73 protein-coding genes, 2 tRNA genes and 3 pseudogenes (1 of these 78 running past the window's edge) are annotated in these 86,132 nt (G+C 71.6%); 26 read left to right on the top strand and 52 right to left on the bottom strand.

Annotation, left to right across the window (positions count from 1 at the left end):
• The 3 genes from ABEA93_RS20020 to ABEA93_RS20010 form a co-directional block, all read right to left on the bottom strand.
• On the bottom strand, positions 1 to 3,543 hold a 3,543-nt coding region (locus ABEA93_RS20020; RefSeq protein WP_345676991.1), incomplete at its 3' end, for an Rne/Rng family ribonuclease.
• 189 nt (positions 3,544 to 3,732) lie between these two features.
• On the bottom strand, positions 3,733 to 4,545 hold the full coding sequence (locus ABEA93_RS20015) for a TIGR03936 family radical SAM-associated protein (protein ID WP_345676990.1): 813 nt from the start codon (positions 4,543 to 4,545) through the stop codon (positions 3,733 to 3,735).
• A 402-nt stretch (positions 4,546 to 4,947) separates the two neighbouring features.
• Positions 4,948 to 6,837 carry a hypothetical protein gene (locus tag ABEA93_RS20010; RefSeq protein WP_345676989.1) on the bottom strand — a complete coding sequence of 630 codons (1,890 nt, stop codon included), beginning with the start codon at positions 6,835 to 6,837 and terminating at the stop codon, positions 4,948 to 4,950.
• 123 nt (positions 6,838 to 6,960) lie between these two features.
• Here ABEA93_RS20010 and ABEA93_RS20005 point away from each other — a divergent pair, with 123 nt between their 5' ends.
• A complete protein-coding gene (locus ABEA93_RS20005; protein ID WP_345676988.1) occupies positions 6,961 to 7,530 on the top strand; it encodes a hypothetical protein in 570 nt (189 codons plus the stop codon).
• On the opposite strand, the gene ABEA93_RS20000 is transcribed toward ABEA93_RS20005, so the two are convergent.
• The 3 genes from ABEA93_RS20000 to ABEA93_RS19990 all read right to left on the bottom strand — a co-directional run bounded on the left by ABEA93_RS20000 (position 7,527) and on the right by ABEA93_RS19990 (position 8,745).
• Entirely contained in the window at positions 7,527 to 7,949 is a 423-nt protein-coding gene (locus ABEA93_RS20000) for a DUF4234 domain-containing protein (RefSeq protein WP_345676987.1), read from the bottom strand. The genes ABEA93_RS20005 and ABEA93_RS20000 overlap by 4 nt on opposite strands.
• 98 nt (positions 7,950 to 8,047) lie before the next feature.
• Complete coding sequence (locus ABEA93_RS19995) at positions 8,048 to 8,506, bottom strand: MarR family transcriptional regulator (RefSeq protein ID WP_345676986.1); 459 nt, start codon at positions 8,504 to 8,506, stop codon at positions 8,048 to 8,050.
• 17 nt (positions 8,507 to 8,523) lie between these two features.
• Positions 8,524 to 8,745 carry a hypothetical protein gene (locus ABEA93_RS19990; RefSeq protein WP_345676985.1) on the bottom strand — a complete coding sequence of 74 codons (222 nt, stop codon included), beginning with the start codon at positions 8,743 to 8,745 and terminating at the stop codon, positions 8,524 to 8,526.
• Positions 8,746 to 9,024: 279 nt separating this feature from the next.
• Between ABEA93_RS19990 and ABEA93_RS19985 the strand changes: the two genes are divergently transcribed.
• From ABEA93_RS19985 to ABEA93_RS19970, 4 genes are all read left to right on the top strand, one after another.
• Positions 9,025 to 9,849, top strand: a complete 825-nt coding sequence (locus ABEA93_RS19985; protein ID WP_345676984.1) for a helix-turn-helix domain-containing protein — start codon at positions 9,025 to 9,027, stop codon at positions 9,847 to 9,849.
• Positions 9,846 to 10,151 (top strand): DUF397 domain-containing protein, encoded by a 306-nt coding sequence (locus ABEA93_RS19980; protein ID WP_345676983.1) that lies wholly within the window; start codon positions 9,846 to 9,848, stop codon positions 10,149 to 10,151. Before ABEA93_RS19985 ends, ABEA93_RS19980 begins: the two co-directional genes overlap by 4 nt.
• A gap of 292 nt (positions 10,152 to 10,443) precedes the next feature.
• Entirely contained in the window at positions 10,444 to 10,845 is a 402-nt protein-coding gene (locus ABEA93_RS19975) for a hypothetical protein (protein WP_345676982.1), read from the top strand.
• A gap of 219 nt (positions 10,846 to 11,064) precedes the next feature.
• Positions 11,065 to 11,523, top strand: a complete 459-nt coding sequence (locus ABEA93_RS19970) for a hypothetical protein (protein ID WP_345676981.1) — start codon at positions 11,065 to 11,067, stop codon at positions 11,521 to 11,523.
• A 249-nt stretch (positions 11,524 to 11,772) separates the two neighbouring features.
• On the opposite strand, the gene ABEA93_RS19965 is transcribed toward ABEA93_RS19970, so the two are convergent.
• Positions 11,773 to 12,555, bottom strand: a complete 783-nt coding sequence (locus ABEA93_RS19965) for a hypothetical protein (protein ID WP_345676980.1) — start codon at positions 12,553 to 12,555, stop codon at positions 11,773 to 11,775.
• Between the two features lie 96 nt (positions 12,556 to 12,651).
• Between ABEA93_RS19965 and ABEA93_RS19960 the strand changes: the two genes are divergently transcribed.
• A complete protein-coding gene (locus tag ABEA93_RS19960) occupies positions 12,652 to 12,987 on the top strand; it encodes a hypothetical protein (RefSeq protein ID WP_345676979.1) in 336 nt (111 codons plus the stop codon).
• A 40-nt stretch (positions 12,988 to 13,027) separates the two neighbouring features.
• Here the strand turns inward: ABEA93_RS19960 and ABEA93_RS19955 are convergent, their stop codons facing one another.
• The 5 genes from ABEA93_RS19955 to ABEA93_RS19935 form a co-directional block, all read right to left on the bottom strand.
• Positions 13,028 to 13,834: a hypothetical protein gene (locus ABEA93_RS19955; protein WP_345676978.1), complete on the bottom strand. Its 807-nt coding sequence runs from the start codon at positions 13,832 to 13,834 to the stop codon at positions 13,028 to 13,030.
• A gap of 4 nt (positions 13,835 to 13,838) precedes the next feature.
• On the bottom strand, positions 13,839 to 14,744 hold the full coding sequence (locus ABEA93_RS19950) for a radical SAM/SPASM domain-containing protein (protein WP_345676977.1): 906 nt from the start codon (positions 14,742 to 14,744) through the stop codon (positions 13,839 to 13,841).
• Between the two features lie 234 nt (positions 14,745 to 14,978).
• Positions 14,979 to 15,119: a hypothetical protein gene (locus tag ABEA93_RS19945; protein ID WP_345676976.1), complete on the bottom strand. Its 141-nt coding sequence runs from the start codon at positions 15,117 to 15,119 to the stop codon at positions 14,979 to 14,981.
• Positions 15,119 to 15,496, bottom strand: a complete 378-nt coding sequence (locus ABEA93_RS19940; RefSeq protein WP_345676975.1) for a hypothetical protein — start codon at positions 15,494 to 15,496, stop codon at positions 15,119 to 15,121. The genes ABEA93_RS19945 and ABEA93_RS19940 overlap by 1 nt, the downstream gene beginning before the upstream one ends.
• Entirely contained in the window at positions 15,493 to 15,735 is a 243-nt protein-coding gene (locus ABEA93_RS19935; protein ID WP_345676974.1) for a hypothetical protein, read from the bottom strand. Before ABEA93_RS19935 ends, ABEA93_RS19940 begins: the two co-directional genes overlap by 4 nt.
• A gap of 522 nt (positions 15,736 to 16,257) precedes the next feature.
• Here ABEA93_RS19935 and ABEA93_RS19930 point away from each other — a divergent pair.
• Both ABEA93_RS19930 and ABEA93_RS19925 read left to right on the top strand, forming a co-directional pair.
• Positions 16,258 to 17,088, top strand: a complete 831-nt coding sequence (locus ABEA93_RS19930) for a helix-turn-helix domain-containing protein (protein WP_345676973.1) — start codon at positions 16,258 to 16,260, stop codon at positions 17,086 to 17,088.
• Positions 17,085 to 17,279, top strand: coding sequence for a DUF397 domain-containing protein (locus ABEA93_RS19925; RefSeq protein WP_345676972.1), 195 nt, complete (start codon positions 17,085 to 17,087; stop codon positions 17,277 to 17,279). Before ABEA93_RS19930 ends, ABEA93_RS19925 begins: the two co-directional genes overlap by 4 nt.
• Positions 17,280 to 17,561: 282 nt before the next feature.
• On the opposite strand, the gene ABEA93_RS19920 is transcribed toward ABEA93_RS19925, so the two are convergent.
• On the bottom strand, positions 17,562 to 19,505 hold the full coding sequence (locus ABEA93_RS19920; RefSeq protein ID WP_345676971.1) for a TIGR03960 family B12-binding radical SAM protein: 1,944 nt from the start codon (positions 19,503 to 19,505) through the stop codon (positions 17,562 to 17,564).
• A 162-nt stretch (positions 19,506 to 19,667) separates the two neighbouring features.
• On the opposite strand from ABEA93_RS19920, the gene ABEA93_RS19915 reads away from it, so the two are divergent.
• Both ABEA93_RS19915 and ABEA93_RS19910 read left to right on the top strand, forming a co-directional pair.
• Entirely contained in the window at positions 19,668 to 20,645 is a 978-nt protein-coding gene (locus ABEA93_RS19915) for an SPFH domain-containing protein (RefSeq protein WP_425585009.1), read from the top strand.
• A 12-nt stretch (positions 20,646 to 20,657) separates the two neighbouring features.
• Complete coding sequence (locus tag ABEA93_RS19910; RefSeq protein ID WP_345676970.1) at positions 20,658 to 20,900, top strand: type II toxin-antitoxin system antitoxin; 243 nt, start codon at positions 20,658 to 20,660, stop codon at positions 20,898 to 20,900.
• 40 nt (positions 20,901 to 20,940) lie between these two features.
• On the opposite strand, the gene ABEA93_RS19905 is transcribed toward ABEA93_RS19910, so the two are convergent.
• The 22 genes and pseudogenes from ABEA93_RS19905 to ABEA93_RS19800 form a co-directional block, all read right to left on the bottom strand.
• Positions 20,941 to 23,022 carry a hypothetical protein gene (locus ABEA93_RS19905; protein ID WP_345676969.1) on the bottom strand — a complete coding sequence of 694 codons (2,082 nt, stop codon included), beginning with the start codon at positions 23,020 to 23,022 and terminating at the stop codon, positions 20,941 to 20,943.
• A gap of 106 nt (positions 23,023 to 23,128) precedes the next feature.
• Positions 23,129 to 25,219 (bottom strand): hypothetical protein, encoded by a 2,091-nt coding sequence (locus ABEA93_RS19900; RefSeq protein WP_345676968.1) that lies wholly within the window; start codon positions 25,217 to 25,219, stop codon positions 23,129 to 23,131.
• A complete protein-coding gene (locus ABEA93_RS19895) occupies positions 25,219 to 26,442 on the bottom strand; it encodes a lysylphosphatidylglycerol synthase transmembrane domain-containing protein (RefSeq protein WP_345676967.1) in 1,224 nt (407 codons plus the stop codon). The genes ABEA93_RS19900 and ABEA93_RS19895 overlap by 1 nt, the downstream gene beginning before the upstream one ends.
• Entirely contained in the window at positions 26,439 to 27,689 is a 1,251-nt protein-coding gene (locus ABEA93_RS19890; protein WP_345676966.1) for an acyl-CoA reductase, read from the bottom strand. Before ABEA93_RS19890 ends, ABEA93_RS19895 begins: the two co-directional genes overlap by 4 nt.
• On the bottom strand, positions 27,686 to 28,801 hold the full coding sequence (locus ABEA93_RS19885; protein ID WP_345676965.1) for a LuxE/PaaK family acyltransferase: 1,116 nt from the start codon (positions 28,799 to 28,801) through the stop codon (positions 27,686 to 27,688). Before ABEA93_RS19885 ends, ABEA93_RS19890 begins: the two co-directional genes overlap by 4 nt.
• On the bottom strand, positions 28,798 to 30,246 hold the full coding sequence (locus tag ABEA93_RS19880) for an AMP-binding protein (RefSeq protein WP_345676964.1): 1,449 nt from the start codon (positions 30,244 to 30,246) through the stop codon (positions 28,798 to 28,800). Before ABEA93_RS19880 ends, ABEA93_RS19885 begins: the two co-directional genes overlap by 4 nt.
• Positions 30,243 to 31,025: an SDR family NAD(P)-dependent oxidoreductase gene (locus tag ABEA93_RS19875; RefSeq protein ID WP_345676963.1), complete on the bottom strand. Its 783-nt coding sequence runs from the start codon at positions 31,023 to 31,025 to the stop codon at positions 30,243 to 30,245. Before ABEA93_RS19875 ends, ABEA93_RS19880 begins: the two co-directional genes overlap by 4 nt.
• On the bottom strand, positions 31,018 to 31,296 hold the full coding sequence (locus tag ABEA93_RS19870) for an acyl carrier protein (protein WP_345676962.1): 279 nt from the start codon (positions 31,294 to 31,296) through the stop codon (positions 31,018 to 31,020). The genes ABEA93_RS19875 and ABEA93_RS19870 overlap by 8 nt, the downstream gene beginning before the upstream one ends.
• A gap of 177 nt (positions 31,297 to 31,473) precedes the next feature.
• Positions 31,474 to 32,172, bottom strand: coding sequence for a UDP-N-acetylglucosamine acyltransferase (locus tag ABEA93_RS19865; protein WP_345676961.1), 699 nt, complete (start codon positions 32,170 to 32,172; stop codon positions 31,474 to 31,476).
• Positions 32,088 to 32,744 carry an acyltransferase gene (locus tag ABEA93_RS19860; RefSeq protein ID WP_345676960.1) on the bottom strand — a complete coding sequence of 219 codons (657 nt, stop codon included), beginning with the start codon at positions 32,742 to 32,744 and terminating at the stop codon, positions 32,088 to 32,090. Before ABEA93_RS19860 ends, ABEA93_RS19865 begins: the two co-directional genes overlap by 85 nt.
• Positions 32,731 to 34,017 (bottom strand): glycosyltransferase family 4 protein, encoded by a 1,287-nt coding sequence (locus tag ABEA93_RS19855; protein ID WP_345676959.1) that lies wholly within the window; start codon positions 34,015 to 34,017, stop codon positions 32,731 to 32,733. Before ABEA93_RS19855 ends, ABEA93_RS19860 begins: the two co-directional genes overlap by 14 nt.
• A 44-nt stretch (positions 34,018 to 34,061) precedes the next feature.
• Positions 34,062 to 34,991: an NAD-dependent epimerase/dehydratase family protein gene (locus ABEA93_RS19850; RefSeq protein ID WP_345676958.1), complete on the bottom strand. Its 930-nt coding sequence runs from the start codon at positions 34,989 to 34,991 to the stop codon at positions 34,062 to 34,064.
• A 74-nt stretch (positions 34,992 to 35,065) separates the two neighbouring features.
• Positions 35,066 to 36,205 (bottom strand): DegT/DnrJ/EryC1/StrS family aminotransferase, encoded by a 1,140-nt coding sequence (locus ABEA93_RS19845; RefSeq protein WP_425585008.1) that lies wholly within the window; start codon positions 36,203 to 36,205, stop codon positions 35,066 to 35,068.
• A 247-nt stretch (positions 36,206 to 36,452) separates the two neighbouring features.
• Positions 36,453 to 37,721, bottom strand: a complete 1,269-nt coding sequence (gene rodA / locus ABEA93_RS19840; protein WP_345676957.1) for a rod shape-determining protein RodA — start codon at positions 37,719 to 37,721, stop codon at positions 36,453 to 36,455.
• Positions 37,718 to 39,967 (bottom strand): penicillin-binding protein 2, encoded by a 2,250-nt coding sequence (mrdA, locus tag ABEA93_RS19835; RefSeq protein WP_345676956.1) that lies wholly within the window; start codon positions 39,965 to 39,967, stop codon positions 37,718 to 37,720. The genes rodA and mrdA overlap by 4 nt, the downstream gene beginning before the upstream one ends.
• A gap of 123 nt (positions 39,968 to 40,090) precedes the next feature.
• Positions 40,091 to 40,603: pseudogene (gene mreD, locus ABEA93_RS19830) on the bottom strand (rod shape-determining protein MreD); the annotation flags it as partial.
• Between the two features lie 3 nt (positions 40,604 to 40,606).
• Positions 40,607 to 41,623 carry a rod shape-determining protein MreC gene (mreC, locus tag ABEA93_RS19825; protein WP_345676955.1) on the bottom strand — a complete coding sequence of 339 codons (1,017 nt, stop codon included), beginning with the start codon at positions 41,621 to 41,623 and terminating at the stop codon, positions 40,607 to 40,609.
• Between the two features lie 111 nt (positions 41,624 to 41,734).
• Positions 41,735 to 42,754 (bottom strand): rod shape-determining protein, encoded by a 1,020-nt coding sequence (locus ABEA93_RS19820; protein WP_345677000.1) that lies wholly within the window; start codon positions 42,752 to 42,754, stop codon positions 41,735 to 41,737.
• Positions 42,755 to 43,072: 318 nt separating this feature from the next.
• Positions 43,073 to 43,483 carry a nucleoside-diphosphate kinase gene (gene ndk, locus ABEA93_RS19815; protein ID WP_345676954.1) on the bottom strand — a complete coding sequence of 137 codons (411 nt, stop codon included), beginning with the start codon at positions 43,481 to 43,483 and terminating at the stop codon, positions 43,073 to 43,075.
• 142 nt (positions 43,484 to 43,625) lie between these two features.
• A complete protein-coding gene (locus tag ABEA93_RS19810; protein WP_345676953.1) occupies positions 43,626 to 43,949 on the bottom strand; it encodes a DUF4233 domain-containing protein in 324 nt (107 codons plus the stop codon).
• Positions 43,950 to 44,048: 99 nt separating this feature from the next.
• Positions 44,049 to 45,425 (bottom strand): bifunctional tetrahydrofolate synthase/dihydrofolate synthase, encoded by a 1,377-nt coding sequence (folC, locus tag ABEA93_RS19805; protein ID WP_345676952.1) that lies wholly within the window; start codon positions 45,423 to 45,425, stop codon positions 44,049 to 44,051.
• Positions 45,426 to 45,492: 67 nt separating this feature from the next.
• On the bottom strand, positions 45,493 to 48,126 hold the full coding sequence (locus ABEA93_RS19800; protein ID WP_345676951.1) for a valine--tRNA ligase: 2,634 nt from the start codon (positions 48,124 to 48,126) through the stop codon (positions 45,493 to 45,495).
• A 243-nt stretch (positions 48,127 to 48,369) separates the two neighbouring features.
• Between ABEA93_RS19800 and ABEA93_RS19795 the strand changes: the two genes are divergently transcribed.
• From ABEA93_RS19795 to ABEA93_RS19780, 4 genes are all read left to right on the top strand, one after another.
• Positions 48,370 to 49,095: a hypothetical protein gene (locus tag ABEA93_RS19795; protein WP_345676949.1), complete on the top strand. Its 726-nt coding sequence runs from the start codon at positions 48,370 to 48,372 to the stop codon at positions 49,093 to 49,095.
• A 161-nt stretch (positions 49,096 to 49,256) separates the two neighbouring features.
• A complete protein-coding gene (locus ABEA93_RS19790; RefSeq protein WP_345676948.1) occupies positions 49,257 to 49,805 on the top strand; it encodes a hypothetical protein in 549 nt (182 codons plus the stop codon).
• A 155-nt stretch (positions 49,806 to 49,960) separates the two neighbouring features.
• Positions 49,961 to 50,788, top strand: a complete 828-nt coding sequence (locus tag ABEA93_RS19785) for a hypothetical protein (protein WP_345676947.1) — start codon at positions 49,961 to 49,963, stop codon at positions 50,786 to 50,788.
• A gap of 252 nt (positions 50,789 to 51,040) precedes the next feature.
• Positions 51,041 to 51,817, top strand: a complete 777-nt coding sequence (locus ABEA93_RS19780; protein ID WP_345676946.1) for a hypothetical protein — start codon at positions 51,041 to 51,043, stop codon at positions 51,815 to 51,817.
• A gap of 100 nt (positions 51,818 to 51,917) precedes the next feature.
• Here ABEA93_RS19780 and clpX read toward each other — a convergent pair whose 3' ends face one another.
• The 5 genes from clpX to ABEA93_RS19755 all read right to left on the bottom strand — a co-directional run bounded on the left by clpX (position 51,918) and on the right by ABEA93_RS19755 (position 56,705).
• Positions 51,918 to 53,189, bottom strand: coding sequence for an ATP-dependent Clp protease ATP-binding subunit ClpX (gene clpX, locus ABEA93_RS19775; RefSeq protein WP_345676945.1), 1,272 nt, complete (start codon positions 53,187 to 53,189; stop codon positions 51,918 to 51,920).
• Between the two features lie 221 nt (positions 53,190 to 53,410).
• Positions 53,411 to 54,082: an ATP-dependent Clp protease proteolytic subunit gene (locus ABEA93_RS19770; RefSeq protein WP_345676944.1), complete on the bottom strand. Its 672-nt coding sequence runs from the start codon at positions 54,080 to 54,082 to the stop codon at positions 53,411 to 53,413.
• Between the two features lie 58 nt (positions 54,083 to 54,140).
• A complete protein-coding gene (locus tag ABEA93_RS19765; RefSeq protein ID WP_425585007.1) occupies positions 54,141 to 54,779 on the bottom strand; it encodes an ATP-dependent Clp protease proteolytic subunit in 639 nt (212 codons plus the stop codon).
• 372 nt (positions 54,780 to 55,151) lie between these two features.
• On the bottom strand, positions 55,152 to 56,513 hold the full coding sequence (gene tig, locus ABEA93_RS19760; RefSeq protein WP_345676943.1) for a trigger factor: 1,362 nt from the start codon (positions 56,511 to 56,513) through the stop codon (positions 55,152 to 55,154).
• 116 nt (positions 56,514 to 56,629) lie between these two features.
• A tRNA-Pro gene (locus tag ABEA93_RS19755) sits at positions 56,630 to 56,705 on the bottom strand.
• A 158-nt stretch (positions 56,706 to 56,863) separates the two neighbouring features.
• Between ABEA93_RS19755 and ABEA93_RS19750 the strand changes: the two genes are divergently transcribed.
• A tRNA-Gly gene (locus tag ABEA93_RS19750) sits at positions 56,864 to 56,934 on the top strand.
• Here ABEA93_RS19750 and ABEA93_RS19745 read toward each other — a convergent pair.
• A complete protein-coding gene (locus ABEA93_RS19745) occupies positions 56,926 to 58,185 on the bottom strand; it encodes an MFS transporter (RefSeq protein ID WP_345676942.1) in 1,260 nt (419 codons plus the stop codon). The two genes, ABEA93_RS19750 and ABEA93_RS19745, sit on opposite strands and share 9 nt — an antisense overlap.
• Positions 58,186 to 58,474: 289 nt before the next feature.
• Between ABEA93_RS19745 and ABEA93_RS19740 the strand changes: the two genes are divergently transcribed.
• Positions 58,475 to 59,401 carry an NAD-dependent epimerase/dehydratase family protein gene (locus ABEA93_RS19740; RefSeq protein ID WP_345676941.1) on the top strand — a complete coding sequence of 309 codons (927 nt, stop codon included), beginning with the start codon at positions 58,475 to 58,477 and terminating at the stop codon, positions 59,399 to 59,401.
• On the top strand, positions 59,398 to 59,886 hold the full coding sequence (locus ABEA93_RS19735; RefSeq protein ID WP_345676940.1) for a glutathione peroxidase: 489 nt from the start codon (positions 59,398 to 59,400) through the stop codon (positions 59,884 to 59,886). Before ABEA93_RS19740 ends, ABEA93_RS19735 begins: the two co-directional genes overlap by 4 nt.
• Before the next feature lie 164 nt (positions 59,887 to 60,050).
• Here ABEA93_RS19735 and ABEA93_RS19730 read toward each other — a convergent pair whose 3' ends face one another.
• Entirely contained in the window at positions 60,051 to 61,178 is a 1,128-nt protein-coding gene (locus ABEA93_RS19730) for a PP2C family protein-serine/threonine phosphatase (RefSeq protein WP_345676939.1), read from the bottom strand.
• 190 nt (positions 61,179 to 61,368) lie between these two features.
• Between ABEA93_RS19730 and ABEA93_RS19725 the strand changes: the two genes are divergently transcribed.
• A complete protein-coding gene (locus ABEA93_RS19725) occupies positions 61,369 to 62,580 on the top strand; it encodes a GNAT family N-acetyltransferase (protein ID WP_345676938.1) in 1,212 nt (403 codons plus the stop codon).
• A 7-nt stretch (positions 62,581 to 62,587) separates the two neighbouring features.
• On the opposite strand, the gene ABEA93_RS19720 is transcribed toward ABEA93_RS19725, so the two are convergent.
• The 5 genes from ABEA93_RS19720 to ABEA93_RS19700 all read right to left on the bottom strand — a co-directional run bounded on the left by ABEA93_RS19720 (position 62,588) and on the right by ABEA93_RS19700 (position 67,194).
• Positions 62,588 to 63,421, bottom strand: coding sequence for an Fpg/Nei family DNA glycosylase (locus ABEA93_RS19720; RefSeq protein WP_345676937.1), 834 nt, complete (start codon positions 63,419 to 63,421; stop codon positions 62,588 to 62,590).
• A gap of 337 nt (positions 63,422 to 63,758) precedes the next feature.
• Entirely contained in the window at positions 63,759 to 64,232 is a 474-nt protein-coding gene (locus tag ABEA93_RS19715; protein ID WP_345676936.1) for a ribose-5-phosphate isomerase, read from the bottom strand.
• 65 nt (positions 64,233 to 64,297) lie between these two features.
• On the bottom strand, positions 64,298 to 64,891 hold the full coding sequence (locus ABEA93_RS19710; RefSeq protein WP_345676935.1) for a hypothetical protein: 594 nt from the start codon (positions 64,889 to 64,891) through the stop codon (positions 64,298 to 64,300).
• Between the two features lie 167 nt (positions 64,892 to 65,058).
• Positions 65,059 to 65,655 carry a biotin transporter BioY gene (locus tag ABEA93_RS19705; protein ID WP_345676934.1) on the bottom strand — a complete coding sequence of 199 codons (597 nt, stop codon included), beginning with the start codon at positions 65,653 to 65,655 and terminating at the stop codon, positions 65,059 to 65,061.
• A gap of 138 nt (positions 65,656 to 65,793) precedes the next feature.
• Positions 65,794 to 67,194 carry an aldehyde dehydrogenase family protein gene (locus tag ABEA93_RS19700; RefSeq protein ID WP_345676933.1) on the bottom strand — a complete coding sequence of 467 codons (1,401 nt, stop codon included), beginning with the start codon at positions 67,192 to 67,194 and terminating at the stop codon, positions 65,794 to 65,796.
• Between the two features lie 145 nt (positions 67,195 to 67,339).
• Between ABEA93_RS19700 and ABEA93_RS19695 the strand changes: the two genes are divergently transcribed.
• Positions 67,340 to 67,966 (top strand): superoxide dismutase, encoded by a 627-nt coding sequence (locus tag ABEA93_RS19695; protein ID WP_345676932.1) that lies wholly within the window; start codon positions 67,340 to 67,342, stop codon positions 67,964 to 67,966.
• A 172-nt stretch (positions 67,967 to 68,138) separates the two neighbouring features.
• Here the strand turns inward: ABEA93_RS19695 and ABEA93_RS19690 are convergent, their stop codons facing one another.
• On the bottom strand, positions 68,139 to 68,783 hold the full coding sequence (locus ABEA93_RS19690) for a hypothetical protein (RefSeq protein WP_345676931.1): 645 nt from the start codon (positions 68,781 to 68,783) through the stop codon (positions 68,139 to 68,141).
• Between the two features lie 299 nt (positions 68,784 to 69,082).
• The gene (locus ABEA93_RS19685) at positions 69,083 to 69,700 is read right to left on the bottom strand and encodes a mycothiol-dependent nitroreductase Rv2466c family protein (protein ID WP_345676930.1); all 618 of its coding nucleotides are present in this window, start codon (positions 69,698 to 69,700) and stop codon (positions 69,083 to 69,085) included.
• A 522-nt stretch (positions 69,701 to 70,222) separates the two neighbouring features.
• Between ABEA93_RS19685 and pepN (ABEA93_RS19680) the strand changes: the two genes are divergently transcribed.
• The 3 genes from pepN (ABEA93_RS19680) to ABEA93_RS19670 all read left to right on the top strand — a co-directional run bounded on the left by pepN (ABEA93_RS19680) (position 70,223) and on the right by ABEA93_RS19670 (position 75,821).
• Positions 70,223 to 72,817: an aminopeptidase N gene (gene pepN / locus ABEA93_RS19680; protein ID WP_345676929.1), complete on the top strand. Its 2,595-nt coding sequence runs from the start codon at positions 70,223 to 70,225 to the stop codon at positions 72,815 to 72,817.
• An 88-nt stretch (positions 72,818 to 72,905) separates the two neighbouring features.
• Complete coding sequence (gene pepN / locus ABEA93_RS19675) at positions 72,906 to 75,464, top strand: aminopeptidase N (RefSeq protein WP_345676928.1); 2,559 nt, start codon at positions 72,906 to 72,908, stop codon at positions 75,462 to 75,464.
• Between the two features lie 174 nt (positions 75,465 to 75,638).
• Positions 75,639 to 75,821 (top strand): hypothetical protein, encoded by a 183-nt coding sequence (locus tag ABEA93_RS19670; protein WP_425585012.1) that lies wholly within the window; start codon positions 75,639 to 75,641, stop codon positions 75,819 to 75,821.
• 49 nt (positions 75,822 to 75,870) lie between these two features.
• Here the strand turns inward: ABEA93_RS19670 and malQ are convergent, their stop codons facing one another.
• Together malQ and ABEA93_RS19660 are read right to left on the bottom strand one after the other, a co-directional pair.
• On the bottom strand, positions 75,871 to 78,183 hold the full coding sequence (gene malQ, locus ABEA93_RS19665; protein WP_345676926.1) for a 4-alpha-glucanotransferase: 2,313 nt from the start codon (positions 78,181 to 78,183) through the stop codon (positions 75,871 to 75,873).
• 333 nt (positions 78,184 to 78,516) lie between these two features.
• Positions 78,517 to 79,020: pseudogene (locus ABEA93_RS19660) on the bottom strand (HNH endonuclease); the annotation flags it as partial.
• A 156-nt stretch (positions 79,021 to 79,176) separates the two neighbouring features.
• Between ABEA93_RS19660 and ABEA93_RS19655 the strand changes: the two are divergent.
• The 4 genes and pseudogenes from ABEA93_RS19655 to ABEA93_RS19640 form a co-directional block, all read left to right on the top strand.
• Positions 79,177 to 81,312, top strand: coding sequence for a prolyl oligopeptidase family serine peptidase (locus ABEA93_RS19655; RefSeq protein WP_345676925.1), 2,136 nt, complete (start codon positions 79,177 to 79,179; stop codon positions 81,310 to 81,312).
• A 71-nt stretch (positions 81,313 to 81,383) separates the two neighbouring features.
• Positions 81,384 to 82,409, top strand: a complete 1,026-nt coding sequence (locus ABEA93_RS19650) for a mechanosensitive ion channel family protein (RefSeq protein WP_425585005.1) — start codon at positions 81,384 to 81,386, stop codon at positions 82,407 to 82,409.
• A gap of 126 nt (positions 82,410 to 82,535) precedes the next feature.
• Complete coding sequence (locus ABEA93_RS19645; RefSeq protein ID WP_345676924.1) at positions 82,536 to 82,934, top strand: globin; 399 nt, start codon at positions 82,536 to 82,538, stop codon at positions 82,932 to 82,934.
• A 78-nt stretch (positions 82,935 to 83,012) separates the two neighbouring features.
• A pseudogene (locus ABEA93_RS19640) lies at positions 83,013 to 84,083 on the top strand (alpha-amylase family glycosyl hydrolase); the annotation flags it as partial.
• A gap of 435 nt (positions 84,084 to 84,518) precedes the next feature.
• Here the strand turns inward: ABEA93_RS19640 and ABEA93_RS19635 are convergent.
• A protein-coding gene (locus ABEA93_RS19635) for an MMPL family transporter (RefSeq protein WP_345676923.1) crosses the window boundary here: on the bottom strand, positions 84,519 to 86,132 show its 3' portion. The gene runs 507 nt beyond the window's last position; the window shows 1,614 of its 2,121 coding nt (coding positions 508-2,121); its start codon lies beyond the right edge, outside the window; the stop codon is at positions 84,519 to 84,521.

Genomic DNA, 86,132 nt, shown 5'->3' with positions numbered 1-86,132 from the left:
GTCGCCGCCCTTCGCGGCCGCGGCCGGCGAGCCCGCGGGTCGCGTCGCGCGGCGCGGGCCGCGGCGGCACGGCGGCTTGGGCGCGTCGGCGGCTTTCGTGCCCTCGGCCGGGGCCTCCGCCGCCGCGGCGGCCGTCTTCTTGGTCGCCTTCGGCGCAGGAGCCTCGGTGGCTTCCGCGGACTCCGCCGCTTCCGCCGCCTCGGCGGCCTTGGCCGCCGCGGACTTCCGCGTCGTGGTCTTCTTCGCCGCGGCCTTCTTCGGCGCCGCCGTCTTCTTGGCGGCGGTCTTCTTCGCGGCCGTCTTGCGCGGCGCCCGCTTGGTGGCCTTCTTCGGCTCCTCGGGCTCCTCGGCCTCCGCGGCTTCGGCCTCCGCCTCGGCGGCAGGCTCCGACTCCGCGACATGCTCCGTCACAGGCTCCGTCACGGGCTCCGTCACGGGCTCCGCAACGGCCTCCGCGGCCGCTTCCGGCTCCTCGGCAGCCTCAGCGACCGGCTCCGCGGCAGCCGCCTCCTCGACGGCTTCCGCCACCGCCTCCGCGACCTCGACGGCCTCGACGGTCTCCTCGACCGCCTCGACCTCCGCCTCGACGGCGGCCGCGATCTCCTCGGCGGCGATCTCCGTGGTCTCGGCGGCGTCGACGACGTCGGCAGCCTCCGCGGCCTCCTCGTGCACGTGGCCGTCCTGGCCCTGCGCACCGCCGCCGTTGCCGCCCTTGCCGCGCCGGCGGCGGCCCGAGCCGCCGCCCGACTTGGTCTCCGGCGTGTCCATCCGCACGATCACACCGCGGCCGTTGCACTTGTCGCAGGTCTCGGAGAACGCCTCCAGCAGCCCCTGCCCGACCCGCTTGCGGGTCATCTGCACGAGGCCGAGCGACGTCACCTCGGCGACCTGGTGCTTCGTCCGGTCCCGGCCCAGGCACTCGAGCAGGCGCCGCAGCACCAGCTCGCGGTTGCTCTCCAGGACCATGTCGATGAAGTCGATGACGATGATCCCGCCGAGGTCGCGCAGCCGCAGCTGGCGGACGATCTCCTCGGCCGCTTCCAGGTTGTTCCGCGTGACGGTCTCTTCGAGGTTGCCGCCCTGACCGGTGAACTTCCCGGTGTTGACGTCGACCACGACCATCGCCTCGGTGCGGTCGATGACCAGCGAACCGCCGCTCGGCAGCCACACCTTGCGGTCCAGCGCCTTCATCAGCTGCTCGTCGATGCGGTACGTGGCGAACACGTCCACGTCGCTCGACCACTTCGACAGTCGCGGCGCCAGGTCCGGGGCGACGTGCGAGACGTAGCTGTGCACCGTCTCCCACGCCTCGTCGCCGGAGACGACGAGCTTGGTGAAGTCCTCGTTGAAGATGTCGCGGATGACCCGGACGGTCATGTCCGGCTCGCCGTACAGCAGCGCCGGGGCGTTCGCCGTGGCGGCCTTCTTCTTGATGTCCTCCCACTGCGCCTGCAGCCGGGTCACGTCGCGGGCGAGTTCTTCCTCGCTCGCGCCTTCCGCCGCGGTGCGCACGATCACGCCCGCGTCCTCCGGCACGATCTTCTTGAGGATCGTCTTGAGGCGCGCCCGCTCGGTGTCCGGCAGCTTGCGGCTGATGCCGGTCATGGTGCCTTCCGGCACGTACACGAGGTAGCGGCCGGGCAGCGACACCTGGCTGGTCAGCCGGGCGCCCTTGTGCCCGATCGGGTCCTTGGTGACCTGGACCAGCACCGACTGGCCGCCCTTGAGGACCGCCTCGATACGGCGCGGCGAACCGGCCTCGAAGTTGACCTCGCCCGCGTACAGGACGGCGTTGCGGCCCTTGCCGATGTCGACGAACGCGGCCTCCATCGACGGCAGCACGTTCTGCACCTTGCCCAGGTACACGTTGCCGACGTACGAGGTGGCCTGCTCCTTGTTGACATAGTGCTCGACGAGCACGCCGTCTTCGAGGACGCCGATCTGGGTGCGTTCGCCCGACTGGCGCACGACCATCACGCGCTCGACGGCCTCGCGGCGGGCGAGGAACTCCGCCTCGGTGATGATCGGCACACGGCGGCGGCCCTGCTCGCGGCCTTCGCGGCGGCGCTGCTTCTTCGCCTCCAGGCGCGTGGAGCCCTTGACGCTCTGCACGCCGTCGCCGACGTCCTCGCCTTCGGTGCGGTCGCGCCGCGCGCGCGGCTCGCGGACCTTGACGACGGTGCGCTCGGGCTCGTCGGCACCGGGGGTCTCGGCGTCCGAGCCGTCGCGGCGGCGGCGCCGACGGCGACGGCGGGACGTGGCGCTCGCGCCGTCCTCGTCGTCTTCGGCGTGCTCGCCCTCGGCGTGCCCGTCCTCGTCGCCTTCGGACTCGTCGCCCTCGGCTTCGTCCTCGCCCTCGCCGCGCTCGCCCTCGCCGCGACCGCGGCGGCGACGGCCGCCCCGGCGGCGACGGCGGGTGGGACGGTCGCCGCGCTCGTCGGCTTCGCCGTCGTGCTCGGCGGCGTCCGCCTCGGTCTCGTCGTGCTCCGCCTCCGGCTCGGCCTCGTCGTCGTCGCGCGCGTGTCCGGCGCCCGGTGCGGCGACCTGCACGCCGGCCATGCTCGCGGCGGCTTCGGCGGCGGCGTTGCGGCGGGTCCGGCGGCGTCGGCCGCGCGGCTGCTCCTCCTCGTCGGTTTCTTCGTGCGCCTCGGCCTCGGGTGCGGCGGCCGGTGCGGCGAACACCGGCGCGTGCGCCTGCGGGGCCTGGAACAGCGGCTGGAACACCGCGGGCGCGGTCCGGCGCGGCCGCTCGGCCGGGGCCTCGGCCTCCGGCTCGGCGGGGGTTTCGGCGGCCTCGGCCGGTGCCTCCTCGGCGGCCGCGGGGGCGGCCTCGGGCTCGGCTTCGGCCTCCGGCGCGATGGTGGTCTGCTCGCTCACGGCGCGCTTGCGGGTCCGGCGGGCGCGGCGCGGCGCGGCCTCGGCTTCGGGTGCGGCCTGGGCTTCGGGGGCGGCCGTCTCGGCCGGTGCCTCTTCGGCGGCGGGCTCCGCGGCGACGGGCTCGGCAGCCGGGGCGGCTTCCGGCTCGGGTGCGGACTCGGGCGAGGTCACCGGCGAGGTGGCCCGGCGGCGGGCGCGCTTGCGCGGCGCGGGGGCCTCGGCTTCGGCCGGGGCCGTGTCGGGGGCCGGGGTCTCGGCGGGGGCCTCGGCCGGTGTCTCGGCCGCGGGCGCCTCGGCGGCCGGCTCGGCGGCGGCGCGCTTGCGGGTGCGGCGGGCGCGGCGCGGCTCGGGCTCCGGCTCCGGCTCCGGCTCCGGGGCGGTTTCCTCGGCGGCGGTGGTCGCGTCGGCCTGCTCGGCGTCTTCTTCCGCGGCCGCGTCGGCGGCAGCGGGGGTCTCGCCCTCGGCTACGGCGGCGTCGGCCTGCGCCGCGGCCGCCTCTTCGGCGGTCGGCTTCGGCGGTCCGGCCGGCCGGGACGCGGCCCGGCGCCGGCGGCGCGGGGCTGTGGTCTCGGCGGTCTCGGCGGTCTCGGTGGTCGTATCCTGCGTGGTCTCATTACGGTCGCGTGCGTCCTCGGACGCCGCACCGTTCGGCTCGTGCTCGAGCATGCGGGTCTGTCTCCCGTCACGCTTCCGGGCGCTCCACGGAGGGCGCCGCGCGGAAGCTCGTCTGTTGCTCGCCGGCCCCGCACCAAGCGGGGCCGACGAAAGTCTGTCGGAATGCGCCCGGGGCACCCGGTCGATCCGGGTGGGGGCGTCGACGGCGGTCCGTAACGTCGGATCCGGCCCACAGCCCGCCTACAGTTCCTCGTTCCCCGTCGAGGTCACCGCATGCTCGGGCGCGAGCGGATCGGTCACCGCTCCGGTCGCGGTGTCGAGCGGCCCCTGCGCCAGGCGGGTTACCGCGGCGGGTACGGGCGGCGCGAGGTCGGCGACCAGGCGAAGACCGGACAGAACGTCGTCGGGTCGGACGGCTGGTGTGGTGTGCCGTACAACCAGTCGCAGTATCGCACAGGGTCGATCGGCGAGCCCATCGACACCCGGGTGACCTGCGTCAATCTCGTGGTGGGCGGTTTCGGCGGCGGCCGGGTCCGCGATGGTGAAGGCCACCACCGCGGCGCGCGCGTCGAACGTGCGGAGCCCGTTCTTCGTCATGCGGTCGACCTCGACGCTCGGCGCGGCGAGGAACGTGTCGACGGCCTTCGCGGCGTCGGCGGGCTCGATCTCGGGGAGGCGGATCTCCCACACGGAGGCTTGGAGGCGCTCCGCGAGGTTGCCGGGGGCGGCCTCCACGACGTCGAGGACGTCGAGGCCGGGCGGCAGGGACTCGTCGAGGAGGGTGCGGAGCTGCGCGGGGTCGCAGCGGCGCGCGACGGACATCTCCAGGTACTCGGCTTCGCTCGCGACACCGGTCGGGGCGGCGCCGGCGTACGAGACCTTGGGGTGCGGGGTGAAGCCCGCGGAGTACGCCATGGGTACGTCGGCCCGGCGCAGCGCGCGCTCGAACGCGCGCTGGAAGTCCCGGTGGCTGGTAAACCGCAGGCGGCCGCGCTTCGTGTAGCGCAACCGCAGTTTCTGGACGGCCGGAGCGGGCGGCGGTCCTTCGGGCATTCGGCGTGCCAGGGCTGCTCAGTCCTCTGTGGATGCCGACTGGGGAAGTCGACGGGTCGGTATTCGGTATTCCGGCTCCCAGAGTAAAGGGAGAGGACGGGCGGCCGTCATCGCATGCCGGGTGGGAGGGGATGACGGCGGTTGTGGCGGGCGTGGCGGAAGGGTCCGTGCCGCAATTGCCGGTCTGATCTTCGACGGGGGTGGGCCCCCTGTCGGGTCCGGTCTACCAGCGTGGGGCGTGTGAGGGCGCAGGCTGTCCACAGGCTGCGGATTCGTGGGCGCGGGCTGTCCCCAGGGGCGGGTCGGGAGGGTGTAGTCAGGGCCGTCCGCAGTGCCGGGGCGGGACCTGCGGACGCGAGCGGCTCGCGGGCATGCCCGCGAGCGCGCACGCGACGTCCGCCGTCAGCGGCCCCGGCGGAACGGCCGCCGGACCTCGTCCAGCGTGCGCCGCACGCTCGCGCGGGCTTCGGTCAGGCTTCGGCGGACGCTCGCCCGCGCTTCGGCGAGGCTTTCGCGGACCTTGCGGCGCGTCTCGGCCAGCGAGGCGCGGACCCGCCGCATCGGGGCGCCGATCTGCGTGAACGCGCGGCGGAGGCCGGCCACGGCTTCCCGTGCGGAGGCCTTCAGCGTGGCGCCCGCGCGGCGGAACGGGCCGACGAGAGCCCGGCCGAAGGCGGGGATGGCACGCCCGGCGGCCTTCGCGGCGCGGCCGAGCGGGGCCAGGACCGCGCGGTAGACGGCGACGACCGGCCACGCGAACGCCCGCCCGAGCAGCCGCACGGCCCGCAGGAACCGGTCGCCCGCCCACCGCACGCCGTCGCGCGCCGCGCGTCCGACCGCCCACAGCCCCCGGCCGAGCAGCACCATCGGCCGCACGAACAGCCCGCCCGCGGACCGCAGCCCCCTGCGCGCCGTCCGCCCGCCCCAGCGCAGACCGCGGCCCGCCCGCGCGAACGGCCAGACGACGATCCGCACCAGGAAGCGCAGGAACCGGCCACCCAGACCGGCCGCCCAGCGCAGCGCGCCGCCGCCTTGGCGGCCGACGGCCCGGAGGGCCCCGGCGAGCAGGGTGAACGGCTTGGCGAGCAGCCCGCCCAGACCGCGCAGCGCGGTGCCCGCCTGGCGCAGCGGCCACGCCAGCACCCGCCCCAGGAACCGCAGCGCGGCACCCGACTGCCGGAACGGCCACGCAAGCGCACGCCCCAGGAACCGCAGGGCCGCGCCGGCCTGGCGCAGCGGCCACACGAGCGCGCGGCCGATCAGGCGGAGGACGCCGCCGATGCCGCGGAAGAACGCGTCGAGTCCGGAGCCGAGGAGCTTCGCCAAGCCCCGGAGCACCCGGAGCGGCCATTTGAGGACACCACCGAGAGCGCGCAGTGCGCGTCCGGCGTAGCCGAGCAAGGCGGCGACCGCACTACGGAGCAGGGCGAACGGTTTGACCAGCAGCTTGCCGAGCCCGCACAGTCCCGCGGCGATCCCCCGGACCAGCCCGCGCAGCCCGCGCGACGCCTGCCGGAAGGGCCACGCGAGGACGGCGGCGACGGCCCGGATGAGACGGACGAGTCCGCGCCCGGCCCCGCGCAGCCCGCGCTTGAGCAGGCGGAACGGCCACACCAGCACACGTCCGAGACCTTCGACGGCGGCAGCCAGCAACCGCCCGACGGCGCCGATCAGCCAGCCGATCTGCCGGAGCGGCCACAGGGCCAGGCGCCCGAGCTTCCCGATGCCCCGGCCGAGCGCCCGCAGCGCGGCCCCGGCCCGGTCGGCGATCCAGCGGACGGCTCGGGCCGCGTACCGGAACGGCCACGCGAGCAGCCGCCCCAGCGCCTCGACGACGGCCCCGACCTGCCGCAGCGTCCACCGCACGGCCCGCCCGGCGTGCCGGAACGGCCACACCAGCGCCCGGCCGAGCGCCCGCAGTCCGCGCCCGAGCATGCGGAACGGCCAGGCGAGCACGCGTCCGACGGCCCCCAGAGCCCCGCGGATCGCCGATGCGACCGCCTTGACCAGCCCCTTGACCACCTGCACGGGGATGACGACGACGAATGCCACGATCCGCAGCGGCCAGACCAGCCAGCCCGGCGCGTTGGGCGGATCCGGCTGGGCCTGTGCTTCGGCCTCGGGCGCGTCTTGAGGCTCGTCGCGCTTGGCGAGGTCGACCGGCTCCCCGCCGTCGGACTTCGCGTACTCGACGCGGTCCCAGCCCGCGTCCGTCCGCCGCTCGGGCCCAGTCGGAGGCAGCGGAATCCCGTCGTCGGGCACGCCGCCGCGCGCAGATCGATCTTTCGCCATCCCGCCCTCCCCCAAACGAACCGGCTTACCCGCCAGGGACGCACTCCATCACAGGCCTGGTTCCGAGGGCGGCGTGGGGGCGTACGCGCCGATCGCCGGAAATGCGCCGACTAGGCTCCGGTCATGCCGAGCCTGGGGCCGACACCGGAGTGGGTGCGCGAAGACGTGTGCACGTTCTGCCCGTCCCTGCTGTTCGGCCTCGGCGACTTCGACGTCGCGGAACGGCCCGGCCCGCGATGGCCGTGGAACCCCGACCTGGCACTGCGGGTGGACCTGGCGTCCGGCAAGGCGGTGTGCGTGCACCCCCACAAGGTCCGCCTGGGCGCGGGGCGTTACGCGAGCGAGGGGCTGGTGCCGGACGCAGCCGGGTGGGCCGAGCCCGAGCCGGTGGGCGAGCCCGACCCCCGCCCCGGACCGCCACCCGGCGCAATTCCGCAGCGATTGGCTCGACGCCCGGCCTTCCGTGCCCGCCGACCGCGGCGCGAAGCACCTGCCCCCGAGGCCTCGCCGCACCTCACCGCTTCGGTGCCGGGCGATCCGACACGGCTCGGCGCGTGGCTTTCCGAACTGCTGTCGGGCGCCACCCCGGACGCCCGGGCGGACCTCCTCGGCGAGGCGGAAGCAGCCGCCCGCACCCGCCACCCGGACGAGATCGTGCTCGCCGCGATGCGGGAAGCCCTCGCGGGCGGCTAAGAGGCCGGATACGCCACCGGCCGCGGCGGCACCGGCACCTTCGTACCTTCCGGCGGGTCGTCGTAGGACGCCCAGACCGAGTTCAGCTCGTGCTGGTAGTACAGCGAGCTGAGGCCCGCCACGAAGAACAGGATCAGCCCGATCCACGCGTTGCACGACACCCGCATGCCCGCCGCCTGCTGGTCCTCCGCGATGCGCTTGCCCAGGCGGTACGTCGAGATGAACGGCGGCACGATCAGGATCCAGCCGACGAGGAAGCTCATCATCGACCAGAACGGATTGACCTCGACGCGGTGGTTGAAGTCCTTCGTCTCGCGGTTGACCTTGTAGATCCAGACGAAGAAGTAGATCCCCAAGGTGATGAACGGCCAGACCAGCCAGACCAGGAAGATGTTGCGATGCTTGCCGATGGTGCCCATGGGACGCTCGCTGTCTCGGTGCCGGTGCCCGCGGTCGGTACGGGACTCCGAGAGTTCCCCCGGAACGGCCCCATGACGCGGGGCCGCGCCCGTTCGGGCTACTGGGGGAGGTCGCTGTCGCCTCCGAGGTTCGCGATCATGCGGCGGAGCACGTTCAGGGCGGTGACGAAGTCGTCGGTCGCCACCCCCTCGTGCATGCGCTCGTGGACCTTGCGGTTGCGGGCTGCCGCGCGCCGCCGTCCGGCTTCGCCCGCGTCGGTGAGGGCAAGCCGGCCTTGGGGCTCGACAATCCAGCCGCGGGCGTGGAGGTCGGCGTAGACGGCCTCGAAGTCGGTGTCCTGGCGGTCGAAGCGGGAGAGCTTGGCAGTGAGGGCATCGCGGTTCCACTGCTCGGGGGCTCCCGCGACGTGGTTGAGGATCCACCAGTGCGGCTGCGTCAGCTCTTCTTCGGCCAGGGCCGCGCGGATGCTGCCGACGGTGATCTCGTTGGCAATCCCGCTCCAGTAGCCGATGGGCTGGGAAGCAAGCTGGTCACGTGAGTACTCGGTGATCGTCATGACCGGACGGTAGAAGTTCAAGCCGAGTTCAAGTCAACCCGCTCGCCGGCGACCGGTACGACCCTCAGCTCGGCGGCCACTGCCACGAACAGCCGCTCGGCATCGAGCGTTTCGCATTGCACGAGCCGCAGCCCCGAGGCCCGCTCGACGATCTTGAGCACCACCCCCGCCGGATGCGGGAAGCCGGGCACGGCCTCAACCCGCGCCCCCACAACGAGGTTTGACGCCGCGGCGCTCACTTGCCGCCCCCGGCCACGCACCGCGGGCACGTGCACGCCGGCCAAGAGAAGACGGAGGGCGGCGGGAACCCGTCGTGGGGACGGACGACCTGGAGCCGCTTCTTCTCCCGTCCCCGATCCCCACCCGCCCCGGCCGTGTAGGTCCGAATCGACATCCGACTCTCACCACGCGCCATTTCCAGCCTCCCGGTAACCGATTCGCTACGCAGAGGAACATGCCGCGGCGTAGCTTGGGAACGGCGCGAAATTCAGCAGTTGAATCTGGGGGATAGACGAACGATGCCCGCTCCCAAGACGCTTGATCCGGAAGCCTCGATGTGGGACCTCTTCGGCGCCTACCTGCGGTTCTTCCGCCTGCGGGCGGGACTGACGCAGGATCGGCTGGGCAGCGATCTGCATGCAACAGGGTCGTTCGTTGGACAGATCGAGACTGCTGAGCGGCACCCGGGCGAGGAGTTCGTGGCGCAGTTCGACGAGCGGCTGGGCGCCGAGGGTCTGCTGATCGCCACGGCATTTCACGCCACCCGGCTCACGGATGACCAGCCGGGGTGGTTCGACACGTTCGCGAAGGCAGAAGCGGCGGCGGTGCGGATCCGCACGTTTCAACCGCAGGTGATTCCCGGGCTGCTCCAGTGCGAGGAGTACATGCGCGTGCTGCTGCGGCGGGCCAGGGTGCCCGCAAACACGATCGACATGTGGGTCGACCGGAGACTCAAGCGGAAGCCGGTGCTCACGAAGACGGAGGCACCCGAGTACTGGGCGGTTGTGGATGAAGCGGCGTTGCTGAGACTCGCGCAGGACAAGGTGGTCGCAAAGGCCCAACTCGCGCACCTGCTGGAGTTGGTCGAGCTGAACAACGTGGTGTTGGAGATGGTCCCGATCGAGGCCGGTCTGCACGCATGCATGGATGGCGCATTCGTGCTGCTCAGCGTGCCGGGTAAGGGCGAATGCACTTACGCCGAAGGCACGTTCGAGGGGCGAATGTCGACCGACTCACACGGCGTCTCCGAAGTGCAGCGCCGTTACGATCTGCTGCGGGCCGACACGCTGTCGCCCGCACGCACCGCACGGCATCTGAGAGACCTCTTGGAGGGCACAGCATGACCGCACTTACCCAGCCCACGTGGCGCAAGTCCTCGTACAGCGGTCAGCAGGGCGGCAACTGTATCGAGACGGCTGTGCTGTGGCGAAAGTCGAGCTACAGCGGCAACCAAGGCGGTGCCTGCGTCGAGACGGCCGCGCTCTGGCGGAAGTCGAGCTACAGCGGTCAGCAAGGTGGCGATTGCGTCGAGACCGCTGCCCTCGACCGCTCCGTCGGAGTCCGCGACAGCAAAGACATCCGCCGCGGCCATCTCTCCCTCTCCCCCGCCTCCTGGGCCGCCCTCACCGCCTCGATCAAAGGCTGACGGCCCGCCCACATCACCGCAGCCCCGTCGGAGTTCCGGCGGGGCTCGCGCATTTCCCCCTCCCCTTGCTTGTAGCCGCACGAAGATCACTCCACAATGCGGGCGGCACGGTTGGACCTTGCCCGGGGGGGATCAGCACATGGCTACGCGAACATCGTCCGGAATCGCCGCACTGCTCCTGGCGATCACACTGAGCGGCACGCTCGCCGCATGCTCGCGCGCCACTCCGGAGCCCGTACCGCGGGCTCAATCCGAGGTGACGCCAGTTGCGTTGCCCTCCACGGCCGCGCCCGTGACCACGCCACCGGTGGAAGCACCCACCGCCGCGGAGTCCCCCACGCCGACGCAGGAACCGTCTCCGGCGTCCACACCGGAGCCCACACCGGAATCCACCGAAGCCCCTCCCACGGAACCTCCCGCCGACATCCCGCCCCCGAACAACGACCCGGTGACGCTCAAATACTGGCCCGGCCTGAAGGACATTCCCTCCTGCCGGCAGAACATCGGGGCCCCACAGTGCGCGGTGGACGCATTGCACTTGGGGGTCCCCCATCCGGCGAGCGACGCCGCGAAGGTTCCCGCACCGCGCCCCGCCCCCTCGATGCCCGCGGGGTGCACCGCACGCCCGGCAACTGCCGCCGACTTCCCCGGCAGTTCCATGCACCCCGACAGCCTCATCGTCACCTGCGGCTGACCGCAGCACCTCGCGGCCTGCGAGTCACGCGGCGGTCATCGGATGCGCCGGATCAGGCCGGAGGCGCGAAGCCGCCGGAAGCCGAGAAGGGCCCGAACCCGCAGGTCACGGCATTCCGCACCAGGGCTTGCCGCGGAATATCCGATGGATCCTCGCAGATGGCCAACGGCGCGCGCAGGCGACGTAGGCTCGGAAGGGTCCATACCGAGGTGAAGAACCATGTTCCCCACGAATCGCACCCGACTGGCGGCCTTGGGCGCGGCAGCAGGCGCGGTCGTCGCTCTCGGCCTCGGGCCGATTGCGGGGATCGCGCAGGCGGCACCGCACGCCCTGAAGGTTCCGCTCACCACCGCGAACGTCAACTGTGACGGCTCCCCCGCCGGAGGGCAGGGCACCGGACCCGGCGGCGGCTTCGTCATCTACAACGAGCCCGCCAACGGCAAGCTGATCGCCAACGTGGTCCTCCAACACGCCCGACCCGGTACCACGTACAACGTCCGGGTGATCCAGAGTGCGGCCACCTGCGGTCAGGTCGACGGCTCGATCACGACCGACAGTTCCGGAGCCGGCAGCGTGAACATCCAGGAGCCGGTCAGCGGCACCACGGCGTTCGTCGCGATCAACAACACCGGAAACCCGGCCAACGATTACCTCACTACCCAGGTGATACCCACCTGATCCGCGCCGGGCGATCATCCCCGCGAACACCAAACGGCCCCACCGGAGTTCCGGTAGGGCCGTGGTGTTGCTGCAGGGGAACTACTTCACCGAAAGCGGGAGCAGTTTCTGGCCCGTCGGGCCGATCTGGATCTCGGTCTGCATCTGCGGGCAGATGGACACGGCCCTAGATGCAGGGAGAGCGGCCAGGTCCGCGGGTCTCATTGAACGGCAAACCGTCGACGCAACCCAGTCCCGCGCTCGGGCAGATCAGAGCGCCAGAACGCCGAACACAACCATTGCGACCAGAGTGAGCGCCAGAACGACCCAGTTGGCACGCTCCGCTGGCGTGAACGCCGCCCACCCGCGTAGACGGGGCGGCGCACTCACGTGGTAGAGGCGGGTGGCCCAGCGCTCATCGAAGTCACGGCGTCGCGCGGCGGCCCAGCGTCCGCCTAGCCACCCCCAGGCGACACCGCAGACCTGGATGGAGATCCCGAGCCCCAGCAACCAGGCGGAGGGCGACCTGATTGAGATCAGGAGCGGAATCATGGCGACAGCAACGATCAACGTGGGGATTCGCAGCGCGACGCGCCATGCCCACCTGCCTGCTACAAACCTCGGGGGGCTTCCTCCCCCGCAACCGACCAGTACCTGATTCAGGTGCTCGAACCGGCCGCGCGCCCATGTGCCGTCCTCCGCGCTCACCGACACTCGGCAGGTGTTCGGCCCAAGGTTCAGCCAGAGATGCCGACCGCCCGTATGGTCCAGGGCGGTGAGCCTAATAGACGACGGCCGCGCATCCGCAGCACCGTACGGAGGCTCACGGACCGCTTGCTCTAGGTCCGCAATGGAGCGGCGCTGGAAGCTTCGATCATGAAACTCCGTGCTCACTCGGATATGAGTCGGATCGAAGCCCTCGACAGCGATGGCTTCGAGTTGGGCCAGGCTCACCTCTGTGATCTTGCAGCCATGCAGGCTGGTGCTCAGATCGGCCGTGTCCCGGGCTCCAGGAGGAAGTGAACTCCCTTGCCCCGGTGCGGACGTGGTCATGCCGAAAAGGATGACACACGCGTACGTGCGCAACAGGCTGTCGCCCAAGGCCAGCCATTCGGGCAAATAACGCAAAAAATCGCAAGAAGCCCGCCGATGGCTGGCGGGCCTCCTGCGCTCACCGTCGAGTCCGCGGACGAACTGCCCCTCGATCGGATGCTCGCCTTCCAGGCGATGTACCAGGAGGAGTACGCCGACAACGCGGTCTCCTGCACGGCCAATGTGCCCGAGGGCCTGGACGTCGAGCACACAATGGAGGTCATCCTTCACTGGCTGCCGGCCTTGAAGGGGACGACGATCATGGTCGACGGCACCCGGGCTCAGGCGCCGTACGAGCGCATAACCGCCGAGGAGTTCGCGGCGTACGAGCTGACCCGGGTCGAGGACTCGACCGACGAGGAGTGCGCCTCGGGCGCCTGCCCGATCCGATGACAGCACCGGCCCCGCGTCCAGAACAGGGCGCGGGGCCGGCTTAGTTGTCTTCAGCGGGGGGCGCGATGCCTCGGTATTCGGCCCATCGCTGGCACGCCGCCAGCATCGCCTTCTTCCACCCGGCCGTCGGATCCTTCGCGCAGTACGCGGCCCACATGTTGACGTTCGCGATGCAAAAGGCATCGATGGCGGTCGAGTCCGCACGGTGCCACTGCTCGCACTGGGCGACAGCCTGTTCCGCCCCCTCTGGTGTGTGGTGGGCAGCGACGAGTTGCATAACCAACAGGGCCGGGTCGATGAACCCCGCGCCGACCGTGGGCCACGCCCAGTCCGCGAGGCGGACGGTGGTCTCGGTCACCAGGAAGTTATCTGCGTTGAGATCGGTGTAGAGGAGCGTGCCCCCGCGGAACAGGGCTGAGTCGTCGGTGAATCGATCCCAGCGATCCTCGGTCCACCCTGCCGTGAAGTCAGGGGGGCTGATCTTCGGAATCCGCCGCAACGTCGAGATGATCAGGGGGAGGTCTTCGGCCCCGGGGTCGAAGTGGGCGGGACGCCCTTTCACCGCCTCGAAGACGAGGAGAACCCACTGGTCGTCCTCAAGTTGCCAGTGCAGCTTCGGGGCGATCGGCTGAACGTAGGGGTTGATCAGGGCCTCGCGCTGAAGCGACTCAAGCCGGCCCCCCGGCCGATTCCGCTGGCCCTTGACGAACCAGCGACCCGCATCAGTGTCGACGAACATCAGCAGATCCGACATATAGCCGTTCTCGGCCGACCGGTAGCTGGTGATGGTGCCGACGTGCCGCTGAAACAGGTCCAGCGGCACGTCGGTGGGCGTTGCGTCTGCCACGGACCTACCTTCTCGGGTTGCAGGTGCTCAGCGGGGTGCCCGGCGTGCACTCCTGGTCGTCCGGGTTGCACGGTCCGGACGGGGGCTGCGGTCCAGGCGGGGGCAGGGGCTCGTTGCCGGCGCGGGCGTCACAGATCGTCGAGATCGCTTCGGCCATGCCGTCCCCGTTCAGTGTGGCGGACAGCGGGGCGGTTCGGATGTTGCCGACCGTCAGCCACGCCGACATCACACACGGGGTGACGTCCCCAGTCGGGCCGATGGCCGCGCGTCCGTTGCCGCAGCCTCCACACAACCCCGCGGGGTCCGTGCTGGCACCCGCGCGACCGAAGGGGCGTGCGTGGTCCACCCGGACGTCGGTCACGCCGAGGTCGCGGAGACGGGCGACCGCCTTGCTCACGTCCTGGTCGGCGTCGACCCCGATCACGCCGACGCGCAGCGGAATCCCCAAGCGCAGCGCCGTGATGATGTTGGACTCGGTACGTGCGTGGGACGGGCGTTGCGTGACGGCATCGTGCGCCGCGGCGTCCGCCGAGTAGTACGACGTGGCCAGCGAGACCCCGGAACGGCGGAACAGCTCCCACCATGCGGGCGTGACGCGCACCAGGTTGCTGTAGACCTCGACACGGAGTCCAACGGACAGGGGGTGCGAGAGCAGTTCGGCGAAGTGCGGGTGCATGGTCGGCTCCCCGCCGATCATCTGCACCTGCTCGACTCCGAGCCCTGCGGCCTGGTCGAGCACGGTCAGCCAGTCGTCTCGGGTCATGGTGCCGTGCGTCTCGTCCGGGCCCGATGCGTTGTAGCAATGGGTGCAGCTCAACGCGCACTTGCGGGTCAGGTCCAGCCACAGCATGCGCCAGTGGGGGCGCCGGCCGTCCGGTGCGCGCTCGGGTGCCTCAAGGATCACGGTCATGGTGTGCAGCTCCTCGTCGGTGAGTTGGGCTGACGTGCAGGGACGTGATCAGGGGTGGGGGCGGAGTCGTCGCCGCCATCTGGACGGCCGTGGGTTCTCCTCACGCATGCCTCGTGTGTAGAGAAGTCCCGGTCGACTCCGCCCCCAGTCATCGGGTGGCCAGCTCGTACAGGGCCAGGGCGAGGCCGCACGCGAGCGTGGCGGCGACCCAAGCCATTTCGAGCGCACGTCGGATCAGGTCGGTAGCTGACGCTCCGTCGGCCGCTTCTCGGTGGCCTGTGCCTTGCGCCGCTCGTCGTAGGCGTCGAGCTGTTTGCTCAGCTCGTGATTTGCGGTCGGCGACACTCGCCCCACACGCCATACTTCGTAGTCCATTAGGCCCCCTGGCCGGCGGGTCTTCCGCCGCGGTTGTCCGGACTCCTAACCGCATCAGGCGGGTTCGCGTCACGTCCGGGCGTGCTCTCTCGCCCGCCGCGCGGGACAACCGTCAGTTCGTGCTCGACGGCCAGGTAGGGCATCCGGGACCCGTGTTCCTCGCACTTGGCGACACGGAAGTTCGTCCCGACGGGCCGGACGATTTCGACGACGACCCCAGGCCGGTGTGTGTAGCCGGGGGCAGCAACCACCCATGCGCCGACCTCGAACACGAGCGGCTCCGGAACGCCTCCGGACGCAGGCACCTTCGCCGGGGTCTCGCGGATGGCGATTTCGTGGCCGCCACCGTCCATGCTGCCAACGAACATGCGCGTCACGCGGCGTCCCCGATCCATCCGACGCGGGGCACCTTGATGTCGCTCCAGTTCGTTCCCGGTACGGGCTGCACCGGCGTGTCGGACGCGGGTGTGCCGGGCGGCGCCTCCTGCCAGCTCCGGAGACCGTCACGAACCTTCATGATGATGCCCGTGTCCGCTCCCATCGGGCCGTGAGCGACGATCGCCCGCGCTTCCGCCATGACGCTCGCCGGAAGGGCTCGCTCAGTCTTCACCGCCATGACCGCCGCCTCCAGTGCTGTCGCCCGGAGATGAAGGGACCGTTCGTCATAGCCGCCGTCCGGCCGTTCGATCGCGACGGCTGGCCAACCGAGCTCGACGCCCCGCTTCGGGCAGAACAGGCCGCCAGAGCCTCAGGCGAAAGAAGCTCCACCGATACGTCGAGTGCGCCGCTCACTTGCTTAATCCCCCTGTGCATCGTTGACATTTGCAGGCCGGCCACTGGAAGGCCGAAGCCGGGGTTGTGAGGGGATCGTGCGGGCGGATCACTTGCAGCCGTTCCCCACGATCGCCGACCTGGCCATCCCTGCCAGTCACGTATGTCCCGATCGTCATACGGCTCCCGCTGCGTCGCCCACGCCCCTCAGCGCCCATTCCCGACCTCCCTGTGACCGTTCCACTACTGAGGGAACACCCGCCGGGGTACGTTGGGCTACGGGGTGACGATCGCCTTCTGAACAGGTGATTCGGTCCGCCGCACCGCGAGGAGAAAAGTCTCCTAAACCCTCGGGGGAGGTTGGAACATGGCTGGTCGACGTCGAGATGTGGAGCCGCAACGGCCCTCGTGGATTCTCGACTTCCTAGGGCGACAGATCCGCCGGTACCGCGAGATGGAGGGCATGACCCAGACCCAGGCGGCCAACGAGGCGCACATCTCGAACAAACACTTCTCGGCCATTGAGTCAGGGACGAAGCCGCCAGCCAGGGACTTGGTGCAAGTCATCGACCATGCGGTCAATGCGCGGGGTGCACTCGTGGCCTTGCGCGACGAGATGAACGAGCCTCCCGGTTCTGAATGGTTCGAGCTGGTTGTCGAACTCGAAGCCGGAGCAAGCTCCCTGCGGCAGTACGCCGTGCAGGTCATTCCTGGGCTGTTGCAGACGGGCGACTACGCCCGGGAGGTGCTGTCGACTGGCCTGGCCCGTAAGCCTGTCGGCTGGTTGGAAAAGAAGCTTCAAGAGAGACTGAACCGCCAGAACATCATTTGGCGGCAGGGGCCGCCGGAGCTGTCGTTCATCCTCGACGAATGCGCGGTGAGCAGGCAGCCGAAGAGTCGTGACCTCATGCGCGGACAGTTGAAGCGGCTGCTCGAAGTCGGGGAACTGCCCCACGTCACCATCCAGGTCGCACCGCTCGACATGGGCTTGCATACGATGCTGGACGGCCCGATCACGATCATGGGCTTCGACGAGGGCGACGATTGCGTGTACGTGGAGCCGTTCGGTCAAGGTTTCGTGGCCTACGATCCGGTGACACGGACGGATGCGAAGCGGCGCTTCGACCGATTGAAGGCCGAGGCACTGTCGCCGACAGACACGGCCGAGTGGATTCGCGCGATGATGGAGACTCTGTGAACGCTCAGCACACCCCGCGGCCCCAATGGTTCAAGTCTTCGTACTCCACGGCACAGGGCGGCGACTGTATCGAGACCGCGGCGATGAATGCTGGCGCCGTCGGAGTCCGCGACAGCAAGGACGTGGACCGCGGTCACCTGACCGTCTCTGCGGCCTCCTGGCGGGCCCTGACGTCGTCGATCAAGCACTGACGCCAGACAAGCCAACAGCGGCCCCTGGAGAGCTTCCAGGGGCCGCTGTTGCGTATCTACTGGCCGTCGTGCGTCAGACCCACTCGATCGTGCTCGTCACCGAGCCCACGCCGGACTCCGAGGCGGGAAGTGGTGCGTTCGCCGGCGCCCGCTTGGCTGGCTTCCGGCGCGGCTGCCCGAGGCCGCGGAGGATGGCTTCGCGCTCCCTCGCGGGTGCCGCAGCCACCATCGCGACCAGACTCGCAACGACCTTGCTTTCCGCGGTCGAAACCCCCGTCACGATCAAACCCCCTGGCCAGAGGGCTGCTTGACGGACAGCGGGAGCAGCTTCTGGCCCGTCGGGCCGATCTGAATCTCGGTCTGCATCTGCGGGCACACGCCGCAGTCGAAGCACGGGGTCCAGCGGCAGTCCTCGACCTCGACCTCGTCGAGGGCGTCCTGCCAGTCTTCCCAGAGCCAGTCCTTGTCGAGGCCGGAGTCGAGGTGGTCCCAGGGGAGCACCTCGTTCCAGTCGCGTTCGCGGGTGGTGTACCAGTCGACGTCGACCGGTTCGTCGGCGAGGGCCTTCTCCGCGCTCTTCATCCAGCGGTCGAAGCTGAAGTGCTCGCTCCAGCCGTCGAAGCGGCCGCCGTCCTCCCAGACCGCACGGATGATCTTGCCGACGCGGCGGTCGCCGCGGGACAGCAGGCCTTCCACGATGCCGGGCTTGCCGTCGTGGTAGCGGAAGCCGATGGACTTGCCGTACTGCCGGTCGGCGCGGATCACGTCGCGCAGCTTCTGCAGGCGCTCGTCGGTGGTCTTCGCGTCGAGCTGCGGCGCCCACTGGAACGGCGTGTGGGGCTTGGGCACGAAGCCGCCGATGGAGACCGTGCAGCGGATGTCGCGGCTGCCGGAGACCTCGCGGCCCTTGGCGATGACCTTCTTCGCCATCTCCGCGATCTGCAGGACGTCTTCGTCGGTCTCGGTCGGCAGGCCGCACATGAAGTACAGCTTCACCTGGCGCCAGCCGTTGCCGTACGCCGTCGCGACCGTCCGGATGAGGTCCTCTTCGCTGACCATCTTGTTGATGACCTTGCGCATGCGCTCGCTGCCGCCCTCGGGCGCGAACGTCAGGCCGGACCGGCGGCCGTTGCGGGTCAGTTCGTTGGCCAGGTCGATGTTGAACGCGTCGACGCGGGTCGACGGCAGCGACAGGCCGATCTTGTCCTCGGTGTAGCGGTCCGCGAGGCCCTTCGCGACCTCGCCGATCTCGGTGTGGTCCGCGGACGACAGCGAGAGCAGGCCGACCTCTTCGAAGCCGGTCGCCTTGAGGCCCTTCTCCACCATCTCGCCGATACCGGTGATGCTTCGCTCCCGCACGGGGCGCGTGATCATGCCGGCCTGGCAGAAGCGGCAGCCGCGGGTGCAGCCGCGGAAGATCTCCACCGACATCCGCTCGTGCACCGTCTCGGCGAGCGGCACCAGCGGCTGCTTCGGGTACGGCCACTCGTCCAGGTCCATGACGGTGTGCTTGGACACCCGCCACGGCACGCCGGACCGGTTCGGGGCGACCCGCTGGATCCGGCCGTCCTCGAGGTAGTCGACGTCGTAGAACCGCGGCACGTAGACGCCGCCGGTCACCGCGAGGCGGAACAGCAGCTCGTCGCGGCCGCCCGGGCGGCCTTCGGCCTTCCAGGCGCGGATCACGTCGGTGATCTGCAGCACCGCCTGCTCGCCGTCGCCCACCACGGCCGCGTCGATGAAGTCGGCGATCGGCTCGGGGTTGAACGACGCGTGGCCGCCGATGAGCACGATCGGGTCGTCCTCGGTGCGGTCCGCGGCCTCCAGCGGGATGCCCGCGAGGTCGAGCGCGTTGAGCAGGTTCGTGTAGCCCAGCTCGGTCGAGAAGCTGACGCCGAACACGTCGAACGCCTTTACCGGGCGGTGTGCGTCCACGGTGAACTGCGGGACGGAGTGCTCGCGCATGAGCTTCTCCATGTCCGGCCACACCGCGTACGTGCGCTCGGCGAGGACGTCCGCGACCTCGTTGAGCACCTCGTACAGGATCATGACGCCCTGGTTGGGCAGGCCGACCTCGTACGCGTCCGGGTACATGAGCGCCCAGCGCACCGCGGCGGCGTCCCAGTCCTTGACGGTCGAGTTCAGCTCGCCGCCCACGTACTGGATGGGCTTCTGCACGCGCGGCAGCAGCGGTTCCAGGCGCGGGAAGACCGAGTCGGCGGGCATGGTGCATCCTCCGGCAGGGGATGGGGGAACAGCCTCCCAGCTTAACGCCTGCCCGGAGTCCCCCCGACCGCCCCGGACCCTGGAAAAAGTGATATCACTTTGCTAGTTTTCTGTTGTCACCCTTCCGGGGCGGCAGCGTCACATCACCGCGGGGAGGCGGCCATGAGCAGCGCACCAGGCGCACCAGGCACTTCAGGCACACCGGCAACTCCGGGCGGTCCGGGCGGTCCGAGCGATGTCGCGGTCGACATGCCCGCGCCCCCGGTCCGCGAGCACGTCGTCCGCGGCATCGGCGGCGGTCCGGCGCTCGGCATCGGACTGCTGATGCTCATCGGCGCGGTCGTCATGTTCGTCGCCAGCAGCGGCGTCGAGGGCGGGCAGCGCGGCGCCCTGATCGGCGGCGGCGTCGTGATCGCCCTGCTGGCGCTGTTCGGCCTCGGCGGCCTCAACTCGGTCGCGCCCGGGCAGGCGCGCGTGGTGCAGCTCTTCGGCCACTACAAGGGCACCGTGCGGCAGAGCGGCCTGCGCTGGGTGAACCCGCTGACCCACCGCACCGCGGTGTCGACCCGGATCCGCAACCTGGAGACGGACGTCGTCAAGGTCAACGACAACGACGGCAACCCGATCGAGGTCGCCGCCGTGGTGGTCTGGCAGGTCGAGGACACCGCGCAGGCGATCTTCTCGGTCGACGACTTCGTGGAGTTCGTGGCGATCCAGTCGGAGACCGCGGTCCGGCACATCGCCAGCCGCTACCCCTACGACAACCACACCGACGACGGCCTGTCGCTGCGCGACAACGCCGACGAGATCACCGGCGAACTCTCCGCCGAGATCGGCGCCCGCGTCTCCGCGGCAGGGGTACGGGTGATCGAGTCCCGGATCACGCATCTCGCCTACGCACCGGAGATCGCGCAGGCTATGCTGCGCCGCCAGCAGGCCGGCGCCGTCGTGTCGGCGCGCACGAGGATCGTGGAAGGGGCGGTCGGCATGGTCGAGTTGGCGCTGAACCGCCTCGACGAACAGGACCTGGTCGCCCTGGACGACGACCGCCGCGCCGCGATGGTCAGCAACCTCCTCGTGGTGCTGTGCAGCGACCAGTCGACCCAGCCGGTGGTGAACACCGGTTCGCTCTACCAATAGCTCCGAGGCCCGGTGACCGAGCGGAAGAAGATCCTGCTGCGTCTCGACCCGGCGGTCCACGACGCGATCGCCCGCTGGGCGGCGGACGAACTGCGCAGCACCAACGCGCAGATCGAGTTCCTCCTCCGGCGGGCGCTCGGCGACGCCGGGCGGACGCCGCGCGACGCGGGCGCCCCGGCCCGCCGCGGCCGCCCGCCGAAACGCGCCGAAGACCCGGCCGAGGAACCCGGCGCTCCGGAGAACGAGCCCGGCTGACGCCATACCCTCCGGCTCCAGGCCCTCCGTGTCCGGGCCGTCAGCTCTTCCCGCCGCCGATCTGCACGATCTTCACGCAGTGGCACGGGTTCTGCGCGGCGGCCCGGACCAGGCGCACGCCGACGACGGGGTCGAACGAGACGATCTGCAGCGGCACCGGGCTGGTGCGGCTGTAGACCTCGAGGTTCTCGTCCCAGTTCTGCGCGACGTAGTACATCGGGTCGAGGGCTTTGCGGGCGTCCTGCTTCTCGGAGGCGACGAGCGGCATGTCGGCGACGTACTTCTCCAGCGTGCCGAGCTGGTGGTTGAGCACCGCGGCCTGCATGGTGACGAGCGCGTTCTGCCACGCGGTGCGGCTGGCCCGCAGCACGACCATGGTGAACTTGCCGTTGCCGAGCAGCTTGCGGCGCTGCATGGCCATGAGTTCGCTCTGCGCGGGGCTGACGATCAGGCCGTCGGCCCAGACCTTGCCCCACGTGTTGTCCGGCGCCGGCCGGTTGTCGCGGAACTCCGGCTTGCCGAAGCTGATGCCGCCCGCGAGCAGGACCCCCGCGAGGGCCGCCGCCACGGCCACGGTCCCCCGGGCCGCCCACCGGCCCCGGGTGCCGAGCTTGTCGGCCTTGTCGCGGGCGGCACGCGGCAGCGGCAGCCGGCTTCGGGAGATCAGCGCGCCGGCGCCGCCGAGGCCGATCAGCACGGTGACGAGCCAGGCGTAGAGCAGCTTCTCCAGGTAGTACGACGACTCGCCGATTTCCGACCGCTGGTACACCCACAGCCCGAGCGCCACCACGGCCGCCGCGGCGACCTGGATCCCCATGAGCCGCTGGGTGGGCGACCGCCGGGCCCGGGATACCGCGAGGTACAGCACGAACACCGCCGTCGCCGCCGCGAGTACGCGCCGGGGCGCGCGGATGATCGGCCCCCACAGCAGCAGATGCGACGACGCGTTGAAGTCCCCCGCCAGGCGCGGCACCACGATCGGCACCAGCACCAGCGGCACGACGGCCGCACAAGTCACCGCCACGGGCAGCAGACGGCGCCGCAGGCGGGCGCGGACCGCCCACATAGTGGCGGCGGCGCCCAGGGCGAGCGCGGGTGCGTAGAGCGGGTAGGTGAACGCGACGCCGATCAGCGCCAGGCCGACCAGCACGGTCTGTTCGACCGGCCGGTCGGGGTAGCGCACCAGCAGCGCGATGGCGAGGACGGTGAAGAACAGGCCGAGCACCTGCGAGTCGAAGCCGTACCAGACCGACGTGGTCATGACCCCGGTGGCGAGGAAGGCGCCGATGGCGGACAGCGCCAGCGCGCCGCGCCAGCCGCGCGCACGGTGCCCGGCGACCCAGCGGGCCGCCCAGACGGCGGCCAGCACGAACGCGCCGTAACCGAGCAGCAGGAGCGAGTAGTAGCGGTGGGCTTCCGCAACACCGTTGCCGGGCGCGGCACCGTTCATCCGGAACGAGTCGGCGAGGGCGTACAGGAAGTGCGCGCCGTTGGGGTAGTTGGTGGCCATGCCCGCGACGAGGATCTGCTTGGTGTGGCCGGGGTCGAGGAAGGCGTAGCCGTCGAGCTGCCGGACGGCGTCGAACAGGCTGAATTGGCGCAGCCGGTCGCCGGTGTCGTTGCCCGCGAAGTAGCCGAGGCGTTCGACGAGCGGCCGGGTCGCGGTCGGCCACGCGGTCGTCAGCCACGCGGCGAGTCCGGCGCCGGCGACCGCGAGGTCGGTGCCGTACACCCGGGTCGGCAGGGTCGGCTTGCGGCGCAGCGCCCACGCGGCAGCGACCAGCAGCGTGAACGCGAGCCCCGCGACGGGCACGGGGTGCAGCCCCCACGGCCACACGGAGAACAGCAGTCCGCCGACGAGGGCCGCGCCCGCGACCGCGCCGGCCGCGATCACGAGGCGGTCGAGGAGTCCCCCGCCGGGGCGCAGCAGGCTCGCGGTGGCCGCGACGACGAGGGCGGGCAGCACCAGGTCGGCGTGGGCGAGGTGGGCGAGCGCGGTCGCCGCCCAGGCCGCGGCGAGGGCGGTGAGCGCGGCGGGGGTGCGGCGGCGCAGGAATGCGGCGCGCGACGCGTACCGCCGCGGGCCGGGCTGCTGTTCGGGGGCCGCTACACGGTCGAGCACCTGGACCTCCTGGAGGCCGTTCGGTCGTGCCGGCGCGCAGGCGGGCGCGCCGGCGAGGTCCCGCGGGGTTTCGGCGGGCGGGGTCCGCGGGCGTCCGGGCGCGTGGTCAAACAGGTCTGCCGAGCCGGTCGACGCGGACGATGCGCAGGCCCAGGTCGGGCCGTTCGGCCGCGAACTTCCGCAGCTCGCGCTCCACCCACGGGTCCCAGACCACGACGCGCAGCGGGATCGGACTGGCCGCGAGGATACGGCGCAGCCGGGCCACGCCGCGTTCGGTCACCTCGGACCGGTCGCCGTACGGGAGGGCTTTCCCGGTCGGCGCGGGCCGCAGGGGCTCGCCGGGGGCGATGCCGTCGACGTCCTTGAGGGAGTACAGCGTCTTCTGGAGGCGGCCGTAGTCGTGGTTGAGCACGGCCAGGGTGTTGGACGCGTCGACGTTGACCCAGTGCTGGTCGGACAGCAGCGCCATGGTGGGCACGCCGTCGCCGAGGAACTTCGCGTTGTAGAGGACTTTGAGGCTGTCCGCGTACGGATTCTGGATGCGGCCGGACGCCCACACCGCGCCCCAGTTCATGTCGGGTCCGGGGCGTCCGTCGTATTGCACGCGGCCCCAGTGCAGTCCCCCGGCGAGGATCGCGGCCGCCACGACGGCCGCGACCGTGCCGAACGCGTTCCTGGTCCGGAGCAGGGCCGGGGAAGACCGCGGGGAAGCCGCCGCGGCGGGCCGGGGGGCGGCCCTCCGCAGCCAGAGCACGGCGGGCCCGAGCGCGACCAGGCACAGGACGGTCCACGCGTGCAGCATCTTCTCGAAGTAGTACACGGTGCCGCCGACCGACAGCACCTGGTACGCCCAGAAGACCGCCAGCGCGGCTGCCCCGGCGAGCAGTTGGCCGAACATGACGCGGTACGCGGGCGAACGCCGGGTGCCCGCGCGCACCAAGCCGAGGAAGGCGACGATCGCCAGCCCGGCCAGGAAGCGCCGCTGCATGCGCACGATGGGCCCGGCGAGCAGCAGGTGGCTGCCGACGTTGAGCGTGCCGACCAGCTTCGGCAGCACGGCGGGGAGCAGCGCGACCGGGACGGCCACCACCGCCACGGCCGCGTAGGCCCGCCAGGACCGCCGGACGCGTTTGCGGTACACGGCGAGCCCGGCCACACCGGCGAGCGCGATCGGGACGAGGAACAGGGAGTAGCAGAAGCTGACCGCGACCACGAGCGCGCCGAGCAGCAGCGCGCTGTCGGCGTCCTTCACCGGCGGCCGGGCGATCAGCGCGACGGCCAGGGCGAAGAAGCCGAGACCGAGCATTTCCGCGTCCGACTCGTTCCAGAACCCGGTCATCAGGATGCCGGTGGCCAGGTACGCGCCGACGCCCGCGCAGACGACCGCGCGGCGGCGGTCGGACACCGCCGGTCCGGCGACCCACCGGCAGGCCCAGGTGACGCACACGACGAAGAACGCGTAGCCGATGACCGCCCACCAGTAGTAGCGGTGGAAGGCGGCGGTCGACGTGCTCGGGTCGGCGCTGGAGCGGGCGAACACGTCCCCGAGGGCGTACAGCATGTGCGTGCCGCTCGGGTAGTTCGCCTCCATGCCCGGCAGCACGATTTCGCGGGCCTGGTCGGAATGGAAGAAGCCGTAGCCGCCGACCTGCTGGATCGCGTCGAACAGCGAGAAGTGCCGCAGCCGGTCGCCCTGTCCGACCGCGGTCAGGTAGGGCAGCGACTGCTTGAAGCCGACGCGGGCGACCGGCCAGGCCAGGGTGATCGCGGACGCGGCGCCGGACGCCAGGATCACCGCGTCCGACCACAGCACCTTGCGGGGCAGTTTCGGCCGCCGTCCGGTGGCGAAGGCGACCGCGAGCAGCGCGGTCATCGCGCACCCGGCGATGGGCGCGGGTTCGAGATGCCACGGCCAGACCGAGAACAGCAGTGCGGCGGTGATCGTCGCGCCGCCCAGCAGCCCCGCGGCGAGCACGAACCGGTCGAGCAGCGCGGACCCGGCCCGCAGCAGCGATGCGGTGCCGACGAACACCACCAGTGCGGACAGCGGATCGGCGTGCAGCGCGTGCGCGGCGAACGCGAACAGCCAGACGAGAACCAGCAGGCCGCCCCACACGGCGGCCCGGCCTCCGGGCCCGGACAGCCGGGTCCGGCAGCGCGCGGTCAGGCCGCGCAGCCCGGAGAGCCGGTAGAGCATCAGCGCGTCCCCCGCTCGTCCGGTGCCGGGTCGGGCACCGCGTCGGGCCGCGGGTCGGACTCCGGGCCGCGCTCCAGGTCGGCGTGCGAGTCGGACTCCGGGTCGGCGTGCGGCTCGGGCTCGGGGTCGACGCGGGTGGCCTTGTGTGCGATGGCGTCGGCGCGGTCGGTGGCCGCGGGGTCCGCCGGGTCCTTGAGGACGCGCCGCGCGAGCAGGGCCGCGATGCCCGCCGACACCAGGTCGGCGACGGTGAAGAGGATCCGCGACACCAGCGCGAGCGCGACGGCCTGGCCGCGCGGCATCGTCGTGGCCAGCGCCGCGACGAGGACGATCTCGCGGACGCCGGCGCCGGACGGCAGCACGAACGCGAACACGCCCGCGGTCAGGCCGACCGCGATGGCGCCGATGCACAGCAGCAGTTGCTGCAGGTCCGCGGGGGCGACACCGCGCGCGAGGATCCACAGGTGGACGCCGAAGAGCACGTAGGCGAACGACGCAAGGCCCGCACTGCGGCCCACCAGCCCCCACGTGAGGCGGAGCTTCACCGGCGGGCGCTTGAGCAGCCGCAGGGTGAACTCGCCGGTGCGCGCCAGGACTTTCGGGTGCAGTCCGGCGAAGCCGATCGGCAGGAGGAGGAACGCCCAAGCGGCGCCGGGCGCGTCCTTGAGCACGACCGGCAAGGCGAGGACGCCGAGCAGCAGCGCGGTGACCACGGAGATGATCACGTAGAGCAGCGACGCGGTGAAGATGCGGGCGCGGGAGACCTGGGCTTTGCGGCCGAGTTCGAGCTGGAGGACGTAGGTCCACACCGAGCCGGGCACGTACTTGCCGAGCTGGCTGACGAGCTGGATCTGCGCGCCTTTGAGGATGCCGATGGGCTTGCCCATGCCGTCCACGAGCTGCTGCCACGACAGCGTGCCGACGAACATGCCGACGAGGAGCACGAAGCCGCTGCAGGCGACCGAGTACCACGGGAGTTCGTCGAGGGTCTTGGCGACCTCGTCCCAGTTCCCCAGGACGATGTAGACGATTCCGCCGACCGCGAGCACCAGCAGCACGGGCCGGGCCACCACCATGAGCCGGGCCAGGACCCGCTGCCAGGGCGGCCGCGGCGGGCGCGGCGCGGCAGCGTCCGCGTCCGGGGCGGCCGCGTCCCGGGCGGGCGGTTCGGAGGCGGGGCCGGTCGCCGGAGTGGCGGCGGGGTCCGCCGCGGGACCGGTCACCGGCCGGCCGCGACGGTGGTGAGGCGGGTGAACTCGCGCGGCAGGTCGTAGCCGTCCCAGACCGGCGCGAACGACAGCGCGGAGCCGAACGGCACGATGCGGTCGATGCCGCGGCCGGCCGCCGCGGAGGCGAACGCGGCCAGGTCCTCGGGGGCGAAGCCGAAGTGGCTGAGCGTCTGGTCGCGGCGCTGCACCATGGCCGCGACATCGGTGAGCGCCGCCACCGACGCGGTCGGGAACGCGCCCGCGCCGAGCCACGTGCGGGGCACGTCGAGGGGGTCGGCGAGGTCGAGGACGGCGACGGCCTCGGCGGCGCGGAAGCTCAGCGTCCGGGCCCGGCCTTCGGCGGCGACCCCGTACGCGGCGACGCGCTTGTGCACGGCCATCGCCGGGTCGGGGCGTTCGCCGCGGCGGGCGAGCAGCGCGGCGAGCCGGTCGAAGAGGTCGTCCCGGGCCGCGTCCGCGGCGTCCGGGGGGCCGACGAAGTACACGGCGCGCGGCGACGCGCAGGCGGCCTGGTCGAACCAGTAGCTGTCGTTGTAGAGGTCCAGGACGGCCTGGTCGCGGGCGGCGTCGGAGGCGGCCGCCCATCCGCCGGCGTGCACCGCGGCGAACGACGCGCGGTCCGGGAACGCCAGGTCGCGGGCCGCGGGGCCGAGCGGGGTCCGCCGGACGGCCGCCACCGAATGGTCGCCGCCCCACACGACGCGCAGGTCGCAGGCCTCGGACAGGGCCGCGGTCGCGGCGTCGTCGCGGTCGTAGGTGATCATGCGCTGGGTGGCCGCGACCGCGGGGTGGGCGGCGGCCAGGGCGGACTCCAGGCGTTCCAGGACCCGGTCCGCGGCGGCGCCGGAGCGCGGCGAGACGCGGACCACGTTGCGGTTGCCGGTGAGCGCGGCGAGCGCCCACGCGTAGACGAAGATCGTGTCGACGTTCGCGGGCGGGATGTGGAAGAGCAGGCCGCGCGGGAACCGCAGGGTGCGGGTGCCCGCGCGGTCGGGCTCGGCGAGCCGGGCGAGCTGCGCGTCGAGTTCGGCACGGCGCAGGAAGAAGCCGAGGGGAGCCAGCTCGGGATGGCTGCGGATCAGGGCGGGTTCGAGCAGGGTGCGCCCGAACGCCGTCAGGAAGTCGACGATGCGCGGGTCGCCGACGGTGAGCGGACCGCCTGGCACCTCCCCGGCCAGGTCGTCCAGGACCTCGGCCAACGGCCGGTCCGGCCCCGCCGGGAAGCGCTGACGGATCATCATGCGGCCTGTTCCCCCTGGGAGTCGGCGGCTTGGTCGGATGCTTGGTCGGGTGCTTGGTCGGGTGCCTCGGTGAACGTGTCGCTGCAGCCGCGGGCTTCGGCGCGGGGCAGCCGGCCCAGGACCGAGAAGCGCTTGCCCGGCCAGTACCCGTCGTCGGTGCCGTGCACGACGCCGAGGTCCTCGGTGAGCAGCACGTGGCCCGGGTACGAGCGGGGCAGCGTGCTGACCACCTCGATGAGGCCGGGCGTGCCCGCGGGCTGTTCGGCCCAGGTCTCCGGGTCGCGGATCACCACGTCGGCGAAGTCCGGGCAGTACAGCGCGTCGCCGTCCGGGCCTTCGACGAAGACGGTGCCGATCTGCTCGACCATGCCGTAGTAGTTGTGGATCCGGGTGAGGCCGGTGTCGGCGGCGAACCGGGCGCGGAACGTGGCGTTGTCGACGGCCCGGTCGGCGAGCTTCTTCCAGCCGCCGGAGTGCACGAGGATGCCGTGCGACAGGTCGAACGCGTGCGCGGCGGCGACCTCGTAGAGGTACTGCCAGACCATGAAGGTGAAGCCGAAGACCAGGAACGGCGCGTTGCCGTGCGTGCCGAGGAACCGGGCGACGGCGTCCGGGTCCGGGCGGCCTTCGGCGTCCAGGACGTAGGTGTGGTCGCGGCCGAACCCGGCCATGCCGAGGACGCCCGCGCCGCGCGCCGAGAACGAGCGGCGGTCCTTGACCACGGACGGCGTGTCGACCATGAGCATCGGCAGCCGCTGCCCGCCGAGGACGGTCTGCAGCGTGCGGCTGAGTGCCCGGGTCTGGTCCGCGGCGGCCTGCCGGTCGAGATGGATGCGGGACACCTCGGCGCCGGTGGTGCCCGACGACGTGAGGGTCTTGAAGATCTCCTCGCGCGGCACGCTCGCCAGGTCGTGGTGCTTGAACAGGCGCACCGGCAGCCACGGCAGCTCGGCGATGCTCCCGGCGGTCCCCGCGACCCCGAGGGCCGCGAGGATCCGGTCGTATTCGGCGCAGTTGGCCCGGTGGTGCGCGGTGAGCGCGACGAGTTCGGGCAGCAGCTCGGCTTCGCGCTGCTCCTGGGTGCGGGAGAACACGTGGGCGGGCGCGGTCACGTGTCCGCCTCCAGGGCCCGGTAGTCGACCTTGCCGCTGGCCAGCAGCGGCAGCGTGTCGACGGAGCGCACGTCGAATCCGGACGCGTGCACGCGCAGCCGCTCGGCGAGGGCGCGCGCGGCGGCCCGGCAGCGCTCGCCGTCGGCGCCTTCCAGCCAGATGACGACGCGGTCGTCGCCCGGCACCGCGGCCGCGACGCCGTGCCCGCGCAGCAGGTCTTCGAGGTCGTCGAGGCTGACGCGGGTGCCGAACACCTTGCCGATGCGCTTGAGGCGCCCGGTGATGGTCAGGAAGCCCTCGGTGTCGAGGCGGCCGAGGTCGCCGGTGGGCAGCACGCCGCCCAGGTCGTCGCCGCGGGCCAGGTCGGCCTCGGTCTCGGCGTAGCCCATCATCACGTTGGGCCCGGCGTAGACGACCTCGCCGGCGCTGTCCGGGTCCGCCGGGCCGTCGAGCGGCCGGATGGTGAACGCGCCTCCGGGGATGGCCTGTCCGGCGCTGCCGATCTTGTCGGCGAGCCGCTCGGGCGGCAGGACGGCCATGCGCGCGGTGGCCTCGGTCTGCCCGTACATGACGGCCAGGCGCCCGCCGGCCGCGGCCATGCGGTCGGCGAAGTCCTGGACGAGCGCCGGGCTCAGCCGGCCGCCCGCCTGGGTGAGGGTGCGGATGGACGGGTGCGCGGCGGGGGCGAAGCCGATCCGGCGCAGCATCTCGTAGTGGTACGGGACACCGGCGAAGCTGGTCGCGCGGTACGTGTCGACCGCGTCCCAGAAGCTGCGGGACAGCACCCCGTTCGGCTCGACGAGGACGGTGGCGCCGGCCACGAGGTGGCTGTTGAGCACCGACAGGCCGTAGCTGTAGTGCAGCGGCAGGCTGGTGGGCGCCACTTCGCCGGGGCCGAGGCCGAGCGCGACCGCGATCGAGCGGGCGTTGGCGAGGACCGCGCCCGCGGACAGCCGGACCAGCTTGGGGTTGCCGGTGGAGCCGCTCGTGGTGAGCAGGACGCCCAGGTCGGGGTGCGGCGTCTCGCCGTCCGGGTCGAGACGCACCCAGCCGGTGCCGTCGAACACGCGGTACCCGGCGGGCACCGGCCCGTCGGCACCGGTGACGCCCGCGGGCCGGAAGCGGCCGATCAGCGTCTCCAGCGCGGTGCGGTCCAGCGCCGGGTCGAGCAGCAGCACCGGACGGCCCGCGGCCAGCGCGCCGAGGTACTGCAGCACGCCGGGGAGGTCGAGCGGGGTCAGCGCGAACAGGACGCCGGTCGGCAGCGCGGACAGCCGGTCGGCGGCCTCCGCGACGGCGCCGCGCAGCTCGGGGCCGCGCAGCGCGGTGCCGGTGGCGCCGTCCACGAGGGCGGCACCGGGGTGCACCAGTTCGCCGGCGGCGTTGCCTGGCCGGTCGTCGGGTTCGGGCTGCGGGTACCGGTGCCGCGGGGTCTCGATGCTCACAGCACCAGGCCTCCGTCGACGCCGACGATCTGGCCGGTGACGAACGCCGCGTCGGGCCCGCACAGGAAGCGGATCACGCGGGCCACCTCCTCGGGGGTGCCGACGCGCCCGAGCGCGGTGTCGGCGACGCGGCCCGCGACCAGGTCCTCGGGCAGGTGGGCGATCATGTCGGTGGCGATCACGCCGGGCGCGACCGCGTTGACTCGGATGTTGTAGCGGCCGAGTTCCTTGGCCGCGGTCTTGGTGAGCGCGCTCACCGCCCCCTTGGAGGCCGCGTAGGCGCTCTGCCCGGCGTTGCCGCGTTCGCCGACGATCGAGGCGAGCAGCACGATGGCGCCGGAGCGCTTGCGCATCATGGCGCGGGCGGCGGCCTGGAGGCAGCTGAGCGTGCCCGCGACGTTGGTGGACAGCATGCGGTCGACCAGGTCGTCGCGGATCATCCCGATCAGCGCGTCCTCCAGCACACCGGCGTTCGCGACCAGGCAGTCGATGCCGCCGTGTTCGCGGGCGATCTCGGTGAACAGCGCGCGGACGGCGGCCGAGTCGGTGACGTCGAGCGCGTGCCCGACGACGGTCGCCCCGGTCGCGGCCGCCGCGCGGCTCGCGCGTTCCTTGGCCTTGGCCTCGTCGCGGCCGGTCAGCACCACGGTGGCGCCCGCCTCGGCGAGCGCGTCCACGGTCGCCGCGCCGATGCCGCGGGTGCCGCCGGTGACCACGCAGATCCGCCCGGCCAGGCCGGTCGAGGCGGCCTGGCCGGTTTCGGGGGCCGCGCTAGTCACCGAGCCCCATTCCGCGGAGCATGTCGTAGGCGACCTTGAACCCGCTCATCTCGATGACCTGGTCGGTGTCGAACTGCACGCCGAACTCGTCCTCGATCGCGGCGACGAGCGCCATGTGGCCGAGCGAGTCCCACTTGTCGATCTCGCGGTAGCGCAGTTCCTCGATCCGCACCGACGGGTCGAGGTCGAGCGCGTAGGCGAAGACGCCCTTGAGGCGGTCCCTGGTGGTGGCGCCGTCCTTGGTGGTGGAGTCGTCCGTGGTGGTGGACATGTGTCCCCCTTTCGTACGCGGTTGCCGGTCGGCCCGGTCGGCCGTGGCGGTCGGTTGGCCGCGGCCGGTCCTTCGCTGTCCGGCCCGGCCGTCGGATGGCCGGGCACCGGAAACGCGGGTGAGGCGGGATACCCGCTCCCTACCGGGTGCCACGGCAGCGCGCTGGCACGCGCGAAGTCACTCGGCCGGAGTACGCCCGCGTTCCCACGCGGCGAGCAGCGCGGCGATCTCGCCGGGCAGGCCGTCCGGGACCGGCGCGTGCCCCTTCACGTATTCGGCCATCGCCTCGGCGGCGGGTCCGGCGACGCCGCAGCGCCCGAGGCCGACCTCGTTCACGCCGACCTCGCGCGCCGGGTTGCCCACCGCGATGCTGAACGGCGCCACCTCGCGGCGGACCGACGCCCCCATGCCCACCATGGCACCCGGCCCGATGCGGCTGTGCTGGTGGACCACGGCTCCCATGCCGATGTTGGCGTGCGCGCCGACCTCGGTGTGCCCGCCGAGCTGGGCGGAGCAGGACAGCGTCACGCCGTTGTCGAGGAGGACGTCGTGGCCGACGTGGCTGCGCACCAGCAGGTAGCACTCGTCGTCGATGCGGGTGGCCCGCTTGGTGCCCTGGTGCACGGTCACGAACTCGCGCAGCCGGTTCCCGTCGCCGATCTCCACGCCCTCGCCGGCCAGTTCCCCGTCCCAGGCGGCCGGGTGCGGGCCGCCGCGCCATTCCGCCGGGGCGCCGATGGAGACGTGCGGCCCGATCCAGTTCCCGTCGCCGATCCGGCACGGGCCGAGGATCACGCTGTAGGGCCCGACGAGGTTCCCGTCGCCGAGGACGACGCCGTCGCCGACGACAGCGGTGGGGTGGATGCGGTTGGCCACGGTGATTCCTGACTCTGGGTGGGGTGCGCGCCCGCACGGACCCGGCGCACCTCGGCCTGGATGTGCTCGTCGTCGATGCGCTGGATCACCCGTGCGGGGTTGCCGCCGACGATGCAGCGGTCCGGGACGTCCTTGGCCACCACGGACAGCGGCGACACGGTGGCGAAGTCGCCGATGACGACGCCCGGCATGATGACGCTGTTGCCGCCGATGAAGCAGCCCTTGCCGATCCGGATCGGCTTGCGTTCGATGAGGTCGGACCCGGAGTGGTTCTGCAGGGTCATGTTGGCCAGCCAGCTGGAGTGCGTGAACACGAGCACGTTGAGGCCGATGCTGGTGTGCGCGCCGATGCTGAGCCCGCCGCTCGCGTCCAGCACGGCGCCCTCGCCGATCCAGCAGTGCTCGCCGATTTCCAGGCGCTCCGGATTCACGATCTTGGCGCGCTCGCGGATGCGGGTGGTCGGCGGCAGGCCGAGCAGGGCGGCGCGCTCGCTGTCGTTCATGTACTGGCCGACGAGGTCGGTCAGGATCGCCGGGCGCAGCCGGTTGCTGCGGTCGTCATCGTGAAACATCGGCGGGCTCCTCGCGGGCCGGGTCCTCGCGGGCGGGGTCGTCGCTCGGCGCGGCGAGCGAGGGGGCGCCGGAACGGCCGCCCGCGGAGGGCTGCCCGCCGGTCATCCGCGCGAACACCTCCAGGTGCTGCTCGGTGACCCGGTCGAGGGTGAAATGCTCGTGGACCAGGGCCTGCTGGCGGGCGGCGATGGCGGCGCGCTCCGCGGGGTCGTCGAGCAGCCGGATCAGCGCGGCGGCGAGTTCGTCGGAGTCGCGGTGCGACACCAGGACGGCGTTCTCCCAGTTGACCAGGTCGATGCCCGGGAAGTTCGTCGCGCTGACGGCGACGACGGTGGCCCGGCCGGCGGCCATGGCCTCCAGGCTGGCGGTGCCGCAGCCGCCGCCGGACAGGTCGTGCACTTCGATGTCGGCGGCGGCGAAGTAGGCGGGCACGTCGTCCTTGGGGACCGCGCCGACGCAGATCACCGCGTCCTCGATGCCGAGTTCGCGGGCACGTTCGAGGAACGCGTCGTAGTAGACGGTGCCGACCACGACGAGCTTGGTGTCCGGGTACTTGGCGAGGACCGCGGGCAGCGCGTCCATCAGGAGCTTGCGGTCGCGGAGCGGGATGACGTGCCCGACGGAGACGATCAGCGGCCGGTCGCCCAAGCCGAGTTCGGCGCGGATGTCGCGGCTCGGCGGCGCTTCGAAGCGGGCCGGGTCGACGGCGACCGGGATGTACTCGTAGTGGTGGTCGCCGGAGTCGTAGCGGGCGGTGCAGTACGTTGCGGCGTGCTCGTCCATGATCACGTAGCGCGGGTCGTAGCGGCGCAGCATGCGGCGCAGGAACACCCGGTCGATGGCGCGGAACGCGTTGGCGTAGAAGGCGCGGGGGCTTTCCAGCCGGGTGTGGATGGACAGCAGCACCGGGACGTTCCGCTTGCGCGCGTACTGGCCGGTGAGCCAGCTCAGGTCGAGGAACTGGCCGTGCTGGTGGATGACGTCCGGCTTGAACCGGTCGAGCAGCCGGAAGACCCGGCGCAGGTTGCGGGGCCCGCTGGTGAAGGTGATGTCGAAGTCGATCGACAGGCCCATCTTGGGCATCACGAACGCCGGGAGGCGGTGGATGTCCACGCCGTCGACGACTTCGTGGGCGGGGGCTCCGCGGTAGGCGGCGGTCAGCACCATGACCTGGTGTCCGCGCTTGGCGTACTCCTGGGCGAGGGCCGCGGAGAGGTGCGAACTGCCGCCCACCCGGGGCGGAAAGAAGTTGTTGACGACGGCGATACGCATGGTCTGGCGGATGCTCTCGGGGGTCGGTGCGGTCGGACGGCGGGTCAGGCGGACGCGCGCACCAGGTCGGCCATGCCCTTCTCGACCGGCACGGTCGGCTCCCAGCCGAGGACCTCGCGCGCCCGGGTGATGTCCGCGGCGCGCCGCGAGACGAGCACGTCGCGCGGGTTGAACTGCGGCTCCATCGAGGCGCCGACGGCGGCGATGAGGATCTTCGCGAGCTGCGCGATGGAGGTGTCGACGCCGGTGCCGACGTTGACCGGCAGGTTGTCGCGCTCCGATTCGAGGGCCGCGACGACCGCCCGCGCGATGTCGGTGACGTGGACGAAGTCCATCGACTGGTCGCCGCGGCCGTCGATGACGGGGGGCTCGCCGGAGCGGATGCGGCGCAGGAAGGTGTTGATCACGGACGTGTAGTAGGCCTCGGTCTTCTGGCCGGGGCCGTACACGTTGAAGAACCGCAGGGCCATCCAGGACAGGCCCTTGGTGCGCTGGTAGAAGCCGAGGAGGTCCTCGCCCATGCGCTTGCTGATGCAGTACGGCGTCAGCGGCTGCAGGACGTCGTCCTCGTGCATCGGGAGCTTCTGCGGGTCGCCGTAGACCGACGCGGAGGACGCGAAGACGAGGCGCTTGACGCCGTGGTCGGCGGCCGCGGCGAACACGTTGTGGTTGCCGATGACGTTGATGTCGACCGACTCGTACGGGTCGGCGATGCTCTTGTTGATCGACACGGTGGCGAAGTGGATCGCGTGCGTGCAGCCGCGCATCGCGTGCTGCACGGCGCCGCCGTAGCGGACGTCCCCCTCGACCAGGTCGACCTGGCCGGTGGCGCAGAACTCGTCGACGCGGTCCCGGTCGCCGCGCAGCATGCTGTCGAAGATCCGTACCCGATAGCCGCGTTCCAGCAGGATCGGGATGGTGTGGCTCGCGATGAAGCCGGCGCCGCCGGAGAAGAAGACGGTGGGGACGGACACGCTGGGCTCCTCGGTGCCTGCGGGGCGGGTTGCGGGGACGGAGCCGGGCCGCCGGCCCGGCACGAAGGGGGGTGCTAGCGGGCGTTCTCCACGGCCTTGCGCAGCGCGATCGCGACCCGCTCCGCCTCGGCGTCGGTCAGCTCGCTGTGCATCGGGATCGCGAGGTGCCGGGCGAACAGGTCGGCGGAGACCGGGCACGGCGCGGTGGTGCCGTAGACGGGCTGCACGTGCGAGGCGTAGGTGCCGAAGTTGCAGCCGATCTCCTGCTCGCGCAGGTGCGCGGCGACCTTGCCGCGGTCGACGTCCGGGGCGAGCGTGACGATGTACGACTGCCAGCTGGTGGTGCGGTCGTCCGGCTCGACGGGTGCGGCGAGGCCGTCGGCGTCGGCCAGCAGGGCCGCGTACGTGTCCGCGACCGCGCGGCGCCGCCCGACGAGTTCCGGCAGGCGGGAGAGCTGCACGCGCATGATCGCGGCGGCCACGTCGGACAGCTTGTAGTTGTAGCCCGCCTGGTCGAACACCGGGATGGGAAGCTCGGTGCGGCCCTGCCGGGACCAGGCGCTCTCCAGGCCGAACGCGGCCAGCTTGCGGACCTTGGCGGCCAGGTCGGCGTCGTCGGTGACGACCGCGCCGCCTTCGCCGCAGGTGATGCCCTTGCGGCCGTGGAAGCTGAACGCGGCGACCGGCGCGAGCGATCCCGCGGGACGGCCGCGGTACGTCGCGCCCGCGGCGCAGGCGGCGTCCTCGACGAGGAACAGGCCGTGCCGCTCGGCCAGCGCGCCGAGGGCCTCGTAGTCCGCGGGCATGCCCGCGGCGTCCACCGCGATGATCCCGACGGTGCGCGGCCCGATCAGCGCGGCGACGGCCTCCGGGTCCACCGTGGCGGTGTCCGGCAGCACGTCGGCGAACACCGGCGTGGCGCCGGTGTAGAGCACCGCGTGGCCGGTCGCCGGGAAGGTGTAGTCGGCGACGATCACCTCGTCGCCTTGGCCGACGCCGTAGCCGAGCAGGGCCAGGTGCAGGCCCGCGGTGCAGTTGGCGACCGCGACGGCGTGCCCGACTCCGCAGGCCTCGGCGAACTCCTCTTCGAAGGCACGGCACGCGGGCCCCGCCCCGGCGACCCAGCCCGAGCGGAACACTTCCTCCACCGCGGCGAGTTCGGCGGCGCCGAGACTCGGTCGGCCGAGCGGGACCGCTCCGGACATCCCCGACATGGCCTCTCCTGCTTCTGCTGCTCGTGTGCGGGGAAGGCGGACATCCCCGACTCCGTGTCCTTAACCTCCGGCCGGACCCGGTGGTTACTCACTCGAAGGGGCGAAAACCGCCCAACTCACGGGGCGCACGGCCGCACGCCCGCGCACAGCGGGAGCATGACGGGAGCAGACGGGAGCAGATGAGAGCAGAAACGCCGGAGCCGAACCGCGTGACCACGCGGTTCGGCTCCGGGAAGCGGGAGGGGTCTTATTTGAACTTGCCGAGCGACGCCGCGCCGCGCATATGCACCGATTGCAGCAGTCCGACCGCGATCCAGATCGCGAACATCGACGAACCGCCGTAGGAGATGAACGGGAGCGGAAGGCCGGCGACCGGCATGATGCCGATGTTCATGCCGATGTTCTCGAACATCTGGAAGCCCAGCCACGCCACGACGCCCGACGCGATGACCGTGCCGAACAGGTCGTCGGCGTTCACGGCGATCCGGATGCCGCGCCACAGCAGTAGGCCGAACAGGCACAGGATCACCGCGCAGCCGACCAGTCCGAGTTCCTCGCCGGCCACCGAGAAGATGAAGTCGGTCTGCTGCTCGGGCACGAACTGGCCCTGCGTCTGCGGCCCCTGGAACAGCCCCTTGCCGAGCAGTCCGCCGGAGCCCAGCGCGAGCTTGGCCTGGGCGACGTTGTAGCCGACGCCGGCCGGGTCGAGGGTCGGATCGGTGAACGCCTTGAACCGGTCGATCTGGTACGGGCTCAGTATCCCGAGCTTCCACACCGCCGCGGCGCCCACGCCGCCGATGACCATGAGCCCCGCGATCCACCGGGCCGGTGCCCCGGACGCGAGCAGCACGCCGAGGACGATCACCCCGATCACCATGCCCGAACCCATGTCGGGCATGAGCATGATGACGGCGATCGGCAGCAGGCCGACCACGAGCGACCAGAACACCGCGCGGTTGCCGGGGCGTTCCACGTCGCCGGTGTCGACCCGCTCGGCCAGGATCATCCCCATGCCGAGGATGACCCCTATCTTCGCCAGCTCGGCGGGTTGCAGCGAGAACCCGGCGGGCAGCAGGATCCACGCGCGCTGGCCGTTGATGGTGGCGCCGAGCGGGCTGAGCGCGGCGAACAGGCCGAGCATGGCGAGGATGCCGATGAACGGCACCGCGGCGCGCATCCGGCGGTGCCCCACCACCGAGACGGCCACGAACAGCGCCAGGCCGATGGCCAGGTTGAGCAGGTCCTTCTTGAGGAAGGCCTGCGGGTCGCCGCCGGTCAGGTTGTGCCGCGGCCGGGTGGCCGACCACACCAGCAGGCAGCCGATGACGGACAGCGCGAGCGAGGTGGCGAACACCACCCAGTCGAGGCGGCGCACCGGGGCGTCGCGTTCGAACGCGCGGGCCGTGAACGACCGGCGGCTCTCCGCGAAGGCGGGCGAGAGCTTCTGCAGGGACGGCGGCCCGCCGAGGCCGAACGCCTTGGGCTTGGACTGCCGCATCTTCACCCCCAGGTTCACACGAACCGCCCTCCCCGGTACGGCACCCGGTCCGGCGGCAGTGCGCCGGGTACGCCGAGTGCCACGGCAGGCCGGTCGCCGCTGCCTCCGCCGGGCTGGGCGGGTGCGTCGTAGGTGAACGACGCCACCGGCACGACCGTGCCGTCCGCCTGGATCTTCGGCAGATCGCCGGGCGGCGCCGACATGAGCGCCTTGCTCGGGTCGATCTGGCCCTTGTCGTCGACGCCGTACAGCGCGTTGTAGATCTTGCGGACGCTGGGGCCCGAGGTGCCGGAGCCGGTGCCGCCCTGGCTGACCATCATCACGATCGCGTACTGCGGCGCGCCCTTGGGGCCGCCGAAGGTCGCGAACCACGACGTGGACTGCTTGTTCTGCACCGACCCGGTACCGGTCTTGGCTCCTATCGGGAGCTTGTCCATCGGCCATCCGGAGAACACGCCCGCCGCGGTGCCGTTCGTGGCCACGCCCTGGAGCGCGTTCTGCAGGTAGGACATCGTGGCCTGGGAGACCGGGATCTTGCCCGCGACCTCCGGCTCGATCTCCCGGACGACCTTGCCGTCGGGGCTGACCACGGCCTTGCCGATGGTCGGCTTGTAGAGCGTGCCGCCGTTGGCGATCGCCGCGTAGATGCGGGCCATCTGGATCGGCGTCACCAGGGTCTCGCCCTGGCCGATCGAGAAGTTGACCGCGTCACCGGCGCGGAACTGCCAGCCGTCCAGGCAGTTCTCGTGGTTGACGAGGCGCTGCTGGGCGCTCAGCTTGGGGTCCTCGGACTCCTTGCACCAGGTGTCCTTGTTCTTCTCCCACTCGGCGCGGCGCACGCTCTGGTCGACGATGCGGCCGGGCACCTCGCCGGGGATGTCGATCCCGGTCGCGGTGCCGAGACCGTAGGCGCGGGCCATGTCGACCATCGGGTGGTGGGTGCCCTTGAGGCCGCCCGCCTTGAGCCACATGTCGTAGGACAGGCCGTAGAACACACTGTTGCAGGACACTTCGAGCGCACGGGCGAGCGAGATGTCGCCGTATCCCGCGCCTTCGAGGTTGTTGAAGGTGATGCCGCCGACCGTGATACCGCCCGGGCACGGGTAGTTCGCCTTGGTCGAGTAGCCGTTCTCGGCGGCCGCCGAGGTGGAGACGACCTTGAAGATCGAGCCCGGCGCGAACTGACCCTGTATGGCGCGCGGCAGCAGCGGCTGGCCGGAGTTCGGGCCGGTGAGGGCCTGGTAGTCGGCCTGCGCGATGCCGCCGACCCACACGTTCGGGTCGTACGTCGGCGCGCTCGCCATCGCCACGATCCGGCCGGTCTTGACGTCCATGACGACGACCGCGCCGGAGTCGCCCGCGAAGTTGCGGTGCGTGTTGCCCGCGTCGAACGTGCTGCGGGCCCGCAGCAGGGCCTCGTTGAGCTGCTGTTCGGCGACCGCCTGGACGCGCGCGTCGATCGACGTCACCAGGTGGTTGCCGGGCGTCGCCGGAGTCTCCGAGACGGTGCCGATGACATTGCCCAGGTTGTCGACGGCGAGCTTGGTGACGCCGGTCTTGCCGCGCAGGTCGGTGTCGTAGGTCCGTTCGAGGCCGGTGCGGCCGACCTGGTCGGAACGCTGGAGGTCGTCCTTGCCGGCCTGCTTCTGCTTGGTGAGCTCGTCGTCGGTGACCGGCGACAGGTAGCCGAGCGTGGCGGCGGCGTTGGCGCTCTCCGGGCCCGGGTAGGCGCGGATCGCGGTGGGTTCGGCGGTGACGCCGGGGAACTCCTCGCGGTGCTCCGCGATGGCCAGCGCCTGCTCGGTGGTGGCGTTCTTGGTCACCGGGATCGGCTGGTACGGCGAGCCGTTCCAGCACGGCTGCGGCACGTTCTTCTCGCACAGCCGGACCTTCAGCTTGAGGTCCTCGGCCTTCATGTTGAGCACGCCGGCCAGCTTGGTGAGCACGGCGCTGCCCTTGTCGGGCATCGACGACAGGTCCGTCCGGTTGACCGTCACCACCAGCGCCGCCTTGTTGGCGACCAGCGGGCGGCCCTTGTCGTCGAGGATCTGGCCGCGCACCGCGGGGGTGACGACGTTGCGGACGTTGTTGGTGGTGGCCGCCTTGGTGAACTCGTCGCCTTGGCGGATCTGGAGGTACCACAGCCGGCCGAACAGCGTGACGATCAGGGACAGGACGAGGACCTGCAGGATGATCAGACGCGCCCGGACGCCGTGCGCGCCGTCACCGCGCGAACGCCCCGCGTTCGACAGGCTGGGCATCATCGGCGTATCACTCCCGGGGATCTCAAGGCGGTGTCGGAGCGGAGTCCGAGCAGGGTGCGAGCGGGTCGTCGGAGCGGGTCGCAGACGGCTCGGCGGCTGCGGCCCGGCCGGTCAGATCGGCATCAGCGGCTGGGGGTCGATACGGCGCGCCCCGGTCATCACCAGGGGCACCACGAACGGGGCGAGGAGCGCGTCGTAGACCACCGCGGTGGTCATCAGCCGGCCGAGGCCGACGTTGCGCGCGGCGGTGTCGCCGACCAGCGCGCCGACGCCCGCGTACAGCACGGTGGTCAGCGCGGCGAGGACGACGACGACGAGGATCGTGGTGACCACGGACTGCCGGGGCTGGCGGCCGCGCTGCGCGAACAGGCCGGCGACGTACCCGGCGAGGCACAGCACGAACGCGTAGCGCCCGGCGGCGTGGTCGGCGGGCGGCGCGAGGTCGGCGCACAGCCCGGCGGCGAACCCGACCACGCAGCCCGCGGTCGGGCCCCACGTCATCGCCATTCCGATGACGACGAGCATCAGCAGGTCCGGCACCGCGCCGGGCAGGCCGAGGCGGGCGAGGACGGAGACCTGGACGACCAGGCCCACGACGATGAGGACGGCGGCGTACAGCGCGCGGGCGGCTCCCACCGGTCAGTCCCTTCCGCTCGGGGTCGGATTCTTCGCCGGAGGGCGGCCGTTCGCCGACGTCTTGGAGTTCCCGGTGCCGGTCGGCGTCGTGCTCGGCTGTGCGGCCGGGCTCGCGGGAGCGGACGCCGGCGCCGCCGGGTTGGCGGGCGGCTGCTGGGCGGGCGCGGCGGGCAGCACCGCGTCGCGCGGGTCGGAGCGCGGCGGTTCGACGACCACCCCGACCGTGTCCAGGCTGGTGAAGTGCACGTACGGCTTGACCTCGACGGTCTTGGTCAGCGCCCCGGGCGTGGCACGGATCTCGGTGACCTCGCCGACCGGCACGCCGGGCGCGAAGGACTTGGGACCCTGCGATCCGAACGTCACCAGCCGGTCCCCCGGCTTGATCTGCGCCTGCCCGTTGAGGAGTTGGAGCTTCATCGGCCGGTCGCCCTGGCCGGTGGTGATCCCTATTTCCATCGACCCGGCCATGCGCGACCCGACCGAGAAGCCCGGGTCGGTGGCGAGCAGCACGGTGGCGGTCATCGGGCCGACCGAGGTGACCCGGCCGACCAGGCCGTCGCCGTTGATGACGGTCATGTCCTGCTTGATTCCGTCGCCGGTGCCGGCGTCGATGGTGACCGTCCAGGAGAAGCCCTGCGCGGGTCCCACCGCGACCACGCGGGCGGGCTTGACCTTGTACTGGCCGGCGGACGCGACGTGCAGCAGCTTGTCGAGTTCGGCAACCCGGGCCTTGTCGAGCTGGACGTTCTCCAACTCCTGCCGGAGCTTGGCGTTTTCGTCTTTGAGCTTCTTCTTCTCGTCCTCGTGGCTGCCCGCGTCGCGCACCGCGTCGATGGCCCGGCCTACCGGGTCGACCGCGGCGGAAGTGCCGCGCTCGGCAGGCCCGAACACCGCGGACGCCCAGTCGCGCGCGGTCGACAGCGGCGAATTCCGGCCGCCGCGGATGTCCACGGTGATCAAGGCGAAGGAGATCGCGAGCAACAGCACAAGGACCATGCGGCTGCGGCGGGAATCCCTCACGATGCGGCCCGCCCCTTTCCTGGCAGTTCCTGGCAGAGCTTGGCAGAGCTTGGCGGCGTCGGCGGTCCGGACACGCCCGGGACGTTTCGGCCGTCCCGGGGATTGCGTCCGCTACCGGCGCGGCTGTGCGTCCAGTACCTGCTGGAGCGCTTCGTATTCCTCGACGCACTTGCCCGCGCCCATGGCCACCGAGTCCAGCGGGTTGTCCGCGATGTGGATCGGCATGCCGGTTTCGGCGCGCAGGCGTTCGTCGAGTCCGCGCAGCAGCGCGCCGCCGCCGGTGAGGACGATGCCGCGGTCCATGACGTCGCCGGACAGCTCCGGCGGGCACTTGTCGAGTGTCGTCTTGACCGCGTCGATGATGGTGTTGACCGGTTCCTCGATGGCCTTGCGGACCTCGGCCGTCGAGATGACGATCGTCTTCGGCAGGCCGGAGACCAGGTCGCGCCCGCGGATCTCGCTGTGCGCGTCGTCGCCCAGGTCGTACGCCGACCCGATCGACATCTTGATCTCCTCGGCGCTGCGCTCGCCGAGCAGGAGCGAGTACTCCTTCTTCACGAAGTTGATGATCGCCATGTCGAGTTCGTCGCCCGCGACGCGGATCGACTGCGCCGTCACGATACCGCCGAGCGAGATGACCGCCACCTCGGTCGTGCCGCCGCCGATGTCCACGACCATGTTGCCGGTCGCTTCGTGCACCGGCAGTCCGGAGCCGATCGCGGCGGCCATCGGCTCTTCGACGATGTGCACGCTGCGTGCGCCGGCCTGGCTGGACGCCTCGACCACCGCGCGGCGTTCGACGCCGGTGATGCCGCTCGGCACGCAGATGACGACGCGCGGGCGGGCGAGGTAGCGGCGCCGGTGCACCTTGAGGATGAAGTACCGCAGCATCCGCTCGGTGATCTCGAAGTCGGCGATGACGCCGTCCTTGAGCGGCCGGATCGCGACGATGTTGCCGGGGGTCCGGCCGATCATCTTCTTGGCCTCGGCGCCGACCGCGAGGATGCCGCCGGTCGACGTGTTCTTGGCGACGACCGACGGCTCGTTCAGGACGATGCCGCGCCCTCTGACGTACACCAGCGTGTTGGCCGTGCCGAGGTCGACTGCCATGTCACGACCGATGAACGACAAATTGTTCGCCATGTAGGAACCAGGGCCTTCCGGTGCCTTGAAGCCATTGCTGGCCAGTTTTCAGCCATGGGGGAGTGAGTCGGCCCACAGTGGGGGGCTGGACCGGACTCAATCGTAGGCGTGCCGCGCCGAGCGGAACACCTGGCAACCACGATGACCCGATCATCAGACGGAAGGTCGTCTGCCACGCACGGCAATGGGATCTTTTTTACTTTTTCGCCGCTATTGTCCCCCGGAAGGCCGCGCGAAAGCCGCACACGGCACGCGGGGAAACCGACGAAAAACCCGCAAAGCCCCGCAAGGGACAGTGACGGACCGTCAGGCGAGGTGCGGGAAGAAGTTCTTGATCTCACGCTCGGCGGACTCGGGCGAATCGGACCCGTGCACGATGTTCTGCTGGGTCACCGTGGCCAGATCGCCGCGGATGGTGCCCGGCGCCGCCTTGACCGGGTCGGTCGCGCCGGCCAGCGTGCGGAACGCCTCGATGACGCGGTCGCCTTCGACGATCATCGCGACCGACGGCGCGGACGTCATGAACTCCACGAGGCTCGGGTAGAACGGCTTGCCCTCGTGCTCCGCATAGTGCCGCTCGATCGTCTCGCGGTCCATCACCCGCAGATCGAGCGCGGCCAGCGTGTAGCCCTTGCGTTCGATTCGGCCGATGACCTCGCCGATGAGGCCGCGGCGGACACCGTCCGGCTTGACGAGGACAAGCGTGCGCTCGGACAAAGGGGTACTCCTCAGGAATGCTCGGGACGGTGCTCGGGGACGGAACGGCGTGCGGGGACCGGAGTGCATGCGGAAACAGGGCGCGCACCGGGCAGGACACTGCGTGCGTGACACCGGCTCAACGTGCCGAGCCTATCGGGGGTCACGCCCGGGCGGCCTTCGCGGCGTCGATGGTCCGTCCCACGCGCACACATGCGTACCAGATCCCGGCGAAGATGACACCGACGACGAACATCATCGGGACCACGAACCCGGCCGCGATCAACGCGATCTGCAGCGCCCAGCCCGCGGGCACCGCCCACGTCGCGGACAGCCGCGCGCACAGCAGGACGCACAGCACCGCCGCCGGTCCGGCGACCGCCCACAGCGTGCCGGTCGAGATGTCGGTCAGCTGCATCGCCACCAGGGCGCCGAGGCAGATCACCACCGCCTCGCCGATGAGATGGGTGGAACACAGGGCGCGCATCAGGTCATCCCCTCCTTCGCCGGTCCCCGACGGTCGTTGCTTCGGCCCCGTATGACAGAGCCCATTCTCGCGCGGCCCGAACGGGCGCCCCGGACCGGGTCACCGTTCACCGGTCAGCAGCACGCGCGCCTCGCCGACGGTGACGACCGAACCGGTCACCAGCACCGCGGCGCCGCCCAGGTCGCCGCCGTCCTCGGCCAGCGCGACCGCGGCGTCGATCGCGTCGTCCAGCCGCGGCACCACCTCGACGCGGTCGTCGCCGAAGATCTCCACGGCGAGCGCCGCGAGTTCGTCGACCGGCATGGCCCGCGGGAAGGTGTTCTGGGTGACCACGATCTCCGCCATCACCGGCTCGAACGCCTCCAGGATGCCGCGCACGTCCTTGTCGGCCATGACCGACACCACGCCGACCAGATGGGTGAAGTCGAAGGACTCGTCGACCGCGGCGGCCGCGGTGCGCGCGCCCGCCGGGTTGTGCGCGGCGTCCAGCACGACGGTCGGGCTGCGCCGGACGATCTCCAGGCGGCCGGGCGAGGTGACGCCGGCGAACGCCTCGCGCACCACGTCGATGTCGAGCTTGCCGGTGTGGTCGAGGCCGACGCGCTGCCCGGTGCCGACGCCGAAGAACGCCTCGACCGCGGCCAGCGCGACGGACGCGTTGTGCGCCTGGTGGGCGCCGTGCAGGGGCAGGAAGATGTCCGCGTACTCCCCCGCCAGGCCGCGCAGCGTGACGAGCTGCCCGCCGACCGCGAGGTCGCGGCGCGCCACGCCGAACTCCATGCCTTCGCGGGCGACCGTCGCGCCGGTCTCCACGCTGCGGCGCAGCAGCACCTCGGCGGCGTCCAGCGGCTGCTGGGCGAGGACGGCGAGCGCGCCGGGCTTGACGATGCCGGCCTTCTCGACGGCGATTTCGCCGGGGGTCTCGCCGAGCTTGTCGGCGTGGTCGACGGAGATCGGGGTGACCACCGCGACGGTGCCGTCGGCGACGTTGGTGGCGTCCCAGGTGCCGCCCATGCCGACCTCGACGACGGCGACGTCCACCGGGGCGTCCGCGAAGGCGGCGAACGCCATGCCGGTGAGGACTTCGAAGAACGACATCGCGATGGGCTGCGAGCCGTCGACGATCTCGACGAACGGCTTGATGTCCCGGTACGTCTCGACGAACCCTTCGGCGCTGATCGGTTCCCCGTCCAGGCTGATCCGCTCGGTGATCGACGCGACGTGCGGGCTGGTGTAGCGGCCGGTGCGCAGTGAGAACGCGCGCAGCAGGGCCTCGACCATGCGGGCGGTCGAGGTCTTGCCGTTGGTGCCGGTGATGTGGATGACCGGGTAGGACCGCTGCGGTTCGCCGAGCACGTCCATGAGCGCGGCGACGCGCACGATCGACGGCTCGATCTTGGTCTCCGGCCAGCGGGCGACCAGTTCGGCTTCGACGGAGCGGAGCGCAGCCTCGGCGGCGGGGTCAGTCACAGGCATTTCACCGGTTCGTGTGGGGCTGGCGTCGGAGTGGTCCGGGGCCCGCCGCGGCGGGCCCCGGGTGCCGTCAGGCCTGCGGGAGGCGGGCGAGCTGGCCGTCGATGCGGGCGATGTCCGCCTCGGCGGTCTCCAGCTGGGTGCGGACCTTGGCGACCACCTCGGCGGACGCCTTGGCCAGGAAGCCCTCGTTGGCGAGCTTCTTGGTGCTCTGGTCCTTGACCTTCTCGGCGGCCGCGCGGTCCTTCTCCAGGCGGCGGCGTTCCGCGGCGACGTCGATCGCGCCGGACAGGTCGAGTTCGACCAGGGCGCCGGCGATCGGGAAGGACGTGGTCGCGGTGAAGCCGTCGGTGTCCGGTTCGAGGCGGGCCAGCGTGCGGATCGCCGCCTCGTGCGCGGCGAGCGCGGTGCCGTCCAGGGTGACCCGGGCGGGGACCTTCTGGCCGGGCTTGAGGCCTTGGTCGCCGCGGAACCGCCGGACCTCGGTGACCACCTGCTGAAGGGTCGTCACCTCGGCTTCGGCAGCCGGGTCGCGGTGCCCGCCGGGGGCCGGCCAGGCGGCCACGACGAGCGACTCGCCGCCGGTGAGCGTGGTCCACAGCTCCTCGGTGACGAACGGGACGATCGGGTGCAGCAGACGGAGCGTGACGTCCAGGACGTGGCCCAGGACGCGCCGGGTCGCCGCGGCCTGGGCGCCGCCGGCCTGGAGGGCGATCTTGGAGAGTTCGACGTACCAGTCGAAGACCTCGTCCCACGCGAAGTGGAACAGCGCGTCGCTGAGCTTCGCGAACTGGTAGTCCTCGTAGTACGCGTCGACCTCGGCGACGGTCGCGTCCAGCCGGGACAGGATCCACCGGTCGACGGTGGAGAGTTCCTCGGCGGCCGGCAGCGGGCCCTCCACGGTGGCGCCGTTCATCAGCGCGAACCGGGTCGCGTTCCAGATCTTGTTGGCGAAGTTCCGCGAGCCCTGGACCCAGTCCTCGCCGATCGGCACGTCGGTGCCGGGGTTCGCGCCGCGCGCCAGCGTGAAGCGCAGGGCGTCGGTGCCGAACTTGTCCATCCAGTCGATGGGGTCGACGACGTTGCCGAACGACTTCGACATCTTCTTGCCGAACTGGTCGCGGACCAGGCCGGTGAGCGTGATGGTGTGGAACGGCGGGGTGCCGTCCATCGCGTACAGGCCGAACATCATCATCCGGGCGACCCAGAAGAAGATGATGTCGTGGCCGGTCAGCAGGACGTCGGTCGGATAGAACTTGCGCAGGTCGGGGGTGTCGTCCGGCCAGCCGAGCGTGGAGAACGGCCACAGGCCGGAGGAGAACCAGGTGTCCAGGACGTCGCCGTCCTGGGCCCAGCCCTCGCCGCTCGGCGGCTCCTCGTCCGGGCCGACGCAGACGGTTTCGCCGTTCGGGCCGTACCAGACCGGGATGCGGTGGCCCCACCACAGCTGGCGCGAGATGCACCAGTCGTGCATGTTGTCGACCCAGGAGAAGTACCGGCCGGACATCTCCTCGGGGTGGATCTTGACCCGGCCGTCGCGGACCGCGTCGCCGGCCGCCTGGGCCAGCGGCGCGACCTTGACCCACCACTGCAGCGACAGGCGCGGTTCGACGGTGGTCTTGCACCGCGAGCAGTGCCCGACCGCGTGCGAGTAGGGGCGCTTCTCGGCGACGATGCGGCCCTCGGCGCGCAGCGCGGCGACGATCGCCGAACGCGCCTCGAACCGGTCGAGGCCGAGGAACGGGCCGTGCACGGTGATGTTGCCGCGCTCGTCCATGACGGTGAGGTTCGGCAGGTCGTGCCGGCGGCCGATCTCGAAGTCGTTGGGGTCGTGCGCGGGCGTCACCTTGACGGCGCCGGTGCCGAACTCGGGGTCGACGTGCGGGTCGGCGACGATCGGGATGCGGCGGCCGGTGAGCGGGAGTTCGATGGCGGTGCCGACCAGGTGGCGGTAGCGCTCGTCCTCCGGGTGGACGGCGACCGCGGTGTCCCCGAGCATCGTCTCGGCCCGCGTGGTGGCGACGACGATCGACTCGTCACCGCTGCCGTAGCGGATGGAGACCAGCTCGCCGTCGTCGTCCTGGTGCTCGACCTCGATGTCGGACAGCGCGGTCAGGCAGCGCGGGCACCAGTTGATGATGCGCTCGGCGCGGTAGATCAGGCCGTCGTCGAACAGGCGCTTGAAGATGGTCTGGACGGCGCGGGACAGGCCCTCGTCCATGGTGAACCGCTCGCGCGTCCAGTCGACGCCGTCGCCGAGGCGGCGCATCTGGCCGAGGATCTTGCCGCCGTACTCTTCCTTCCACTGCCAGACGCGCTCGACGAACGCCTCCCGGCCGAGGTCGTGGCGGGACAGGCCTTCCTTGGCCAGTTCGCGCTCGACGACGTTCTGCGTCGCGATGCCCGCGTGGTCCATGCCCGGCAGCCACAGCGCCTCGTAGCCCTGCATGCGGCGGCGCCGGGTGAGGGCGTCCATCAGCGTGTGCTGGAACGCGTGGCCGAGGTGCAGCTGGCCGGTGACGTTCGGCGGCGGGATCACGATGGTGTAGGCCGGCTTCTCGCTCTTCGCCTGGGCCTCGAAGTAGCCCGCGGCTACCCACCGCTCGTACAGCTTCGCCTCTACCTCGGCAGGGGCGTACTGCGACGAGAGGGTCTGGGCTTCGGCTGCGGGCCCCGAAGTCGGGGCGGAGGAAGTCTCGGTCACAAGGCAAGTTTACGGACCCGCACGACCCGATTTCGCACCGCGTTCACCGCGCGGGCGGCGATCGGCCTCGGCGGGCCGGTCACACGCGTGTCACCGTGCTGTCACCGAAGCCTCCCGGCCCTGGATTCCGCCGCCCGGATCGCTAGTGTTCGGGACCGAAGCCGGAGGCGCCGGTCCTTGGGGGGCCAGGGGACGGACGCCGCCACCGCCGGCCGCCGTTCCGTATCCGTGGGGGGATCGACCGTGCGTACACCCGTACTCAGAACTGCTCTGCTCGCCGCCGCCGTCGCCGGGGCGCTGTCGCTGACCGCGTGCGAATTGCCCGGAAAGAGCGACGACAAGAAGAGCGGCAAGGCGTCGCCGACCGCGACCGTCGAGGCCACGCCGTCGGCCGCCGCATCCGACGCCGCTTCCGCCGCGCCGAGCCCGGCCGTCCCGTCCGCCGCCGCGACGGACAAGGCCACGGCCAAGGCGCCCGCCTCGACCGCGAAGTCCGGGCAAGGCGGCGCCAAGGTGCTCGTCTCGGCCGCCCGCACCGGCGGCTACGAGCGGCTCACCGGGCAGGGTGCGCCCAGCGACGTGCCGATCGACCCGGGCGACATGGGCCCGGGCATGAACATGCTGGTCGTCGCCTACGGCAAGTCGCCGACCGGGCAGCGCGAGGTGCTGATCGAAGGCGTCGACGGCCTCACCGCCATGGACGGCAAGCGGATGGAGCACATGATCCGCGGCATGATCGACCACGTGAACGCCGACGGCGGCAGCGTGCCGGAGGGCGTGTCGATGCTCGACTACCCGGCGGGCCCGCTCGGCGGCACCCTCCAGTGCATGGCCGCGCAGGACGCCTACCCCGCCGCGATCTGCGCGTGGGCGGACAAGAACACGACCGTCGTCGCCTACTTCGACAAGCTGTCCGCGGACGACGCGGCCAAGAAGCTCGTGACGATGCGCGCCGACCTGGAGAAGTGACGCGCAACGCGTGGGCTCGGCTGCTGCCCTGTCTCCGTGCGACCCCTCGAAGCCTCCCGCGGTGTCTCCGCGGGGGGCTTCGCTGTGTGTGCACTGGTATTCGCCGCGCGTGCGGGACTTCCCTGTGGAGGAATGCGCCGTTTGGCCGATAGCGTGCCCGCGTGCGCACCGTTGTCGCGATTGCCGCGGGCTTCGGGGTCGTTTTCGCCGTCATCGCCGCAATCGGCGCGCTGACCGGTGACGACGCCCCGGAACCGGGCCTGCCCGCCGCCGCCGCGGGCCTGGTTCGCCTCGACCCCGACGACGCCGTGCGGCAGGCCGACGCCCGCATGGACGGACGCGGCAGCGCGGCACGCTACGGCCGCCCTGGCACCGACCGCGCCGACGTCCTCGTGGTGCTCGCCGCCGACAAGCAGGCCGGCGCGGCTGCCGACAAGCTCGACCGCTTCTACGCCGGACTCGGCGAAGCCGGCGTCTCCGCCGACCGCGCGCAGGCGGCCGTCCAGGACCCCGGACCGGGCGGCGGCGCGCTGCAGTGCCTGCCGGTGACGTATCCCGAGCAGCACACCGCACTCGATCTGTGCGTGTGGGCGGACGCGCACACCGCCGGCTCGGTCCTCGCCCTGCCCGACGCGGACGGCGTCGGCACCGTCGCCGAACTCGCGGCATTGACCCGGCAGATGCGCGCGGCCCTGGACCGCGGCCGCTGACCCGCCGTACACGTCGCGGGGCGCAGACGGCACCATGAGCACGCAGGCATGGGGGGACGGCGGGGGCAGCACGGCCACGAACGGGCTCCGCGTGAGCGGAGCCCGACGCACGCGAGAGGAGGGGCGGCGCGGTCCCAGTCCGCGCCGCAGCGACGATGAGCACTGGCGACGGCGGATACCCGGGTTGGTCCGGTCCCCCCGGCGGCGGGCCGCCGCACTCCGGGTACCCGGGCGGACCGGTCGGCGGCTACCCCGCGGGCCCGCCTCCGGGCGGCGGATACGGCAGCCCTCCCCCGCCCGGCGGCGGATACGGGAATCCCGGCCCCGGGTCTCCCGGCGGCTTCGGCTCCCCGCCGCCCGGCTACCCCGCGGGTCCGGGCGGCCCCGGCTACCCGCCGCCCCCGAACCGCGGCAAGCGCACACCGGTCATCGTCGCGATCGTCGGCGTGCTGGTGGTCGCGATCGTGGCCGTCGTGCTCGTGTTCGCCCTGAAGGACGACGACAAGGGCGGGTCGGCCACGCCGACGAAGTCCCCCAGCGCGCCGCCGACCTCCGCCTCCCCCACGGCCCGGCCGCCGGAGCAGCTCGCCCTGCCCGGCACCCTCAACGGCAAGTCGCCGCTGGCCGACGCCGACGTCCCGCCGCAGGTCGCGCAGGTCACCACCATCTTCGGCCAGGACTTCGACGACGTGGCGACCAAGGTCTACGGCCAGGTGAGCGACCCGCAGGCCATGATGGTGACGATCGGGACCAAGCGCACCACCGTGCCGTCCGACTTCGTCACGACGTTCGTGCCCAAGGCCGCCGCCACCGAGCAGACCGCGACCTGGACGCGTCCGGGCACGCTCCGCTGCTGGACGAGCGGCGGAGCCTCCGTGTGCCTGTGGGGCGACAGTCGGCACATGCTCTACGTCAGCAGCCCCAAGAGCATCTCCGGCACCGTCGCCGTGCTGGAGAAGATCTACCTCGGCCAGGCCTCCTGACACCCGCCCGTTCCCGGCCCGCCCCGTCGGGACGGGCCGTGGAACGGACTTCGCGCGCTCGGCGTCCGAGCAAGCGAGGGGAGGGGCGGCGCGTACCCATCACGCGCCGCGACGACGATGAGCGACAACGGTTACCCAGGCCGGCCCGGCACTCCGGGCGGCGGTCCGCCACCGGCGGGCTACCCGGGCGGGCCGGCCGCGGGGGGCGGCTACCCGGCGGGTCCGCCGCAGGGCGGTGCGTACGACGCGACGATGCCCGCGCACCCGGTGGCCGGCTTCGGCGCACCGCCGCCCGGCTACCCGGTGGGCCCGACGAACGCCGGGTTCCCGCCGCAGCCGCCGCGGCCGAAGAAGACCGGGATCATCGTGGGGGCCGTGGGGGCGGTCGTCGTGGTGATCGTCGCCGTGGTGCTGGTGTTCGCCCTCAAGGACGACGGCAAAAGCGGCAGCGCGTCGTCGACCGGCTCGCCGACACCGAGCGCCACGAGCGACAAGCAGACGATCACGCCCACCGAGGACGACCCCACGGAGCCGCCCACGTCGGCCCCGGCGACCTCCGCTCCGGCGACCTCGGCTCCGGCGACGACGGCGGCCCCGACCTCGGCGGCGCCCACCGCGGCACTGGCCCTGCCCGCCTCGATCAAGGGCAAGCCGCGGCTGACCGAGACCGGCGACATCGCCGACGCCGTCACCAAGGTGAACGGCGTCTTCAGCCCCAATTTCTCCGGCGTGTCCACCCGGATCTACGGCACCAGCGCGAACGACTCGCAGCCCTACGCGGCAACCACGGCGACCAAGCGCTCCACCGTCCCGTCCGACTACGTCCGGACGTTCGTCCCGTCGTCGGCCGGTGCCACGGAGATGCCGGTGACCTGGAGCCACCCCGGCCTGCTGCGCTGCTGGCTCACCGACGACTCGACGTCCTGCCTGTGGGGTGACGACAACCGGCTCGTCTACCTCCTGAGCCCGGTGTCGGCCGCGGAGTCCGCGACCGTCGTGGACAAGATCTACCTCGGCCAGACCCCCTGAGCATCCGCGAACGACGAAGCGGCCCCGCTCCCCGTTCCGGGGGGGGTGGGGCCGCTTTCTCGCTGCCGTGGGCCGCGGCGCGGCGCGGGGCCGCCGCCGCTCAGGCGCTCTTGTCGCGCCGCTCGCGCTTGACGATGTCCCGCGGGACCAGCGTCGGGTTCACGTGCTTGAGGACGACGTCGTGGGTGATGACCACGCGGGCGATGTCCTTGCGGGACGGCACCTCGTACATCACCGACTGGAGGACTTCCTCCATGATCGCCCGCAGGCCGCGCGCGCCGGTGCCGCGCAGGATCGCCTGGTCGGCGATGGCCTCCAGCGCCTCCATCTCGAAGTCCAACTCGACGCCGTCGAGTTCGAGCAGGCGCCGGTACTGCTTCACGAGCGCGTTCTTCGGCTCGGTGAGGATCTGGATGAGCGCTTCGCGGTCCAGGTTGTGCACCGAGGTCAGCACCGGCAGACGGCCGATGAACTCGGGGATCATGCCGTACTTGAGCAGGTCCTCCGGCATGACGTCGCCGAACGGGTCGCTCGTGTCGATGTCGCGCTTGGAGCGGATCTGCGCGCCGAACCCGATGCCCTTCTTGCCGACCCGGCCCTCGATGAGGCGCTCCAGGCCCGCGAAGGCACCGCCCACGATGAACAGCACGTTCGTCGTGTCGATCTGGATGAACTCCTGGTGCGGGTGCTTGCGGCCGCCCTGCGGCGGGACGCTCGCCGTGGTGCCTTCCAGGATCTTCAGCAGCGCCTGCTGGACGCCTTCGCCGGAGACGTCCCGGGTGATCGACGGGTTCTCGCTCTTGCGGGCGATCTTGTCGACCTCGTCGATGTAGATGATCCCGGTCTCGGCCTTCTTGACGTCGTAGTCGGCGGCCTGGATCAGCTTGAGCAGGATGTTCTCGACGTCCTCGCCGACATACCCGGCCTCGGTGAGGGCGGTGGCGTCGGCGATCGCGAACGGCACGTTCAGCATGCGGGCGAGCGTCTGGGCGAGCAGCGTCTTGCCGCAGCCGGTCGGGCCGAGCAGCAGGATGTTGGACTTGGCCAGCTCGACGCCGTCGCCCTTCGCGCCGTCGCCGGCCTGGACGCGCTTGTAGTGGTTGTAGACCGCGACGGACAGGGCCTTCTTGGCCACGTCCTGGCCCACCACGTAGCCGTCGAGGAACTCGCAGATCTCACGCGGCTTGGGAAGCTCTTCGAACTTCAGCTCGGAGGACTCGGACAGCTCCTCCTCGATGATTTCGTTGCACAGGTCGATGCACTCGTCGCAGATGTACACACCCGGACCGGCAATGAGCTTCTTCACCTGCTTCTGGCTCTTCCCGCAGAACGAGCACTTGAGCAGATCGCCACCGTCACCGATGCGTGCCACGAGGTGCATCTCCTTCGCCTGGGCCCCGGATAGAACCGGACCTGGTGCCTGGTCTTTCGACGGTACCCCGCCGCAATAGCGCGTCCCCGGCTTTTCGCCCCTCAAGGGTGCTTTCGAGGGGGCAATTCAGGGCCGAAGGCCTCCTCGCGCCGGGGCAGCCGCCGGAAGAGGGCCCATCGGCCGGTCGCGGAACAGGACTCCCGACCGGCCGATGCGGTGTGTCATCCGGCCGACCGGGGAGACTTCCGCGGCGCGGTGATCTCGTCGATGAGGCCGTAGGACAGCGCCTCTTCGGCGGTGAGGATCTTGTCGCGCTCGATGTCGTCCCGGACCTGCTCGATCGGACGGTTGCTGTGCTTGCTGAGCATCTCTTCCAGCAGTGAGCGCATCCGCATGATCTCGTTGGCCTGGATCTCCAGGTCGCTCACCTGCGCGCGCCCAGTTTCACTGTACGGCTGGTGGATGAGAATGCGGGAGTTCGGCAGCGCCATTCGCTTGCCCGGCGTGCCGGCCGCGAGCAGCACGGCCGCCGCGGAGGCCGCCTGGCCCATGCACACCGTCTGGATGTCGGGGCGCACGAACTGCATCGTGTCGTAGATGGCGGTCAGCGAGGTGAACGAGCCGCCGGGCGAGTTGATGTAGATCGAGATGTCCCGGTCCGGGTCCATCGACTCGAGCGTCAGCAGCTGCGCCATCACGTCGTTGGCCGACGTGTCGTCGATCTGCGTGCCGAGGAAGATGATGCGCTCTTCGAAGAGCTTGCTGTACGGGTCGTACCGCTTGTAGCCCTGCGAGGTGCGCTCTTCGAACTGCGGGATGAGGTAGCGGCTCTCCGGGCGCCCGAACAGCGCCTGGCCGTCGGGCCGCGGGTTGGGGAACGACAGGTCGGTCATGGAAGGATCCTCCGGGACTGCTGCTGCGGATGCTCTGCGGCGGGTCGGGCCCGTCGGATCAGCTCGCGCTGCCGTTGGTCGGAATCTGGCGGGCGCTGGTCACGACGTGGTCCACCAGGCCGTATTCCTTGGCCTCTTCCGCGGTGAACCAGCGGTCGCGGTCGGAGTCGCGCTCGATCTCGTCGAACGTCCGGCCCGAGTGCTCGGCGATCAGCTCCGCCATGCGCTTCTTGAGGCGCAGGAGCTGCGCGGCCTGGATGCGGATGTCCGACGCCGCACCGCCGAGGCCGGCGGACGGCTGGTGCATGAGGATCTCGGTGTTGGCCAGCGCAATGCGCTTGCCGGGCGCGCCCGCCGTCAGCAGGAACTGGCCCATCGAGGCGGCCAGGCCCATGGCGACGGTCTGCACGTCGTTCGCGATGAACTGCATCGTGTCGTAGATCGCCATGCCCGCCGTGACGGAGCCGCCCGGCGAGTTGATGTACAGCGAGATGTCCTTCTCGGGGTCTTCCGCGTTGAGGAGCAGCAGCTGAGCCGAGATCGCGTTGGCGATCTGGTCGTCCACCTGGGCGCCGAGGAAGATGATCCGCTCACGCAGGAGCCGGTTGTAGACCTGGTCGTCGAGCCCCATACCGCCCTGGGGTGCGCGCATGGCGGGCACCGCGAGTCCCGGAGTCACGATCTGCGGATTCGTCACGTATCCACCTGCTCGTTTCCGACGGCAACCCGAGCCGTCCTGAAGTCGACCTTGCGGGACCACCACTTCGCGTGCCGCCCGGACTTCGCGGCCCGGCCCGACCTGTGGGGTCCCCCTCGTACAGCGACCCTAACGCGCTGATCCGCCGGGACCATCCCCGACTCAGGGGTGTTCGCCCAGAGCGCATCCGTGTCGATTTTTCCGGGAGTTCCCGGGGACTTCCGCGGCACTTCTCCGCGGCTTCCCGGCAAGTGCGCGCAAGGGCCCGGCCGCTCGTTCGGCGGCCGGGCCCTTGTCGCACGGCGTGGGCGGAGTGCCCGCGCGGTGACCGGATGCTGTGTCAGTTCAGCGGGTCACCGCACCGGGTCCCGCTCAGTGGTCGTGGTGCTCGTGGCCCTCGTCGTCCGCGTGCAGGTCCTTGCCCAGGTCGACCTCGTTGCCCGAGGCGTCGGTGGCCTTGGCGGCACCCGCGATCAGGTCGAGCGCCTTGCCGCGCGCGACCTCGCCGACCAGCACCGGCACGTAGCCGGCCTGCATGACCTGCTGGGCGAACTGGTCGGGGCTCATGCCGGACTGCTGGGCCCGGGCGATCAGGTGCTGCGTCAGCTCTTCCTGGTTGACGGAGAGCTGCTCCTTCTTGACGACCTCGTCCAGCAGGAACTGGACGCGCATGCCCTTGCGGACGCTGTCCTCCAGCTCCGAGTTGTACGCCTCGGCGGTCTGGCCCTGGATCTCCAGCCACTTCTCCAGGTCCACGCCCATCATGGAGAGCTGCTGGTTCATCTGGTCCTTGCGCTGCTGGATCTCGTCCTCGACGACCTTCTCCGGCAGCGGGATCTCGACGGTCTCCAGGAGCTTCTCGAGCACCTTGTCGCGACCGTCGTTGATCTGGTCGTGCGCCTTGGTGTGCTCGAGCCGGCCGCGGATGTCCGCCTTCAGCTCGTCCAGCGTGTCGAACTCGCTGGCCAGCTGCGCGAAGTCGTCGTCCAGCTCGGGGAGTTCCTTGACCTTGACGGAGGTGACGGTGACCGTCACGTCCGCGGTCTGGCCCTCGCCGGTGCCGCCCTTCAGCTCGCTCGCGAAGGTCGTCGACTCCGAGGCGGAGAGGCCGGTCACGGCCTCGTCCAGGCCGTCCAGCATGGTCTCGCTGCCGACCACGTACGACAGGCCGGAGGCGACGCCGTCCTCGAGGACCTCGCCGTCGACCTTCGCCTCGAGGTCGATCACCACGGTGTCGTCCTTCTCGGCGGCGCGCTCGACGACCTTGAGCGAACCGAAGCGGTCGCGCAGCTGGTCGATCTGGCCGTCGATGTCCTCGTCGGTGACCGCGAGGTCGTCGACGGCGACCTCGATGCCCTCGTACTCCGGGACCTCGATGGTCGGACGGGTGTCGACCTCGGCGGTGAACTTCAGGTCGGAGCCGGCCGAGAGTTCGTCCACCTGGGTGACCTCGGTCACCTCGGGCTGGCCGAGCACGCGCAGCTCGTTCTCCTCGACGGCCTTGCCGTACGACGAGGACAGGATGTCGTCGAACGCCTCGGCGAAGACGGCCTCGCGCCCGAAGCGCTGGTCGATGATGCGCGCAGGGATCTTGCCCTTGCGGAAGCCCGGCACCGTGATCGACTGGCTGATCTTCTTGTACGCCGCGTCGAGGCTGGGCTTCAGCTCCTCGGAGGGAACCTCGACGGTGAGCCGAACCCGAGTGGGGTTCAGAGTCTCCACGGCGCTCTTCACGGTTGGGTCTCCTTGTTGCGGGCGGTTGTACATCCGGCCGGGTGGAACGGACGTCACTGAGTTGGCACACCGTCGGAAACCGCGGTGCTCCGGGAGATTTCCGTCACCTGGACGCATGGTCGGGGCGGGGAGACTCGAACTCCCGATCTCCTGCTCCCAAAGCAGGCGCGCTAGCCACTACGCTACGCCCCGTGGCGCTCGGAAGATTCTAGAGGACGCCACGGTACAGTCTGCCAACAGTCTGCACCGCCGGTTCCCCGTCCCCCGGACGAACCGGTCCGCACGGTCCGCGCCGGATCCGGTACTCTGTGGACCACGCGCACGGCCTGCGGTCGTGCGCCGCGTTACGTGCGGATGTAGCTCAATGGTAGAGCCTCAGTCTTCCAAACTGATTACGCGGGTTCGATTCCCGTCATCCGCTCTCGTTCATCTCGGCCCTGGCCTGCGGCAGCGCAGAGTCGGGGCCGAAGTGCGTTTCGGCGCCGCTCGGGCGCGGCCGGCGCAGCCAGTAGGTGCCGGACAGCGCGATCAGGGCGGCCAGCGACGCGGCGCCGAGCGGCAGCAGGTAGCCGGCCTCCGCTCCGTGCGCGTCCACGACGGCGCCGCCGATCGAGGAGCCCGCCGCGACGCCGAGCGCCATGCCGGTCATCGTCCACGACATGCCTTCGGTGAGCTGGCCGTCCGGCACGAACTGCTCGACCAGCGACATCGTGGTGACCAGCGTGGGCGCGACGGACAGGCCGGCCAGGAACAGCGCCCCGGCGACCCACCACAGGTTGGTGACGAAGACCAGCGGCACCATGCTGGCGGCCATCACGACGACCCCGACGAGGAACCGGCTCGACGCCCGGCCGCGCGGCTTGACCAGGCCGAACACGATGCCCGCGATGCACGAGCCGAGCGCGTACACGGCCAGCACCACGCTGGCGAGCGCCTTGTGGCCCTGCTCCTCGGCGAACGCGACGGTGACCACGTCGACGGCGCCGAAGATCGCGCCGGTCGCGGCGAACGTGAGCATCAGCACGCGCAGGCCCGGCGAGCGGATCGCCGACGGGCGCTTCTCCCCGTCGTCGGGCCCGACCGGGGGCTCGGTGGTGCGCTGCGCGCAGAACAGCACGGCGCCGACGGCCAGGAACATCGCGGAGACCAGCACGCCGGCCTCCGGGAAGAGCGCGGTGGACAGGCCGACGGCCAGGATCGGACCCGCGATGAAGCACAGTTCGTCGACGACCGATTCGAACGAGTAGGCGGTGTGCAGGCGCTGCGGGTCCGCCCGGTAGATGTGCCGCCACCGGGCGCGCACCATCGAGCCGAAGGTCGGCTGGCAGCCGAGCGGCACGACGGCGAGGAACAGCGTCCAGTCCGGGGCGTCCAGCCGGGCCAGGAGGAGCAGGGCGGCCAGCGCGGCGACCGTGATCGCGGTGGCCGGCAGGGCGACGCGGCGCTGCCCGAAGCGGTCGACGAGCCGCGACACCTGCGGGCTGAGGGCCGCGCCGGACACCATCATGATCGCGGTGACGGCACCGGCGAGCCGGTAGGAGCCGCGCATCTGGGAGAGCATCGTCACGATGCCGATGCCGGTCATCGACAGCGGGATGCGCGACACGAAGCCCGCCCCGGCGAACGCCGCCGTTCCCGGGGCTTCGAAAATGCGGCGGTACGGGGACAGCACGGGGACTCCACGCGCTCGCGGACGGACAGAAGGACGGAAATGCACGGGCCGGGGACAAGGGGCCTGCGCAAAAGCATCGACAGCTTACGCGTGTAGTCAACGGCGTTTACGACATGTATGGGCAGGCCAACGCGCTCCTATGGATGTGTCGGTGCGCTCGGCGAGCACGGCCCCGCCGGGCCGGAGTGCGGCGGGCGTCACGCCCGGCGGGTCCTGGTTTCGTGGCCCGATCTTGGATATGACGAATCGTCACATCCCTGCGCCGCATCCTTAAGGGAGGCCTTACACGATGTTGTCCGGCGAGAAGATCCTCATCACCGGCCCGGCGGGCCAGATCGCCTATCCGCTGACCGAGTACCTCGCCAAGGACAACGAGGTGTGGGGCATCGCCCGCTTCTCGAATCCCGACGACCGCGCGAAGGTCGACGCCCTCGGCGTCACCACCCGCGCCGTCGACCTCGGCACGCCGGACTACTCCGACCTGCCGCAGGACTTCACCTACGTCCTGCACCTGGCCACCTTCCAGGCGGCCGGCATCGACTACGACGAGGCGCTGCGGATCAACGCCGAAGGCACCGGGCTGCTCCTCCAGCACTGCCGCACGGCCAAGGCCGCGCTGGTGATGTCGACGGCGTCGGTGCTGCGTCCGCACGAGGACCCCCTGCACGTGTACGCGGAGACGGCGGCGCTGGGCGACGCCAACGTGGCGCACTCCCCCACGTACTCGGTGTCCAAGACCGCCGAGGAAGCGGTCGCCCGGTTCTGCTCCCGAGCGTTCGACCTGCCGGTGACGATCGCCCGGATGAACGCGTCCTACGGCCCCAACGGCGGCCTGCCGACGCACCACCTCGCGGCGATCCTGGAGGGCCGCCCGGTGGTGACCCGCTGGGACCCGTGCATGTACAGCCCGATCCACCAGGACGACATCAACGCGCAGACCGAGGCGCTGCTCGCCGCGGCGTCGACGCCGGCCACGGTGGTCAACTGGGGCGGGGACGACCCGGTCAGCGTGCAGGAATGGTCGGCGTACTTCGGCGAGCTGACCGGCAAGCCGGTCGACGTGCAGGTCGTCGAGCAGCCCGGGTCGCTGCGCGGCCAGATCCAGGACACCGCCAAGCGGATGTCGTTCACGGGGCCCTGCCGGGTGCCGTGGCGCGACGGGTTCCGGCGTACGGTCGAGGCCTGGACGGAATCTACGGAAGGAACGCGGAAGTGACTCTGCTCGACACCTCCATCGCGGCTCTCGACGGCACCCCGGGCACCCTGGGTGCGCTGACCGGCGGCAAGGTGGCGCTGGTCGTCAACGTGGCGTCGAAGTGCGGCCTGACCCCGCAGTACACCGGACTGGAGCAGCTCCAGAAGGAGTACGGCGACCGCGGCTTCACCGTCGTCGGCGTGCCGTGCAACCAGTTCATGGGCCAGGAGCCCGGGTCGGCCGACGAGATCCAGGAGTTCTGCTCGACCACCTACGGGGTGACGTTCCCGCTGACCGAGAAGATCGAGGTCAACGGCGACGGGCGGCACCCGCTCTACACCGCGCTCACCGCGGCGGCGGACGCCGAGGGCGCGGCCGGGGACATCCAGTGGAACTTCGAGAAGTTCCTGGTCGGCAAGGACGGCGCGGTGCTCGGCCGGTTCCGTCCGACGGTGGACCCGCACGACCCGGCGCTGGTGGCGGCCGTCGAGGCGGCGCTGGTCTGAGGTCGGCGGCCCCGGAGCTTCGCGGCTCCGGGGCTTCGCGGCTCCGGGGCTTCGCGGCTCCGGGGCTTGGCGGCTGCTCGCCCCCGGTTCCGCGGCTGCGGAATCCGGGGGCTCGTCGTTTCGGGCCCGTCGTTTTTCGGGCCCGTTCGTTTCGGGCCGTCGCTTCAGTGCCGGCGGATGAGCACGACCGCCCGGTCGTCCGCGAGGTTGGCGCCGGCCGTGTCGACGATCCGCCGGGCGCCGTCCTTGAAGTCGTCGGCGATCAGCCGGTCGGCTTCGCCGAGGAGCCGGTCGATGCCGACGGCGATGTCCTGGCCGGGTACTTCGACCATGCCGTCGGTGAACAGCAGGAGCGCGTCGCCGGGTCCGAGGACGCCGCGGACGCCGTCGAATTCCGCGCCGGGGATGATGCCGAGCAGCGGGCCTTCGGCCTCGCGGATGTCCCAGGTGCCGGTGCCCGCCACCCAGTGCGCGCCGGGCGGGTGTCCGGCGGACAGGAGTTCGTAGTCGCCGGTCTCCAGGTCGACGGCGATGTGCACGGCGGTGGCGAAGCCTTCGTCCCAGCCCTGGCGGATGAGGTACTCGTTGGCGGCGGGCAGGAAGCCGCGTGCCGGGAGCGAGCCGAGCAGGCCGCCGAAGGCGCCGGACAGCAGCAGGGCGCGTGTCCCGGCGTCGAGGCCTTTGCCGGAGACGTCGACGAGCGCGATCTCCAGCGTCCGGCCGCCGCGGCGGCCGCGGGTGGCGACCACGAAGTCGCCGGAGAACGCCTGCCCTCCGGCGGGCCGCAGCACGACGTCGGTCTCCCACTGGGGCGGGAGTTCGGGCACCAGTCCGTGTGCGCGCAGCCGGTCGCGCAGGTCGAAGAGCATGGATTCGCCGCGGGTGCCCTGCAGGCCGAGGCGGGTGCGGTAGCGGGCGACGAACAGCACCATGAACGCCACCAGGGCGATGACCACGACGCCGCCGGGGGTGACGTGGTTGGGGTCGCGGGTGCGTTCCTGGGCGACCAGTACGCCCGCACACGCGCCGTAGAGCAGCAGCAGGCTCGACATGCGCAGCAGCAGGCCGCCTATGACGATCGGGATCACCAGCGTCGTCACCGGGAACCACGAGCCGTCCACGGCGGGCAGCAACCCGCAGGCGGTGACCATGCCGAGGAGCAGGACGAACACGAACCCGTCGGAGGGCACCAGGGAATGGCGCAGCCAGCGGGTGAACTGCCGCCCGACACGGCCGAGTCGGCGGGACCACCGGCCGCGGTGCGGCTGCTGCGACCTCCGGGTGTCCGCCATTTGCGCGACCCTACCCAGCGGTCCGCGCCACGTCGATGGATGCGGGAGCGGCGGTTCGGTGATCAACCGGTATGTACCGCCCGAAAATCAATCGCCATATCGACTATGTCCCTGGTAAGCAGGCATGGTGACTTCTGATGCCCGTCCCGCCGCCCGTCCCGTTCCCCGCCCGGCGTTCACGATCCGCCCGGTGGCCGACGGCGAATGGGAGGCGTGGGAGGAGATCGACGCGCTCGCCTTCGGGGAGGAGGAGCCCGCGGAACACCGCGAGTTCGGGAGGGCGATCCGCGAACCGGAGCGCTGTATCGGCGTCTTCGACGGCGACCGGCTGGTGGGAAGCACCGCTTCGTTCGGTTTCTCGATGACCGTTCCGGGCGGTGCGGCGGTGCCGGTGGCCGGAGTGACCGCGGTCGGCATGCTGCCCACCCACCGGCGGCGGGGCGGGCTGCGCGCGATGATGCGGTACCAGCTCGACGACCTGTACGAGAACGGCGGCGAGGCCATCGCCGCGCTGACCGCGTCCGAACCGGCGATCTACGGCCGCTTCGGCTACGGCTTGGCGACCTGGGCGATGTCGTTGCGCTCCCCGCGGGTGGGCGACGCATCCGGGCTTCCGCTGCCGGACCCGGCGGTGCGGCTCCGGCTCGCCGACCCGTTCGAAGCGCTGCCGGACTGCCTGGAGGTGTTCCGCGAACTCGCTCCGACCCGGCCCGGGTTCATCGCCCGCACGGGCGCGTGGGAGCGGCGCAAGGTGCTGGACGCGCCCGACAAGCGGAACGGCGCTTCGCCGCTGCGGTGCGTGGTGGCCGAACGGGACGGCCGGGTGCGCGGCTATGCGTACTACGCGACGGCTCCGTCGTGGACGGACGCGGACAACGCGAACGGCACCACGCGGGTCCGCGAGTGCCTCGCGACGGATCCGGCGGCCCGGGCGGCGCTGTGGCGCTACCTGTTCGACCTGGATCTCATGCGGACGGTCGCGGTGTCCTCGCTGCCGGTGGACGACCCGCTGCTGCACCTGCTGGCGGACCCCCGCGCGGCCGAACCATCGCTGTCGGACGATCTGTTCGTGCGATTGGTCGACGTGGGGCGGGCGCTGGCGTCGCGGACGTATGCGACGCCGGTGGACCTGGTGCTGGAAGTGGCGGACGAGTTCTGCCCGTGGAACGCGGGGCGGTGGCGGTTGTCCGGCGACGCGTCGGGGGCGCGCTGCGAGCGGACCTCCGACGCGGCCGATGCCGCCGTGGACGTGCGCGAGCTGGGGTCGCTGTTCCTGGGCGGGGTGAGCGCGTCGTCGCTGGCCGCGGCAGGACGGATCGACGAGGTGCGGACGGGGGCGGTGGAGCGGCTGGGGCGGGCGTTCCGCGGCGATGTCGCGCCGTGGTTGTCGATGGGGTTCTGACTGCCGGTTACGCGGCGGTCTTGGGCTGGCAGGTCGGGCACCAGAACAGGTTCCGGCCGGCCAGCTCCTCGATGCGGACCTCGGTGTCGCAGATCAGGCAGGGCATGCCGGTGCGGCGGTAGACGTACACCTCGCCGCCGTGGTCGTCCTTGCGCGGTTCGCGGCCCATCGCCTCGGGCGTGTGCTCGGGGCGGACGGTGTCGATGCGGTTGACCCGGACGCCTTCGGCCATCAGCTCGACGAGGTCGTCCCAGATGTCGTCCCAGGTGGCGCGCGTCACCGTGCGCCCGGGCTGGTGCGGGTCGAGTCCGGCCCGGAACAAGGCCTCGGCGCGGTAGACGTTGCCGACCCCGGCCAGGACCTTCTGGTCCATGAGCAGCTCGGCGATGGGCTTGGTGCTCTTCGTTATGCGGGCCCAGGCCTCGGCGGGGTCGGCGTCGGCCCTGAGCGGGTCGGGGCCGAGCCTCGCGTGCACCGCGTCCTTCTCGGTGCGGGTGACGATCCGGCACTGGTTGGGGCCGCGCAGGTCGGACCAGACCCGGTCGCCGACCATCCGCAGCCGGACGACGCCCTCGATCGGGCCGGGCTCGTCGACCCCGTCGGCGAACGCGCCGAACCGGAAGATCCCGGCCAGCCCGAGGTGCACGTGGATCCACCGCTCGCCGGGGAACTCCAGGAACAGGTGCTTGCCGTGTGCTTCGGCCCCGACCATCACCTCGCCGTCGAGAAGCTTGGCACCGTCGGCGAAGCGGCCTTGGGGGCTGGACAGCTCGACGGTACGGCCGGCGAACCGCTCGGCGTGGTCGTCGGCGAGGCGGTGGATGGTGTGGCCTTCGGGCACTCGTGTCTCCCTTTCCGGGTCCTCGGGTGAGCAGGGCACCCCCCTGACCCCCCGAAATCTAACGGCCGGGACCGACATCCCATTCCGCCCTTTCACAGGGCCCTCCCTCCTCCCACCATCTGCGGGATTCGGACTTGTGTCGAAGGCCCCTCCCCCGCCCCCACCACACACCGGATCACCAACCAACCCGGTGCCACCAGTCTCCCCCGCCACCCCACCCCGCCCCACCAAAAATCACCCCGCTGTGGACAACCCACCCACAACGCCGCCGGCCCGGCCGGGCGGCCGAAGCCGCCCGGCCGGGCCGGGGCTGAGGGTTGAAGAGGGCGAGGGGGGATCAGGCTTCCGGCAGCGGCGGGAGTTCGCCGGTCTGCTCGTACGCGCTCATCTGGTCGATGCGCTTGATGTGCCGCGGTGCCTCGGAGAACGGCGTGGCGAGGAAGACCTCGACGAACTTGGCGGCCTCGTCGTCGGTGTGCATGCGCGCGCCGATGCTGATCACGTTGGCGTTGTTGTGCTCGCGGGCCAGCGCGGCGATGTCCTCGCGCCACACGAGCGCGGCACGGATGCCCTTGACCTTGTTGGCGGCGATCTGCTCGCCGTTGCCGGAGCCGCCGATGACGATGCCGAGGCTGCCCGGGTCCTTCGCCACGGCTTCGCCCGCGCGCAGGCAGAAGACCGGGTAGTCGTAGGCGTCAGCCTGGACGCCGGGGCCGCAGTCGACGGCCTCGTGGCCGTTGGCGGTCAGCCACGCGATGAGGTGCTGCTTGAGGTCGAAACCGGCGTGGTCCGAGCCGAGGTAAACACGCATGACAGCAGTGTCTCAGGCCCCCGCGGCAGCTTCACGCCGCGGGGGTCCGGTCTGGTGTGCTTCGGTCAGTACCGGTAACCGCCTCCCGACGGAGGGTTCTGGGGGTACGGCGGTGCCGACGTCGGCGGGGCGTACGACGACGTGGCCGCATAACCGCCGCCGGGGCCCGCCGCGAGCGCGCAGGCGATCCCGACGACCCACCCGACCAGCAGTCCGAACCCGGCGCCTTCGCTGGTGAACGTCAGGAACGTGTCGAGCGACCGGCGCCCGGAGACGAAGTTGCTGCCCGCGATCGTCACCAGCGCGATGCCGTACACGGCCCCGCCGACGACGGTGGCGAACCAGCCCGTGATGACGGCGCTGAACCCGTCCCGCCGGGCGGCGATGGCGATGACGATCGCGACGGCGACGATCAGCAGGACGGCACCGACCAGCATCCCGGTCATGGTCTTCGACGGCAGTCCTTCGAACTTGCCGCTCTTGTCGACCACCCAGTGCGGGAACGAGATCCGTGCCAGCAGCTGCCAGCCGGAGTTGTCCCCGACCCTGATGTGGTCGAGGAGTTTGTTGTAGACCCATTGGTTGCCGAGTCCGGCGGCCAGCAGAAAGGCCGTGAACGTACCGGCCAACACCGTGCGTTGTGTCCGACCCGTGTTCATGACCGGATGCTAGGCCGCCCGGTCGGTGCCCCGGAAGACTCGGCGGAAACCCGCCGCGGGAATGCAGCAAGCCGCGGGCCCGCGGGCCGAACACGCAAGCGAGAAACGACGAAACCGCCGACCCGCCCGAACATCCGGGCGAATCGGCGGTTCCGAGAAGGCGAGCGTCAGCCCCGGCGCCCCGCGAGCTTCCACGCGGCCGGCAGCAGCCCCATCGCGAGCGCGATCTTGAGCGCGTCGCCGAGCAGGTAGTTCTTCATGCCGATCTCGTACGCCTTGTCGAGCCCGATCCCCAGGTCGTGCGCGAGGTAGGCCAGCCCGACCGCGTAGATCACGGCGTTGCCGAGCAGCATGATCCCGGCGGTGCGCAGTGGCCCGCGGTCGGCGCCGCGCCGGGCGAGCGCGCCGGCCAGCGGGGCGGCGAGGACGAAGCCGAGGACGTAGCCGAGGGTCGGCATGCCGGTGCCGGACGTGCCTTCGGCGAACCACGGCATGCCCGCCGCGCCGGCGGCCAGGTACAGCGCCATGGCGGCGAGGCCGCGCCAGGCGCCGAGGGCGGTGCCGGCGAGGAGTACGGCGAAGGTCTGGCCGGTCACCGGGACGGGTGAGCCGGGCACGGCGACGGAGACCTGGGCGGCCAGGCCGACGAAGCCGGCTGCGCCGACGACGAGGGCCGCGTCGCGGACCCGGGCGCCGCGGAAGACGCGCGCGGGGACGAGGTCGGCGAGGACGGGGAGGGAAGCGCCGGGCAGGGCAGTGCTCACTGGAGACTCCACACTCGATCAGTTGCGGGACGCCAGCGAACGTATCGAACCGCGTTAACGACCGTTCATGCCGGTGCCCGACAACGAACCCGCGGGATCGTTGTCGGGCACCGCAGCCGGCAGCGCGCCGGCCGCCGCCTACAGCTGCAGCGACTTGACCTCCAGGTACTCCTCCAACCCGAAACGGCCCAGCTCGCGCCCGTTCCCGGACTGCTTGTAGCCGCCGAACGGCGCGAGCGGGTTGAACGCGCCGCCGTTGACCTCGACCTGCCCGGTGCGCAGCTTGCGCGCGAAGGCGACGGCTTCTTCCCGGGTGGGCGCCCATACCGCGCCGGACAGGCCGTAGGGCGTGTCGTTGGCGATCCGCTCGGCCTCCTCCGCGGTGTCGTAGGGCAGCACCGACAGCACCGGGCCGAAGATCTCCTCGCGCGCGATCGTCATCTCCGGGGTGACGTCGGCGAACACCGTCGGCTGGACGTAGTAGCCGGTCTCGACGCCGTCCGGCCGGCCGGGTCCGCCGGCGACGACGCGGGCGCCTTCGTCGATGCCCTTGGTGATGTAGCCCTGCACGCGGTCGAACTGCACGGCGGAGACCAGCGGTCCGAGCTTGTCCGTCATCGCCGCGGCGGTCTCGGCCGCGAGTTCCAGCGCGCGGTCGTACTCGTCGCGGTGCACGAGCATGCGGGTCAGCGCGCTGCACGTCTGGCCGGAGTTGAGGTAGGCGCCGGTGACGCCGCTGCGGACGGCCTTCTCCAGGTCGGCGCCGGGCAGGATGACGTTGGCGGACTTGCCGCCGAGTTCCAGCGCGACGCGCTTGACGGTGGGCGCGGCGAGCGCGGCGACGCGGGTGCCGGCACGTGTCGACCCGGTGAAGGAGACCATGTCGACGTCCGGGTGCGCGGCGATCGCTTCGCCGACGACCGGGCCGGTGCCGGAGACCAGGTTGACGACGCCGGCCGGGATGCCTGCGTCGTGCAGGATCTTGAAGAACACGTAGGCCGCGGACGGCGCGACCTCGCTGGGCTTGAGCACGACGGTGCAGCCGGCCGCGAGCGCGGGACCGATCTTGTTGGTGATCTGGTGGAGCGGGTAGTTCCACGGCGTGATCGCGCCGACGACGCCGACGGGCTCGCGGACCACGAGCGACGTGCCGATCTGCTCCTCCCACGCGAATTCCTCGGCGAGCGCCACGTAGGTGCCGAGCACACCGATCGGCAGGCCGACGTGCACGCGTTGCGCGATGGGCGCGGGGGCGCCGATGTCGCGGACGATCGCCTCGGCCATCTCGCCCAGGCGCTCGGTCAGCAGGTCGCGGACCTTGGCGAGGTGGGCGGCGCGCTCGGCGGGCGGCGTCGCGGCCCAGCCCGGGAAGGCGCGGCGGGCCGCGGCGACGGCGCGGTCGACGTCCTCGGCGGTGCCGTCCGGGACGGTCGCGTGGACCTGTTCGGTGGCCGGGTCGACGACCTCGATGGCCGCGGTGCCCGAGGACGGCGTCCAAGCGCCGTCGATGTAGAGGGATTCGTACGCGGTAACTGCCATGCCCGTAGGCCCTCCTCCGTGTTTTGCCTCGTCGCACCGTACGTCCGGCGCGCCGCAAGGTCACCCCTCGAACGCCCCGCGCGTGCTCTTGCCTAAGATCTCTTATTGCAAGTAACTTGCAACTGCGTCACTCTCGGAGGAACCGATGGCCTACACCCTGCCCGAGCTTCCCTACGACTACGCGGCGCTCGAACCCGTCATCAGCGGCCAGATCATCGAGCTGCACCACGACAAGCACCACGCGGCGTACGTCAAGGGCGCCAACGACACGCTGGACCAGCTCGCCGAAGCCCGCGACAAGGACCAGCTCGGCGGCATCGTCGGCCTGGAGCGCACGCTCGCCTTCCACCTCGCCGGACACGTCCTGCACTCCATCTACTGGACGAACATGTCGGGCGACGGCGGCGGCGAACCCGGGAAGGACGGCGCGGAAGGCGAACTCCGCGAGGCCATCGACGAACACCTCGGCGGCTTCGCCAAGTTCAAGAACCAGCTGACCAAGGCCACCGCGACCACGCAGGGCTCCGGCTGGGGCGTGCTCGCCTGGGAGCCGCTGGGGCAGCGCCTGATCGTCGAGCAGGTGTACGACCACCAGGGGAACATCGGGCAGGGGTCGATCCCGCTGCTCGTGTTCGATGCCTGGGAGCACGCGTTCTACCTGCAGTACAAGAACGTGAAGCCGGACTTCGTGGACGCGATGTGGAAGATCGTGAACTGGCCGGACGTGGCGGGCCGGCTGGCCCGGGCGAAGGCCGCCGGTTCGCTGGTCTGATCAGCATCGCCGGGATCGCCGGCACCGCACAGACGCCCGGAGGGACGTGACCTCCGGCGAGGTCCCCGCGAACTGATCGTCTTCCCAACATCAGCTTCCGCAGGGCCGGAACGAGAGACCCCCGCGCGGGATCGCACGGGGGTCTCTCGCCTGCTGTGTACGCACGGGCGCCCTATCGCCGCTCCCGCACTCCCGCCCGGTCCACTGCCCAGTGATCGTGCGCGGCTTCCCGTCCGGGCCGGTCCTGCGGCGGGTCCGGGATCTCCTCGCCCTCCCCCGGCGCACCCAGCTCGGCGGTGCTGCGCCAGCCCAGCGGCCGGCTGCGCCCGACGACGGTGTACTCGCGGGCCAGCCCGGCCTCGTGCAGGAGGGCGAGCGGGGTGAAGGACAGGCCGTACTCGTCCTCGCCCTTGTCGAAGCCCCAGTCCTTGTAGACCTCGACCCGGTAGACGATGCGGACCTCGCCCGCGCCCCCGTCGTCCCCGACGTGCACGCGCCCGGTCATCCGGTATTGCAGGCCGCGCAGGGCCAGCCACCAGTCGAGGTTGTCGCCTTTGCCGATGCGGACGCCGTGCCAGTTCGTCGTCGCGTCGAAGTCGCGGAGCACACCGCCGCTGCGCCGCCACCGCTCGACGGCGAAATCGCGCCACTCCTCCAGGTGCCGGTCGGCGACCTTGCGGAAGGGGGTGGTCTCCAGCGGACCGACCGGGTCGATCTCGAAGCGGCCGCCCGTCCGGCCGTAGTAGTGCCGCAGGGTCGCCGCGCTGTGCCGCAGCCCGGTCAGCCGCCAGGCGGCGGCGGTGGGACGCAGGGCCACGGAGAAGAATCGGTCGCGGATACCCGGGCGCCGGGACCCGAACGGGTTGTTCCCGTTGGGCGTGCTGGGGTCCGGGCGGCCCTTGCGCGCGGTACGCACGAGCGGGCGCGCGCTTGGGCGTGCGAATGGCGTCGCCGGGGGCGTCGAGCGGTCAGGCGAGGTCATCTGTCCAGTTTATTGGGGTACGTCACGATCTGTAGATTCGAGCGGTGCGCGAGGTCGCCGTCCGCAGGATCGCATGCCGGAGCCGGGACCGCAGGAGTGCCGCGGCCCCGGCTCCGGGTGGCGTACCGGGTGGCTCAGTCGAAGATCGGGCCCTGCGTACGGGTGCGCTTGATCTCGTAGAACCCCGGGGTGCCGGCGACCAGGACACAGCCGTCCCAGAGCTTGCCGGCCGCTTCGCCCTTGGGCGCGGGGGTGACGACCGGGCCGAAGAACGCGACGCCGTTGACGGCGACGACGGGGGTGCCGACGTCCTCGCCGACGAGGCCGATGCCTTCCGCGTGGGACGCACGCAGCGCCTCGTCGTACTCCGTCGAGTCCGCGGCGTCGGCGAGGTCGCGGGGCAGCCCGGCCTCTTCGAGCGCCTCTTCGATCGTCGCGCGGTCGTACGGCCGCCCGCCGGGGTGGTGCCGGGTGCCGAGCGCGGTGTAGAGCGGGCCGAGCACCTCGCTGCCGTACTTCTGCTCGGCCGCGATGCAGACGCGGACGGGACCCCAGCCTTCCGCCATGAGCTTGACGTACCGCTCCGGCAGGTCGTCCCGGTTCTCGTTGAGCACGGACAGGCTCATGACGTGCCAGGTGACATCCACCGGACGCACCTTCTCGACCTCGAGCATCCACCGCGAGGTCATCCACGCCCACGGACACAGCGGGTCGAACCAGAAGTGCGCTTGGTCACGCTCAGTCGCAGACAAAATTCGGTTCCTCTCCCGGGTGAACTCAGGTCCTTGCGAGTTCAACCACCCATCCCCGGGACACATTCCACACCGGGCCGGCAACTTCGGCCCCGCGAGGAGCTGCATGTGCTGGATTCGCACCACCGTGACCGTCAGCACCGACCGGCTGACGTAGTAGACGACGAAGCACCCGCGACGGCGGCATCCCGGTGGCCGCGTTCGCCGCGGACGGCGCTGGAGCCCGAGCCGTCGGGGTCGCGGGCGACGGCGTCCGTCGCGCGATCGAACGACTGGCGCGGTGACGCGGGCATGCTGTCGAGCGCCTTGGAGGCGCCGGGCCCATACGCAACGCGGTAGCTCACGGCTGTGCCCCGGACCCTGGTGACACGGTTGCCATCGGCACCGCCTCTCCGCACCCCGTGCCGTTTCGGGAGGGATTCGGGAGGGCCGTGAAAGGATCGCGGGAGATGACGGGGGCGGTGCAAACATCGCCGGCCTCGTGGTGACCTGTGCCGGAATTCGATACCTGGAGCGTGACCCGTGCCCGGTAAGAACCTGACGCGTGACGAGGCCCGGGAGCGGGCGCGGCTCCTGGACGTGGAGAGTTACCGGATCGCGCTCGATCTGACCCGCGGGGAGAAGACGTTCCGGTCCGAGACGGTCGTCCGGTTCGCCTGCGCGGAGCCGGGGGCGGCGTCGTTTGCGGATCTGCTGGCACCCGAGGTGCACAGTGTCACGCTCAACGGGCGCGAGCTGGACCCGGCGAGCGTGTTCGACGGCGCCCGGATCGCGCTCGACGGCCTGGCGGCGGAGAACGAGCTGCGGGTCGTCGCCTCGTGCGCGTACAGCCACACCGGGCAGGGGCTGCACCGGTTCGAGGACCCGGCCGACGGCAAGGTCTACACGTACACGCACTTCGAGCCCGCCGACGCCCGGCGGCTCTACGCCAACTTCGAACAGCCGGACTTGAAGGCCTCGTTCGCCTTCGAGGTCGTGGCACCGGAGCACTGGACCGTCGTCTCGAACGCCCCGGAGGCCGGCCGCGAGCCCGCCGGGCCGCAGGCGGGCAAGTGGGTCTTCGAGCCCACTGCCCGGATCTCCACCTACATCACCGCGATCGCCGCCGGCGACTACCACGTCGTGCGCGATGTCTACGAGGGCGACGGACAAACCATCCCGCTCGGGCTGCTCTGCCGCGCCTCGCTGGCCGAACACCTGGACGCCGAAAGGCTGTTCCGGCAGACCAAGAGCGGGTTCGGATTCTTCCACCGCGCCGACCGGTTCGAGATCGACTACCCGTTCGGCAAGTACGACCAGGTCTTCGTCCCCGAATACAACATCGGCGCGATGGAGAACCCGGGCTGTGTCACCTTCCGTGACGAGTACGTGTTCCGGTCCAAGGTCACCGAAGCCGCCTACGAAGGCCGCGCCAACACCGTCCTGCACGAGATGGCGCACATGTGGTTCGGCGACCTCGTCACCATGCGCTGGTGGGACGACCTGTGGCTCAAGGAGTCCTTCGCCGACTACATGGGCACCGCCGCCGTCGCCGAGGCGACCGAATACCCCGACTCGTGGGTGTCGTTCGCGATCCGGCGCAAGGCGTGGGCGTACCGGCAGGACCAGCTGCCGACGACGCACCCGATCGTCGCGGACATCCGCGACCTCGAAGACGCCATGCTCAACTTCGACGGCATCACGTATGCGAAGGGGGCGTCGGTCCTCAAGCAGCTCGTCGCCTACGTCGGCCCGGACGCGTTCTACGCGGGCGCCCGCGCCTACTTCCGGCGGCACGCCTACGGCAACACCAGCCTCGTCGACCTGCTGTCCGTGCTGGAGCAGGAAAGCGGCCGCGACCTGTCCGCCTGGTCGAAGGCCTGGCTGGAGACCACCGGCGTCAACCGACTGGTGCCCGAGATCGAGACCGACGCGTCCGGCACCGTCACCGCGTTCGCGGTCCGCCAGGAAGGCGAGCCGGCCCGCCCGCACCGCATCGTCGTCGGACGGTACGACGACACCGGCGACGGCCGCCTCACCCGCACCGGCCGCACCGAGGTCGACATCACCGGCGACCGCACCGAGGTCCCCGACCTGGTCGGCAGCCCGCGCCCGGCGCTGATCCTGCTCAACGACGAAGACCTCACCTACTGCAAGATCGGCTTCGACGAGGCCTCCCTCGCCACCGTCACGACCCGCCTGTCCGACCTCGACGACCCGCTGGCCCGCGCGCTGTGCTGGTCGGCGATGTGGAACCTCACCCGCGACGCCGACCTGCCCGCCCGCGAGTTCGCCGGCCTGGTGCTGCGCCACGCCGCCGGGGAACAGCGCGTCGCCGTCGTGCAGATGGTCCTCGAACAGGCCGAATCCGCACTCGAGCTGTACGTCGACCCGGACCGCCGCGCCGCCGCCCGCGCCCACCTGGCCGCGGGCGCGCTCCGCGAACTGCGCGCCGCCGCGCCCGGCAGCGACCACCAGCTGGCCTGGGCCCGCTGCTTCGGCCGCACCGCGATCTCCGCGGACGACCTGACGTTCCTCCGCGCCCTCGCGGCCCGCGACGAAACGATCGAGGGCCTCGACGTCGACGACGAGCTGACCTGGCTGTTCACCGAAACCCTCGCCGCCGAGGGCTACGCCGACGCCGCCGACATCGCCGCCGTGCTGCAGCAGGACGCCACCGTCGCCGGCCGCCAGCACGCCGCCGCCTGCCTCGCCGCCCTCGACGACCCCGCGCGCAAGGCCGAAGCGTGGCGCTCCGTCGTGGACAGCGACGAACTGCCCAACGCCATGGTCGACGCCGTCATCCGCGGCTTCACCCACGCGTCCGACCCGGCCCGCCTGTCCGTCTACACCGAGCCCTACTTCGCCGCCCTCACCCGCGTGTGGGCCGAGCGGTCCATCGAGATCGCCCGGCGCATCGTGGTCGGCCTCTACCCGATGGCGGACGTGTCGCCCGAGCTGCTGCGCCGCACCGACGCGTGGCTCGCCGACGACGGCCACGCGCCCGCACTGCGCCGCCTGGTGCTGGAACGCCGCGACGACGCCGCCCGCGCCCTCAAAGCACGTGCGCGCGACGCCGCCGCGGGGGATGCTGCCGACACGGCCGCGGACCCGGCGGCCCGCCCGACCACGGCCTGACCCGCGGCCGACCCCCGCGGCCGAAGCGCATCCGACGCGCACCTGCAGCGCACCCGAACCACCTGACGACCCGAAGGAGACGACCGGCGTGCCCGGTACCAACCTCACCCGTGACGAAGCCCGCGAGCGGGCCCGGATCCTCACCGTCGACGGCTACGACGTCGCGCTCGACCTGACCGGCACCGGCGCGACGTTCACCTCCGAGACGACGGTGCGGTTCGCCTGCGCCGAACCCGGGGCCGAGACGTTCGTCGACCTGATCGCGCCGTCCGTCACCGAAATCGTCCTCAACGGCGTGGCGCTCGACCCCGCGAAGGCGTTCGCGGACAGCCGCATCCGCCTCGACGGCCTCGCCGCGCGGAACGAGCTGCGCGTGGTCGCCGACTGCGCCTACATGAACACCGGCGAGGGCCTGCACCGCTTCGTCGACCCCGTGGACGACAAGACGTACCTCTACACGCAGTTCGAGGTCGCCGACGCGCGCCGTGTCTTCGCCAACTTCGAACAGCCGGACCTGAAGGCCACCTTCGCGTTCACCATCACCGCCCCGGCGGACTGGCAGGTGGTCAGCAACTCGCCGACGCCGACGCCCGCCCCCGCGGCCGGCGCCGACGGCGCGGCGGTGTGGGCGTTCGAGCCGACCCCGCGGATCTCCACGTACATCACCGCGCTGGTCGCCGGGCACTACCACGGGGTGCACGACAGCTACACCGCCGCCGACGGCACGGTGGTGCCGCTCGGGGTGTACTGCCGCGCGTCGCTCGCCGAGTTCCTCGACGCGGACGCGATCTTCGACGTCACGAAGCAGGGCTTCGACTACTTCCTCGAGCAGTTCGACTTCCCGTACCCGTTCGCGAAGTACGACCAGCTGTTCGTGCCCGAGTACAACGCGGGCGCCATGGAGAACGCGGGCTGCGTGACGATCCTGGAGGACTACGTCTTCCGGTCGAAGGTCACCGACGCCTCCTACGAGGTCCGCGCCGAGACGATCCTCCACGAGCTGGCCCACATGTGGTTCGGCGACCTGGTCACCATGCAGTGGTGGGACGACCTGTGGCTGAACGAATCGTTCGCCACCTACGCGTCGATCCTCTGCCAGGCCGAGGTCACCCGCTGGACGCACGCCTGGGCGACGTTCGGCAACCGCATGAAGACGTGGGCGTACCGGCAGGACCAGCTGCCGTCCACGCACCCGATCTTCGCGGACATCCGCGACCTCGAAGACGTCGAGGTCAACTTCGACGGCATCACCTACGCCAAGGGCGCCTCCGTCCTCAAGCAGCTCGTCGCCTACGTCGGCAGCGAGCACTTCATGGCGGGCGTGCGCACCTACTTCAAGCGGCACGCGTGGGGCAACAGCACCCTCGCCGACCTGCTGAAGGCGCTCGAAGAGGAGTCCGGCCGCGACCTCTCCGCATGGTCCGCCGAGTGGCTGCGGACCGCCGGCATCAACACGCTGCGCCCGGAGATCGCCACCGACGACGCCGGGGTCGTCACCTCGTTCGCGGTGCTCCAGGAAGCCCCCGAGGCATGGCCGACGATCCGCACCCACCGCATGGCGATCGGCTTTTACGACCGGACCGATGCGGGGCTGGTGCGGACCCACCGCGTCGAGCTGGACGTGTCGGGCCCGCGCACCGAGGTCGCCGAACTGGTCGGCCGGGCCCGGCCGGACGTCGTGCTGCTCAACGACGACGACCTGACGTACTGCAAGATCCGCCTCGACGAGGCGTCGCTGAAGGTCGTCACCGAGGCCATCGGCGAGTTCACCGAGCCGCTGCCGCGCGCGCTGTGCTGGGCCGCGGCGTGGGACATGACGCGCGACGCGGAGATGGCCGCCCGCGACTACCTGACGCTGGTGCTGTCCGGGATCGGGCAGGAGAAGGACATCAACATCGTCGGGTCGCTGCACCGCCAGCTGACCAGCGCCCTCCAGCTCTTCGCCGACCCGGCGTGGCGCCCCGAGGGCCTCGCCAAGCTGGCCGACGCCGCGGTCGGCTACCTGCGCTCCTCCGCGCCGGGCAGCGACCACCAGCTCGCCTGGGCGCGCTGCCTCGCCACGGTGGCCGTCTCCGACGAGCAGGCCGCCCTCCTCAAGGGCCTCCTGGCGGGCACCGAGAGCATCGGCGGCCTCTCCGTGGACACCGACCTGCGCTGGGCGTTCCTGCAGCGCCTGGTGGCCCTCGGCGCGGCAGGCAAGCCGGAGATCGACGCCGAGCGGGTCCGCGACGACACCGCGGCCGGTGCGCGCAACGCGCAGGCGTGCCTGGCCGCGCGGCCGACGCGCGAGGCCAAGGACGAGGCGTGGGCGTCCGTCGTCGAATCCGACGCGCTGCCGAACGCCACGCAGGCGGCGGTCATCGGCGGTTTCGGGCAGCCCGACCAGCGCGAGCTGCTGGCCGAGTACACCGACCGCTACTTCGCGGCGATCGCCGACGTGTGGGCGTCCCGCACCAACGAGATCGCCCAGCAGATCGTGCTCGGGTTCTACCCGACCGTCCAGGTCTCCCAGGAGACCCTCGACCGCACGGACGCGTGGCTCGACGGCGCGGAGCGGGTCCCGGCACTGCGCCGGCTGATCGTGGAGAGCCGCGACGGCGTGGCCCGTTCGCTGCGCGCGCAGGCACGCGACACCGCGGCGTCCTGACCCGCCGTCACCCCGCGCGCCGGGCGGCTTCCCGCCGCCCGGCCGCGCCGGGGAGGACACGGGTCACCCGTCCGGTGCCCCGGTGCGTTCCGGGCGGGGCGCGACGGGTACCGTAGGGCCGTGGTCAACAGGAATGCACTGCGTGCCGGCACGGTCGCGGCCGGCGTGACGCTCATGCTGCTTATCTCGTCCCCGGCGTTCGCCCTGACGCGGGACGACGGCGACGACCCGGGCTCCGGTCTCAGCATCGGCGAGACGCTCGGCTACTTCGTGGGCCTGCCGATCCTGCTCTTCGCGGTCATCGCGTTCCTGGTGTCCCTCCCGGACATCATGAAAAAGGGCGGCAGCAAGCGCTGAACCCCGCCGTGCCGGGTGCCGTGCGGCTCTCCTCCGCGATCCCGCGGCGCTAGAGCCCGCGCAGCACCCGGGCGAGCGATGCCGCGCGCGGGTCGGCCGCCAGGTCTTCCAGCAGCACGCGGCGGCCCGTCCCGTCGGCGACGGGCAGCACCCAGTTGGGGTATTCGCGGAACGTCCCCGGCAGGTTCTGCGGGCGCCGGTCGCCGACCGCGTCCGGCAGCCACACCCCGAGCATCCGGCACGGCGTCCGCGCCAGCAGCCGGTGCAGCGCCTCGACGCGCTCCCGCTCCCCCGCGCCCGGCCGCAGCAGGCCGCGGTCGCGCAGCAGGTCGAGCCACGCGTCGCGGTCCGCGTCCGCTTCCCGCCGGGCGTCCTCCGGTGACTCCCGCAGCAGGCCCAGGCCGGCCCACAGGTCCACGTGTTCGCCGGACAGCCGGGCCGCCGTCGGCGGCAGGTCGTGGGTGGTGACGGTGGCCAGCGACAGTTCCCGCCAGCGCTCCGGCGCGACCGGCCCGTCCGCGTCCTGTTCGAACCAGAGCACCGACGTGCCGAGGATCCCGCGCTCCGCGAGGTAGTCCCGCACCCACGGCTCGACCGTCCCCAGGTCCTCGCCGACCACCACGGCGCCCGCGCGGTGTGCCTCCAGGGCGAGGATGCCCACCATCGCCTCGTGGTCGTAGCGCACGTACGCACCCCGGTCGGGCCGGTTGCCGCGCGGGATCCACCAGAAGCGGAACAGCCCGAGGATGTGGTCGACGCGCACCGCGCCCGCGTTCCGGAAGACCGCGCGCAGGAGTTCGCGGTACGGCGCATAGCCTGCTTCGGCGAGCCGCACCGGATGCCACGGCGGCTGGCTCCAGTCCTGCCCGAATGCGTTCATCGCGTCCGGCGGCGCCCCGCCCGTCGCGTCCAGCGCGAGGACTTCGCCGCCGCGCGCGGCGCCCAGGACCCACGCGTCCGAACCGTCCGGGTGCACCCCGACGGCGAGGTCGTGCACGATGCCGACCGGCATGCCCGCGTCGCGGGCCGTGCGCTGTGCCCCGGCGAGCTGCTCGTCGGCGACCCACTGGCACCAGCGGTGGAAGTCGACCGCGGACGCCAGCCGGCGGCGGGCCTGCCGGACCGCCGGGGAGTCCGGATCGCGGAGGTCCTCGGGCCAGTCGTGCCAGTTCGGGCCGTGCTCCTCGACGAGCGCGCACCACGTCGCGTGGTCGTCGAGCCAGCGGCCTTCGGCGGCGAGGTAGGCCCGGTAGGCGGCTTCCCGGCCGGGGCTGCGCGGCACCCGGTGCACGAGTGCGAGCGCTTCGCGTTTGGCGGCGCGGACGCGGTCGCGGTCGAGGTGGTCGTCCGGCGCGGCTTCCGGCCTCGGCTTCGGGATGCTCTCCGCGGCCTCGGTCCCCGCTCCCGTCCCAGCCTCCGTTCCAGCCTCCGTTCCAGCCTCCGTTCCGGGCTCGGGTTCCGGCTCCCGTACGGGGCCCGGGTCTCCCGTGCGCAGCCGGAGTTCCTCGGCGACCGCGTATTCGACCGGGCTCAGGTACGCGTACTCCGGCACGGCCTCGACCCGGATGTACATCGGGTCGGTGAAGCGACGGCTGACCGGCAGGTATGGCGACGGCTCGACGGGCTGCACCGGCGACGCCGCGTGCAGCGGGTTGACCAGCACGAACCCGGCGCCGTGCCGGCGCGCCGACCAGCCCGCCAGGTCGGCGAGGTCGGCCAGGTCGCCCAGGCCCCACGAGCGGCGGGACAGCAGCGAATACAGCTGCACCATGAAGCCCCAGGTGCGGCCGGGCGGCGGCGCGAGCCGGGCCGGGGTCACCGCGAGCGGGATGCTCGCGTGCCGGGCCTCGGCGCGGACGCCCGGTTCGCCGCCGGAGCCGCGCGGCACTTCCTCGGTCGGCAATACCCGCGCGTGCAGCGTGTGCCAGCCGAGCGGCAGGTCGACGGGCAGCACGCAGGTGCGCTCCTGCACGACCACGCCGTCGACGGCGGGCGGCAGGTGCCGGTCGCCTTCCCGGATGTCGCGGCGGACGCCGCCGTCTTCGAGTTCGATCCACAGCTCGACGTGCGCGCCGGGTTCGGTGTGCACGGAGAACGCTTCGCCGCGGCCGGCGCGGGTGACGATGACCGGCGGCAGCAGCCTGCGGCGGCGCGCGGTTTCGTGGACGGCGAGCGCGTCCCGGACGGCATCGGGCCCGGACGTGTCCACGCCGAGCGCGCCGAGGACCCCGCGCACGGTCTCCTCATCCGCGTGCACCGCGTCGCCGCGCCATCCGTGGTGCTCGGTGGCGACCCCGTAGGCCGCGGCGAGCCGGGCCAGGTCGCCGGACACCGCCGGCGCCTTCTCCTCCGTACGCTCCATATCCGCGAGCATCGCACTCACCCGCCCCGTTTTGGGGTTGTTCGAGCAAGGGTTCGCCCGAAGGGGCGCCCGAACGGCAGCCCGCGGGCCGGGAGCGGCTGCTCCCGGCCCGCGGACCCGGTCGTCCGGTGGGCGGAGACGACAACGGCGGCGAACCTGCTGCCTCGTCCGGCAGGTCCGCCGCCGTTATGCGCTTGCGGCTTGGTCGTACGGGTCGTACTCGAAGGACGGATGGATCACGTCGCCCGAACCGACCCGTCCCGGATGCGCGGGATGGTCGGTCCGATGCTGATGCTGGTGCTGCACTTGGTGGTCGGTGCGGCCGTAGCCGTACTCCTCGGCGCCGTAGGGCGCGAGGTAGGGGTCCCAACGCGGGTCGCGGAACCCGGTGCCGATGATGCGCCAGGCCAGGCCGCTCGGCTGGGACGGTTTGCGGTGCATCCGCCAGCCCAGTTCCGCGATGTAGCGGTCGCTCTTGACGTGGTTGCAGCGGCGGCACGCCGACACCACGTTCTCCCAGGTGTGCTGTCCGCCCCGGCTGCGCGGGATGACGTGGTCGACGCTGGTCGCGGCGCCCCCGCAGTACACGCAGCGCCCGCCGTCCCGCGCGAACAGCGCCCGGCGGGTGAGCGGAACCTGCCCCCGAAAGGGGATGCGGACGAATCGGGTGAGGCGGACGACGCTCGGTACGGGGATTTCGGTGGTCGCGCTGTGCAGAATGCTGCCGGATTCCTCCAGGCAGGTGGCTTTGTTGTTGAGCACGAGAATGAGCGCTCGCCGTACCGAGACCACGCACAGCGGCTCGTACGACGCGTTGAGGACCAGTGAATGCGGCACGTAATGCCTCCTTTTACGCCTGCGGCACGTGGCTCGTGCCGGGACGATCGGCTCCCAGTGTCGCTGCCTGCCTACCCTGCGCGCCACAAGGAATCTCCATGGTCACATGCGGTTCACCTGCCGGGGAGGCCGGGAATGCGGGACTAGGATCACGCCATGACGCGCCCGGAGTACCCCGTCGCCCCTCGTTCGGACACCGTCGACGTGCTCGCCGGAAGGCCGGTTCGCGACCCTTTCCGTCCCCTCGAGGACGCGGATTCCGCGGCCACCCGGGAATGGTCGGCGGCCCAGGACGCGCTGTTCCGGGCGGCCGCCGCGGACCTTCCGGACCGGGACCGGCTGCGCGGCCGCATCGCCGGCCTGCTCGCCACCGGCGGTATCGGGACACCGATGTGGCGCGGCGGGCGCTGCTTCTTCCGGCGCCGGCTGCCCGATCAGGAGCACGCCGTGCTGTTGGTCACAGAGCCGGACGGTGCCGAACGGGTGCTGGTCGACCCCGTCGCGCTGGCCGAGGACGGGACGGCGACGCTCGACGGGTGGAATCCCTCGTTGGAAGGCGACCGGTTGGCCTACCTGGTGTCGCGGGGCGGCACCGAGGAGCCCGAGCTGTTCGTACTGGACGTGGCGACCGGCGAGCGGATCGACGGCCCGGTGAGCCGGACCAAGGAATCGTCGATGACGTGGCTGCCCGGCGGCGAGGCGCTGTACATCATGCGCAACGTGGCGCCCGAGCTGCTGCCCGCGGACGAGGTCCAGTACCACCGGCGGGTGTACCTGCACCGGCTCGGCACCGACCCGGACACCGACGACGTCGAGGTGTTCGGCGCGGACCGCGACAAGACGTCGTTCTTCCGGGTCGGTCTGTCGCTCGACGGCCGCTACCTGACGGTCAGCGCGTCGCAGGGCACCGAGCCCCGCAACGACCTGTGGATCGCCGATCTGACCGCGTCCGGTCCGGAAGCGCCGGAGCTGCGGCCGCTGCAGGTCGGCGTGGACGCGCGGACGTGGCCGTACTTCGGCCCCGACGGACGCCTCTACCTGGCCACCGACCTGGACGCGCCGCGCGGCCGCCTGTGCCTCGCCGACCCGGACGCCGCCGACCCCGGCCCGGACACCTGGACGACGCTCGTCGGCGAGGACCCGGAAGCCGTGCTGGAGGACTTCGCGGTCCTCGTCGGCCCGGAACTCGACGCGCCGCAGCTGGTCGTGGCGTGGACCCGGCACATGCGCGGCGAACTCACCCGGCACACCTGGGAGACCGGCGCCCGCGAAGCGGTCATCCCGCTCGGCACCGATGCCGCCGAAGGCGGCGGCGGGGGCGGCGACGCGATCGGGTCGATCGGCGTCCTCCTCGACCGCCTCGAAGGCGGCTGCGAGGTCTGGTTCGGCTGGTCCGACTACCGGACGCCGTCGTCCGTGCGCCGCTACGACGCCCGCACCGGTGCGGTGTCGGTCTGGGCGACCGCGCCCGCGTCCGTCGAGGTGCCGCGCGTCCACGTGCGGCAGGAGGAGTACACCTCCAAGGACGGCACGACCGTCCGCCTGTTCGTCATCGCTCCCACCGCGGAGCCGGACCGGCCGCGCCCGACCGTGCTGTACGGCTACGGCGGTTTCGCCATCCCCATGTCGCCCGGCTATTCGGCGAGCGTCCTCGCCTGGGTCGAAGCGGGCGGCGTGTACGCCATCGCGGGCCTGCGCGGCGGCAGCGAGGAAGGCGAGGACTGGCACCGCGCGGGCATGCGCGAGAACAAGCAGCGCGTCTTCGACGACTTCCACGCCGCGGCCGAACACCTCCTCGCCCGCGGCTGGGCGGCGGCCGGCGGGCTCGGCATCTCCGGCGGGTCGAACGGCGGCCTGCTGGTCGGCGCCGCGCTGACCCAGCGCCCGGACCTGTACGCCGCGGTCGTGTGCTCGGCGCCGCTGCTCGACATGGTGCGGTACGAGCAGTTCGGCCTCGGCAAGCTGTGGAGCGACGAGTACGGCACCGCCGCGATCCCGGAGGAACTCGACTGGCTGCTCGGCTACTCGCCGTACCACCGCGTCATGGACGGAGTGGAGTACCCGGCCGTGCTGTTCACCACGTTCGACGGCGACAGCCGCGTCGATCCGCTGCACGCGCGCAAGATGTGCGCGGCGCTCCAGGCGGCGACGGCGGGCGCGCGGCCGGTGCTGCTGCGCACCGAGGCGAACGTCGGGCATGCCGACCGGTCGGTGAGCCGTTCGGTCGAACTGTCCGCGGACACCCTGGCGTTCCTGGCCCGCTGGACGGGTTTGGCGGGCGTGCCGGAATAGCCCGAAGCGGGACGGACCCGGCGTCCGGTTACGGTGGTGGGGTCGGTTCACCCGCGCAGAGAGGTTCGTACGTGTTCGCACCGGGATTCGTACCGGGACTGTCGGAAGTGGTGCTCGCCGCCGACGACCAGCAGAACGGCAAAGTTTCGAGCTGGTTCGACAAACACGGCGAAACCCTCGTGGTGACCCCCATCCGGATCCTCGTCATCGTGCTGGTGGCGCTGATCCTGCGGGCCATCACCCGCAAGGCGATCACCCAGTTGATCTCCCGGATGGCGAACGACGGTGCGAACGGCAGCGGGCGGCCGGTCACCGGCTTCCTGCTCAACGCGGAACGGCGGCGGCAGCGCGCGGAGACCGTCGGATCGGTCATGCGCAGCATGGCGTCGTTCGTGATCCTCGGCATCGCGACGCTGCTGGTGCTGAGCGAACTCAACGTCAACCTGGCACCGCTGCTCGCGAGCGCCGGTATCGCCGGTGTGGCGATCGGTTTCGGTGCGCGCAACCTGGTGACGGACTTCCTGTCCGGCATGTTCATGATCCTGGAGGACCAGTACGGCGTCGGCGACCTCGTCGACGCGGGGCCGGCGTCCGGCACGGTCATCGAAGTCGGCCTGCGGATCACCAAGCTGCGGGACACGGACGGCACCGTCTGGTACATCCGCAACGGCGAGATCAAACGCATCGGCAACCACAGCCAGGGCTGGGGCACCGCGAAGATCGACGTGCAGGTCGGCTACCGCGAGGACGTCGACAAGGTACGCGAGCTGATCGTGGACACCACCGAGGCGCTGGCCGACGCCGACCGGTGGAGCGAGGCGGTGTGGGGGCCGGGCGAGGTCATCGGCATGGAGTCGGTGACGCCCGAGGCGGTCGTGCTCCGTGTGCAGGTGAAGACGATGCCGGGGCAGGAGAACGCGGTGGGGCGGGAGCTGCGCGCGCGGCTGAAGCACGCGTTCGACGACGCGGGCGTGCGGCTGACCGAGCCGGTGGTGGTGCCGGCCTCGGCCGGTTCCGACACGTCGCCCGCGGCCCCGGCACCCGAGCCGACGCCGCCGGTGCCCCCGGCCGGGCCGGCCGGACCGGCCGCGCCCTGACCGGCCCTGACCCGAGCTGACCCGCGCTGACCCGCTCTGGGGACGGCCCGTCGGCCTGCGGACGAGTTGTCCCCAGGCTTTCCGCGGGCCCTCCGCGGTCCTGCGGCCATCTGCGAGGATGGTTCGGTGAGCGACTCGACGACGGACCAGTTCCCCTCCTTCTTCGACGCGGTGGGCGGCGAGGAGACCTTCGCCAAACTGGTGCACCGGTTCTACGAGGGCGTCCGGGCCGATCCGCTGCTGCGTCCGATGTACCCCGAGGAGGACCTCGGTCCGGCGGAGGAGCGGCTGCGGCTGTTCCTCATGCAGTACTGGGGCGGGCCGCGGACGTACAGCGACGAGCGGGGCCATCCCCGGCTGCGCATGCGGCACGCGCCGTTCGCGGTGACGCCCGAGGCACGGGACGCGTGGCTGCGGCACATGCGGGACGCCGTGGACGAGCTGGCGCTGCCCGAGCCGTACCACACGCAGCTGTGGAGCTATCTGGTGTACGCGGCCGAGTCGATGGTCAACCGGGCCGAGTGACGGGGGCAGGGGCGGCAGGGTGACCTGACGGGTGACCTGACCTCGCGTTCGGGAGTCTGCGGAAGTGGGTGACCGTACGTGGATGTGGCCGGCAGGCGGGAGCGGGCGGGCGGCGCGGGGCGTCCGTGGTGGCGCGACGCGGTGTTCTACCAGGTGTATCCGCGGAGCTTCGCGGACGCCGACGGCGACGGGGTCGGCGATCTCCCGGGGATCACGGCCCGGCTGCCGCACGTGCGCGATCTCGGCGCGGACGCGGTGTGGCTGAGCCCGTTCTATCCGTCGCCGATGGCGGACGCCGGCTACGACGTGGCCGATCCGCGGGGCGTCGATCCGGTGTTCGGGACGCTCGACGACTTCGACCGGCTGGTGGCGCGGGCGCACGAGCTGGGTCTGCGGATCGTGATCGACATCGTGCCGAACCACACCTCGCACGAGCACGCGTGGTTCCGGGCGGCGCTCGCCGCCGGGCCGGGTTCGTGCGAGCGGTCCCGCTACATGTTCCGCGAGGGCCGCGGGCCGGACGGGGACGAGCCGCCGAACGACTGGATGTCGCAGTTCGGCGGCCCGGCGTGGACGCGCGTCCCGGACGCGGACGGCCGCCCCGGCCAGTGGTACCTGCATCTGTACGCGCCCGAGCAGCCGGACCTGAACTGGCGCAACCTCGAAGTGCGTTCCGAGTACCTGTCGATCCTGCGGCACTGGCTCGACCGCGGCGTGGACGGCTTCCGGGTGGATGTCGCGCACGGCCTGGTGAAGGCGCTCGGGCTGCCGGACGCGGGTGCCGTGCCGCAGGGGCTGGAGGGTCGGCTGCGGCACCGGCTGCCGTACTGGGACCAGCCGGAGGTGCACGACGTGTACCGGGGCTGGCGGCGGGTGCTGGACTCGTACGGCGACGGCGCGGGCGGCGACCGGATCGCGGTGGCGGAGGCGTGGCTGCCGGATCCGGGGCGGCTGGTGCCGTACACCCGGCCGGACGAGCTGCATCAGGCCTTCAACTTCCCGTACTTGCTGGCCGGTTGGGATGCGGACCGGATCCGCGGCGTGGTCGACGCGTCGCTGGCCGCGGCCGCCGCGTCGGGGGCGCACACGGCGCCGGGCGGAGGGCATGTGGTGCCGCCGCATACGACAGCCTGGTGGAGCGTGGGGGGCTGAGCGCCGAGCCGCGCACGGAACCGCAACTGCGGCGTGGCCGCCTGGGCACATGCGAAGGGCGGCCTCCTGGGGGTGAGACCGCCCTTGCCGGGTCCGCGTGCCGTCCCCCCCTTGGGTCGGCACGCGGGTTTCCCGAGTCCGCCGACCGTTCACGGGGCCGGACCGGTGGACTGGGAACAGACTGTCGGCGCCGCGACGCCGCCGCCATGGGTGCGGGCGGCCGGTTACGTGTCCAGGACACAGCGGTAGCGCGCCGCGCATTTTCGTGCGGATCCGGTGACAGACCGGGCCGCGGGGACGGTGCGGACCGGGCGTTCCGGGGATCGGGAGTGTATGTCACGCGAAGGGGCGCGCGGTAGACCAAGATTCGCATCTCGGACTACCGCGCGCCCCGGTGCGCACGGTTGCTGACGATGGGTCAGCGGGGTGTGGCTAGCCCACCAGTGCGCGGTCCCGATCGCGGTCGTCGTCGTCCGCGTCGCCGCCGGACGGCTCGGGCCGCTTGGCGAGCGGGCTCGGCCACCAGATCTTCGGGCCGATGTCGTGGGTCAGCGCGGTGACCAGGACGGAGCGGACGATGAAGGTGTCCAGGAGGACGCCCAGCGCGACCGCGAAGCCCATTTCCACGAAGTTGACCATCGGCATGGTGACGAACACCGCGAAGGTCGCGGCGAGCACGAGGCCCGCCGAGGTGATGACCCCGCCGGTGGCCGCGAGGCCGACGATCGCGCCCTGCCGGGTGCCGCGGTGGCCGGCTTCCTCGCGGACCCGGTGCATCAGGAAGATGTTGTAGTCGATGCCCAGGGCGACGAGGAACACGAAGATGAACAGCGGCATGCCCGTGTCCATGCCCGCGAACCCGAACACGTGGTTGAACAGCAGGCTGCTGACGCCCAGCGCCGCCGCGAACGACAGCACCACGGTGAGCACCAGGATCACCGGCGCCACGATCGCGCGGAGCAGGAGGCACAGCACGATCAGCACGGCCAGCAGGATGAGCGGGATGATCACCTTGTCGTCGTGCTCCGACGCGGCCTGCATGTCGAGCGTCATCGCCGGCCCGCCGCCGACCTTGGCGTCGGCGTCCGGGATCGGGTGGACGGCGTCGCGCAGACGCTCCACGGTGTCCCGGGCGGCGGCGGTGTCCGGGCCGTCGGAGAGGGTGACGGACAGTTCGACCAGGCCGTGGCCCTTGAGGTCCTTGCCGTCCACGACAACGCCGTTGGGCGAGACGCCTTGGACCTTCTGCACGGTGTCTTGGACCGTGCCGGCGGCAGCCTCCTTGGTGATGATGTAGATCGGGTCGCCGGCACCGCGCGGGAACGACTTGTTGGCGATCTCCATGCCCTTGATGGAGTCGGGCTTCTTGGTGAAGCCGTCCGCCTGCTCCAGGCCGTCCGCCTTGAGCCCGGTCAGGCCGAGCGCGAACACGCCGAGGACGACCGCGGTGAGCACCCACACGGTGCGGGCGCGCTTCTCGATGACGCCGCCGACCCGGGTCCAGATGCCGTTCGCGTGCGCCTGCTCGGAGCCCACGTGCGGGATCTTCGGCCAGAACGCCCAGCGGCCGAAGATGACCAGCAGGGCGGGCAGCAGGGTGATCATGACGAGCAGGCCGACGCCGATGCCGATGGCGCACACCGGGCCGAGGCCCTGCGTGGAGTTCATCTCGGCGGCGAGCAGCACCAGCATCGACAGGGCCACCGTGGCGGCACTGGCGATGATGGCCGGGCCGGCGCGGTGCAGCGCGTGCGCCATGGCCTCGTGCCGGTCCTCGTAGTTGCGCAGTTCCTCTCGGTAGCGCGCGATCAGCAGCAGGGCGTAGTCGGTGCCCGCGCCGAAGATCATGATGTTGAGGACCGCGTAACTCTGCCCGTTGACCGTGACACCGGCCTTGGTGGCCAGGTAGACGACCGCCCACGCGGCGACCATCGCGAAGATCGCGGACAGCAGCGGCACGAACCACAGCGTCGGCGACCGGTAGGTCAGCAGCAGGATCACGATGACGATGAGGACGGTGATCCCCAGCAGCGCGCCGTCGATGCC

This window comes from Yinghuangia aomiensis (assembly GCF_039542225.1).
GTDB lineage: Bacteria > Actinomycetota > Actinomycetes > Streptomycetales > Streptomycetaceae > Yinghuangia > Yinghuangia aomiensis.
Note: the sequence above shows the minus strand (reverse complement) of the source record. Positions and strands in the feature narration are given on the sequence as shown.

What these genes read in the sequence shown, in the direction of transcription:
- ABEA93_RS19935 (WP_345676974.1), bottom strand. Translation starts at nt 15,735, where the DNA reads ATGGCGGTGAAGACTGAGCGAGCCCTTCCGGCGAGCGTCATGGCGGAA.
- mrdA (WP_345676956.1), bottom strand. Translation starts at nt 39,967, where the DNA reads ATGATGCCCAGCCTGTCGAACGCGGGGCGTTCGCGCGGTGACGGCGCG.
- ABEA93_RS19695 (WP_345676932.1), top strand. Translation starts at nt 67,340, where the DNA reads ATGGCCTACACCCTGCCCGAGCTTCCCTACGACTACGCGGCGCTCGAA.
- ABEA93_RS19785 (WP_345676947.1), top strand. Translation starts at nt 49,961, where the DNA reads ATGAGCACTGGCGACGGCGGATACCCGGGTTGGTCCGGTCCCCCCGGC.
- ABEA93_RS19810 (WP_345676953.1), bottom strand. Translation starts at nt 43,949, where the DNA reads ATGCGCGCCCTGTGTTCCACCCATCTCATCGGCGAGGCGGTGGTGATC.
- ABEA93_RS19670 (WP_425585012.1), top strand. Translation starts at nt 75,639, where the DNA reads ATGCTGCTTATCTCGTCCCCGGCGTTCGCCCTGACGCGGGACGACGGC.
- ABEA93_RS19945 (WP_345676976.1), bottom strand. Translation starts at nt 15,119, where the DNA reads ATGGACTACGAAGTATGGCGTGTGGGGCGAGTGTCGCCGACCGCAAAT.
- folC (WP_345676952.1), bottom strand. Translation starts at nt 45,425, where the DNA reads ATGCCTGTGACTGACCCCGCCGCCGAGGCTGCGCTCCGCTCCGTCGAA.
- ABEA93_RS20005 (WP_345676988.1), top strand. Translation starts at nt 6,961, where the DNA reads ATGCCGAGCCTGGGGCCGACACCGGAGTGGGTGCGCGAAGACGTGTGC.
- ABEA93_RS19730 (WP_345676939.1), bottom strand. Translation starts at nt 61,178, where the DNA reads ATGGCGGACACCCGGAGGTCGCAGCAGCCGCACCGCGGCCGGTGGTCC.
- ABEA93_RS19710 (WP_345676935.1), bottom strand. Translation starts at nt 64,891, where the DNA reads ATGAACACGGGTCGGACACAACGCACGGTGTTGGCCGGTACGTTCACG.
- ABEA93_RS19715 (WP_345676936.1), bottom strand. Translation starts at nt 64,232, where the DNA reads ATGCGTGTTTACCTCGGCTCGGACCACGCCGGTTTCGACCTCAAGCAG.
- ABEA93_RS19900 (WP_345676968.1), bottom strand. Translation starts at nt 25,219, where the DNA reads ATGCTCTACCGGCTCTCCGGGCTGCGCGGCCTGACCGCGCGCTGCCGG.
- ABEA93_RS19920 (WP_345676971.1), bottom strand. Translation starts at nt 19,505, where the DNA reads ATGCCCGCCGACTCGGTCTTCCCGCGCCTGGAACCGCTGCTGCCGCGC.
- ABEA93_RS19740 (WP_345676941.1), top strand. Translation starts at nt 58,475, where the DNA reads ATGTTGTCCGGCGAGAAGATCCTCATCACCGGCCCGGCGGGCCAGATC.
- ABEA93_RS19980 (WP_345676983.1), top strand. Translation starts at nt 9,846, where the DNA reads ATGACCGCACTTACCCAGCCCACGTGGCGCAAGTCCTCGTACAGCGGT.
- malQ (WP_345676926.1), bottom strand. Translation starts at nt 78,183, where the DNA reads ATGGAGCGTACGGAGGAGAAGGCGCCGGCGGTGTCCGGCGACCTGGCC.
- ABEA93_RS19985 (WP_345676984.1), top strand. Translation starts at nt 9,025, where the DNA reads ATGCCCGCTCCCAAGACGCTTGATCCGGAAGCCTCGATGTGGGACCTC.
- ABEA93_RS20000 (WP_345676987.1), bottom strand. Translation starts at nt 7,949, where the DNA reads ATGGGCACCATCGGCAAGCATCGCAACATCTTCCTGGTCTGGCTGGTC.
- ABEA93_RS19860 (WP_345676960.1), bottom strand. Translation starts at nt 32,744, where the DNA reads ATGTTTCACGATGACGACCGCAGCAACCGGCTGCGCCCGGCGATCCTG.
- ABEA93_RS19930 (WP_345676973.1), top strand. Translation starts at nt 16,258, where the DNA reads ATGGCTGGTCGACGTCGAGATGTGGAGCCGCAACGGCCCTCGTGGATT.
- ABEA93_RS19995 (WP_345676986.1), bottom strand. Translation starts at nt 8,506, where the DNA reads ATGACGATCACCGAGTACTCACGTGACCAGCTTGCTTCCCAGCCCATC.
- ABEA93_RS19845 (WP_425585008.1), bottom strand. Translation starts at nt 36,205, where the DNA reads ATGTCGGGGATGTCCGGAGCGGTCCCGCTCGGCCGACCGAGTCTCGGC.
- ABEA93_RS19965 (WP_345676980.1), bottom strand. Translation starts at nt 12,555, where the DNA reads ATGACCACGTCCGCACCGGGGCAAGGGAGTTCACTTCCTCCTGGAGCC.
- ABEA93_RS19950 (WP_345676977.1), bottom strand. Translation starts at nt 14,744, where the DNA reads ATGACCGTGATCCTTGAGGCACCCGAGCGCGCACCGGACGGCCGGCGC.
- ABEA93_RS19890 (WP_345676966.1), bottom strand. Translation starts at nt 27,689, where the DNA reads ATGATGATCCGTCAGCGCTTCCCGGCGGGGCCGGACCGGCCGTTGGCC.
- ABEA93_RS19655 (WP_345676925.1), top strand. Translation starts at nt 79,177, where the DNA reads ATGACGCGCCCGGAGTACCCCGTCGCCCCTCGTTCGGACACCGTCGAC.
- ABEA93_RS19855 (WP_345676959.1), bottom strand. Translation starts at nt 34,017, where the DNA reads ATGCGTATCGCCGTCGTCAACAACTTCTTTCCGCCCCGGGTGGGCGGC.
- ABEA93_RS20010 (WP_345676989.1), bottom strand. Translation starts at nt 6,837, where the DNA reads ATGGCGAAAGATCGATCTGCGCGCGGCGGCGTGCCCGACGACGGGATT.
- ABEA93_RS19915 (WP_425585009.1), top strand. Translation starts at nt 19,668, where the DNA reads ATGAGCAGCGCACCAGGCGCACCAGGCACTTCAGGCACACCGGCAACT.
- ABEA93_RS19770 (WP_345676944.1), bottom strand. Translation starts at nt 54,082, where the DNA reads ATGACCGACCTGTCGTTCCCCAACCCGCGGCCCGACGGCCAGGCGCTG.
- ABEA93_RS19960 (WP_345676979.1), top strand. Translation starts at nt 12,652, where the DNA reads ATGGCTGGCGGGCCTCCTGCGCTCACCGTCGAGTCCGCGGACGAACTG.
- ABEA93_RS19970 (WP_345676981.1), top strand. Translation starts at nt 11,065, where the DNA reads ATGTTCCCCACGAATCGCACCCGACTGGCGGCCTTGGGCGCGGCAGCA.
- ABEA93_RS19870 (WP_345676962.1), bottom strand. Translation starts at nt 31,296, where the DNA reads ATGTCCACCACCACGGACGACTCCACCACCAAGGACGGCGCCACCACC.
- ABEA93_RS19780 (WP_345676946.1), top strand. Translation starts at nt 51,041, where the DNA reads ATGCCCGCGCACCCGGTGGCCGGCTTCGGCGCACCGCCGCCCGGCTAC.
- ABEA93_RS19700 (WP_345676933.1), bottom strand. Translation starts at nt 67,194, where the DNA reads ATGGCAGTTACCGCGTACGAATCCCTCTACATCGACGGCGCTTGGACG.
- ABEA93_RS20015 (WP_345676990.1), bottom strand. Translation starts at nt 4,545, where the DNA reads ATGCCCGAAGGACCGCCGCCCGCTCCGGCCGTCCAGAAACTGCGGTTG.